The sequence below is a fragment of the Paenibacillus radicis (ex Gao et al. 2016) genome (genome assembly GCF_014641555.1).
Lineage (GTDB): Bacteria > Bacillota > Bacilli > Paenibacillales > Paenibacillaceae > Pristimantibacillus > Pristimantibacillus radicis.
In genome coordinates, this window is sequence record NZ_BMHY01000002.1 from 1 (window position 1) to 115343 (window position 115343).

The following is a 115343-nucleotide window of genomic DNA, read 5'->3' on the forward strand; positions in this document are numbered from 1 at the left end:
ATATGCTCTCATAGCTCAGTAGGTAGAGTGCATCCATGGTAAGGATGAGGTCACCGGTTCGATCCCGGTTGAGAGCTCCAGGACATCTTTTACATATGGCCCGTTGGTCAAGGGGTTAAGACACCTCCCTTTCACGGAGGTAACAGGGGTTCGAATCCCCTACGGGTCACCAACAACTTCTTATTAGCAAAGCGCCTTTGGAGGCTTAGCTCAGCTGGGAGAGCATCTGCCTTACAAGCAGAGGGTCGGGGGTTCGATCCCCTCAGCCTCCACCAGTTAGCCGATGGGGATTAGCCAAGCGGTAAGGCAACGGACTTTGACTCCGTCATTCTCAGGTTCGATCCCTGAATCCCCAGCCACTTTTAATAAGAGCCATTAGCTCAGTTGGTAGAGCACCTGACTTTTAATCAGGGTGTCGAAGGTTCGAGTCCTTCATGGCTCACCATTTTTATCCTAGCTTCACCCATGCGCGTATGGCGGAATTGGCAGACGCACCAGACTTAGGATCTGGCGGGCGACCGTGGGGGTTCAAGTCCCTCTACGCGCACCATATCATGAGAAAACCCTTGTAGCCCAAGGGTTTTTTGCTGTTTAATAATCTATTTCAAGTGTGTTAATTAGGAACCGACATAGGCAGATACTCATATACTTTGTATATACTATTGTTGGGGGGACATAAACTTGTATCAAGTACCTTCATACTGGGGAAATCCATACTATATAAGGGCCGATTTTGTACCTATTTGGAGCATAGGATTTCCAGAAGCATTACAAATGATAACGCAAGCGGTACAAGGGGAGCGTAACGATGAGCTGTTCTACGATGAATTGATCAATCTGGCTCCGACAAAAGAGCAGGCGGCCATTATCGAAAGCATCCGTAATGATGAGCGCGTCCACAATAAAATGTTTCGAGAGATGTATCGGGCTTTGACGGGACAGGAAATTGCAGGCATCAGCAGTGAGCAATATGAGCGTGTGCAATTCTATACAGAGGGTCTACAGCGCGCCTTGATGGGGGAATTAAGCGCGGTGGAAAACTATCGTAAGATATGGTTCGGATTGCCTGCCGGCATTTATAAAGATACGGTTTACGGTGTCATATTAGATGAGCTAAAGCACGCTGCGAAGTATAATTATCTGATTACATTGAATTTAAGTTAAATTAACCCTCTCTACTTGTTGTGCGTATCGTATCATGAGAAAACCCTTGTAGCCCAAGGGTTTTTTGCTGTTTAAAATATCTAAAGTTTTTTGGAAGTTATTCGCACCAATAACCTATAGGGATAAGGGCAAAAATGTATGTGGGCAAACCCCAATAGGAGGTCATACACATGAAAAAAATGATCGTTGCAGTTGTATCCGCATGTATGTTGCTTTCAGCAGGCTCTGCAGCATATGCTGCTGCCCCAACGACTGAGAAGAAGCATCATGAACAAAAAGCACACGAGAAGAAAGTCCACGCTAAAAAAGTGCATGCGAAAAAAGTACACAACAAGCATGTTAAGCAATTGCATGCAAAAAGCGTAAAAAAGGCGCATAAACTTCATGCTAAAGGAACAAGTGAAGCCAAAAAGCTGCACGCAAAAAGCTTCTCAACAAAAGCGACAAAAATGCCGAAATCCGGTTTCGGCGGTGCAAGTGAACAAACCGAATAAGGGGAATAAAGAGAGGGTCATACCCCTCTTTACTTTTATCAGATGAATAATAAATGGATTGCATATTTACTGATGTTAATGATTGTATGCATAGGCAGCAGCTCCTGTTCGAGTCCGGCCAAACCTCCTTTAAACCCTCCAGCCAAGCATCTAACCGAGTTCAACAAGAGTGCTTCACCACCAGCAGCTAAGCCCCAAATACCTCTTGTTATTAAGAAGCGAGCTCAGAATATAACGCTCGCAACCGGGATTGTACCAGTTGAATTGTTTATTCCAGCGATTCAGCTTCAAGCGCAAGTCGAGCCAGTATCCGTTCTGGAGGATGGTCAAATGGATATTCCCCAAAGTACGGATAAGGTTGGCTTTCTCAGCACGGGCATTTTGCCAGGTGCGACCGGTAATGCGGTTATGGATGGACATGTCGATAGCTATACAGGGCCAGCTGTTTTCTTTAGATTGAAAAAGCTGAAGCCGGGCGATGAAGTGCTGATTAGGAATAAAAGCGGTCGTGTGCTTCAATTTAACGTAGAATCAGTTGAAACCTTCAAAACGGCCGATGCGCCGGTTCAAAAAATATTTGGACCTGCAGATGGTGCTCATTTGAACTTAATAACGTGCACTGGAAAATACAGCAGAAGCAAAAAGGAACATGAGGCCCGGCTGGTTGTATTCACAAAACTGCAGGAAGTCCGTTATGGCCAATAGGTTGTAACGGATTTTTTTATGCGGTGAAGCCTTGTTGATTCAAGCGGTCGAGCACTAAATGAACGGCAATGGCGTCGTCCAGATAGCCGATTGGAAAGATATAGTCAGGGATGATGTCCGCCGATAGAATAAAATAGAGTAAAGCGCTGCCGAGCACGGAGCGATCATGTCCTAGCGTATCTTCATTGCAATATTGCATATACATTTTTTTCAGATGCTCGATGAATGGCCCTGCGCCGTTAACTTGTTTGACTTTCGCATGAAATTCATCACAGATCATACGATGACCTTCTTCAGTCCGTGCATATTGCTCATACTTATCCAGTTCCTGCGCGATCCGTGCCGTTGTCACATCGGGATCGTACAGATTGGAATTTCCGAGCATGTCTTTTATCGCATGAAGCGAATCGAAAATTCCGGTATCGCTTTCGTTTTTGTCACCCGTCATCTCATAACCGGAAGCCTCTAGTAGTTTTTCGAGCGAAATTTGCAGATGCTCCGAAAAAGCTTTCAAGTGAATCAGTTTAGGCTGTTGTTTGCCATTCACAATTCTCGATATGGTTGCGGTATCGATTCCGCAAAGACTGCCAAGCTTGCGCATGGAGAGCGAATGCTTCTTGATCAAGTATTTGAGCAAGTCTCCGAGAGCATGTTCCTTCGATTGATCAAACCCATCCATTCTTATCCCTCCAGTTTTTCTTCTTTCTATAGTATATGAGGTCATTTTGAGAAATTTACCATGCATTTATTCATCAACAGGCAAAGGGTTGTTGAGTTTTTCTCAATGTACATGCACTTAAATCTCAACACTTCATACATTGATAGCAAATAACAACTTGAGGTGATCACATATGACGTGGCTGCTTATTCTTGGTTTTACCATTTCATCTAGTCTAGATAATTTAGGTGTAGGACTTTCTTACGGCATTCGAGAAATACGAATTGGATTCCTTTCAAATTTACTCATTGCTGCCGTGTGCTTCCTATTTAGTTATTCGGGCATTTGGTTTGGAAAATGGATTTCTGCCGTACTCCCGGGCGTGCTTCCCGTCTTGCTCAGTGCATTTGTTCTTCTCATTATAGGACTTCGTATTATCCTGTTATCAGTCCCGCGTAAAGTGGAGGAGACAGCGGAGCAACCAGGTCTGCCGGAGCAACAGGTTCAGCAAGGGCAAGAGGGTGGGCCAGCAGCAGTATCTGCAGTAGTGCCTGCATCAAGAGTAGGAGGGCTATCGGCGATTTTACGAAATCCGGAAAGTGTGGATCTGGATAAATCGAAGCATATCGGAATATTCGAATCATTGATTTTAGGAGTCGCGCTTTCGGCTAATGCAATGACTAACGGACTGAGCGCCGGATTGCTCGGCATATCGCCACTGATCATTTCTTTAATGGCTGCAGGCGGCAGCTTCCTGACTGTATGGCTTGGGGTATGGGTAGGCTGCAAAGTTGCAGGGGTACGGATTGGACCCTTTACATTAGGGCAGTTCGGAACAATGGTAAGCGGCATTATTCTATTATTAATCGCCGTTAATAGCTTCTTCTAAGACTTAACGGACACATCCATGCCAAACACAATTCAACCAACTCTAGCATATTCTATTTAGTAGATTCTGCTTGTAGTAGATGAGAGAGGGGGTTGAATGATGCATTGGATTTCAATTGTAATGATCGGTTTTGCTTCCAATATTGATAATCTGGGGATAGGCGTATCGTTTGGAACACGCTCGACCAAAATTCCGATCCTATCAAATCTGTTAATTGCTATTGTGGGTATGACTGCCGCCTATTTAGCGATTACGATGGGTCATCTCATATCGGGGTATATGAGCCCTAGGTACGCTAATCTCATTGGCGGCATTATTATAATGGCATTAGGCGTAAGCAGCATCCGGTTTAAAGCTTCGGCGAAAGTTGAGTCAAGCCCGCTTGTACTTGGCGATTACCAAAAACAAATTTCATGGCGTGAATCCATTTCGTTAGGTCTGGCACTTTCATTAAATTGTTTGGCTACGGGGTTTGGAGCAGGGGTTAGCGGTGTTTCTCCTGTTATGACGGCCATCTCGGTCGGGGTGTTCTCTCTGGTAACGGTGGCTCTTGGGGTGAGTATCGGGCACCAGATTTCAAGAACTTGGATAGGCAAATACTCGGCTCTGATCGGCGGGTTGATGTTAATTGCTATCGGTTTGTATGAGGTGTTTGTGTAATGGAACAACAAAAAGCGACCTGTCCGGGCCGCTTTTTGTTGTGTTAGAGCGCTCCATTAACAGGCAGTTATACTTCTACCGCGCCTGCTGCTCTGAATCATTAGGTTGAAGCGAAGCAGCGCCTAGCAAAAGCTGGCCCTCTGCCTCAATTGTCTCGAGCGCTTGATTCAACGTTTTGTTGTGATCCAGCACTTCTTTGAATTGCGCTCTCTTAAGTGCACCATACTCCCTTAGGAAGAGCTGAAGGTTCTCTTCGGGATAGGAGAAGCTTTGAGTAAATTTCAGTTTGTAAAACGGCTCCAGGCTGTGACCATTCTTTTCATTCATCGTACCTGTGCGAGACTGTAGAAAGAAATTGCTCTTGGATTTCAACTTTGCTAATGAATCGCTATTGGCGAACTGAATAAATTGCCATGCGGCTTGCTGATTAGACGATTCCGCATTAATCGCGAATATTTTGATAAGGGAGAAGGATACCGCTTGATCCGGAAATTGCGGATTGATCGGTTCCGTGACCATATCCCATTGCATCTTATTACCGTTTTCGGCTGTCAGTCGGACAAGAGTGTTAAAAAAAGTAAAGCTGCCTAAATACATAGCAGAGTTGCCGGTGATAAACGGTTCTTTTTCGACATCGTCGCTTTCAATCATTCCGTTCTGGATTTCATAATAAGGGATGACCTCTTTTTCAAAAAGTGCCACTGCTTTTTCTGCATTTTTGCGATTTGCATCCGTTTTGATTAATATTTTTTTCTGTTTGAAATCATAATCTGCTAAGCCTTCTATACCGTTAAGCCGTTCAAGCAAGCCGCTTGGGGTAGATTCCCAAAACTGCAGCGACAATCCATAAAGGTGTTCGCCTGACTCATCCTTGCCCGGAAAACGCTGCGCTAATTGAAGTACTTGATCCCATGTCATTTGATCGGTTGGATACTCAATGTGATAGCGGTCAAACAGCTCTTTATTATAAAATAAAGCTGATGCATCAAAGATAGGCGCCAATCCGAACAACTCTCCGTCTCCCATTTGCTTTAAGATATCTAATATCCCTGAATGGAAGCTATTCAGCGAATAATTGGAGGTCTTGATTAAACCGTCCAAAGCCGTCAGCTTTCCTTCCCGCAGCAGCTCTTTATATTGTTCCGGAGTCAAGTACAGCACATCTGGTTTTTCCTGCTCCAGCTCTTTCTTCAGTTTATTGATTCCACCAGGCTCATACTGACCGACTGTAATCTCTGACACTTCAAGCTCTATATTCGGATGTTCGACAGCGAATACGTTACCGTATTCGGATTGGAACGAATATTCATTGTCATACATCACTTTAATTTTAGTCTGTTCAGTCTCTGCCGTTTGCGTACATCCGGTAAATAAGATAGCCAAGATGATACAACAGGGAAGCAGGCGGAGAAAAGCATTCATTAAAGTCCCTCCTCTGAATTAGATTAAGTAATCAGCATAAGCAAAGCCAACCGCTCGTAATATAAGTAGAATAATCGAATAGAGCGGGCAAGTTGTCTATTAGCCAGTGAATCCGTATAAATAGACATACTTAAAGTAATATTGATAGAGGTGCGGGATGAACCATTCCAATGATTATCCAAGCGGCGGGACGACGCGGTGGTCCGTTCTGATCGCTTATGCGTGTCTCGCGGCGGTGACACAGCTTCTATGGGTCACGTACACGCCAATTACAACAGCAGCTGCGGAAAGATGGGGCGTTTCGATCGATGCCGTAGGCTGGCTTGCACAAGTGTTTCCGCTCCTGTATGTTTTACTGGCAGTACCCTTTGGTTATTGGGCGGATCGCCGTTTCAAAAGCTCCTTAGCCGTTGGAATAGCTGCAACCGTGGCAGGCGCTGTACTGCGCATTCTGCCCGGCTACGGGTGGGCGCTTGCTGGACAAATTGTCATATCGATTGGTCAGCCGCTCATCCTTAACGCGATTAATAAGCTGGCAGGTCATTACGCGGCTCCTTCCAAACGCCCCGTTGCCATTGCCGCCGGGACAGCGAGCTTGTTCGTCGGTATTCTTATCTCAACGGTGAGTTCGCCATACCTCATGGAATGGGGAGGGCTTATTTCCATTCATCTTATTCAAGCATCACTCGCCGTTATTGCAGGCATCTTATTGCTCTGGGCGCTTCGCGCTCCAGCAATGTATAACGATCACTCGAACGCTGGCACGACAGTTTTTACATCTATTCGCGCGGTATGGGCTTATCCATGGGTGCGGTTATATAGCCTGCTTTTATTCGCCGGCTTTGGGTTGTTTGTCACCTTGACGACTTGGCTGGAAGTGTTGGCGATTCCGATAGGACTTGATTCGGCCCAAGTAGGGCTTGGCATTGGCGGCATGACGCTTGCCGGTATCGCCGGAGCGGCTTTCATTCCCGGCTGGGCTGCCAAGGGGGGAAGAGCGAGAGGAGCTTTACTTATATCGCTATTAGTTAGCGCGGCAGCGTTGACTGCTCTTGCACGAGGCGCTTCATTTCCGATATTTATCGGAATGTTCGCCGTAACAGGCTGTATGCTGCTTGCCAATCTGCCGGTTATTCTCTCCTCGGCGGAGAAGCGGGCTTCGCTTCGCGAGGCAGGTACGGTGGCCGGTCTGCTGCTTATGTTCGGCAATCTTGGCGGCATCGTGCTGACGCTCGCAGTTCAGCTTCTGCTGGATCATCGTATAGCTGCTATCGGTCTGCTCATTGCGGTCGTGCTGCTGGCGATACCCATTGCCTGGCGTTTTCCAAAAGAAGAGGCAAGTTCACTCCCTTGAGAATAAAGGAATAATGTGCCGTTTCTAGTCATCTTATAAAAACCGGATATATAGCAAATTTTACTTATGTGGTATGATGGCTATAGGGCTAATTGTGGTCCGAATGCAGCGAAAGACCTATTATTATTTACTAACGAGCGCAGCGAGGTAAGCTATGGATCAAGTATTCGCAGACGGAACCGAAATTATGGTGAGCGTGGCCTCTCAGCCGAGAGACGCGTATGTTAAAGTCATTGAACAATGGTACAAGAGTCCAAGCGGTTTTCTTGTGCAGGCAACGGCTTCCGGCATGTACATTAAATTTACGAAGTATTTAACCAAACAACAGAAAGCCGAGCTGTTGCAGATTATACGGGATCTGAATTACTCTTCATAGACTAGTAAGGAATCATTTGTCCCATCATAGGGGGAATATGATTCCCTTTTTTATTTTACAACCGATCGAGATCTTCAGGCACATAACGGTATTGATCGAGATCGATCCGGCCGTTCCGATAAAACTCCACGCCTTCACTCTCTAGATAAAGCATCTGAAGCGAGCGCGACTCGTCATCCATGACCGCGACCTCACCTTTGGCGTTAACAACCCGGTGCCAGGGGAGCTTATGCGCTTTACTCATCGAATGCAAAATCCGTACGACCTGTCTTGCCCCTCTAGGGCTGCCGGCAACAGCCGCAATTTGCCCGTACGTCATCACATAACCTTCGGGTATTTCCTTAATGATGCGAAGCACCCTCTCCGTAAAAGGCTGCAATTTGCTTTCCGTTCCCATCACCATTCTCCTTCTTCTCTTTATTGCTTTCTCTAAGCATAGCATAGCGATTAATCGAAATAGATATCTTTGCGAATACCGGCTTGCTCCCTCTGACGCCATTCTCCTGGAGACATACCCTCAACTTCTTTGAACACGCGGGTAAAATGGTAAATCGTCTTGAACCCGACCTGCCAGGCGATCGTTTTCAAGCTGCCGGGCGTCCCGGTAATGAGCTTTTGCGCTTGTTCAACTCGCACTTGGCGCAAATACTGCGAGAAAGTCACTCCATAGCTGGCGCGGAATACCCGTCCCAAATAACTATTGCTGTAGCCGATCTCATAAGCCGCGTCATTCAAGGAAATATCCTGTGCAAAATGAGCTTCGACATAGGCTGCCAGCCTTTGCGCCGCCTCTTGCGGCTCGTAGGTGAGCCCCTTATCTTGTCCCGCTGCAGACGCTGCATCCGGCTCAGCTAATGTCCGTTTCCTTGCCAGGTTATAAACCAGCTGGCTCAACATCAGCGCGGATATCGCCTGATAATAGGGCTGCTTGCCGTCGCCTTCACTCCGGATCTGTTCCAGCAGCGGTTTTATTTGCCCATCTTCGTCCATAAAAGAGCCTGCACAGCCAAGCGCAGTGTCAATCAGCTCATCGTCGTATAGATTAAACTTCAGATCAAGCGTGCGGCTGGCCCGGCCGCCTTGGGGGGCGAAGCCATGCATAACGCCAGGCGCAATTAGAAAGAAAACGCCGGGAGAGATCGGAACGGCTTGCTGATCCAGCGTAAAGCTGCCGCTTCCGTCGACGAAATAAATTAACTGAAAGAAACGATGCTGATGGGGCTCCAGACGATCGCCCCGCTTGTATTCATAGCGGGCGGCCCATTGAATTTGCAGTCCGTGATGGTTCATGCCAACAGCCTCCTGAATTCATTCGCGCTTAGCGACAAAGAAAAGCCGCTCCCGGATAAACCCGCTTCATCGGGCAGTATTACAATGAAGGGGAAATTACATTTTTACATTCCGCCATATAAAGGAGTTATGCCCCTTGATCATTAGTGAGAAATTTCCACGCTATACCGGCTTTGATCCGCTTATTCCCGTATGGTGCCTGACGCCTGACAGCAAAGGCAGCTTTCACCGTTTTTTCGATACCTCGGCGGTAAGCCCATCTGGCCGCTATGTCGCTGTGCTGCAAATGCCGCAGGAGGACAGGCTGCCAGAGCCGGGAGAGACGGCTAACGTCGCCGTCATCGATCTCCATACCGGCGAAGAACGGATCGCCGCGAGCAGCCGGGGTTGGGAGCCTCAGCTTGGCGCGAACATGAACTGGGGTCCAACCGATGAGACGCTGTATTATAATGATGTCGATACGGCGATATGGGAGCCAATCTGTATCGAGCTTAACTTGCTAACGGGACATAAGCGCCGCCTTGAGGGCGGTATTTACAAAATATCGCCGGATGGCCAGACGATCATCTCCGCTTGTATGAAGCGGATGCGACGGACGCAATTTGGCTATGGTGTCATGGTACCGGATGTTTTCGTTCCTCGCAATACCGGGTTTCCAGACGATGACGGCCTTTATGCGACCGATGTACAGACGGGAAAGCGGAGGCTGCTCGTTTCATTGCGGCAAATCGTGGAGCGGGCGAAGCCTGCTATCGATTGGGAGCGCTACGCCGATGGCGAGTGCTATGGCTTCCATTGCAAGTACAACCCGCAGGGTGACCGGCTCATTTTCACCATGCGCTGGTTCAAAACCGATGAAGAGCAGCCATGGAATATGCTGCACAAACAAGCGTTGAAGTTCTGGGTGTTAACGATGAAGCCGGATGGAAGCGACATTCATGTAGCCGTCGGACCGGAGCAATGGGACAAGGGAGGCCATCATATCAACTGGTTCCCGGACGGGCGCAGACTATCGATGAATTTGTGCCTGGACGGCGACAAGCAGTTGTACTTGGTTCAGGTTAATGATGATGGTACGGAGCTTGTCAAAATAACGGAAGCCGTGCCCGGCTCTGGTCATCCCACCGTGCATCCGAACGGAAGGCATATGCTGACTGATGCTTACGAGAAAGAAAAGGTCGCGTTTGACGATGGCTCCGTCCCTTTAAGATTCATTAATCTGGAAAACGGGACAGAAAAGCTGGCTATTAGGATACCGGTCGGCAACCCCGGAACGAGCGTTACGCCGGTTCTCCGGGTGGACCCGCATCCCGCCTGGGCGCCCGATCAGCGCCATGTCGTATTTAACGGTTATGTCGATGGCACACGCCGAGTCTTTCTCGCCGATTTCGGCCCCCTCTTGAAATAACGGAAGGCCCCTTGCCGTAAGAAGGCAAGGGGCCTTTCGCTGTCTTATCCTTTTCTTGCGGCGTAGGCGGAGTTCATTTCATCGATGACCTTCATGTAGCTGGCATCGGCCTTCAACGTATCAACATAACGGTCCCAAGCTTCAATCGATTCTTGGCCCATAATGATCTTGGTTTTGAGATCATTCATCTTTTTCGTATAGTCCGGTCCGATTTTGAGCCATGTATCGGAGATTAGGCCAACGCTTGGATCGTCGACGGAATGGGAAGTCCGCTCGTCTACGATTTGTTTGTTGCGCTCGAAGAGCTCCTTTGGCATGCCGGTACGGTACGCCCACAAGTAGGGATCGGAACGTTCAAACACTTTGCCGAACGAGCTTTGGGATACGCTATCCTTGAATGCTTGATCGGTGGCGGTTTTGAAGCCGTCTTCGCCTACTGTATAATGCACGCCTTCGATACCGAAGCACGCGAGCGTGAAGCCTTCCTCGGAAGCGCCGTAATCCATCAGTGCCAGAATGCGTTTCATTTTATCCTCCGGCACCGATTTCGGGATGAGGAATACGCCGCTGAAGCCCGGCGAGGATGGGGCATACGTGCCTGCGTCCGATTCCAAATAACTGAGCGGCAGGAAGTTCGCTTGCGGCTCCGTCTTAATCAGCTCAGCTTGGACGCGCCAGATCGCTTCGATTGTGTTGGGATAGATACCAACTTTGCCCGCTTTGGCTAAGTCTTCGGATTGCGTTTCCTTCATAATGGCGTAATCGGCTGGCATATAGCCGGCTGCGAACACTTTGTTCAGCCAGACAAGCGCTTCACGCGTGCCGGGCTCGAAGGTTGTGTCGATCAGCTTGCCGCCGGTTTCCTTCCATTTGCCATTGCTGTGATTGAGCACGCCTTCCGCCCAGCCCAGATCATTGCGGGGAAGAAGCGGGATTGTGTCTGCGACGCCGTTGCCGTCCGGATCTTGCTCAGCGAAGGCTTTCATGACGTTGAACAAATCATCCAGCGTGCGAGGCGTCTCCAGTTTGAGCTTCTCCAGCCAATCCTGACGGATGATCGGCAGCCATGGACCGCCGTGGGACGGACGAACGGAAGGAATGACGTAGTTTTTGCCGTCGATTTTCGTCTTTTCCCATGTCGCCTCCGGATACTCCATCAGATGCGGATAGTCTTTCAAGTACGGGCTCAAATCCCAGAACGCGCCTTGCTTGATCATTTGACGCATCAGCGAGTTGTTGAAGTCCAGCACTTTGACTAGATCGGGCATTTCGCCGGATGCCAGAATGAGATTGATTTTATCGCCGTAGCTGTTAGGAGACGTCCACATGATGTTCAGCTTCGTATTTGTCTTTTTCTCGAATTCCTTCAGCACGGGATTGTCCGGTCCCGGCGCTTCCGGTGTATTGAATTCGGTAATAATGCTAATCGATACCGGCTTATCGCCGGAGGCATCCGGGGACGATTTGCCGCCTTGGCCGGATGATGGATCGGATGAATTGGATGCGCAGGCCGAGAGCAGTGTAACGGCGAGACAGGCAGTAAGCATCAGCTTCACCCAATGGTTGATTTGCTTTTTCATAGAAAGAAACCCTCCCTTTATTCTTTGACGGAACCGAGCATAACGCCTTTGGCAAAATGCTTTTGCAACAGCGGGTAGATTAAGAGAATCGGCGTTGTCGCCACGACTACGGCAGCCATTTTCAACGTTTGAGCGGGCAGCTGCTGTTCATTCATCAGCTCTGCGGCGCCCGCGCCTTGCGATGAGGTGGACGATTCGATCAATATGTTTTGCAGCAAAATTTGCAGCGGCCATTTCGTAGAATCATTAATATAGAGAACCGCGTTGAAATAGGTGTTCCAATAGCCGACGGCATAGAAGAGACCAAATGCGGCCATAGCGGGCAGCGACAGCGGCAATATGATGCGGAAAAAGATGCCGATGTCATTGTAGCCGTCCACCATAGCGGCTTCCTCTAGTGCAGGCGGGATGCTGTCGAAGAAGCTTTTCATCAGGAACACATACCAGCCGCTGCTGAGTACAGGCAAGATCAATGACCAGATGTTGTTGATCAGATGAAGATCGCGCACGAGAATGTAATGCGGAATGATGCCGGGACTGAACAGCATCGTGAAGAGCACCATCAGCATGAGCGGTTTACGGATTTTTAAGCGCTTTCGGGAAAGTCCGTAGGCAAGCGTAGCCGTAACCATGAGACTAAGCAGCGTACCTACCGTCGCAAGAAACGTGCTGACGCCCGTTGCGCGGATGTAAGATGCGGTGGACAGGATGTATTTGTACGACAGCAGCGACCATTTTTCCGGAAACAGCACGAAGCCTTGCTTGGTGATATATTCGGCGGGATCGGTGAATGAGACGACAAATACGTAGTAGAGCGGGAAGAGCGTCACCAGTCCGACCAAGGTCAGAATGAAGATATTGATGAAATCGAACAGCTTGCCTTCTTTCATTAGTACAATCCCTCCTCGCCGAATCGTTTGGCCAGCTTGTTGGCGCCGATGACCATGAGCAGGCCGATGACCGACGTGAACAAACCGACGGCGGTGCTGTAGCTGAATTGGCCTTGCTGAATACCGTTGCGGTAGACATAGGTTTCGAACACGTCCGCCACATCCGTAACTGCGCTGTTCATCATCAGGAAGACTTGCTCAAACCCGACGTCCATAATGCTGCCCAGCCGCAGGATCAAGAGCGTGATGACGACGTGGCGAATGCCGGGAAGCGTGACATGCCAGATTTGCCGGAGCCGGCTGGCACCGTCGATTTTAGCGGCTTCATTAAGCTGTGGATCGATGCCGGCCATTGCCGCCAGGAAGATGATTGTGCCCCAGCCGGTCTCCTTCCATATGCTCTGCACGGTGAGCAGCTGCCAGAAGATGCCGGGATTCGTCAGGAAATTGTACGGCTCGAAGCCAAAGCTGACGAGCAGCTTGTTAATGATGCCCCCGCTTTGGGACAGCAGCAGAAACGTAATGCCCGAGATAATGACCCAGGACAGAAAATGGGGTAAATAAATAACGGACTGGATAACGCGTTTATACCGTTTCAAGCGAAGCTCGTTCAGCATAAGGGCAATAATGATCGGCATTGGAAAATAGAACAGAATGTTCATCAGGCTGATCACCATCGTATTGCGGAAAATCAGAAAGAAATCTGGATTTTTGAACAAGGTAACAAAATGCTCGAACCCGACCCAAGGGCTTTTCCACATCCCCATATAAGGCGAATAATCTTGAAATGAAATGATGATTCCCCACATCGGAACATACTTGAACAGCAGGAAATAGATGACGCCCGGTAATATAAGCAAATATAAAAACAGATCTTTCCGTATGCCGGTTAGAACCTTCATAACCTCGTTCCTCCTAAAGCCGTTACTCAGGTGCATGCTTCTCACGGTATTGTCCAGGCGTGAGGCCTTCGTGTTTTTTGAACGTACGGTTGTAATAAGCAGGCTGATAGCCGACCTGTGCGGCGATCTCGCTAATCTTCAAATGCGTGCCGACAAGCAGTTCCTTTGACCTGTTTAATCGTAAACGGGTTAAATAATCAATGAAGTTAACGCCGGCGTATTGCCGGAAGCTGACGCTGAGCTTCTGCGGGTAAGTACCGAATCGTTCGGCGCAATCCTCCAGTGACAGATCCTGCATGTAATGCTCCTGCATGAGGGCGATCACTTTCTCTACCGTCTGTTTGATCTCCATATCCTTATGCGACTGCATTTCCTCCATGAAAGGCGCGAGTACAGACGCATTGAACCAGTCCAGCATGGCAGAGGGCTCACGGAGCTGCAGCAGCTGCTCATACAGATTGATCCCTTTGTATAGTTGCTGAGGATTGCTGCCCATCTGAATCATCGTAAAAAGAACGTTGCCCAGCAATTGCAGCATGCCCTGCTGAATGGCGTACGCATTGGACGATTTGGCGCGCAAGGCGTCCATGAAAGCCTTGGTGTGCTGGGCAGCCTGCTCCTCCATGCCCGATTGCAGCGCTTGGAGAAGCAGGTTTCCTTGAAGGAAAGGATAGATGGAAGCGGGCTCGCCTGCCGGCGCCAATGCTTCTGTATCAATCACAGAATCGTCCGTCTCGGTTCCCCGGTGACGCATTGCCCGGCGGGTATCCTCCAGCATGATGGACAAATGCTTCACCGATGTAGTCACCCGGCTGACGCCGACGGTTGCCTGGAGCTTCAGATACGTTTGCAAAGGTGCGATCAGCTGCCGGCCAAATCCCGAGACGGCAGCTTTGATCTGCTCCTTGGCTAACTCGTCAGAGTGGGTGAACAGCACCCCGATCGTCAAGTCTTGGAAGTTAATGACGAGTGCAGGCATGGACAGTGGAGAGTGCTCCGACCGTTGCTGCTCTTGGAGCATCTCCTCCATAATGTTGGCAGCCGCGAACGTAAGGAGCCGGTCGTCGCCGCTCGCCAAATTGCCATAGCGATTGGTAAAGCCGCTTAGCTCCACTAGCAGCATGGAATAGCAGACATTGTCCGTCGGCAGCTCGTATTGTTCGAATTGCTCGCGGATCCGGTAGTCCGGCAAGGCATTCAGATGCCCCTGCACGAGCTGCAGCACGAATCCGTCTCGCAGGGCGGGCATTGCCTTTTCCAGCTTGAATTTCATATCTGTCCTTTCCCGGAGCAGGTAGTTCCATCTGGACTCGATGAACTGCACCTCATTCCTTCTGGGCGCATCGACGGCGGACGCTGGATGATCATGTCCAAACACCTTCGTCAAATAGAGCAGAGGCCGGTAAAGCTGCTTTGATGCGAGCCATGACAAAATAAAGGCAATGACCAGTCCCAGTATTCCTGCGAATAGCGGCAGCTTGAATATTCGCTCTACCGGCTTGATCAGATGGGACAGCGGTGTTGCGCAAACGTAGAGCCAGCCTGTGCTTTTCAGATGACCGTAGGTGACGACGTACACTTCCCGGTCCGCAGAATAAGAGAAGGAACCGGAGCTCTTCCCGCTGTTCTGCACAGCAGTGAGAATGGCATCATTCAGCTTGGACTTTGTATCATCTTCTCCGGCGGGGTGCGCCGCGCTAGTGACCAGATAACCTTGATCCGGATTGAAAATGAATGCGCTTCCTTTTTCCGGCGGACTAAGCTGCTCCAATAAGGAGGCTAGCTCCCCCTTATTAAGACCGACAATAATTGCACCGTAGGCGGGGTCGCTTAATACGGGAACCTTTTGCACGAGTGACAAGCTTAGCGTGTTTTTTGTACGGTTCTCTGTTGCTGCTAGCCGATCGGTCCAAAAAATCATTTGCTGCTGTTCCAGCAGAGGGAGGTAGCGCTCCGTGAACAACTTTTGCGGAAGCGGGAGGCTCCCGTCCTCTCCGTCGATCAGGAGCGGCTTGTCGCCTCCAATCAGCAAGGAGACTTGGCTAATAAGCGGGTCCGATTGCTTCATCACGACCAATTGATTGAATAAATCGAGCGTATAACGGACATCTTGCCCGATCGAGTGGTTAGGCAGCTCCATGATGAGCGGATTGTATGCCCATTGATTGACGGTCATTTTTAATTGGGTGAGCTGGGCATCCATCCTCTCTGACACTTGCGCATACTGAAGCTCCTGGGTACGGCCGACCTCCCGTTCAATTTCGCGAACCCCCGTATAGTAGGTAAGGATAGCAAGCGTAATTAATGGGATGCTTGAGATGAGCAGCGTGATGATTAAGCTCTTATGGAAGAAGCTGACGTTGTTCCGGGGTCTGCCATTTTTCATTCGATCGAATCCCTTTCTCCGTCTGCATATCCCCACTATAGGAGGGCGTATCCTTGCAGACAATTAGACATTTTTATAGTGATGCGCTAAGCGTATTGGATATTTTTCGCGCAAACCATTGCACTTTTTTAGCAAATAGCCAGAAACCGCGGCGTATCGCTTTATTTTACACGGAAGAGGCAATTTGACACAGGGGCTGGAGTCGTTCTCCTGGAACGTGCTAGTATGGGGATGGGGATACACGGAATGAAGAGGAGGGACAAGCTATGAATGAAACGATTCAAGTGATGCTGGGGCATCGTTCGATTCGGAAGTTTAAAGACGCTCCGGTCGCTAAGGAGCAGTTGGATGTCATTATAGAGGCGGCGCAGCATGCGTCCACTTCGAGCAATATGCAAGCTTTTACCGTTATTCGCATTACCGATGCCGGGTTGCGGGAACAGCTTGCTGTGCTGGCGGGCAATCAGGCATATGTGTCGCAATGCCCGGAGTTTCTAGTATGGTGCGCCGATTTGCACCGGTATGAGCGGGCGGGTGCTAGAGCGCTTCCCGAAGGCGAGGAGCCGCGCAGCACGACGGAAAACTTCATCGTCGCTACAGTCGATGCAGCGCTGGCCGCGCAAAATGCGGCTGTTGCCGCCGAATCGCTGGGGCTTGGCATCGTCTATATCGGCGGTTTGCGTAACAATCCGAGGCAAGTGTCGGAGCTGTTGCGATTGCCGCAGTATGTCTATCCGGTGTTCGGCATGTGCATTGGCGTGCCGGATCAGGAGCCGCTTGTACGGCCGCGGTTGCCGAGAGAGGCAATTCTTCATGAGAACGGCTATTGCGAGGAACGCATTGACCCAGCGATTGATCAATATAATGTAACATTGAGCGATTACATGAGCGAACGGACGAACGGGAAGGCCGCTACGAGCTGGTCACAGGCGATGGCAGCCAAGAAAGATGCGCCGAGGCTGCATATGCGTGAGTTTCTGTATGGACAGGGTTTTAGGCTGGAGTAGGGCAGGGGAGTGCGCATTGGTTTTGGCATATGAGGCGATGGCGTGAACAAAATAAAAAGGATTTTAGAATTAAATTGCCCGTGGCATTGACATCAAAGGTGAGAACTATTATCATTAAGTAGTGCTAATGATAATTGTTATCATAAAAATTTCACCAAATAGATGATATCCCGGGAAACGGGCCTGGAAGGAGCGTGCAAGTCAAATGATTCGCCTTACAACTTCGAATCTGGACATTGCTTATGATGATCGCCTTATCGTTCAAAATCTAAATATCGCTATCCCGCAAGGAAAAATTACTGCGCTTGTGGGTTCAAACGGATCGGGCAAATCGACGATTCTAAAAACGATGGCACGCTTGATGAATCCTTCAGGCGGTCAAGTCATGCTGGACGGCAAGTCCATCCATAAGCAATCGACCAAAGAAGTGGCGAAGCAGCTTGCAATCCTTCCGCAAAACCCGACTGCACCGGATGGCTTGGCAGTAGCCGAGCTTGTTTCTTACGGACGTTTTCCTTATCAGAAGGGCTTTGGCTCGATGACGAAGGATGACCGTAAAATCGTAAGCTGGGCGATCGAAGCGACGGGAATGACCGAATTCGCTGATCGTCCTGTCGACCAACTGTCTGGCGGCCAACGCCAACGTGCCTGGATCGCAATGGCATTGGCGCAGGAAACGGATATTTTGTTCCTCGACGAGCCGACTACATTCCTCGATATGGCGCATCAGCTGGAGGTTCTCCATTTGCTGCAAAAGCTGAACGAACGCAACCAGCGTACCATCGTTATGGTTGTTCATGATTTGAACCATGCTTCCCGTTATGCGCATCATATGATTGCGATTAAAAAAGGAACGGTCGTCGGAGAAGGTTCTCCAGTGGAAGTTATGACGCCGGACATTATGCGTGAAGTGTTCAATATTGAGGCTGATATCGTACCGGATCCGCGTACGGGCGTACCGCTTTGCCTGCCGTTTGCGCTGGCTGCGGAGCCGGTAGCAGATAAAGCGATGGATCAGCTTGCCCCTGCTCCGGCCATGTTGGCTGCTGCTGGAGCATAGCTTATACGACGGAGAAAGCTGTGCCGTTGCCGGCACAGCTTTCTTTTTTTGAAAAAAGTTAAAATAACAGTTGCATTCCTTTCGCAAAGGTGATATATTATTACTTGTCGCCGCGATGAAACAATCGCCGAAACGACGAATGAAACGTGCGGAAGTGGCTCAGCGGTAGAGCATCGCCTTGCCAAGGCGAGGGTCGCGGGTTCGATTCCCGTCTTCCGCTCCATAATTTTTTTGCGGCCTTAGCTCAGCTGGATAGAGCGTTTGACTACGAATCAAAAGGTCAGGAGTTCGAATCTCTTAGGCCGCGCCACTTTTACTTACTTAATTGCAAATGTCGGGATGTAGCTCAGCTTGGTAGAGCACCTGGTTTGGGACCAGGGGGTCGCATGTTCAAATCGTGTCATCCCGACCAGTTATTTTGCGGGTGTAGTTCAATGGTAGAACTTTAGCCTTCCAAGCTAATAGCGTGGGTTCGATTCCCATCACCCGCTCCATCTAATTAAATTCCGAAAGCCTTGCGCAGCAAGGCTTTTTTTGTTTTTGTTTTTCTCGGCGGCATATATTATGCCCTTTTCTGGGGCAGTTTTGGGGCGAAACCTTGTAAAAGCCCGGCCAGTATTGGCAAATACCGCTACTCAGTTGTCAATCTGGGCGGCGCTTGCTAGAATATAAAGATGTCCGTTAGCCTGTGCGTACAAGCTCAAAGCGCATAAGCGGCGGGAAAATCCCATACAGCATGGTAGTTGGAAAGGATACTTAAAAATGAAATTAACATGGAAGCGTACAGCGTTAGCTTGCGCGCTGGTTGTATGTCTCGCACTGAGTGCCGGTTGCGCGAAAGGCAGCAGCAACAGCAGCAATGGAGGCGGAATACCTACTTTCACGGATATTGATAAAGTGAATACGGGTGATGAACAAGTAGTCGGCAATCCGTTTGAGGCAGCCGGAGTAAGCGATCCTATCGCGTTTGGTAAAATGTTTCGGGACGTTCGTGTTTCGGTTATGATTCATCACAAGGAAAAGCTGGCTGATCTCATTCTTTATCCGTTAATGGTTCATGACGGCAAAGAAACACGTACAATTGAGGACAAAGCTCAATTTCTTGAGGAGTACGATACAATCATTACAGCCGATGTTGAGAAAGTACTGAAGGATCAAAGGGTCAATGCCTTGATGGCAACAGAAGAGGGTGTAATGGCGGGAAGCGGCGAAGTCTGGTTCCGCGCTACGAAGGATAACCCGCAGAAGTATGGCGTATTCGCTATTCTTACGACAAAAATGAAGTAATTGGTTAGTAGAAAGGTATCCAACCGTTCCGACGGGGGATATCTTTTTTCTTTCTATAGCCTTTAGAAACAGACTCCGGTTTACGTTTATCCCAAAAAAATCGTAACGTTTCTCCATTGTTTCAAGGAGTAATCTTTATTATGATTCACAATAGATAATGATTATCATTATCTTATAATAAATCATTTATTGGGGGAACTAAAATCAGATGCATACGGTACGAAAAATTGTCGTCACTATAGCAGCAACAGCGTTGACGGCCGCTATGCTAGCGGCTTGTGGCACGAAGGCCAATGGAGGAGTAAATACGGGGAGTTCGGCCACGATAGAGCCAAGCGCAAGCCAAACAGAAGCAGCCACTAGATCTGTTGTGGATTCAAAGGGGCATACGGTTGAGATTCCAACTCATCCTCAAAAGGTTGTATATACAGGAAGTGATCTGGGAGATGTACTGGCACTCGGAATTAAACCGGTCGGTGCTGATCTAGAGGTAATTGCTTCACAAGTAGTATTTCCAGACTTGCTGACGGGTATCGAGGACGTTGGCGAAGCAGCGACAAATCCAGAGAAGATACTTGCACTTGAGCCAGACCTCATTTTTATGGATAGCGGCAGTACCCTCTATGAACCTAAAGATTACGATGTGCTTAATAAGATTGCACCTACCGTTACCTATGACAGGCTGACTACCTTTGAGCGATTGCTTGCAATCGGAGATCTGCTGGGCAAGAAACAAGAAGCCGAGCAATGGATCAATGACTTTAAAGGGAAAGCAGAGGAAGTTAAAAAACAGCTGGATGTAAAAGAAGGCGAAACAGCTGCTGTTTTCATTCGGCTGGGTAAGCAATTTTATGTCATGGGAGATAGCGGCTTCGCCAATATTTTGTACGATACGCTTGGATATGCACCTACGCCAAAAATTCAGAAGGAATTGATTGATACCAATGAAAGATTCACGGATATATCGAACGAGGTTTTGCCCGAATACTCCGGAGATTATCTGTTTATACTCACGGATGATGACGAGGCGGCAAGGGCGGCTTCCGAATCTTTCACCCAGGATAAAGTGTTCAAATCCATTGAAGCGGTAGCTAACAAACGAGTTTATTATATTGAAACGAAATGGAATTTTGATGATCCGGTTACGAAGGACAGATTGCTGGATGAGCTGCCGAAAATTTTGAATTAAACCAGACCGGTTCGTTGGCGTCCTATTGCTGTGAAAGTAAGAAGCTTGCAACTCCATGTTGCTAAGCTTCTTTTTATTTTATACAATTATTATACAAATGATAATCGTTCTCAAATACGTCATTGGCGGGAGGACCCGTATTGGAACAGAACGAGCAGGAAACGCCATCACTTCTTGATGTTAGATTTGCTATCGATAAAGAGGGTAAATGGGACAGTCATAGACATTCAATAGATGCTAGCGTGCTGGAAGGACATCACGCCATAGTTGTATTTGCGAAAGGCAACGGCATTCTGCTCGTTAATGGAAGGGCGGTGCAGGTTAGATCTGGCACAGCTGTAATCGTAAGGCCTCAAAGCCAATTGAAAGTGAAGCAACTGAGTGACAGTGACTTCCTCCTCTCTGGCTATTGGATTACTTTTAATATATACAGCGGTAGCACACTTGTATTAGACATGAAGGGGTGCTTAACATACGAGCAGCCGCTCGCCCCAGCTCCGTTCATTAAAGTGGTAGATCTGCTGGAGCAGCTTATTAATAAACGACCTAATACGGGTAAGCTGGCGTTATTTAAACAGCAGATACGCTTGCAGGAACTTCTATTGCTATTACTTGAACATCATGATGAGGCTTCGCAAAGCGTTAAGGATGCCATGCGGGCTGTAGAGCGCTCGGTTGCTTTTATGAAAGAGCATTATGGTGAAAATATTACGGTAGAGCTGCTGGCCAGGCAGGCAGGCGTGCGGCGCGCAGAATACAGTTCTTTGTTTCAACAGCTTACAGGTAATAAGCCTTTGGATTACTTAACAGAGCTGCGGATGAAGCGTGCCAAGGAGCTCCTGCTTCTATCCAATGGGCCGCTTCGAGACATTGCACATCATGTCGGTTTTAGGGATGAGTATTATTTCAACCGCAGATTCCGGCAGTCTATGGGTATTTCCCCTAAACAATATGCACGTACTCATCCAAGCAAGCTGAATATTACGGATAATCAGGGCTTGAAGATTGAGCTCCCGCTCCAGCCGCAGTATTCCAAAATTGTCGTTGTTGGTTTTCCATTAGGTCATCTAATGGCGCTCGGGGTGAGGCCTGTAGGCGCTGATATGACTGTAATCGGCAAACAGGTCGTGTATCGGGACAAGCTTCAGCATATTCATGATATTGGTCCAAGTGAGGATTATGCAAAAATAAAAGCGCTTGAGCCTGACTTCATCTTCTGCTGCAGCACTGTGAGTTTGACAGAGGTTCCGATATCCCGTATTGCCCCTACTTTGGTCATTAATAGAGCAGATTCGAGTTTCGAACAGCTGCGATTAATGGCTGCTGTTGTAGGGAAGAGTCCCTATGCCGAGAAGTGGATTAAGAGCTATAAGACGAAGCTGAAGGCGATGTGGAGCCAATTACGGCTGGATATTGGGGTTAATGAAACGGCAGCTGTTATTGTCATCGTTGGCGGAGAGCTGTACGTGATGGGCACCAATGGACTAGCCTCCACTTTGTATCATCCGCTTGGATTTAAGCCCTCTGAGAAGGTTAGAGAATTAATTGAACAAGGGATTGATTTTCAGGGTATTTCTGTTGAGATGCTGCAGAATTACACCGGGGATCGACTTTTTTTATTGATTGGTGAGGATCAGGTCTCCTTGGATGCAGCGGAGTTGCTAGTAAAAAGTCCGTTTTGGCAGGAGCTATTGCCTGTACAAAAAAATCTTGTTTATCGAATGCATGCCAAATGGAACTACGATGATGCCATCACATTGGAACAACTGCTGACTGTATTACCAGGTGTTTTGCACAATAAGATCAGCTTGCGCTCGTTGGAAAACAGCCGCTCCTAGGAGCGGCTGTTGCTTATTTCAGTTACGTTCTTTCCCGGTTGCGGCTGCGCATCCCTGCTAAGCCGAACAGCCCCAGCAGGCCAAGCCAGCCCCAGCCTGAGCCTCTATTAGTAGCTGTGGTTGTGGCAGCAGTAGCTCTGTAACGATTGCCGTTAACAGTTGTATCATAAGAACCGGCGTTATGGTTATTGTAGGAGTAGCCTCTGTAATTGTTGGTACCCATGCCTGTACCAGTACCAGTGCCGTATTCCGAGTAAGTGCCTAGACCGTTTCCGGTCGAAAAGCCTCTTCCGGTACCGTTATAGGTGCCGTTGTTATAGGCACCATAGGTTCCGGAGTTGTTCTGGTAATTGGAGTATGGTGTTATCGGCGACGAAGAAGTGCTATTGCTGTTCATCGAGCTTTGATTGGCATAAGCCGAAGCCGATATGGTCAGTGTCAGGCATGTAGCTAACATAAATCCAACTGTCTTTTTCATTGGATAATCCCTCCTGATTTTTGGATGATTTTAGTCGGAAAAATACGCCTTAGGCTTGTATAGTCTTATTGGAAGCCTCTTAGGTTATGATTTTCGTAATGGCTGTGTTGTTGTTGCTGATGCTGCGGCTGGAAGCTGTTCATGGAATACTGTTGTTGTTGAGCAGCAGCGGACTGCTCCAATTGACGGCAAATTTGGGTCACTTGCTGCAATTGTTGTACAGCTTGCTGATGACCATGCAGCGCAGTTTGTATGATTTGAGCGGCGCGCTGCTCTTTTTGAGCGATTTCCTCAAGTGTTCTCGCGTTTTGCTGCTCTTGCTGCAGCAATTGCTGATACATTTGAGATGCTTGTTGAGTTTGTTGGATCATTTGTTGTGCGATTTGCTCGCATTGATTGATCTGACTCGACAAGTTTAAGTTCTGGTACATGTATTCAGCCTCCAGATAAGTGAATTGAGTACCCACCTATTGTCTTCACATTCGGCAACCATATGCTCCTTGGGCAGCACAATAATAATGGGAAAATGAAAAAAAGAAGCCATAAAGCCAGCGTGTTGTACGCTTTCTTTATGGCTTTGTTCAATTTAAAGGGCAGTTGGGGTCGTTAAGGCCCTGCGAGGGTCTTAAGCCTTGAGAAGATCACTCATTCTTCGCAGTTAAGACCCTGTTAGGGTCTTATTCAATGAAATCGGCTCATTTTCTCGGCTTTTTTTGCCTCATGTGAGTCGTTAAGACCCTGCGAGGGTCTTATGCATCGTGATAGCAGGCGGCGTTGACGCAATAAGGCCCTGTCAGGGTCTTAACTCATCCTGACACGACCCTTATAAGGCGCCGGAGCAACAGCGTGCCCAGCACCCAACTGATTACACTGGTGATTCAAGGGGCGGCTTTATGGTTAAATGTTTACATGCAAGCGAGATAACTAGTCTGTAGGGCATTATTTTGCAGCGGAGTGTCATTCCATTTAATCCCAGTAACAACAAAAAGGGCAAGCATATAAATCCTTTCATCGAGCTTGGTGATCAGTCGAGAGGTCATAAGTGTCAGGTCAGATATATTCCGTTAAAGCGGTTGTTCTGGCTCTGTTTTCAAGTTGTCTATCCTCGTGCTTGGCCTTGATTTCGGATCGTTATCCGTATCCTAAATGGAGCTAAAAATGGCATCATCATGCTGGAGATGGACTTCCGTGTGACTCGGAGGTGTATTTTTGCTTGTCGACAGGGCTTCAACCCTGCAACATTTTGTAGTATGATGAAATGAGTTGAAATCGCGTCTAAGACGACGCCCACAGGAGGAAAAGTATGTCGGACCAAGCTACATCAACGTTATCGGCCAACCGGCCGCAGGCGAATAACCTGCTGCGCAGGGATGTCCGTTTCCTAGGCAATATACTCGGAGAAGTGCTCGTGCATCAAGGTGGACGAGAACTGCTCGATATCGTCGAACAAATTCGTGAGACGAGCAAATCGCTTCGTGCCGAGTTCGTTCCTGAGCTGTTTGGGGAATTTAAATCGAAGATCGCTTCCCTTAATCCGGAAATTCGTCATCAAGTCATTCGCGCATTCGCTATTTATTTCCAACTGGTGAATATTGCCGAACAGAACCACCGTATCCGCCGCAAGCGCGATTACGAGCGTTCGGCTGGCGAAGGCGTGCAGCGCGGCTCTATCGAAAGCGCTGTACAAGACTTGAAAGAGCGCGGAATCGCGATTGAAGACGTTCAGCAAATTTTGAGCGGCATTTCACTTGAGCTGGTTATGACCGCTCACCCGACGGAAGCGACGCGCCGGGCCGTCCTTGATATCCACAAACGGATAGCCGAAGACGTGATGGAGCTTGACAACCCGACGTTGACTTACCGCGAGCGCGAGAAGCTTCGGGACAAGCTGCTGAATGAAGTACTCATTTTGTGGCAAACTGATGAGCTTCGTGACCGCAAGCCGACCGTTATTGACGAAGTCCGCAATGGCTTGTACTACTTCGACGAGACGCTCTTCGAAGCGCTGCCTGCCGTCTATGAAGAGTTGGAGCGTTGTCTGGACAAATACTATCCTGGTGAAAACTGGCATGTGCCCAGTTATTTGCGTTTTGGCTCCTGGATCGGCGGAGACCGCGACGGTAATCCGTCCGTAACCGCTAAGATTACATGGGAAACACTGACGCTAAACCGCCAATTGGCCTTGAAGAAATATGAGGAAAAGATTAATGAGCTGGTCGACCAGCTCAGCTTCAGCACGAATATCGTCGAAGTATCAGAAGAGCTGATTGAATCGATCAAGCAAGATCGTCAATTCGTCGATGTGAAATGTGTCGAGCTGTGGCGCAATGCGAAAGAGCCTTACCGCATCAAGCTGGGCTTCATGCTGGAGAAGCTGGCTAACGCCCGCGACGAGGCGCTCAAAGGCTCACCAATGCGTTACAACGACGCGAGCGAGCTGCTTGCGGATCTGGGCGTTATTGACCGCAGCCTGCGTCATCACTTTGCAGACCATGTAGCCGATACACACATCGGCAAGCTGGTGCGTCAGGTAGAGTTGTTCGGCTTCCATCTGCTGCAGTTGGACATCCGTCAGCACAGCCAAGAGCATGAGAATGCGATGAGCGAAATTTTGACCAAAATGAACATTGTGTCGAATTACGCCCAACTGTCCGAAGATGAGAAAATCGAGCTGCTTCATAAGCTGCTCAATGATCCGCGTCCGTTGACATCCAGCCATCTGGATTATACGGAATCGACACGTGAATGTCTGGATGTGTACCACACGGTTTATCGTGCACAGCAGGAATTTGGCGTCGACTGCATCTCCAGCTACCTGATCAGTATGACACAGGGCGCAAGCGATATGCTGGAGGTTATGGTATTCGCGAAGGAAGTCGGCTTGTTCGTCAAAGATGTGGACGGCACGGTTCGCTGCACGCTGCAATCGGTTCCGTTGTTCGAGACGATCGACGATCTTCATGCCGCTCCTGGCATCATGAAGCAGCTGTTTGAGCTGCCGATTTATCGCCAAGCGGTAGAAGCACGCGGCAACCTGCATGAAATTATGCTGGGCTACTCTGACTCTAACAAAGACGGCGGAGTAGTAACGGCGAACTGGGAGCTTCGCGTTGCACTGAACGAGATTACTGCGGCAGCGGGCGAGCATGGCGTGAAGCTGAAGTTCTTCCATGGACGCGGCGGAGCGCTCGGTCGCGGCGGCATGCCGCTTAACCGCAGCATTCTGGCACAGCCTCCACATACGGTTGGCGGCGGCATCAAAATTACCGAGCAAGGCGAAGTGCTTTCCTCGCGTTATTCGATGCAAGGCATCGCTTACCGCAGCTTGGAGCAAGCGACATGGGCGCTTATCACGGCTGCACGTCTGGCGAAATATCCGCAGCAGCAAGAGCAGGATATTGTAGCGGAATGGAATGATATCGCGCGCTCCATCTCGGAGACGGCGCTTACGAAATATCAGGATTTGATTTTCCGCGACCCAGGCTTTATGACTTTCTTCAAAGAATCGACGCCGCTTCCGGAAGTGGGCGAGCTTAACATCGGCTCCCGTCCGTCGAAACGGAAAAACAGCGACCGCTTTGAGGATCTCCGTGCAATCCCTTGGGTATTTGCATGGACGCAAAGCCGTTACTTGCTGCCAGCTTGGTATGCGGCAGGTACAGCGCTGCAAACCTATGCAGGCGATGATGAGAAGAAAATGGATACGCTCAAGACGATGTATGAGCAATTCCCGTTCTTCCGTTCTTTGATCGACAATTTGCAAATGGCGCTTGCCAAAGCCGATCTGTTGATCGCAAAAGAATATGCAGATATGATCTCCGATCAAGAGATTCGCGACCGGATCTTCACGCAAATCGAAGAAGAGTATAAGCTCACTTCCGATCTGATTCTGCAAATTACGGGTCAAGAAGAGATTCTGGACAACGTACCGGTTATTCAAGAGTCGATCCGACTGCGCAACCCGTACGTCGATCCGCTCAGCTACATGCAAGTGCAGCTGCTGTCCGAGCTTCGCGCGATTCGCGAACAGGATGAGGATGCACCTGAGCTGCTCCGCGAAGTGCTGCTCACGATCAACGGAATTGCAGCCGGCCTGAGAAATACAGGCTAATAGGCTTATATAACAGGAAACCGAGCGAGGCGAATGCCTTGGCTCGGTTTTTTTGTGCCTGCGCACAGCATAATCTGTCGTCAAAAATCCATAAAAGGAACGGTTTTACAATTCATTATCGCTATATAATGGTAGCAAATAATGAAATATTCGGTCCAGGGAGGTCTTGCTATGGTCTCACCCTTAAAGCTGTCTCGTTCCACGTATTGGTTCATCGGAGCTGCGCTGCTTATTTTAAGCGTAGATAGCGCTGTTGTGCATACCTTGAAAGATGAACCGCTCCTTGCTTACGCGATTCTTTTTGACTTTATTCTGGTTGTACCGCTTCTATACTGGCTGCTTGTTATCCGGAGATCCGGGCGCAAGCTCAAGGCGCTGCTGCCGCTTCCCGTGCTTGGGGCATTGGCAGCGTGGTTCATACTGCCTTCGTCGCTGAAAGGAACAGTATGGCATACGATCTGGCCGATCGAGCTGCTGATCGTGACGGCGGAGGCTGCGATTATATTTTATGAAGCGAGGTTAATTGTTCGTGTCGTGAAGAAGTTTAGACTCATTAGGCGGGCGGAGTCTAATACAGGAGAGGCGATCCGGCTTGCGGTGCAAGAGGTGCTGGGGACCGGAAAGCTAACTTCGGTTATAACTCATGATGCGAGTATGATCTACTATTTGTTCTTCTCCTGGGGTGCGCGCAAGCGGATGCTCCTGCAAACGGAGGGGGAAGGTTATTCCTTCACTTATCATAAAGAGACGAATCAAGTGATGATGGCCGCGTTCGCGACCAAAATCATTGTGATGGAATCCGTCGTCGTCCATTTGCTGCTGGCGATGTGGTCACCTCTGGCCGCATGGATTGTGACGATCTCGGAAATCTGGCTGCTTATGCTGCTGTGGGCCGATACACGCGCGGCTGTTCTTCAACCGATTCGTATGGACAGTAACGGGCTGCGGCTTCGTTATGGTCTGCGTCTGCAAGGCGATTTGCAGTGGAGCGACATCTCGTCCATCGAATGGGCCAAGGCGGGTTATGAGCTGGATGATGCGGAGCGCAAGCGTTCTGCCGGACCGGTATTAGGCACGCCTAATGTGAAGCTTGAATTGCACCGGGAGAAGCGGATCGAAGGATTGTTGTTTCTGCCCAAGCAGACCCGCATCATTTATTTAACGGTCGATGAGCCGCAGAAGCTGGTTGAGCAAGCGAGAGTGTATACAGCGCAATAGCCGCTTGTCCAAGGTTTTATTTATTTTTATAGTCCTCTTAAGTTTGCTTTAAGGTGCGTCCTTCATGATGAAGACATCAAAGCAAACGACAACGACGAAGCGGCAAATTAGCCGAATGAATCGAAGGAGGGCATCATCCATGAATTCATACGACGATAAGGAAACAACGCAATCTGACGCTCAGGGTAAAGAGTCAACCACCTACACATACGGTCCCCACCAGTCGGCGATGGACATGAAGTCGAATTACGAGAGGCAGCTTGAGCTGCTTCAGGCCAGCGGTTATTTGCCGGAGGAGCCAGGCGACGGGAACCATGAACCTAAGCATGGTGGCAGACGCAAACGGAAGGGTTCGCCGACAGCAATGCTGGCTGCTTTTCTAGTAGGAGCCGTCGTCATTGGCGGGTTCATGTATACAGCAGACCGCAACAACTTGTTTACCGGCGGTACCGAAACGGCATCTGTCACGCACGTAGCTGATAAGGGCAATGCAGGTGCAGGGGTGAAAACGGCGTCTACTTCGGTGGATCAGACCATCTCCAGCATTTACGCGAAAGCATCCCCGGCCGTCGTGAAGATTGAGAATTATGCAGCGCCGAAGCAGCCTTCCGGCAGAGGCGGAGCGGGATGGCCGTTCGGCGGCGGCATCTTCGGACAAGACGAGGGGCAGGGATTGAACCAGCAAGAGAATCAGGGACAGCAAGGTCAGCAAGGTCAGCAAGGTCAGCAAGGACAAGGTCAAGGGACGAATACCTCTGATCTTCAACTGACCGGATCGGGGACAGGCTTTATTTTCGACAAGGCGGGCTATATTCTTACGAATGAGCACGTCGTATCGGACGCCGCCCAAGTAAAGGTGACAGTGGAAGGACATGACGAGCCGTTTATTGCAACCGTTGTTGGAGCGGACAAAGACCATGATTTGGCGGTGCTGAAAATTGAAGGCGGAGGCGATCTGACGACATTGCCAATCGGCAACTCCGACGAAAGTGCTATTGGCGACTGGGTCATTGCGATCGGCAACCCGTATGGCTTTGACCATACGATGACGGTGGGCGTATTGAGCGCTAAGGAACGTCCGATTACGATAGCGGACGAAACCGGCAATCATGTGTACGAGCATTTGCTGCAGACGGACGCATCCATTAATCCCGGCAATTCCGGCGGACCGCTGCTGAACGCCAGGGGCGAAGTGATTGGCATTAACACAGCCGTCAATTCGGAGGCTCAGGGTATCGGCTTCGCGATCCCGACTAGCACAATTAAGGATGTGCTCAAAACCATTATGGGGAGCAATACATTATAATTAGGCATCATTATTAATGGTTGAATATCATTCGGCAAGAGAGGCCGGTACCGGGGGAATTCGCCTCGGAGCCGGTCTTTTCTCATTGTGGTGAATACAGGGGATATTCGCAGCGAATCCTTTGCCATAGCCGGGCAAAAACTATATAATTAATTCCGGGCTTTTCATCGCAATAGTATTGCTTTTTCAGTGCATGTGGATTACGATTTTGCTAGCGTATTACAAGCTGAAATAAATGTCGAATCTTGATTTTGTGATTTTATAGGTTTGTGGAAGCGGCAGCCGGACGGTCTGCTGCTGAACGGAGCCGCAGGGCTGGAAGCGCGATAGAGCTTGGTCGGACAAGCGCAGCTCCGGAAGTCTATATAGTCGTCAATGGAGCGGGAATTCCTTGGCGGTATTGTCGCCCCTATGTTGGAGCCGCGGCAACAATCCGTTCAAACGGAAGGTTTGGAGGAGTAATAGTGAATCTACTGGAAGCTCGTCTCGCCCGATTAGCGTTAAAAGGCGATCAACGGGCGTTTGCTGAGCTTGTGGAGCTGTATCAAGATAAATTGTTCCATATGGCTTATCGCATGCTGAATAACCGCCAGGAGGCGGAGGACGTCGTACAGGAAACGTTTTTGCGCGTCCACAAAAATTTGGAACGTTATGATGAATCATTGAAATTCTCGACCTGGATCTACCGGATTGCTACAAACCTGTGTATCGACCGACTGCGGAAACGCAAGCCGACTTACTCGCTGGATGCCGAATCCAATGATCACGAGGGGCTGGACGGCTACTCGATGATTCCAAGCGACAACCGGACACCGGAGTCGGAGATGCTGCTCTCCGAGACGCAGCGTATTATTCACGAAGCGATCGATTCGCTGGCGCCGAAATACAAGACAGTCATGATGCTGCGCTATATTCAGGAATTGTCGCTGCAGGAAATTAGCGATGTGCTGGATATGCCGGTAACGACGATCAAAACGCGGGTTCACCGCGGCAGGGATTTTCTGCGGAAGAAACTGGAGCATAAGCTGTAATTTCTAATATTTTAAAAAAGTGAAACATCCTGTTCGGCGCAACGTATCCTACTAATGAGAAGAGCTTATGCGCGAGCAAACGAAAGAAAGGACTGGCTGATATGGAATGCAACGTCGCCATAATTGGAATGCATGATTATTTGGACGGCGATCTGCCGCGCGAGGAAGCGCAGCAACTACAGGCTCATTTACGCTCATGTCCTTCGTGTATGGCCCGCTTTGAACAGCTGGAGAGAACCGAGGCGTTATTATATAACGCGTTGGAGCATGCGCCGGCAATTCCTGCCTATGATCAGGCAGCTTCAGCGAAGCTGACTGAACGAATAATGTCACAACTGCCGAAGGAGAAGATTACGCGGCAAAATCGACGCGGAGCGTTGCGCTACCTGTATAAATATCCGGGTCTAGCGGTCGCGGCCCTATTCGTAGTGGTGATGCTTGGCAGCTTCATCTCGATGTGGCAGCAGGATTCCAAGCTCGTCATATCGGGCGAAGGTGAAGTTCTTCAGCAGGTCGTTATCGAAGGCAAGAAAGTGACGATACCTGAAGGTGTACATGTGAAAGGCAATTTGATCGTTGAGAATGGAGAGGCCGATGTAAGAGGCGAAGTGGAAGGCAATGTGACCGTCATCGACGGCTCGCTTAACCTCGCTTCGACAGGCTACATTACCGGTCAACAGCGAACGATCGACCAAGCGCTGGATTGGTTCTGGTTTAAAGTGACGCAATCGTTCAGCGGATTGGCTTCTTAATGTCAACTGCCTCCCTTGAAGGGGGCAGTTATTTTTTTTCTTTCAAAAAAAAGGATTTCCAAACCCAATTCTAGAAAATAATAAGGTTGTTAAGTTTCGCATTTGATTTTAGAAGACAGCATATAGGGCGAGACTGATATAGCCTATATAATTAAAAATAGTGGCTGTCGGTTGTTTGGGGGTTTTATATTGAGCTACTTTACCGATTTGAATTGGAATGATTGGGTTAAAGACGTTATCGATGTAGGTATTGTCAGCTATATTATCTATAAAATGATTTTGCTCGTACGGGGAACGAGAGCCGTTCAACTGCTGAAGGGGATATTCGTCCTTGTCGCAACCTGGGCGATCAGCACCTGGCTGAATCTGTATACGCTGAAATGGCTGATGAATCAGATGTTTACGTTCGGCGTCGTCTCTGTGCTTATTATTTTTCAGCCGGAGCTGCGGCGCGTGCTGGAGCAACTGGGACGGGGCAAGCTGTTTGCCCGAACGTCATCGTTGGAGAAAGATGTCGTCAGCGATCAGATTGAAGGCGTCATGCGGGCCGTGCAGACGATGGCGAACCGTAAGGTTGGCGCGCTGATCGTATTCGAGCGGATGACGGGCGTCAATGAGCTGATTGAATCCGGCATCCAGATGGAATCCCGCATTACGTCGGAGTTGTTAATTAATATTTTCACACCAAATACACCGCTTCATGACGGAGCGGTTATTATACGGGGCAATCAGATCATGGCGGCCGGCTGTTATTTGCCGCTGTCGGAAAACCCGTTTATCAGCAAGGAGCTTGGCACGCGTCACCGGGCAGCTATCGGAGTGAGCGAGGTCAGCGATGCGGTTGCGGTTATTGTGTCCGAGGAAACGGGACAGGTTTCCCTTGCATTAAATGGTATGATCGTGCGCGATATCAAGGAAGAATCGCTGATCTCCAAGCTGTACGAGGAACTGACGCCGAAGCAGAAGGAAGCGGGCAAGGAGCAATCGGCCTTCTCCTTCTTGAAGCGGAAAGGGGGTCGCAGCGATGGATAAGTGGCTGAGCCATCCGACGGCGCTGAAGGTGCTGTCGGTCATTATTGCGCTGCTGCTGTGGGCAGTCGTCCATTTCGACCCGGAGAAGACGCCTGCAACGGTCACGTCCAGTCTGGATACGAAGGCCTATGAGGCGCAGTCTGTCATCCCCGTTGGACTGGATGAGGAGCATTACGCGCTGGTGAAGCTGGAACCGACGGTCGTCCGCGTCGTCGTGGAAGGACGCCGGGCCAACTTGCTGGGCTTGAAAGATGAGAATATTGTACTTAATGTCGATTTAAGCGGCATCAAGGAAGGCGAGCATGTGCTTCCGCTGACCTATAAATTGCCGAAAGGCATCGAGCTTGTCGAGATGTCGCCAACAACGGTGACGGTTGAGCTTGTCGAGATTCAGACGAAGGCATTTGATCTTGGGGTCAAAATCGAAGGTACGCCTGCGAATGGTTATATAACGGGTACACCTAACTTTGTGACGACGGGCGGCGGTCAGGTCAAGGTCACGCTTCCGAAAGAAGAGATGGCCATTGTTGGGGCTGTCAGCACGAGCATCAGCGTAGAAGGTGCGGAGAAGACGGTCGAGGAGAAGAAGTCGAAGATCGTCGTCTACGATACGGAAGGCCATCCGATGGAGCATGCCGTTATTAATCCATCGACGGTTGCGGTAACGGTGCCGGTGACGCCGCCGTTCAAGATGCTGCCGCTGCAGCTTAGCTATACCGGTACGTTGCCGGACGGACTTAGTATCTCGGCCGTCAAGCTAGAGATGGATAAGGTAGCTGTCTACGGTGACCAGAAGCTGCTTGATTCGCTGCAGTTTTATAAAGGGGTAACGTTAGATCTGTCGAAAATCAAGGGTACTGGAACCTACAAGGCGAAAGTCACTGCGATCGATGGCGTGAAGATGGTAGAGCCGAACGAGATCAACGTTGAAGTAACGGTAGTTGATTCCGAGACAAGAACCTTGAGTCGCAATATCCAGCTGGAAGGATTAGCTGACGGACTCGAAGCAACCGTTACGGCTGAGTCGGAGGGCGCATTCGCATTCGATGTGCTTGGAGCGACTAACGTGCTCGACGCGCTGAAGACGGACGATATCCGGCTGAGTGCAGATCTTAGCGGATTAGCGCCGGGTACGCATACGGTTGAGCTGAAGGTTGTCTTGCCGCGTTTCGTGCAGCTTGCCGGCGGGACACTTACGGTGACGATAGAAGTTAAGGATAAATCGGTAAGTACGGGAACGGACCCGACGGGAGAGCCGGGCCATCCGACCGGTCCGCCGACGGAAACGCCGGACGGACAAGGTACGCCGCCGCCTGAAGAGACTGCGAATTCAGGGAATTCGGGCGGCGGAGGGAATACGAATACGCCGGAGGATGAAGGCCACGAAGGGCCAGGCAATAGCGACGGAAGCAACAATAATTCTGCCAATAAAGGCGTGTAATTGACACGCCTTCGAAGGCTTGCTTTGACGCGCGGCATGTTCATCCATTACGATAGATGACAATATACTTGCTTACATTCAAACAGAAGGAGAATTACAATTATGGGGAAATATTTTGGAACCGACGGTGTGCGCGGCGTGGCAAACGCCGAGCTTACACCTGAATTAGCTTATAAAATTGGCCGCTCTGGAGGCTATGTACTTACTGGACAGGCGGATAAGCCTACGGTTGTAATCGGGCTGGATACGCGGATTTCAGGTCCGATGCTGGAATCTGCACTTATCGCAGGCTTGCTGTCCATTGGTGCCAGTGTCGTAAGACTGGGCGTCGTGTCGACACCAGCAGTGGCTTACATTACACGTGAATTGAAGGCGGATGCAGGCGTTATGATCTCTGCTTCGCATAATCCGGTACAGGATAACGGCATTAAGTTTTTCGGCGGCGACGGCTTCAAGCTGTCGGATGAAACCGAGCTTGCGATTGAGCAGCTTATCGATGCTGAGACTGATGAACTGCCGCGTCCTGTGGGCGGCGATATTGGCTCTGTATTCACGGATGAGGATGCGAAATACCGTTATTTGAACTACCTGAAGACGACGATCAAGGGCGATTTTGCCGGTCTGAAAATCGTACTCGACTGCGCAAACGGCTCCGCATATGAGCTGGCGCCGAAAGTGTTCGCAGAGCTTGGTGCAACGATTATTACAGTCGGTGCGGAGCCCGACGGACGCAATATCAATGAGGGCGTCGGTTCGACGCATCCGGAATATGTTCGCGAGCAAGTGCTGGCGTATGGCGCTGATTTGGGCTTGTCCTTCGACGGCGATGCGGACCGTCTAATCGCGATCGACGATCAAGGCGAGGAAGTGGACGGTGATTACATTCTGGCGATTTGCGGCGATGCGCTGAAGCGGGCAGGCAAGCTCAACGGTGAGACCGTTGTGACGACCGTTATGGCCAATATCGGTTTCTTTAAAGCAACGGAGCGAATTGGCTTGAAAACAGCACAAACGGCCGTAGGTGACCGTTACGTCATGGAAGAAATGCGCCGCGGCGGATTCAACCTGGGCGGCGAGCAGTCCGGCCACGTTATTTTCCTTGATCACAATACGACAGGCGACGGCATTCTGACTGCCTTGCAGCTCGTGGACACGCTTGTTGCGTCGGGCCGCAAGCTGAGCGAGCTGAAGACGCTGATGAGCAAGTATCCGCAGGTGCTCATTAACGTTCGTGTGGCTGATAAGAGCTTGTACGCAGGCAATGAGGCGATCGCAGCGGCTGTAGAATCGGTGGAAACGGAGCTTGGCGACAATGGCCGCGTACTCGTTCGTCCATCTGGTACGGAGTCACTGATCCGCGTTATGGCGGAGGGTCCGGATAAGGACCAGATCGAAGGCTATGTTGCGCGTATCGTTGACGTCGTGAAGCAGCAGCTCGGTTAAGTATTAACGGGCAATACCGTTAATGAAGTGTAGGATGCCGCCGCCTTGCCGGGTGCAAGGCGGCTTTTTTCACGATGGCGGGAAGTGCTTTAAGACTACGTAAAACGGACTGCAGCCCTGTTTTTATGGACATGTTCGTTAGTGGGCGCCAAACTAAGCCTAAAGTATAGGTTGCGAAATGAGTCGAAAATGAATATGATAGAACATATCATTCCAGCAGGAAAGCGAGGACAGAGGTTACAACTTGTAAGATAAGCGCCAGAGCTTGCGTGATGAGACGGTTCGATTCTTGAGAATTCGGTTGATGAATCAAGAGAGGGACGTCCATACGGGAAGCTGACGAGGTGAAGGTGTTCGAAATTTCGGCGGGGACCTTCCGGTTATTGCAGACCAATCGAAAGCCGACAAGCAAAAGAATTGGGCGACCGATTCCACAAACTTGCGGCAGGCTGCTCCATAGTTTTTTATTTGAGGAAGACAACATTAGCTCCCGTATGTCTACGATGCCGCTTGCGAAGCGGGCATGGGCAGAAGGGTTGCGCATTGCAGATGCAGACTTGCATAATAATGACAACCGAATAGCGCTTGTGCTGCGCATAAGCTGGCATCCGTACGGGTAATCATACCGATAACGGAGGTCTATATAATTATGTGTGGTATTGTTGGATATATTGGTAAACGCGACTCTCAGGATATTTTGATCGAAGGACTTAAGAAGCTGGAGTATCGTGGTTACGATTCTGCAGGCATTGCTGTATTTACGAGCAACGGCCTGGAAATTTCGAAATCGAAAGGCCGTTTGGCGAATCTGGAGGATAAACTCCGCACGGTGCCGCTTGCTGGTTCTGTTGGCATCGGTCACACACGCTGGGCGACACACGGCAAACCGTCTGACGTGAACTCGCACCCGCATACCGACAATTCAGCGAAATTCTCGGTCGTGCACAACGGTATTGTCGAGAACTACCTGGACTTGAAGGATGAGCTGATTGCGAAAGGGCATAACTTCGTATCGGAGACGGATACGGAAGTTATCTCCCACCTGGTTGCGGATGAGTATGACGGCAACATCGTTGAAGCCGTACAACGTGCGGTAAAACGGATGCGCGGCGCTTACGCGCTGGGCGTTCTATCTGAATTTGAACCAGAGAAGCTGGTTGCGGTTCGTTTTGCAAGCCCGCTCGTTATCGGGATCGGGGAAGGCGAGAACTTCATTGGCTCTGACATTCCAGCCATTCTGGAGCATACTCGCAACGTCTATATTCTAAACGACGGTGAAATGGCTGTATTGACACGTGATGCTGTCGAATTGATGACGACCGAAGGCGAATTTATTTCCAAGGAAATATATCATGTCGATTGGGACCTCGTCACAGCGGAGAAAGCCGGATTTGATCATTTTATGCTGAAGGAAATTTACGAGCAGCCTAAAGCGTATCGCGACACCATGCTGGGCCGCATCGCGGACGACGGCAAATCCGTTAACTTGAAAGAGCTGTCGATGACAGCGGATTACATCAAGTCGATTAACAAAGTGCATATCGTCGCTTGCGGTACCGCATCTCATGCCGGTATGGTCGGCAAGACGGTTATCGAATCACTGGCTCGCATTCCAGTGGAGACGGATGTTGCATCCGAATATCGTTACCGTTCGCCAATCATCACCCCGGAAACGCTCGTTATCGTTGTGAGCCAATCAGGCGAAACAGCTGATACACTTGCTGCGCTGCGTGAAGCGAAACGCAATGGCGCTCGTGTACTCGCGATTACGAACGTAGTTGGCAGTTCCGTTGCCCGCGAAGCGGATGACGTGATCGTAACTTGGGCGGGTCCTGAAATCGCCGTAGCTTCGACAAAAGCATACACGTCGCAGTTGATCGCATTCTACCTGTTCGGTCTGCACTTGGCAGGAACACTGGGTACGAAGCCTGAGAGCGAGATCGAAGCGATCATTACGGCAATGCATGATTTGCCAGAGCAAGTAGAAAGCATTCTGGAGCAATCGGCTGTACTGAAGCAAGTAGCGGAGTCGATCTCCTCGCATAAAAACCTGTTCTTCATCGGCCGCGGTGTCGACTATGCAGTCGCACAAGAAGGCTCGCTGAAGCTCAAAGAAATCTCGTACATTCACTCCGAGGCTTACGCGGCAGGCGAGCTGAAGCACGGCACGCTGGCGCTGATCGAGGATGGCATCCCAGTCATCGCACTCGTGACGCAGGAAGAGTTGTATGAGAAAACGCTGAGCAACATTAAAGAGGTTAAAGCGCGCGGCGCTCACGTACTGGGTATCGTGAACGAAGGCGCTCAGAAGGAAGTGGGCAAATCCGTAGATGAGCTGTTCGCGATTCCACGGACGCTGCCTCTGCTGACGCCGGCCCTGTCGGTCGTGCCGCTGCAGCTCCTGAGCTACTACGCCTCGCTCGCGCTTGGGCATGACGTTGATAAGCCGAGGAATTTGGCGAAGAGTGTTACGGTGGAGTAGTGGATAATAAAGTAAGTAACTGATAATAGAAGTCTGTAACTTATCTATTGGGGCTGTCCAAAAAGGGGAAGCCCGAGTGAGAGAATCCCATAATATGTGCAAAAGAACCTTCAAACCACGAAGAAAGTGGATCTGAAGGTTCTTTTTACGTGAATGTTATAAAAAGTGGGGGCTAATTTTTTTGGAACTGCTTTTGGGACAGCCCTTTTTATTTCAGGGTGTTGTATTTAAAAGTTAATGACCGATGGAGTACATGTCTAAATGGATTTTAAAGGGTCTTAACAGTTATAGGCTGTAGATGTTCTTAAGATTTAAATTAAGCCTTCTAAGGAGAGTCTAAAACCCTCAAACAATTAACCTCCTAAATGAAATGTTGTTCAACATACGGGTAGGGATTTTCTGATATATGGTATTATTATGTTTTGCTAAAGACTTAAATACTCTTGTTATCGAGAGGAGAAACCATTTGAAAAGGAAATAACCATGATCATAGAAATAAAGACAAAAAGCAAAAGCTCTCTTAGGTCTTGGAGCAAGTTAGTCCTCCTATTCTTTTTGTAAGGGGCAAGATAACATAAAAAACAAATGTTATAATGAGTACAATCTTTTGAAAGAAGCCGAGGAGTGTTGTAATGGAAGATAATAAGTATCCAGAGAATTACTTTGAACACTACATTTTTAGTTTTTCTAGTACGAGTCAAACACTAGATAAAACTGGTTTCGAGAATTTAGCAAGGTTGTACATAGATATTGAAGGCTCTGACACATTTTCAGAATTGATAAAAGAAATTCAATTGATTAAAGAAAATGATGATTGGTCTTACTTTGAAGAGGTAGCTAGAAATTTTGAAATAAAGGACTTATCTAATGATAAACTAAAGGAAATGGCTGAAGTAGCAATAAAAGTATCTATAGATATGAACTATTGAAATTTTGTGTAAATGGAGAGTTAGCAGCACTGAGCTAACGGGATGGAAAGTTTATTCGTGCTACACAGTTGTCGACTTTCTGGTGAGCAGGTCTCAGCGCGACAATAACCCGTTTGACCACAATAAGCAGTTTACGTTGTAAGACAAAGGTATAATTAATATTGTCTAAATTACATAATTGAGAACAGATGTCTGATCGAAAGCGTGCTTGTCGTTCTGACTTAAAAGGGAAGAACTGCTGCCATGTGATGATTCCAGAGCCAGGAGATCTGCCTGTTCTGACAACACTGCTGCTACGGGAGATAGGAAGGTGTTAGAAGAACCGTCATAATTCTAAAGTAAGGAGGTATTCCAATGACCTTGCAGCAATTGAAGTATATTCTGACCATCGTAAGCTGCGGCTCCATTAGCGAAGCGGCAAAAAGACTGTTTATTTCGCAGCCGAGCTTGTCCAACGCGGTCAAAGAACTTGAGGCGGAAGCCGGTATCGAAATTTTTCTTCGATCGTCAAAGGGGATCGTGCTGTCGAGCGACGGGGCGGAGTTTCTATCCTATGCTAGGCAAGTGGTGGAGCAAGCCGAACTTCTCGAGCAGCGGTACATGAATCGTAAGCCTTCGAAGAAGCTGTTCTCGATCTCCACACAGCATTACGCCTTCTCTGTGCAGGCATTCGTCGGATTGCTGAAGGAGCTTAATGTGGACGAGTACGAGTGCACGCTGCGCGAAACGCGTACCTACGAGATTATCGAAGACGTACGGAATATGAAAAGTGAGCTTGGAATCATCTATATGAGTGAATTCAATCGAAAGGTGATTCAGAAAATATTAAAGGACAACGAGCTGTGGTTTCACCCGCTGTTCCAAGCAGAAGCGCATGTATTCATCAGTGAGGAGCATCCGCTTGCCTCTAAGTCCCTGCTGGATATCGAAGATTTGGTCGACTACCCTTTCCTGGCCTTCGAACAAGGCGACTACAATTCCTTCTACTTTTCGGAGGAAATTCTAAGCACCAGAACGAATAAGAAGAAAATACTAGTCAGTGACCGCGCCACGCTATTCAACCTGCTGATCGGGCTCAATGGATACACGATTAGCTCGGGCGTACTGAATAAGGATCTTAACGGAGAGCAAATCAAATCCGTAAGGCTTCGTACGGACGAGAGCATACAGGTAGGTTACATCGTGAATCAGAAGGCGAGCTTGAGTCAGCTGGCCGCAGCCTATGTTCTGAAGCTCAAAACGGTCATTACGGATTTCGGTTATCCGATCATAAAACAAGAGGATGAGCTCGTTTGAGCTCATCCTCTTGTACGTTATTACAGTGTTGCCCGTACTTCTTTAGCTGCTTGAACGAGATTCTTCAAGCTTGCCCACGTTTCTGTAACACCACGAGTTTTCAGTCCGCAGTCCGGGTTAACCCACAGCTTGGAGACCTCGATTTTGTCCAGCATGCGATCAAGTCCTTGTTTAAGCTCTTCGACGCTTGGAATACGAGGCGAGTGAATGTCGTATACGCCTGGTCCGACTTCAGTACGGAAGCCGCATTCGTTAATCGCATCGATGATAGCTAGATCCGAGCGCGACGCTTCGAACGTAATAACATCGGCGTCCATCGCATCGATATCGCGAATGATGTCGCTGAACTGGCTGTAGCACATATGGGTATGAATTTGCGTTTCGGCTGTAACACCGCTGTGAACCAGTCTGAAGGCAGGAATCGCCCAGCTCAAGTACTCGCTCTGCCAGTCGGAATGACGCAATGGAAGCTTTTCTCTTAATGCCGCTTCGTCGATCTGGATAATTTCGATACCGTTGGCTTCGAGATCGAGTACTTCGTCACGAATCGCAAGACCGATTTGAAGAGCACTTTCCTTCAGGCTAATATCTTCGCGAGGGAACGACCAGTTGAGGATCGTTACCGGACCCGTCAGCATGCCTTTGACCAGCTTGTTAGTACGGCTTTTCGCGAACGCCGAGTATTCTACAGTCATTGGCTTGCTGCGGCTAATGTCGCCCCATACGACTGGAGGTTTTACGCAGCGTGTTCCGTAAGATTGTACCCAGGCTTTCTCTGTGAAAATAAAGCCATCCAAGCATTCACCAAAGTATTCGACCATGTCATTACGCTCGTATTCACCGTGGACGATAACGTCAAGTCCGATTTCTTCCTGTTGTGCGATGCACTCTGCGATTTGGTCAAAGTTGAATTGCTTGTATTGTTCCTCAGTGATGCTGCCTTTCTTGAAGGCTGCACGGTTTGCACGGACTTCAGCCGTTTGCGGGAACGAACCGATCGTCGTCGTAGGCAGCGCCGGCAAATTGAATTTCGCTTTCTGAATGGCTTCCCGCTCAGCGAACGCAGGTAATCTCGTGAAGTCGGCGTCCGTCAAGCCCGCCACTCTCTTTTGTACCGAATTATCGTTCGTGAGACGCGATACGGTGAACAGCTTCTCATTCTCCGTATAAAAAGCGGAGGCTTCCGGACTTGCTTGCTCCAGAATCGACTTGAGTTCTGCAAGCTCGCTCAGCTTTTCTTCTGCGAATGCAAAATATTGCTTATTCGCCGCTGTCAGCTTCGTTTCGTTTTTTATCGTATATGGAACATGAAGCAGAGAGCAGGATGTGCCGAGCACGACTTGGCTTGCATGCTTGCTGATCTCTTGAATGAGAGCAATCGTCTTTTTATATTGGTTTTTCCAAATGTTCTTGCCGTTAACTACACCAGCGAACAGCACTTTGTCGTTTGCGAAGCCATGCTTGCGCACCAGGTCCAAAGACTGCTTGCCCTCTACGAAGTCGATACCGATTCCGTCGAACGGCAATGTTTGAAGCAATGGATAGCAGTCACGAATGTCTCCGAAATACGTTTGTGCGACAACTTTTACGCTGCCTTTAGCGGAGAGGATGCCGTTATAAAGCTCAGTGAACAGCGAGATATCTTCAGCAGTCAAATCGGTTACGAGCGCAGGCTCATCCACTTGAAGCCATTCTGCGCCAAGCGTGTTCAATTGGTTCAGAACTGCCGTATAAGCTTCGACAATGGCAGGCACGAAATCTTTCGCTGTCTTCGAGCCGGTGAATCTTGCGAGCTTGAGCAGGGTGAATGCGCCAATTAGTACGGGCTTGGTTGTGATGCCCAGTTGTTTTGCTTCCGTAAATTCATCGAACAGCTTCGAGCCTTCCAGACGGATGCTTGTCGAATCGTCGATTTCAGGAACCATATAGTGATAGTTCGTGTTGAACCATTTTTTCATCGCCAGCGCTTTAACGTCGCCTTTGTCGCCTTGATAGCCTCTCGCCATTGCGAAATACGTCTCCAGCGGGCTTAGGCCGAGCGCCTGATATCTTTGCGGAACGATTCCAAGCAAGACAGCTGTGTCGAGTAGTCCGTCATAAAAGGAAAACACGTTGGACGGAATGAAATCGACGCCGTTCTCCTGCTGAAGCTTCCAGTGTGCCGCTCTAAGCTGAGCCGCCGTTTGCTGCAGTTCCTCTACGGGAAGTACGCCTTTGAAGTATTTTTCGGATGCAAATTTAAGTTCTCTAAGCGAGCCAACTCGCGGATAACCGATAATGGATGTTTTCAATTGTAACAGCTCCTTGTGTGATATGTTGTTTTCATTATAGGGTCTGGAAGGTGCTATCAATAAATACTTAAAAACTATATAGAGATATAGTTTTTTGCTATGGCGACAAACAAAAAACAGTTAGAGCTAAAAGAATTATTTTTTGGAGAGCTGGTCCGATGATGAATGACATTGTAAAAATCTATTCAAATGAAAAGGCACCGCTCCGCGCCTTTTTTCTTGTATACTTTAAGTGACACGTCGTAAGGGTGAAGACAGGCAGGAGTAGTAACGAAGTAACAACTAAGGAGCGTACAATATGGATTCAATATTATTTATTGCAACATGGGCAATTGTTGGGATTTTTATTGGTGGGGTAATCGTGCTTATAAAAGCGAAATTCAAGAAATAAAAGATAAGTCTGCCATAATCCCGCCATCGAAGATAGAGTCTGGAAAGTATTTGAAATGCTTTCTCGGACTCTTTTTTTTATGGGGATCCTTTTCTACCTTTCAAAAATGACAGCTTAATGTCATGAACTTCAATAGGGACTGTCCTTTGCGTTAATTATGGATTATTATCCGTTGGATTATTCTTGCTATCCTTTGTGCCTTACGAAACTGTATCTGAGACCATACTGATGCTCATGGTTAACTCAGACTTCTTATTCATAACCGTCATTCCATTCATCCTGTTATATAATGGAGAAAGAGGTTTAAGTAACAGATTTGCTAAGTATCTATTCTCCGTCTTTTATCCTTTGCATTTGTGGATTTTAAAAACAGCGGAATTCATATGGTAGACAGGTATGGCCTAAAGTCCTGATGAGAATAAATCATTGGGACTTTATTTATATCTAGAATGAATTAAGATGTATGTTATGCTTAAAATAATGCGGTAATTCCAACATTAGAAGGGGAGAAAGTTTTGAACAAAAGAATAAAAATCTATTTTAACTTTGCTTTACTTTTAGTTTCTTTAATATTAGGAACGAAAGTAATAATGAATCAAATTGAAATAACCTCTTCTAATAAAAAGGTAGATAAGATATTTAATGAATTTAACGAGTGTAAAGAAACAACGATATTCCCTCCTAATGCTTCTGGAGATGCAAGTTATTATGTAAACGCATGTGATACAAAGTATATCGTTACATTTAATAATGGGAATATGATAGTGAAACAACACGATTTCGGCATGGGTAGAACTATGGTGTTGAATAGAATAATTGTGGAATACTAATATTGCAGGCTTAGTTTTGGTCTTTATTTGCGATATTCTACGAAACTTGTAAGAAAGACGAAAGGGTGAGGATTCATTTATGGAAGCTAACGTATTAGAACGTTTACCGGAACCGATCATTTTAAAAAGGCTAATGAGAATTCAAGCAGCTCTAAATATTATTCTTTGTCAGGATGAATGGCTTCGTTACCACAGCTTTGTTCCAGAGTGGGATGAGGGAGTTGGCATGGCAAAAATAGATAATGGAGCGGGTGATCATCTCCTTATTTTATTTTCCTCGGCAGGCTGTATAATAAAAGGCTTCGATCATGAATCTGAATTAAGCCCATATGCCCAAGATGAACATAAAGTATGGCAAGGGATTTATGATGATGCTCCAAAGGAATTGCTGTCTTTACTTAATGACGATGCAATTGAACAAGATGATGTGACGTTTTGCATTTGGCGTGAAACTAGTGATACGAACTGGCACAAAGGAAAAGTTGAAGTTCCAGAAGGAGCAAGCGATGGTACCGATTTTCTAATCGGTTGTATATTCCATACACCTGAGGATTTTGCGGAATTCGCAAAAGGTTATTTTGAATTATCGCTATCATTAGATATTGTTGCAAAAATTTATGATGATGCCCCCATTACGGCAGAGATGATCAAGTTGTTAAATCCCGACTGTGATGTAAAGGAAGTTCTTCAAGAATTGAAGTCATTGCACTTATAGCGGAAGGATCAATGATTAGACTAACGGAGAACATTAATTTCACGATAATCAGAAAATACCCCCGAACAATTTTCGCGGGTATTTCGCTGTTTCCTAGCCGAGAAATGACAACAGCCCCCAACCTTCATTAGGTAAGGGGCTATTTGCGTTAGTGTATCTATTTATTAGAAGTCCTAGTTGCTTAAACCTGTACGCCTGGCAAGCCAGTCTCCCAAGATTCGATCCCTAACAATTTGCTTCCTAATGGGGAGAGATGTGTCCGGAACGGTTTTGCATGCCAATACTGCAATCTTTCTTGTAGGGTCACTTCATCGAATATGTTAGCGGGGATCATGGTCAAGGGGAACCAAAATGAATCCAAGTCTGAATCAAGGTCAAGATGACATCTTTCCACATCGAAAATAATGAGATCGCACATATTAATTTTCTGATTGCTTTTATGAATCATTGTCTCTGTTTGCAGACAAACCATACCTTGAATGTTAGGAGTCTCCTTCGGATTGAGACTAACCATTAATGCCTGATTGCCGAGAACTTCGCTGAAGGCATCATAGACAGACTCATACATTCGAATATCCCATAACGATTGATGATGCGTTGAATATTCGGCATTCGTTCCGCCTCTTATTAACCATTGTAGATAACGGAGAACGTAAAAGTGAGTCACGGCATTCGGATAGACAACAAAGCCGTGTTCTAGCCAGTTGGAAGCATTCTTTTCTTTCGCTAGATCCAATGTTTACCTCCGCCTTTCATCACCATACATACGGAACAGTAAGAAGTTGTGATCATTGTAGCAGATGATGCCTTAAAAAAACAAGTTGAAATTGCATGATAAATGCTTATAATGACTTATGAACACTTAAATATCTGCAAGAGGCAGGTGGGGAGATTGTATCAGGAAGAACGTCTCAACAATATAGTTGATTATTTAAAGCAACATGGGCGTATAAGCATTCAAGATATTTGTCATTTTTTCGAAGTATCCCGAGACACGGCCCGTCGTGACCTTTTAAGAATGGAAGAGACAGGTCTAATCATTAGAACGCATGGAGGAGCCATTCTCCCTAAACAAGCGAATAAAGTTCATGAATACAGAGAACGTCTGGTACGTGAATCCGAAGAGAAGCACAGGATTGGGGTCTTTGCGGCCTCTCTTGTTAACAATGGCGATTTCATTATGATGGATGCTTCAACGACGGTCCAATTTGCGGCCGAACATCTCACTGCTACAAATGTAGTTGCGGTTACGAATTCAATCGATAACGCGGACGTACTCTCCAAAAAGCCTGCTGTTCGAACGTATTTGCTTGGCGGAGAACTGCATCCTCAGCATCGATTCTTATTTGGGCAGGCAACGATTGAGAAATTAAGGGATTATCAAGCAGACAAATTGTTTCTCGGAGCTTGCAGTATTACGCCTGATGGACTCTTTTACCTCAATGAAGAAGACGGCTTTGTCAAACGTGAGATGATCAAACGAGCAGGTCAAGTTGTCGTGTTAGCTGACCATACGAAATTCGGAGCACAAATGTTCTATCGGGTCTGTGGGCTTGAAGCCATTGACTTGCTCATAACGGATAAACAACCTGAACAAGCGTTTGTAGACATTCTTCAACAGAACAATGTTGAGCTGTTAATTGTTTCAGAAACTGAAAATTAAGTTAAACGCATGCCCACTTTCTAATTTCATTTAAAAGGCAACTCGGAATGTGTCCCAACGCATTTAGTAAGGAGAGGAGGGCTAGTAACATGAATCACGCATTAACGAACCGCCAAATTTGGCTGTGGCGTCTCGCTATCTATTTCATCTTTGCTTTGCCAGGGTTTACGATCTCCTCTTGGGTATCACGTACACCAGCCATCCGGGACGCTTTGGAAGCGACCACATCACAGATGGGCTGGATCATTTTGGGGATGTCTATTGGTGCTATCGTCGGCCTGACGAGTGCTAGTCATCTAATTGCACATAAGGGCGGACGTTTTGTCATGATAACGGGTCTGTTCATAAATGCGGTTGGGCTTCTGGTTGTAGGGATAGCGAGTACGGTGCTTGCAAACAGCATTATGTTGTTTGCCGGATTGGCTGTTTTCGGATTCGGACACGGAATATGCGATGTCGCAATGAATGTAGAGGGAACGGCAGTTGAGAAGGCGGCCAAAAAGTCGTTATTAACTGGCTTTCATGCCGCATTCAGTTTGGGAACACTGCTGGGTTCTTTAGGGGGAACAGGTGCTGTTAAGATAGGGATGTCGGTCCCTATTCATCTGACGCTTGCGGTAGCGATTGTTCTGCTCACCACCTTATTTGTATATCGACTCGTACCAGCAGGCACGGCGAAGGAATCTGCTCATTCAAAAGTGCCGTCAATGAGCACCAGAGAACGTTTGGCTATATGGAAAGAACGGCGAACGCTTTTGATAGGCATCATTGTACTTGGAATGGCTTTTACGGAAGGTTCGGCAAATGACTGGCTGCCGCTTCTCATGGTGGATGGCTATAACGTTACGCCTGCTATGGGTTCATTCGCTTTTGTCGTCTTTGTGACCGCGATGACCCTTTGCCGTATAGTCGGGGGCAAGTTGTTAGACCGGTTCGGCAGAGTTGTCATCCTGCGAGCATCCGCGATTTCCGCCATTACAGGACTGCTTCTCGTTATATTTGGACATAATCACGTCATCGCGATTGTTGGGATTGTGTTCTGGGGATTTGGCGCGGCATGCGGTTTTCCTGTGGGACTGTCTGCAGCAGGTGACGATCCTCGCGGCGTTGCCGCAAGAGTCGGAGCTGTATCGACGGTGGGCTATATCGCTTTCCTTGTGGGTCCCCCTCTATTAGGGCTAATCGGCGAATCCGTTGGATTACTCCGTGCTCTAATTGTAGTGTTAATTACAGTTGCTGTTGCTGGATTACTATCGCAAGCAGCCAAGCCACTTGGGGCACAAACAAGGAAGGCGAACGACCCGAAGACAAATTTTGAATCCTTTTCCTAAGCTGATTGTATCCAATGATAGGGAGATGAACATATGACGGAAGAAGAACGCATTTTTAAGGGGATTTTATTTAGCCCTGGTAATCCTGAATTAAAGGCTATAAAGCTCCGTGCACATAACCTTAGCAGTCAATATAGCCGTACTTTTGAGGATCAGACAGAGGAACGCGAAGAGATACTTGAACAGCTGCTTGGCAAAATGGGGGAACGCGGCTTCATCCAGGGGCCCATTTTCTTTCATTACGGGGTTCATACAGAAATCGGAAATCATTTCTTTGGCAACTACAATCTTACCGTACAGGACGATGCAAAGGTTACGATTGGGAATAATGTCGCTTGTGGACCTAACGTAACGATTGTTACACCTGTTCATCCGTTTATCGCCTCTGAGCGCAGGCAAATGCTTGACCAGAATGGTGAAGTTAAGTCGCTATGTTACGCAAAGCCTGTGACGATCGGAAATGATGTGTGGCTCTCAGCCAATGTAACGATATGCGGCGGTGTTACCATTGGAGACGGATGCGTTATAGGAGCAGGCAGTGTGGTGACTCAAGATATCCCGGCAAACTCCTTTGCTGCAGGTGTTCCATGCAGAGTCATTCGCGAGATTACAGATGCGGACAGTATGCGATATAAACCGGAAGTGCTGGCAGATTGCCGTGTGATTCCGGATTTAGAGTCCTAATACACGGTAAGTATAAGTATGTAAGCCCACACAAGCCAACCATATTACAATTAATGAAGCATGTACAAAAAGATCGTTCTGAAAATGCATTTTCGGAACGATCTTTTTTATAGGGTATTTGTGGTGAGACAATCGAAATTTACTCCAGCCGATCTGCACCAATCCAGCTCATTTCTTCTATATCAAGGATACCTTTAAATTCTTCTACAAGCTGATATTGATTCTGAGGATTTGATAGGTTTTCTAATTCCAACAGTTGCCTCAGTTGCTCAAGCTGGTCGGCTCTAAGTTCGAATAGAGAAAAGGCGGTTACATCAAGCCTGTTGATTAACGCTTTGACCCGGTCTTCCTTGCTTCGCAACTGCTCCAATTCCTGCACCATGTCCTCTTTGAAACTATCCGAATCGGGACTTAGGTAAAGAAGCTCAATATGATCTTGATCTGGAAATTTCTCTTGGACGTATTCCATCAATTCAATTTCTTCCTGCTCGTAGGAAAAATCGAACGTTGCAATCACATCTCCTCGTTGCACAATACTGAATCCCCAGCCGTGATCTTCAAAATTGTAAAAGTACAAAACAGGTGCTTCTTGCGTAATGTCCATAATATCTTCCGGAACGGCTTCACTGGCACCGGTTGATTCGGTAATAAATACACTCCACTTATTATTCAGTTCTTCTACATGGATAGTATTATGCTTTTGGACTATATGTTTATATGTAGTAAGAATTAAGTTTCCCGAAGTAAATTCGCTCATTTATAGTTCCTGCCTTTTTGTGAAATAAAAACGATGTTCAAGCCATATAATTCTACTTCATCATTTCATATTCCTTGCTGGATAAAGTTTTTAGAGAAAAATAATAGGAAAAAGTAGGGAACGGATGATATTTGTCGAAATAAGGCTATAACCATGTTGAAGACGAAAATTACAGGATTTTATTACATAACAACGATGAGGTGTACTCGTGTCTAAACTCGCAATACGCAGCTTCTTATTATTAAGTATCGTGTTACTACTGCTAGCTTCCAATCAAGTTTATGCTCAGGGCACATTGAAGCAAATTCCAACCAGCCAGTTTACCACGTTAAAAATTAACGGGCAAAATCATGGACAGTTTCGAGGAAGCCTATCCTTTAAGTTTAATAGCCTTTCGCTAGTGACTCAGCCGAAAGACCTTTATTATTCACCTAAGACAAAACTGACTTATAGTCTGGGCAACTTTAATGTATTCAAGAATGTTAACGAGAACGTTCTGAAAGCTTTCGATACATCGGGTAAACTGAAATGGAAAGTTAATATTCAGGAAGAAGGGTATCAATCGTTGATTTATGGCGAAGAAGATATCTTGTTTGTGCACGTGACACCTTTAAATATGATTAATCGGACAGAACCGAACGTACTATATGCATTCGATTTAAATGGACACATGAAATGGAAATATATTTTCCCAGAAGCGCAACAGATGTTTTTGCCAATTTGGCATGTGGGGCCAAAAGGTGCATTTTATACAATAACAAATGATGCGATTGTGTGTATACAGGACGGGAAGATGAAATGGGAAGTGAAAATGCCTACGAAAATCAATGAATTAGATCAAATGCATACGTCAATTGTATCTATATTCGTCGATGGGACTGGGAACTTATATACGAAAGATGTAGAGGACTGGGTGGAGAAGAGGGATCCGGATCATCGTCTTGTCTGGAAAAGAAACCTAGGTTCAGGTCGCCTAGAGCTGGTTGGAGGGGATCAGTACTTTCTATCAATTAAACATACTTCTCTTCGTTACTATAGTACCAAGACAGGCAACTCAGTAAACAGCCCAGTTATTGATTACAAAGAGTTTGACGGTGATCGGATTCCGAATGATACAAAAGGCGGGTTCTACGCAGCGGAGAAAGAGGATTCAATTGGACTGTCCTCTGGTAATGGCGTTGTGAAGTTTAATGAAAAGGGTCAGATTCTTTGGCATTATAAAATGCGTTTCAACGGGTATGCTTCGGTAGCTACTGGTTCTTTAAGGAGTGATAGTCAAGGAAATGTATATTTTCTTGATAACGGGGGACGTCTTTACTCACTAGATTCAAATGGAAATGAGCGATTTATCGTATTAACAAGGGATATAGGCGGGTCATTTTCTCCACTGTATGTAAGTCCTGATGGCACTGCAGTTTCATCTAATGGAGATGTTGGGACATACATGATTACATCCATTAAGAAGTCCTAGATTACGTATCGCAAGGAGAGTAGAAGTGACAGCAGCATTAGATTTGTATTTGAATGAAAAGTTTCTGGGGCTGAAGCTGGAATCTCCATTGTTTTATAATGCAGATGTCGGCATTCGTTATGAAATCGGGAATCCGGATCCTTCCGTTTCAGATGAGAAGTACAGAGAGCAAGTTCATTATCGTTCTACCACTCTATTTAAAAGTTCACATCAGCCTAGTGATGAATTATTTATTGTGTTATTCCTGGACGTTCAAACGACAAGAAAACCTTACAAAATAAATGTCTTTAGAAAAGGCGTCAAACACAAAAACACATTAAAAAATCTAAGCTGCAGCAGCGTAACACTAACGGATGAAGAAGAGGCGGAGGGATGGGAATCCTACCGATTCGTATTGAGCTGCAAGGCATCAGATATTAAGCCCATAACGTTCCTCTTTTCGGATTATAGAATTTTTATCGTCAATCAAACACGAGATACCATCTTTTATTTGTATGACAGCAGAGGTTTGGATATCGTCTCCAATGCTGCCGCTCCCCTCAAAGAGCTATACATTCGTTATAATCACTGGATTTTAGATTATGACAGAGCGCATATCGCTTCCATTTTCAACAACGGAAATTCCAATCTTTAACCATGTCACTAACCATGTTATTCCAAAAGAAGAGGGAGAAGCGCCCTGACGCTTCTCCCTCTTTTTTGCTCCCCAGCTTATCGCGTCAAAATCGCATCAACGTCTTTCTTCAGCGCATCCAGACTTTCCTGGATGTTCAGCTTATCCGTCCAGATGTCGCTAATGCGAGTAACCAGAAGGTTTTCGACTTCGTGGTAAACGCCGTTTTTAGGTCTCATTTTACTGAACTTCAGCTCATCGATCGCGACTTGGTAGCCCGGAAGCTGTGCTATCGTGTTTTTCATAATGTCAGTGTCGAGTGAAGAGAGTCTTGTCGGCAAATAGCCGGTGTTGACTGAAGCATAGGCAGCCTGATCCGTATCCGTGATCCATTTCATAAATTCGAACGCAGCGGCTTTTTCAATATCAGTGCCAGTGTTAGCCAGGTACACATTAGATCCGCCAACAGAGACGCCTCGTGTTCCGCCTTCACCGGCAGGAATCATAGCGACACCGAGCTCTGTTTTGGTTTTGGCTGCAAGGCCCAGAAATATTTTATAGCCCCCAATGCTGGAGAAGGTAAGGAGAGTGTCCGGGCTGGAAACAGCGCCAATGAAATCATTTTGCTGTGTGGCGCTCAGCACTTTGATATACCCTTTGCTAATCAGATCATTCAAATAGGTAATGAGGTCGACAGCGCCCTTGCTGTTGATATTGGCAGCTGTTTCGTCTTCGTTCAAAATCGTAGTGTTGGAGTAGGAGTACAGCAGCGCCTCCATCACCCAGAAGTCGTTGTTAAACAGATACATAGGCGTTTTTCCAGTCGCGTCATAGGAGGCTTTCAAATAGCTTTCCAGCTCGGCAAAAGTTTGCGGTCCTTTCTCGTCCATGCCCACTTTTTTCGCCAATGTTTTATTGATATACATAACAGGCAAGCTTCGCATATGAGGGAAGGCATACATATCTTCACCGACGTAGAGGTTGCCTAAATCTCCAATTTTAAAATCTTCTCTATCGAAATCACTCGCTTTCATGTAAGGCTCCAGATCGACAATTGTATCGTTATCGGCAAAGCCTTTCGTCATTGCAACTTCATCGATGAAAACATTAGGAAGTGTATTGGCAATCGCTGCAGCATTGATCTTTTTCTGCGTTTCCCAATAATCGCCCTGATACTCCGCATTAACATGAATGTTCAATTCGGCGCCTTTTGTTTTATTAAATTCATCGACTAGCTCCTGATTGACTTTCTCCATGGCAGAAGTCCAGAACTGGACTTCAACGACTTTGTCTCCCTTTGTATACGCAACCGCAGTCTCATTCTGAGCAGCTCCGGATTGTCCGCAGCCGGCTAATAGAATCGTGGTTGCCAGTATAGCTGTTGTGAAAGGAATAAGTCTTTTTTTGATCGATTTCATTGGGGTTGTCATGGTGTTCCTCCCGTTAGTTGCGTTCTTATTTGACGCCCGAATACGTAAAAGCTTTAATAATGTGCTTTCTAGCAAAGGAGAAAATGATTAAGACTGGAAGAATCAGCATCATGTTGCCGGCCATTACAATGTGAGGGTTTAACCCCTCGGCATCCTGCAGTTTTTTCACGCCAAGCGGCAAGGTACGGACAGCATCGGTTGTCGTCCATGCCAGCGGGAAGAAGTAACTGTTCCAAGTCCCGATAAAAGTAAGGAGCGCTAGTGTAGACAGCGTAGGAATAGCCATCGGCAGCATGATGGTGCGGATAATTTTAAACTCGCCGGCGTTGTCCAGTCGTGCAGCCTCCAGAATCGAATCCGGAATTTGCATAAATGTCTGTCTAAGCATGAAGATCGCCATACCGCTTGCGATAAATGGGACGATCAAGGAAATATAGGTGTTGAGAAGTCCGGTCTTGGCGAACATGACGAAAATCGGAAGAAAAATGAGCTGTCCTGGAATCATCATTGTAAAAAGTACCAAGCCGAACAAGACGCCCTTGCCCCTGAATTGATATCTGGCAAAAGCATACGCTGCAGGTACGACAACGAGAATCTGGCCAATTATCGTGCCTGCCGTAATGATGATTGAGTTTTTGGTATAGTGCATGAAGTTGATTCTTGTAAAAGCTTGCTGGAAGTTCACCCACTGCAGCTTGTCCACCCAAAATTTTGGCGGAACAGCAATGACCTCATCCAATGTTTTGAAGGCGCTGAGGAACATCCAATAGAATGGAGCCAGGAAAACGATGATGAGCAGCAAAGAAAGCAATAGCCGGATAATGAATTTAGGGGTTCTGACCCAGTCCTTCATTTCAGTTGACCCCCCTTTTTAACGGTAATGAACACGCTTATTGAGTACTCTGAAGTAGACCAAAGTGATTAGCCCTACAATGGCCATGAGCACAACGGCGATAGCCGACGCGTACCCGACGCGATAGTACTCAGAGCTCTGCTTATAAATGCTGAAGATTAGCGTATTGGTCGCATTGGATGGACCTCCGTTCGTCATGACGCTGATCGTTTCAAAAGCTTGGAAGGAGCTAATGATATTCATCAGCGTGAGAAAGAACAGGGTAGGCGAAATCATTTTCAGCGTAATTTGAAAAAAAACAGAGCGTTTGGACGCGCGGTCCAGCGCTGCCGCCTCATAGAGATAGGGCGGAATCGAACCAAGCGCCGAGAGAATAATTAACACATTAAACCCGACGGATTTCCATACGGACACAAGAACGATGGAGAACAAGGCGATGCGCTTATCGGTCAACCAGCCTACAGCATCTCCCCCGAAGAGCGAGAGAATGTAGTTGAATAGCCCTTTGTCGGTATTCATCAGCCACATCCAAATTAGTGAGACAGACACCAGCGATATAATATTCGGCGTAAAACTAATCGTCTGAATAAACCGGTTGACCAGGGTGTTTTTCTGCAAAAATAACGCAAGCAGCAGCGCAAGTACGATAACTAGAGTGACCTCCATTACGGTGTACCAAATGGTGTTCATCAGCGTTTGCGTAAAGTCATGGCTAGTGAAAAGCTCCGTATAGTTTTTTAATCCGATAAACTTCATCGGCCCCCGCATATTCCAAGAGAAAAAGCTCAAATAGACGTTGTAACCAATCGGATAAACATAGAAGGTTACGAGAATAAGGACGGCTGGCGCGACCATCAAATAAGGCAGAAATCGCCTTAATGTTCCGCTGCCGCTCATGATCGTTCACTCGACAATTCCGATGATTTCGAAGTGCTGTTTGTACCATAAATTCGCTTCTCATCGTTATCGAAGAAGGCTAAATGGGTTGGTTCAACATACATTGTCGTTTTGCTCAAATCGCGCTCCAGGCTGTCGAAGCATTTAATAGCAATGTTCTGGCTGCGGTCAAGGTCAGCCTTATAGATCGTTTCTGCGCCTAATATTTCGCGCGCAGTCAGAACGCCTTCAAATGCAATAACGCTGTTTCTTGCAGCGGGCTCAATCGCATCCAGGTTGAATTTAATCTTTTCCGGCCTGAATCCAACATACTTCGCTCCCTTGGGGGCGAGCTGCTGCAGCGCGTTCTGACTGTATTGGAGCTCCAAGATGTTCATAGCAGGCGTGCCGATAAATTTGCTGGAAAAGATATTATCTGGCTGCTGGTACATACGGCGAGGTGTGTCTTCCTGCATCACCTTTCCGCCGTCCATCAGTACAATTTTCGTCCCCATGCTCATCGCTTCAACCTGATCATGCGTTACATAAACAAAGGTCGCTCCGAGCTTCTTATGCAGCTCGATCAGCTCCGTGCGCATTTGCTGTCTCAGCTTGGCATCCAGATTGGACAATGGCTCGTCCATCAGAAAGATAGCAGGCTTCTTAACCATCGCTCTGGCAAGAGCCAGCCGCTGCCGTTCTCCGCCTGACAGAAACTCCGGTTTCTTGTGCAGATGCTTGGTGATCCCGACAGTTTCAGCAATATCTTCAATCAGGCGCTTTCGCTCCTCTTTGGGGACCTTGTTGTTTTTGAGACCGTACTCGATGTTTTGCTCGACCGTCATCGTCGGATACAAAGCATAATTTTGGAACACCATGGCTAAATTCCGCTTGCCGGGCTCCACTTTATTCATGTTTTGACCGCCAATGAATATCGTCCCGCCGGTATTCTCCTCGAGCCCCGCAATCATGCGAAGCGTGGTCGATTTGCCGCAGCCGGACGGTCCAACGAGGACGGTAAAGCTGCCGCTTTCGATTGTCAGATTGAGATTTTCAATGATGGATTTATCTCCGTACTTTTTCTCTACATTTTCCAGCACGATGCTGCTCATATCCATTTCCTCCGTCTAGCTGTCATTCTCTTAAGTCTGATTTTTACTGTATCTGAGCCGGCAGTTATGCCTGCTTCGATTCTCGAAGACGATAAGCTACATCCGGAAAGTCCGTAATAATGGCATCAACGCCTGCATCGATCATTTCTTCCATAACGGCAGCCTGATTAACAGTCCAGGCATTGATCTGAATGCCTTGTTGATGCGCCTGCTCGACAGTGCTTTTGTCGACGATAGAGAATAAGGGGTGAAGCGCATCGGCATTGGCCGATTTCGCATATTCCTCGCCTTGATACAGCTTGGAGAAATGCAGCAGCCCGGTTGAAATTTCTGGACAGGCTTGCTTCAGCTCGACCATGGAGCTGTGGTTGAAGGAGGAGAAGATAACCTGATCCACCAGCTCATATTCTTGGACCAGCTTGGCGGCTGCAACGTTCAGACCATCATATTTGCCGACGTTGGTCATAATGTCCTTGATCTCGATGTTCAGGTATAAATTATGCGTCTTCACCAGTTCCAGCACCTGACTGAGCGTCGGGATTTCGGCTGTCGCATACTCTTGCTCAAAGCCGGCATTGTAATTAAACTGCTTCAGCTCGGCAAGTGTGAGATCTGTCACATTCCCGGTGCCGTTGGAGGTTCTATCGATCGTATCGTCATGGATAACGACGATTTCTCCATCCTTCGTAATATGAATGTCAATTTCGAATCCGTCTGCATGCTGCTGAATCGCGAGTCTGAAAGCTTCCATCGTATTCTCCGGAGCATAGCCGCTTGCTCCGCGATGACCCAGTATTTTAAGTTTTTCCATCTCGTTATCCTTCCTGACTTTGGTTTTTTGCCATTTTGGTATACAAGCTTTGCATAAAAGAATAGGACTTTACTTCGTCGTAATTGGCTCTAAACTTCTGATCATCCAGATCTTTGCGTGTATGGATGTCCATATCCCGAAGATCGGCGCAAATGTCTGGGCAATCGGTAATGATCACATCTGCTCCAACCTCGATCATCGATTTAACGGCAGCGACCTCATTGACGGTCCATGCATGGATACGTATTCCTGCGTTATGAGCCTTTGTCACCATGTCAGGCGTCACGCTGATGAAGAAGGGATGGAGGGCAGAAGCGTCCGCTGTTTTGGCATATTCCCCGCCGTTATATAAGCCTTCCAAATAAAGCAAGCCCGTTCTTATTACCGGAAAAGCTTGCTTGATTTGCGCCATAGAATGATGGTTGAAGGAGGAGAAGCTCACTCGTTCAGTCAGCCCGTATTCTTGCACCAGCTTGGCGGCATCCAGACTGATTGTTGTACGATCATGATCGGAAAAGATGATGTTTTCTTCGATATTCAGCTCGAGTTCACACGCCTTTACAAGCTCCAGCACTTCATGAAGTGTTGGAATTTCGGTGCGGCTATATTTATCTTCAAAGCCGGCATTGAAGTTGAATGCTTTGAGCTCGGCGAGCGTGTAGTCGGCAACTTCTCCCTTGCCATTGGAGGTTCTGTCGATTGTATCGTCATGGATGACGACGATTTCCCCATCCTTTGTGCGGTGAATGGTTATGTCGAGCCCGTCGGCATGCTGCTGCACAGCAAGCTCGAAAGCTTCCATCGTATTTTCAGGAGCATATGCGCTTGCTCCGCGGTGTGCCCAAATTTTTAACTGCTCCATAATCAACTTCCTTTTCGTCTATTTTCAACAATAATTGGACGATGGTGACAGATAATTCGGAATTCTCTGGATGTTAGATGGAGACCCGGTTATGAATAAGCATTCTCCTTTATTTGTTTGCCTGAATTCCCCTACATACTAGATAGCGTTTGTTTACGGAATGATAAAATGATGCAAATGTTATGTAAATGTCTTAGTGCTAAAACATCTCGATTTATTTTCTTACATTAGTGCGCGTCAGCAGATAACGGGAAAAAAAAATTTATCTTTTTGTTGAACCGCGTATTTGACATCGTATTTGAATCTTAATGGATCAAGGTTTTGTTAATTTTTTTAAAAGCTCTTGACTTAAAGTGAACTTTAACGTGTAGAATAGGGGTGATCAAGCTGGATAATCTGCTGTAAACGGGAGGAGACCGATCATGCACGTATACGATAAGTTTTATATAAACGGACAATTTGTGAAGCCATTGGGTACGGAACAGATAGAGCTCATTAATCCTGCCAACAAGCAAGCAGCCGGTAAAGTTGTGCTGGGGAACGTTGAGGATACACAAAAAGCAATTGAAGCGGCTAAAGCCGCATTTAAAACATATTCCAAAACGAGCGTTAAGGAGCGCGGGGAAATTCTTTCGCGGCTGCATGAAGCGTTATCGGATCGATCTGACAGATTAACGGAGGCAACTGTTCAGGAATACGGAGCGCCGGTGTCAGTAGCCACCATGCTGACCAAAATTGCGGTTGATGCATTTTCGCACATGAAGGAAACGATGGAGTCGTATCCATTCATACGTACGGCTGGTACAGCAAAAGTCCGGATGGAGCCAGTAGGTGTCGTGGGAGCCATTACGCCATGGAATGCGAATGCAACGCACATAGCGAATAAAATTGCGCCAGCACTTGCGGCCGGCTGCACTGTAGTTGTGAAGCCAAGCGAATTCAGCGCGGCGCAAACAGAAATTTTTATGGAAGCTGTCCATGCGGCTGATATTCCCGCAGGCATTATTAATATCGTTAACGGCAAGGGAGAAGTGGTCGGCGAAGAGTTAACCCGCCATCCGGACGTTACCGGTATAACGTTTACAGGCTCCACGCTAATCGGAAAACGAATTGCGGCAGGTGCGGCGGCTAACTTAAAGCGGGTTACGCTCGAGCTTGGGGGAAAATCGCCTACTGTCATTTTGGATGACGCCGACTTAACGAAAGCCGTTCCGCTTGCGGTAGGCGCCGGATTCATCAACAGCGGTCAGGCTTGTCTGGCTGGAACAAGGGTGCTCGTTCCCGAATCGCGTCTGGAGGAGGTCAAGCGTTTAATGGCTGAGACCGTCGAAGCGTTAAAAGTAGGCGACCTCTGGAATGAAGCTGCGGTGATTGGGCCGATGGTCAATCAGAAGCAATTCGAAAGGGTTCAGCATTATATTAACCAGGCAATCGAAGATGGAGCTGAAGTGGTTGTCGGCGGCGCAGGCAGTCCTCAAGGGCTCGAAGACGGTTACTATGTGAAGCCGACGGTGTTTGCAAATGTGACGAATGATATGACCATTGCGCGGGAAGAAGTATTTGGCCCCGTCTTGTCGATCATAACTTATAAGACCGAAGATGAGGCCATTGAAATCGCCAACGATACACTGTATGGCTTACAGGCGTTCGTCTTCTCTGGAAGTACGGAACGTGGCAATCGTGTAGCGGAGCAAATTGTGGCCGGACGGGTTTCGGTTAACGGCTTGCACGATGAACCAAAAGCGCCGTTTGGCGGATTCAAGCAATCCGGTATAGGCAGAGATCACGGCACCTATGGAATCGAAGAGTATTTGGAGCCGAAGTCGATCCTGGGCCACAATGCCGTTTTATAGATGTTATTTCGTTTCGGCACCGATCAAAATGTAAATCTGCATGTTGTAAGCCGCTTTTCCGGCGAATTCTCGCATCAAAATGCAAATGTGCATTTTGATTGGCCAAAATAGGCGCAATTGGGGAGAAAACGGCGATTTCAAATGTACTTTTACATTTTGAACGCTAGTTTGTAGCTTTTGACGCTCATCAGCCTGCACTTTTGCATTTTGTTTCTTGTATAGCGTAGAGTAATCCAATATGCTGATTTATTTGACTATGTATCTATTGTTCTCAAATTATATCAAGCTAATAAAATGAAAATGGTCCTCTCATTTGGAGAGGACCTAAACAGTAACATATCTAACTGAGTTAATTAATCTTGATTAGTTCAGCAATGGAAATTAAATAATCCAAATCAGCCGCGCCCCCTGGTGAGGCAACGGTATAGAATTTATTATCTGTGATAAGATGAACAATCTTTCTTTCAAGTGCATTTTCAATGACCGCCGTATGCCCGTTAATTTCTTGGACAGACAAATTACTAGCTGCATACCAAGTTTTCGTATCCTCAACGGCCTTTTGTTCATCTCCATAGATATTAGACGATTGAGATATAGTTATCATATTTTTTTTGTCAGCCAATGTATAAATCACTGTTACTATTTCACCTGAAGTGTCCTTTCTTGCTTGAACGTGAGATTTTTCAAGGATTGGGTTTGAAGTCAAATTGTTATTCTGCAAAGCGGAATCCTCTGCAAGATCTAAAGGAATATTAATATCTTCCTCTAGGGAACTTACATCAACTCTTGTATTCGCAGATTGATCTGCTAATGGAGGAAGAAGCACTTCTTCTTTGGTTACAGCAGTAGATTGATCTAAGGATGGAGTGTTTGCCTCTATATTTTCACTAGCAGCAACGTAAGTATGATTGTACAAAAGCGTAGAACCTCCGATAACGACAGAAGCAGCCAATATTGAAGCAAAAATAACTTTTCTATTCACCATATAATGAAGTCTCCTTTTTTGAGTTAATTAATCTTGATTAGTTCAGCGATGGAAATTAAATAATCCAAATCAGCCGCCCCACCTGGTGAGGCAACGGTATAAAATTTATCATCTGTAATAAGATGAATATGTTTTCTTTCTGATGCATTTTCAATGACGGCCGTATGCCCGTTAATTTCTTGGACAGACAAATCACTAGCTGCATACCAAGCTTTCGCATCCTCAACGGCCTTTTGTTCTTCTCCATAGATATTAGACGATTGAGATATACCTATCTCATGTTTTTTATCAGCCAAAGTATAATACACGCTTACTTCTTCACCATAAGTTGTCTTTTTTGCCTGAATTTCAGCCTTTTTAATGATTGGATTTGAAGTCAAATTGCTGCTCTGCCATGCGGAATCCTCTGCAAGATCTAAAGGAATGTTAATATCTTCCTCGAGAGAGCTTACAGCAACTCTTGTATTCGCAGATTGATCTGCTAATGGAGGAAGAAGCACTTCCTCTTTGGTTACAGCAGCAGGTTGATCTATGGATTGTGTGTTTGCCTCTACATTTTCACTAGCAGCAACGAAAGTATCATTGTACAAAAGCGCAGATCCTCCAATAACGACAGAAGCAGCTACTAATGACGCAAAAATAACTTTTCTATTCACCATATAGTTAATTCCCCTTTTTCCGTAAGTTTATTATTTAAAGACCACATATGCAGTAAAGCTGATTGGGCGATTAGAAATCTCACTTTTCTTTCAAATACATGCTATACTAGTAGACGTATATAATAGTAAAATGTTTCCTTAAAAGCTAAAACGGAACAAAATATCCATCCCAAACATAAATCAATGAAATAACCCAGAACAGCTAGACGAGGACCATGGTGATCACGCCATGGTCTTTCTTGTGATTGAAAAGGAAAGGAATGATCTTATCATGTGGCCATCCATTCGAGCTTTTTTGAATATCCCGGAGAACCTTACGGGGAAGGGGGTTAATATTGCTGTCATTGACAGCAGCTTCGCACAGCATCCAGATATCACGTCCAATCGGCAGCGGAATACTTACCTTATACAAACTTCAGAGCCTGATACACAGCCTGTGCTATTGCAGTCTAATGAAGGGCCTTGGAATAAGGGGCTGCATGGACTTTGGAGTGCCACAGCTGCAGCCGGATCTGGGATGCTTTCCAATGGCTTTTTTACGGGGGCAGCGCCGGACGCAAATCTCTATTTGCTGCAGACTGGATCGTTCTACACTTCTAATGATGCGGAAGAAAAAATCGGCAAGGCTCTGGAGTGGCTCAAAGCAAATTGGCGCAGCTCTAACATTCGTGGCGTCGTTCTCACAGTCACTGCAACTCGAGATACTGGATTGCTGCCTTGGCAAGCTGATCCTGTTCGTATTCTATGTGAGGAACTGATGAGTGAGGGTCTCTTGATTGTATCCTCATCTGGAAATACGAAAGAACTAACCTGCGATGGTCCGTCAGCATCTCCCTCTGTACTGTCAGTTGGCGGTGTTATCGTCCCAGTAGATGGAGATGCTCTTCATGCACAGGCTTATCATGGGTGCAGAGGAAATACATTTGATAACAAATGGGTTCCAGAAATCCTTGCTCCTGCGGGAAATGTAGTGCTGCCCATGCCGTTTCAGTCCGAGGAGGAACGGCTGCATCACTACACAGCTTCCTACGATAATTTGCCTGATGGTTATGCCAGAACGGAAGGCACTTCTTATTCAGGGCCGATCATACTGGGGGCCGCAGCATGTATTTGGCAGGTGAATCCGTTATGGTCTGCCGCCAAAGTGAAGGAAGCGATCTTGAGGAGCAGCACCCATTCCCCTCATGTATGGAACGAGCTTCGTTCCGGTCTAGTGAATGTTTCTGCTGCGGTGAATATGAATGTATCATTCGATGATGAAGGATTCCTCGCTACCACTCCTTTTTTGTTATGGAAGAGCTGGAAAGAAAGAGAGCATACGGAAAGTTTAGCCGCATTAAGGAGCGGGGATGAAGAGGAAACACTCGCCGCGCTCTTCTCTTATTTTTCAGAGCCATTATCGATAGAAATGTTTCATGATATCCATCCCTTACTGCAACACTCTTCCTATAAAATTCGTGCGGCGGCAATTATTCTTTTGTCAGAATGCCCTGAGACTATTTCAATAGAGGATTTGCGTCCATTATTCAAAGATACCAGCAGCTACGTGCGAATGGGCGTTCTGTATGCATGCGGCAAATGTCCAGACTTATGGGAGCAACTGCTGATCGATATTGCTGCACTATTTTCAGATATGGATTCAGATATCCAATACGCTTCATTAACACTTGCAGCGCAAGTGAAACATCCTTTCTTTATCTCCCCGATCATTGCAGGGTTAATGGATGATGCGGTAAATCAAAGGGTCTCGACCTTTAGTCAACGATGCCATGCGCTTGAACAGATTACGGGGATACAGTTCGACTCGGAGCCAGAATGGCGTGAGGGCCAATGCTGGTATTCGGCAAGAAGTACGGAGACAAGAGTAGGCATTGCGCGAAAATGGATAGCGTGGCAGTCAAGCTGAAGTGTGGAAATAAAATAGAAATTCACTTATTCTTTGATAGAGGTTATGATAGAATTTAAATGTAAATATTTTGAAATCGCATAAGGGTTATAAAATTAAATAGCTCTGGAAGGCGACTTGATCCTTACCAGATTATGAGTTGCAATGATGCAGTCCAATCAAAAACTCAACTGTTTGCTTGATTCGGCTATCGTTTTATCGAAGGCAGACATGGCCCGTTTATCCGCTGGATATAACGTGGAATTGTTTTCTCCACATAACCCGAACGAAGAGCAACTAAGCAATTGTGATGCGGTGCTTCTCCATAGCCGCTTGTCTCGAGACTCGCTTTTGAAAATGTCTAAGTGTAAGTATATTGGGATTCGTGCCCATAATACGGATTATATTGACCGGAAATTGGCTGAGGAATTGGGGATATCCTATAAAGGAATTCCTCAATTAAGTCAAACCTCAGTAGCCGAGCATACCTTTGCTTTGATTTTCGCGGTGACGAAACAGTTGAAATTCTCTCACAACAATGTTATTCATGGTAATTGGCGAAGCGGATTAACTCCAAATTATGAGCTGGCCAGCAAGAAGCTGGGGATTATAGGAAACGGTCAGATTGGGAAGCAAGTAGGAGCAATCGGCCGGGCGCTTGGCATGGAGATTCTAGTCGCTTCTAAGCTTGGAGAAGAAAAAGAAGGAGAGTTGCCGCTCGGGCAAGTCATTCAGCAATCGGATATCCTTACGCTGCATTTATCCACTAAAGGAAATAGTGTATTTTTTGATAAAGAAAAAATCGCACGGATGAAGCCAAATGCTATTCTCATCAATACGTCCAGAGGAAGCTTGTTGGATTACAAATTTTTAGAAGAGAGCTTGCGCGCAGGAAAGCTGTTCGGAGCCGGGTTGGACGTGTTTCCCGAGGAGCCGTTAAAAGAAACTTCACTATGTGACCTGACTAACGTTATTTGCACACCACACGTTGCTTATTATACAGAGGAAACGATAGCATCAATGAACGAAACGTTGATCACAAATCTTGAGGAATTTCATAAGGCAGTGGAAGACAAGGAGAACTAGATACTACCGTCAAAAAACCGGCAGCGTTGTTAACCTAACAACGCTGCCGACTTCCTTTTATCCCCCTAATTCCACCTCCACGACACCCGTTGGACACTCCCTGAACGAATAGCCAATCCCTCTCACAGTCGTAATCATCGCGCCTACTTCAGGCGATATGGCGGACAGCTTATCACGAATACGCTTAATATGCGTATCTACTGTGCGATGGTCATAGACATCAGCCTGTCTCCATACGGCGTCCAGAAGCTGGGAGCGGGTATGCGCGATGTCTGCATTCAGCACCAGATAATAGAGCAGATCAAATTCTTTTAGAGAAAAATGAATGCTGCGATCATCCACCACAACGCGGTGAGCGGAGGGATTAATGACAATTCGCTTGAGCTGAATCGTTCGATACACGGTTCGGCTCACGCCCTTTAGAATCTGCGCCGAGGTCCGCTTAAGAATAGCGCGGGTTCGCAGCACCAGCTCCTTATAGGATAAAGGCTTCTCCATACAGTCATCTGCGCCTGCTTCAAAGGCAGCCAAGCGTTGATCCTCCCGTTCATTTGGAGTGAACATCAGGATAGGAATTTGCAGCTTTTTCCGGATCGATAAGCACAGTTGAATATTGGTCATTCCTCCAGTCAGTTCGTCGATTATTATGAGGCTATAATGGTCGGGATTGGATTTGAACAGGGTATGATTCGGACTATACGTACTTTCGGTGACGTAGCCTTCTTTAAGAAATAAGGATTTTAATACCACATGGACATGCTTGTCCGGACTCACGATCAGAATGACGCCTTTCTTTTGCTTCAAACAAAAGTACCTCCATTTATGTTTTTGTTGAGCTGAAGCTAATGGTCATTTTTTAGGCAACACTTGCCCCTTAGCACCCCATACAAATAAAGCAGCAACAGCCAGAGCCACGATTAGAAGCGGAGCGACCATAATGAGTACAAATTCCATTGTCCATCACCAGCTTTCTGAATTATTTCGTGTTTCCTTTGATGTATGGCGTGTTGAACAGGAACAGCTTCATTAATAGATACAACGATGGAATGAGCAGCAGCAAGCCGAGTATGAAGGCGACAATGAGTGCAATCGCCATGGACGGGCTGGTGAAATTATCGTGTATCGTCAAGTACGGATAAAGAATGTAAGGCAGATGGGCAGAGCCATAGCCGTAGAAGGCGAACGCAAATTGTAAAATGACACAAATAAACGATAGGCCCAGCCGTTTCTTTTTCCATACGAAGTAAACCGCAATGAGGAAAAAGACGAAGGATAGGGCGAACATCCAGGACCGGTCCAGCATGTTGTTGAAATGCTCCCGATTGTGGTTGTGAATGGCGAAAAAGACGAGAAGACTGCTGATAATCGTTGGCAGGCTCCAAGCCAGCGCATATTTCCGGACGACCTGGAAAGCGGGGATATCCCCGGCTTTATGAGCATAGAAGCTCAGAAACATCGCGGAAATGTACAAGACGCTAACCAATGCGAGCAGTACGACCGCCCAAGAATAACTGCTGGTGAACAGCTCCTTGGCTAAAAACACTACTTTGCCGTCCTCGCCGACCTGGATATATCCGCCTTCCGATATGGTCAATACCGTGGATAGAGCTGCGGGGATGAGCAGACCGCTCGCGCCATACATCAGGGTATAGATTTTCCGGCTGCGGGAGCCGTAATGATTGAAAGCATAATAAGCTCCGCGCACGGCTAACAGAACAATGGCAATGCTGCCGGGGATGAGCAGCGCTGTCCCGTAGTAGTAGGCCGTATCCGGAAAGAAGCCGATAAACCCGACGAAAAAGAAGACCAGAAACACATTCGTCACTTCCCATACCGGTGACAAATAACGATTGATAATGGCATGGATGACATGCCTAGTTTCGGTGATGGAGCTGTAGTAGCTGAAAAATCCGGCTCCGAAATCAATCGAGGCGACGATGAGATAGCCGAACAGAAACGTCCACAATACGGTTATGCCTACCACTTCATAGCTCATAAGCGTTAGCTGGCCTCCTTCCCGAGTGCGGCCAATTCATCCTCCGCATGATTGTTTTTGAACATTTTCAGCAGCACCCGGACCGACGAAATGCCTAATCCGACATACAGCAGCGTGAACAGCCATAGCATTAAGTCGACATGCTCGGAGGTTGTAGCGCCTTCTGTCGTGCGCATCAGGCCCCGCAAAATCCAAGGCTGTCTGCCGACCTCGGAGAAAATCCAGCCATGCTCGATCGTAAGCATTGCGATTGGTGCGGCAGCGACTACGGCGAAAAGCAGCCATCGGCGATAGACATTGCCTCTTTTTCGAACCATCTCAATGACGAATAGGAGCGAGACGGCTACCATGAAAGCGACGTAGCCCATCTTAATATCGAATAAATAATGAATCCACAGCGGCGGCCGTTCGTCCTCTGGGAAATCATTCAGTCCCTTGACGACGGCAAAAGGGTTGCTATGGGCCAAAATGCTAAGCCCGTAGGGAATTTCCAGCCCATATTTAATCTCATTGTTGTCAGTCAGCACCCCGCCGAGAACGAGCGGTGCTTTAGCCGCCGTATCGAAGTGCCATTCGGCAGCCGCCAGCTTCTCCGGCTGATACTTAGCCAAATATTTGCCCGAGAGATCGCCGATCAGCGCGGTGGAAATCATAAATATGAACGCGCTGACCATCGTAAGCTTTAGCGCTTTTTTGTAATAGATATGGTCTTTCCCTTTGAGCAGCTTCCAGGCAGTTAATGCCGCGAGTACAAAAGCGCAGGTCAAGTAAGCGGAAGAAAGCACATGAGCGACCTTGGTCGGCATCGCCGGGCTCAACATGGCGGCTATCGGATTTACCTCGGAAATGAGTCCATCCGTCAGCTTAAAGCCAACGGGATAATTCATAAAGGCGTTGACGATCGTAATGAAAAACGCGGAGGCGGATGAGCCGATTACAACCGGGATGAGCAGCAAGAAGTGGGTCATGCGATTTTTGAAGCGATCCCAGGTGTAGAGATAAATGCCGAGAAAAATCGCCTCGAAAAAGAAAGCGAACGTCTCCAGAAACAGCGGCAGTGAAATGGACTGTCCCGCAACTCGCATAAAGCTTGGCCATAATAAACTGAGCTGCAGGCCGATTGCTGTACCGGTCACCACGCCAACGGCAACGGTAATGACAAAGCCGCGAGCCCAGCGGCGTGCAAGCAGCAGATAGTGCGGGTCATTCCGCCTAATGCCAATCCATTCGGCCAACGCGATCATAAGTGGAACACCGACACCAATGGTGGCATAAATAATATGAAAACCGAGCGTTAATGAGGTTAACATTCGGCTGTAGACGACGGGATCATAACCATTTAGCAGCATAAAATTGCTCCTTCATAAAATTAGTTTGTACGTGATGTTTACTGGGGCTAAGCTAACTAAAAATTTTGCGAGCAATGGATAACAGCATAAGCAGGGCGACTACGGCGCATAGCACAATCAATTTCTTCTCTTGCTGGACGGGATTCTTCTCTGATTTCATCAATTTCCTCGCCTTCCTACTATGTGATGTATTTCACAATGGTGATCTGGATTAAGTATGCGCCTTGCAAAGCCGAAGTGAAATAACTCGATAGGGCTATAAATGTCACGAATTATTGAATTTATATTTGAAAATGTGAACATAAAAATCCACCCCTAACGTGACGAACGAATCACATCTTGGGGTGGAGATCTGCTCATCTATTTGTTTTACCTATAAAGTTTATCTGAACTATATATTAGACCAATAATGTTTTGCCGCTATATGATTGATTTAAATAACAACGAGGAGGGAATGATTGGATGTCTATTTATGATTTTCAAGTGATTACAATGGACGGCAAGCCCGTTGAATTATCATTTTATCGCGGACAAGTTCTCCTTATTGTCAACACGGCAAGCAGATGCAGTTATTCCAGCCAATTTGCTGATCTTCAACAGCTCTACGAAACGTACAAGGATCAGGGGTTAGAAATTCTCGCTTTTCCTTGTAATCAATTCAACGAGAAAGAGCCAGGAAGCAACTCGGAGGTGCTTGAATACTGTCAGAGCAGCTTCGGCATGAAGTTTCCGTTATTTGAGAAGATTGAGGTTAGGGGAGCAGGTGCTCATCCTTTATTTCAACACTTGACGCAGAAAGCGCCGTTTCGTGGTTTTGATCCGCAAATCGCGAACAGTCAATGGATGCAGAATTTCCTTCAGGAAAAGTATCCGGACATTTATGCGGGTGACGGGATCAAGTGGAATTTCTCGAAATTTTTGATCGATCGGAACGGTCATGTTTATGGCAGATACGAGCCTACGACCGAACCGTTAAGCATAGCGCAAGATATTGAGGCTCTTCTGTTACTGCCCGGATGATGAACAAATAAGCATCGTTAGCAGCTAAGCTAACGATGCTTATTTGTTTGGATTTGCTGATAGAGGATTTCTATGCCCTGTTCAAGCTCGGCATCGGAGCCATAGGCGAATGACAGCCGGATATGATGAGCATCATTGGCAGCATAGATGTAGCCGGGATTAATGAGCACCTTATTCTTCAGCAGTTGCATGAATAAGTCGGTAGTTACAATCGGCTCGTGAAACTTTATCCAGATATAAAAGCCGCCTTTCGGCTTTTCCCAAGAAGCGATGGCTTGAAAATGCTGCTGTAATAAGCTGTCCATCAGCTCTGCACGGCGCTGGAGTTCTATTTTCAACTGCTCGATATGCCTTTCATATAAACCGGTTCGCAGCCAATGCTCGACGATTTGCTGAGAGATCGCGCTTGAGCCGTAATCCATCTGCATTTTTATATCAGCCAATCGTTGAATGACGGGGGTGGATGCAATGACCCAGCCAATTCGAAGTCCAGGACTTAACGTTTTGGATACACTGCCGATATAGAGTACCCCGCCTGTTTGGTCAAAAGCTTTCATTGCAGGCGTTGGCTCCTCGTCGAACAGCAATTCACAATAAACATCATCCTCAATGATCGGCAGCTGCGCCGATTCGCAAAGGGCGTACAATTCCTTTTTCTGTTGGATCGTCATGCAGTTTCCGGTTGGATTGTGGAGTGTCGGTATCGTATAGAGAATCGCTTGCCGATTTCGACGAATTCGCTGGATCATGTCTAACGTATATTGATGCTCGGATAGGCCATATAGATGCATCCCAAAGGATTGAAACGTGTGGATTGAATTCAAATAAGAAAAGCGGTCTTGCAGCACGAAAGAGCCGGTTTCAAGCAATCCTACTGAAATTAGTTGAAGCGCTTGAAGAGCGCCGGAGACGATGCAAATGTTCTCAGGAGAGGTTACGATGCCTCGTTTTTGCACATAACTGCAAATTGCTTGCCGCAGAGACAAGCTTCCTTGCGGGGAAGAGTAGCCGATTGTTTTGCCGTCCAAATCGAGCCCGCTGAGCGAAGCATGGATCGCCGCTGATGGCAATAACAAGGGGTTTAGCTCGCCTGTGCCTAATCGGATGACGGAATCATCCTGCTCAAATTCATTAATGAGCTGAATCGTTTGGAAGTTGGATTTATGAATACTCGCCTCAATATATTGCTGCCAATTGGTCTGCTTCTGCTTCACTAGAACATTCCATGAATCATTGGAGACATACGTAGCGGAGCCAGTCTTGGAGGACAAAAGTCCATTAGCCTTCAGTTCGTCTATGGCTTCTTGCAGCGTACTGCGATTCACACCAAATGACAGGGCAAGCTTGCGCTGCGGCGGGAGCTTGGTGCCGATGGGCCACTCGCCGCTTTCAATTTGTTCCGTCATCCACTGCACGATTTGTTTGGATAAACTAAGAGGTAACGAGCGATTTGGTTGCCAGTTCATGTGGACTCCTTATTCGGAAAATTGGGTGGAAAATCAGCCATCCAATTGGACCTTTTCTCTATTTATAGCACAGGTAAGATAGAGAAGAAAGGAGTGGAACGATGGAAGCGGTACTACATGGAATTATGCTGGCTTTTGGACTTATTTTGCCGTTGGGGGCACAGAATGTATTTGTCTTTACGCAGGGCGTTACGCAGCCCAGCCTATTAAGGGCTTTGCCGGCGATGATCACAGCGGCTATTTGCGATACGGTGCTCATCGTGCTGGCCATTCTGGGACTGTCGTTGATTGTTCTACAGTTTGAGTGGCTGAGATTTGTATTGTTGGCGGGAGGAATCCTATTTCTTGGATACATGGGCAAAGTGATTTGGTTCTCGGGGGCTGCGAATATGGATAGGGCAGAAGCGATGCCACTGAAAAAACAGATCGTTTTTGCGCTTTCGGTCTCGCTGTTAAACCCTCATGCCCTGTTAGATACGATTGGCGTCATTGGCACAAGTGCTGTGAAATATAGCGGACATGAACAATTACTGTTCACCTTTGCTTGTGTGTCGGCATCTTGGATTTGGTTTTTCGGCTTGGCGACAGCCGGTTCAACGATGAAGAAGATGAGAATTTCGAACCGAATATTTATTATGATTAATAAATGCTCCGCCTTGTTTATTTGGGGAACGGCTGTCTATTTGCTGATAAGTTTGTTCAAATAGTTGGAAAGTGGCAGCTGCTATTTCTAACTAGCTCGTCTGTTTCATGAATCAGTTCATGCAACAGCTCGAAAGCTTTCTCCAATACGGCTTGATCCTCAGTAACTAAAGTCAATATGTGATTTATTCGATTGGAGTAGCTGCTTGGAGCCATGCTAAATGAATCGGCAATAGCAACAGCACCTTTTTCATTCATCCCGTACGTTTCGTTAAGTGCAAACAAAACCTGATTCAAGCAGGAGACTGACCTGAAGATACATCCAGCAATGTAAGATAAGTCTTTTTTATAGATCCCTTTTTTCCCGATATCAAGGGAGAAGGCGGCTTCCCATAGAAATTTTTGAATCGTCTCTTTTTTCAAAACAGCAGGATATGGACGGGTTCTGGACTTCATTTCTCCAATAAGACCTGAGGGGTCCCACAACACCTTGCACAACGCTATTTCGGCTAAATAGATGGAGTTGATAAAGCCATGGGGATGCCCGGGCTGATAGTCGATTGTAATATCCCCTGCGAGACATTGGTTCATTACTTGCGACACCTTTGTAAGGTCACGATACAAGAAATCGACCGGCGTTTGATCCACTTGTAACCAGCCGCCGCCATTAATCCATGGACCCCAGCCGCCGATTTCGGTCACTAAATGTTCTCGGCGATTGTCATCCAAGCTAGAGGCGATTTCATTAAGCCGGGCAATGTCTAAGCCGTTGCTGGTATTATAATAAATTCCGATATCAATATCGGAGTTGGGATTTTCAGTCCCCCGGGCTCTGGAGCCGCCTAAAACGAGAGCACTTACACCATCGATTTGCTTTAGCTCATTAATGATTTTAGAAATTGTAGCGGGCACATCCATTTTTTTATCACTCCGTTCTGGCTTACTAGTAGAAACGCACGCAGCATCCAGCACTTTGTTTAGATTGTAAAACAGCTCTAAGCTTAAGAAAGGGCTGTCGGTATTCGATGGCAAAATGAAAAAAGCGACAAAGGCGTCGCTTTTTTCATATATCTCATCACTATTCTTGCTTACATATGGGCATCCGCATCTACATCTTGGATCAGTTCGACGGTTTCTCCTCCAGGCGCATTCAGAAAACCGTATTTCATATGAACAACCTGGCCGGAACGGGTAGGAATGTGGGAGATAGCAGGCATGGAGGCGACTGTGGCTCCGCATGCGATCGCTCTTTCGAAAGCGGCTTCGATGTTGTCGGTCCAAATCGCGACATGCTGCCACTTACCAGTGGCAAATGGTTCGGAAGTTCCGAATATTTCTAAGTAATCACCAGTACCCAGATCCAGAATAAAGGCGTGATCTTCTTTCCCTTCCGCGCCCCATTCCGCAACCAGCTCGGCATCAAAGGCGTTTCTGTAAAAGTTTGCGGTAACATGTAAATCAGGTACGCGCAGACAAACGTGATGAATCCCTTTTTGTTTTCGTTTTACATACATCGGCTTAACACCCTGCCTTTCTTATCGTCTGTGGTCCAGATTTTCGCGGGCATCGCGGGGGAGGTAACCGTCGGCCGATGTCGGAATCGTCATATCGGGACTCGGAGCCATCCATTTTGCGGCATTGCGCAGCACCTGATGGATTTCCTTCTGGTACAGAATCGGAAACGTTTCATGTCCCGGAGTAAACTGGAACAGTTTTCCTCTTCCACGGTAATACACGTTGCCGCTGCGGCAGACATCGCCGCCCTCCCACCAGGCAATAAAGACGGTCTGATCCGGTTCGGGAATCAGCTGAGGCTCGCCGTACATTTCATCCGCGGGAATTTCGATGCAATCGTTAATGCCATAGGCGATGGGATGGCCGGGATTGGTGACCCAGACGCGTTCTTTTTCCCCCTTGGGCATGGTACGAAAGCGTCCCCAAAGACCGGCATCATAATAGATGCCGAGCATTCTTTGCCAAGGCTTCGAAAAGATGGCGGAATGAAGGGCGATAAAGCCCATTCCGCGGTTGACGACATGATAGCAAATACGGTTAGCGATCGTATCATCAAAGGCAGCGTTATCGATGTGGCTCCACCAGATAAGGACATCGGTAGCCGCCAGAATGTCTTCGGAAAGCCCATGGGAAGGCATATTCTGGGTGGCAATCGTCACTTCAAAATCATCATAGCCATGAAAAGCCTGGGCGATAGCGGCATGAATGCCATCGGGATAGACTGATTTTACGGGCTCGTGGCGGTCCTGGTTGTGCTCGTTAAAGATGGTCACCTGAATTTTTCGTTCCATATAGGAAGCTCCCCCTTGCGCTTTTCGTTCGGGTCGATGGCCTGGCTGCTATTGTTGGAATTGAATACCGAGATGGGCACCGCAAGATTCACGGATGATTAAACGGGGCTGATGAGAAATGCTGATCCCTTCCGAATCATTATTAATCGCGTTTATCAAGGTCATGATGGACATGCGCCCCAGGTAGCTGTTCTGCTGGTCCAGCGTTGTCAGGCGGGGGCTGGTATATTCGCCGGAGGGAAACTGATCGCAGCTGGCAACGGAAATATCTTTCGGAACACTCAGTCCTTTGTCATTTATCGCCCGGATGGCCCCCTGCGCTACCGCATCGTTCATGCATATTATGGCGGTGGGGGTCGTTTCCGGTTGTTCCAGCAGCTTGGCCATCGCTCGATAGCCGTCCGGTGCATAATAATTGCTTAAAGAGATTAGGGAAGAGTCAAAGGAGATTCCCAGATTCTTCAGCGTCTGCGTATAGGCGGTCAGCCTGGCCGTGGTTGTGCGAATCCCTTCCTCGCCTCCGACAAAACCGATCTTGCGGCGGCCCAGCGCCAGCAGATGATGAATCAGAGCAGGTATGCCGCCGCTTAAATTTCGGTTCAGGAAGATACAATTGCAATCCGGAACGGATTCTCCCAGAATGACGACCGGAATTTGCTTGCCCATACGATTTAAGGCTTCTTTATAGGCATCCGAAATGTGATCCCGGTCGATCTCGCCACCCAAAATCAGCACACCGTCTACCTGCTTATCCAGTATCATCTGGAAATAGGTATTTTCCGGTATGGCATCGGAAACGCCATGGTTGGACCCACCGTAAAAGGTGTTGCATAGAATGATGGAATACCCTAAATCTACCGCGTAGCGCTGGATCTCCAAATACAGCTCGCTGAAGTAAGGATTCGTAATATCCGATACGATGACTCCGAGTGTCTTCGTATGGTTGCTCGTCATGGCACGGGCCAAGGAGCTTGGTGAGAAGTTGTGTTTATTAATGATATCCGTCACGCGCGCCTTGGTCCTTGCGGAAACGTAAGGGCTGTTGTTGATAACGCGGGATATGGTCGAAACGGACACTCCGCTTAACTCCGCGATTTGATAAATCGTAAGCTTTTTCCGATCATCTGGCATAGAAAAAAATCCTCTCTTCTATAACATCTATACAGAATCGCCAGCATATGTTATTGAAACCGGTACCAAGATTGTGCAAGATGTGAACATAAGCTTAAAGAACAGTAAATACAGGTATAAACAGGAAATATCTCAATTTTCTTAATTGTATTATGGTGAAAATTAAAAGTCAACGAAGTTCACATAATTTTGGTACCGATACCAAAATGACAGATCTGCACAGAAAATGTAAAAATAAATCGTTGGAATTGAGGTTGACAAGAATGAATTGTTTAATTTATAGTTCATGGTAGGAAGTGGAAGTGCCAAAACGGATAAACGGGCAGGTACTTTATTTTTTATTCGGTTTTGGAAGCGGTGCCAATTGGGGGTGTCGAAGTAAATTTAATGTTTGACAAAAAGGAATTGTATAATTTATAGTTCAAGTTAGGGGTTGAAATTCCAAAAAGGTTAAACGGAGAGGCTGCTTATATTTTTTTCTTTCATTTTGGTACCGGTACCAAAATGACTTGAACTAGGTGATATTCGTACCGATAATGATGGAATGAGGTTGATTATTTTTTTTGAATCATATTGGTATCGCTTACAAACTGTCGTTAGGTCAATTTGGAAATGAAATACCCTTAAAAATAAGGTTTTGGTATCGATACCAAGAGTAAAGGGAGTAGATGCGATGCGTGCTGTAACGCGTGGTGTATTCAACGAGTTGTACAAACACAAGACTTTATATGCAATGACGCTTCCGGCATTGATCTTTTTCGTGATTTTCAGCTATATCCCCATGATGGGTGTGTACTATGCATTCATCGATTATGACTTCGGCAAGGGGATTCTTCACAGTCCGTTCGTAGGACTGAAAAACTTTCAGTATTTCGTTTCAGGCGGATGGGATGCACCGATCGTTTACTTGACCAAGAACACGATTCTTTACAATCTGGTGTTCATTCTTCTGGGAAATCTCATGCAGTGTATATTTGCGATCATGCTTACAACGATTGTCGGAAGGCTCTTTAAGAGAACATCGCAATCCATTATGCTGCTGCCGCACTTTGTTTCCTACGTTATCGTAGGTACGATTGCTTATAACATTTTCAACAGCAACTACGGTGTACTCAACTCGCTGTTGAAGGCTATGGGCGGGAATGGGGTCAGCGTGTATATGATCGAATGGATCTGGCCGATTATCATTACGCTTTTCTTCTTGTGGAAAAGTACGGGGTTCGGGATGGTTGTCTATCTCGCTGCGATCACGGGCTTTGACCGGGAAGTTTATGAAGCGGCCAAAATCGATGGTTGCAACCTGTTCAAGGAGATCAGGTACATCACACTGCCGATGTTAAAGCCGACATTCATTATGCTGGTGCTGTTCAGCCTGGGCGGTATCATGAGAGGGCAGTTCGAACTGTTCTATAACCTGATTCAGAGAAACGGGCAGCTGTTCTATGCAACGGATGTTCTGGATACTTACATTTACCGTGCGATGACGGTCAATTTCAATCTGGGTACTTCTACGGCAGCTGGTGTTTACCAATCCGTATTTGGCTTTGTCCTTGTGATCACCGTTAACAGGATCATACGTAAAGTGAGTCCGGAAAACGCCTTATTCTAGAAAAGGAGAGTCGAAAACCATGAATACACATAGGCTATCTGCCAGCGAAAGAGGATTAAAAATATTTTTCTATATCGTTCTTTCAATCGTGTCCATCATTTGTGCACTGCCCTTTATTCTGGTGATTTCCGGTTCTTTTTCAGACAGCGCGCAGATTCTGAAAAGCGGTTACTCCATTGTGCCTAGGGGATTTTCGCTGGATGGCTACCGCAGTATTTTCCTGTTCCCTGCGCAAATTGCCAAAGCTTATGGCGTGAGTCTTTTTGTAACCGTGGCGGGAACCGGGATCGGCCTGATGGTCATGACCCTCTGCGGTTACGCCATTTCCAGAAGTGAATTGAAATATCGCAATGTGGTCTCTTTCATGATTTACTTTACAACTCTTTTTTCCGGCGGCCTGGTACCCTGGTATATCGTGGTTACCAAGCTGGGATTAAAGGATAGCATCTGGGCGTTGATCATTCCGGCCATCTGCAGCTCGTTTTATATCTTGCTTATTCGTAATTTTATGAAAACTATTCCGGAAGCCCTCGTGGAATCGGCCAGGATAGAAGGAGCCGGGGAGTTTCGTACGCTGTTGCAGATTGTCGTGCCGATGTCTAAGCCGATCCTGGCCACCATTGCTTTGTTTCTGGCGCTTTCCTACTGGAATGATTGGTACCTGGCTTCCCTTTATGTTACGAAAGCCGATTTGTGGCCATTGCAATACCGGTTATACAACATTCTGAATGCCGCCTCCAAGATCGCTTCAGTTGGTGCGGAGAACTTTACCGGTAAAATTTTGCCAACCGAGACGCAGAAGCTGGCGAACGCAATCGTGGCGACGGGACCCATCATTTTCTTATATCCTTTCCTGCAGAAGTACTTTGTTCAAGGGATTTCCATCGGTGCGGTAAAAGGATAAGTACACAGCGGTAGTAATGAAAGTTACTATATAGGTCTACTTTTTGTAAATTGGGGAAAGGGTCGAAAAGCAGGAACGATTCCTATTTAAAAGAGGAGGAAAGTGTAAGATGAGAAAGATAATGAAGAAGCTGACAGTGGGGTTAGTGGGAGCGGCAATGATCTTCGGCACCGTGGCATGCAGCAGTGAAAAGGCGCCGGCGGAGGGCAAGGCGAACTCGGGTTATACAGGCGATCTGGATTACGTGAAGCTCAAAATGTATGCGATTTCAGATGCGCCCAATAACACGGATCTCTCGAAGCAGTACTGGGAAAAGCTTAATACCGTATTAAAAAAGGAACTTAATACGACGATCGAGTTCACTTACGCGGCAGGCAACGACTACAAAAACAACTATGCCTTGGCTATTGCTTCCGGAGAACCATATGACCTGATGCAGGCGGCTCCCGGCTGGTTGGATTATCAAAGCTATGCTGCCAAGAATGCATTTATGCCGCTTGACGATCTGCTGCCGAAGTACGCGCCTTACCTCTGGAGCAAGGTTCCGAAGACGACGTGGGATGCGGCAACCGTTAACGGAAAGATCTACGGCGTTCCCGGTTTGGAAACGGGCGTAACGGCACCAGCCTTCGTATACAGAGAGGATTTAAGAAAGAAGCATAATCTGCCTGAAATCAAGTCCATGGATGATATCGAGACGTATCTGCAAGGCATTAAGGACAAGGAGCCGGATATCATCCCAAGCGATGACTATCAGAGTCAGGTATACGGGACTTCCTGGATCTACACCACGCCTTATATCGGCATCGACGAAATTCACGACAGACTGTACAACTTTGTTTATGACCCGAGAAATGGTGAAGTGCGCAGCGTTATCGAGACACCTGAATTCAAAGAATACATGTACAAAATGAAGGATTGGGCCGACCGCGGCTTCTGGTCCTCCAGCGTTCTTACCAGCACGAACTGGGGCGTATCGCAGGTGCTTAACGGCGTAGCGGCGGCATCCTTCAACGAACAGCTGCCTGGGTATAACAACCATGCGACGCAGGTGAAAAATGAACATAGCGCAGAAGGCTGGGAATTGAATTACTTTATGTATTTCGAAGCAAATCCGGACTCCGTTCTTCATGGTTCCACGACCAGCAATATGGCGGCTGTTTCGACGAATGCCAAGAATCCGGAAAGAGCGCTGATGGTACTGGATTATATCCAGCAGCATGAAGAGCTCTGGGATCTCATTACTTACGGTACGGAAGGCGTTAACTATAGCCTGACTTCCGACGGCATGATCGATACGTCTAAAATTGCGGACGGCGCATCCTTCAACTATTTCCCTAGCGGAATGTTCGGCAACGCAAACTTCAAGAAGCGCAAGAGCGATGCTTGGGAGCATTATGACACGATGATGGAGAAGATCAATAATAAAGTGGTTCCAGACATTTTCGAAGGCTTTGTCTTAGACAAGAGCAGCATCGAAACGGAGTATACTGCGCTCAATGATGTAAATAGCCAATTCGGAATTCCGCTGGAGGCAGGCCTTCTCAGTGATGTGGATAAGGCATACGACAAATATGTGGAAAAAGCCAAAGCTGCAGGTCTCGATAAGGTTAGAACGGAAGTGGAAAAACAAGTCAAAGCTTGGCTTGCATCCAAAAAGTAAAAAATTAACGTCCCGTCCCTCCCGCAAGGGAAGGGACGGAATTATAAAAGATGGCGAGGAGCGAAGTGTTATGAAGAGCAAAGTATACATTATTCGCGATGATATTAACCATCCGAAGGAAGTCATCGATCCGGTTATGGAGAAGGTGTTCGATGCGGAGCGGTGGGAGGTTGTCCTCACGGATCGGGCGAGAGATTTGATCGAGACCGAGGAAGCGGCAGATTTAACCCTGTTCTTTACGAACGGAAGACCCGAAGGCGAGGAGAATCTGAGCCCGGAAGAGCAGCTTCAGATTGTCCAGAAGGTGCGCAGCGGCATGGGCATGATGTTCATCCATGCAGGGCTTGTGCTAATCGAGCCAGACAGCCCGTTCTATGTGGAGCTGAATTCCGGCCGCTTCGTCGAGCATTCTCCTTATCACGTAGAGGTGACGAATAATCCGGTGACTAGCTTCAAACACCCGATTATTGAGGGCATCGAGCCGTTTACCGTTCTTGACGAGCACTACTACTGTCAAGTGGACACAACAAGAACCGATGTGATTCTGTTCAGTACTTCCCAGCATGTGACGGCAGCAGGGGGATGGGCACATGGGGTTGGGTCAGGCAAAGTTGTGGCGCTGACTCCGGGGCATAATCCGGAAGCGCTGGGTCATCCTCAAATGATTCAGCTCATGAAGAACGGCGCGGATTGGGCTGTTCGGCAGAGCTAGAATATAACAAGGGAGCGATGTGTCGGTGGGTTCGATATCGGTTGCATTAGGATTGTATTCGGTATACAAGGAGTTTCAGAGAGACCTGGAGTCGACGCTGCGCAGAGTCAAGGCTATCGGCTATGATGGGGTGGAATTTTACGGCCCGTTCAGTCATGAACCGGAGAAGATTAAAGCTTTGCTGGAGGAAATCGGACTATTCAACTGTGGCTGGCATACGGAATGGAAATTGCTGCAGGCGGATACGATTGAAGCAACGCTGGATTATCATGCCCGCGCGGGAACGACCCGTATTATTATCCCGGCCTTGGGCGGGCCTTGGGAAATCGGACATAAGCAGAGCGAGGATTGCGCGGAGGTGTGGGTACAGTACGCAGCCCGCATCAACGAACTTGCGAAGCTGGCAGAAGAGCGGAATTTCAGCATCGGCTACCATACCCATGCGCATGAATTCGATACACATTTCGGAGAGTTGACACCGTGGTCGATTCTTAGCGAACATACCGATTCCGGCGTCATTCTAGAGCTGGATACGGGCAATTGCATCGAAGCGGAGGCCGATCCGGCTCAGGTTATTGCAGATCATCCGGGCAGAGTAGAGCTTGTGCATTGCAAGCCGTTCTCCGGCAAGCTTGGTCACGAGACCTTCATCGGCAGCGCTACGGATGACAACGACTGGCCGGCTATTCTTGAGGCATGCGTCCGCTCGGGAACCGAGTGGCTGATCGTAGAGCATGAATCGGAGACTGAGTATCCTCAGTTCGATGGCACGGAACGGTGTTATGCCGGAATGATGGAGCAGCTGAGCCGGCTTCAGGCGGCTCAAGACAGAGGAATTTAGCAGAGTATAGATGTGACATTTAGAGGCTAACAAGCCAGTGGGAGAGGTTACGGTGATACAGACAAATCAAGCGATCAGATTCACGGGCAAGCAGCAAGCGTCGCTTGTGCAGTGCGATTGGGATCCGTCGCCGCTTGCTGATGATGAAATTATAGGAAGAACGATCGTATCGCTCGTTTCGAACGGCTCGGAGATGGGCGCTTATAAGGACTATACCGGGGGAATGAAGTATCCGGTGGAGACCGGCTATGCCGCTATTCTCGAGGTGCTTGAGGTCGGGAACGCGATTACGAATGTGAAAGCGGGCGAACGCGTTCTTGCGTTGTCCCCGCATCAGGCGTACAGCCGGGTCAAATTCAATGATTATATTCCCGTGCCGGAGGGAATGAAGCCGGAGCATGCCGTGATCGGCCGATTCCCGGCCGTCTCGATGACTTCCATGATTCATTCCAGAATCCGTCCTACGGAATCGGTTATGGTAACGGGACTTGGCATCGTGGGCCTTATGTGCGCTCAAGTCATGCAGCATTGCGGCTATGAGGTTTATGCCTTCGATCCGAACGAGGGCCGCAGGGAAACAGCCCGCTCTTGCGGATTGCGGCATGTCCATGCCTCGCCGGAAGAAGTGCCCGTATTGAAAGGAACCGCCGGTTTAGCGATAGACTGCTCAGGCAGGGAGGAAGCAGTGTATTCCTTGCTTGACAACCTGCGCAAGGGCGGTGAGCTGTATTTGGTCGGCGTGCCATGGTTCCGTTCGACGGACAAGTTTGCGCATGATTTGCTGCGGAGCATTTTCTACGGATACGTACAGGTTAATTCGGGCTGGGAATGGTCCCTTCCGCGACATTCTTCGGAGTTTCATCCCAACAGCAATAGCGGCAGCATCAGGAAAGCCATGGAATGGATTCGCGATGGGCTGATTCAGGTTGAGAACATTTATGACATTTATGCGCCAAGCGCATGTGGAGAAGTGTATGCGGGAATCGCCGACGGTACATTGACGAAACCCTGCGTTATTTTTGATTGGAGCTGAGACGATGTATACGACAACTAAAAAGCAGGGTATCCATCATGTTTGCTTAAAGACGAAGGATATAGAAAGTACAGTCAAGTTTTATATGGAAGGACTTGGCGCGCGCTTTGTTGTGGAATGGGGCAAGGACGGAGAAGAGGATCATGCGGTGCTGGTGGATCTGGGTGACGGGGACTTTCTGGAAATCTACGAAACGAAAAGGGAATTCGTCGATGGGATGTGGGAGCATCTGGCAGTGCGCACAGCGGATATAGAGGAATCGGTACGTCGGGCTGTGGCGGCGGGAGCAACGCCTCTTGGCGTTCCGCGCCATAGCAATATTCCAACCCGTTCGGGAGAAATCGTCAGCTTGAGCTTCTCCTATGTTCGCGCGCCCGGCGGCGAGCTCGTCGAGTTCATTCAGGATGACGCTTAATACAGGCGTTCGCAGGAGGAAACACCATGGAGAAGTCTGTACTGGCTATTGATTTGGGAGGAACCAAAATCTTGATCGGAGAAGTTTCGCTAGGCGGCGAAGTGCTCGGAAGCAAGGTTTATGAATCAGAGGTTGTATCGCAAGAACAAGTGTTTGAGACGTTAACGGCAGCCCTCGAAGATTACATCAAGGAAGTGGGGCTGCAACGCGAAGCTGCGGCAATCGGTATCGGTGTAGTAGGACGGGTCAATACAAGCGAGGGTATCTGGTTTGAAATCGATCCTTCCAGAAGCCGGCCGATGGAGCTCGCTCGGAGAATCGGCGAGCGATTCGCATTGCCGTGCACAATCGGCAACGATGTCTACTGCGCAACGCTTGCGGAGCAGGAATGGGGCTGCGGCACCTATTCGGACAATTTTATTTATATGAATATCGGCACGGGGATTGCTGCGCGTAGCGTAGTAAACGGCAAGCCGATTATTGGCGGGCATTTCAATGCAGGCGAGGTTGGGCATCATGTCGTAGATAATAATAGCGATGTTCAATGCGTATGCGGAAGAAAGGGCTGCGTGGAGCCGCTCGCTTCCGGTCTCGGGATGCACAATCGGATCGTTGCGATGAAGCCGTCTTATACCGATTCGATCATTGTCATCCCCAGCGAAGGCCGGGTAGACGTTGCAGAGATTTTTGCAGGCTACGATCAAGGCGATCGGCTCTGCATAGAGGTTGTGGATACCGCTCTGCAGGCTGTAGCAGATACGATTATGAATATGGTCCGCTTCTCCGATCCGGACACTGTCGTGCTTGGCGGCGGCGTTGTTAGCGGGAGCTGGTTTGTGGATAAGCTGCAGTCCCGGCTGCAGGCGAAGACGATGCGTTTCGTTATTAACGGCGTGAAGAAATCAACGATCGACGAGGCCTTTATCGGATTGAAGGGTGCCTCAAGGCTCGCTATACGATCGATGACCATGCAGCAAGCTTAACAGGGGGAGGGATAACGAAATCATGGCAACGAAAATAGCACGTGAGCTTGAACGGTCTAATCTGATTCACAGACCGCTCAAGGTGGATGAGAGCGCGTCATTGGAAGCAGACAGCTTGAAGAAGGAAGTGCTGGACAGGATAGTCATTCTCGATGGGGCTGCGGGGGGCGATTCCTGGACGCATCGCGGACTTGGGGCGTCAAGCGTGCTTGAAGGCGGGCTGTTGCAGCTGACTTCCCCGTTTGTCATGGATACATGGCCGGAGGGTTCGCCCAGTGACGGAGATTACAGTACTTACGGGCATGTAGGCATCTATCGGACGTTCGAGCATGAAAACTGGGAGAGGTTCAACCGGATTTCCTTCGAAATTTTCCCGGACTGCAGCGGGATGTCCAACCCGCATGTTAGAGTCAAAATTAAAAATGACGGTACGATCAAAATCCCTGATATTTATAATCGGGAAGGGTCCAATGTGATCAATTTGAAAAATCGTCAGTGGAATGCATGCTCGATGGAAATTCCAGACCTGCCCCGGGACGGGATTACCGAGCTTGAGTTTGGCTACGATATGTACGGCAAAGACCGTGCGAGCGGCGATACGATGAAATATCTCATTCGCAACGTTTATCTGGAAAGAGTTGCCTACCCGAATATTTCGAAAGGATGGCAGCCGAGAAGTAAGGATATCATTTTTTCTCACAACGGCTACAGCGTGGACCAACCTAAAACGATGATTTTGGCGGAGCAGCAGACTTCGGCTTTCACCGTTATCGAGCTCGAGACGGGAGAGGTGAAGTTCACCGGTCCAGTTAAACATATAAGCACCTCTATCGGCAGCTTCTCCGTCGTGGACTTTTCCGCATGTAAGGAGAAAGGGAAGTATATTGTCCGGGTGGGGGAGCTGCTGACAAAACCTTTCGAGATTGGCGGAGCGGCGGACCGATGGGAAGATTCGATCTGGAAATCGATCAATTTTATCTATTGCGAGCGCTGCGGCTGTCCGGTACACGGCATTCACGGCAGCTGCCATGACGATATTCTTGCCCGGCATAACGGCGGCACGATCATTTTCAACGGCGGATGGCACGACGCGGGCGATGTATCCCAGCAGTTGGTGCAAACGGCAGAGGTGGCAAGCGCCCTCTACGAGATTGCCCATCAGGTGAAGGAGAGCAACTATCCGCTGTACCTTCGTCTTGTCGAAGAGGGAGAATGGGGAGTGGACTTCATTCTGAAAACCCGTTTCGGCGACGGCTACCGGGCTACAAGCGCAGGGATCCGAATCTGGTCAGACGGCATCATGGGCAATATGGACGATATGACGGCCCGCGTACACAACAACCCGTATGAAAACTTCATCCTCTCCGGCATCGAAGCGCAGATTGCTTTGTTCATGGAGGATGGGGACCAGCTTCGGGATAAATTAACGGCCTGTGCGGTCCAAGACTTTAACTATGCGGTGGAGCAATTCGAGCTTAAAGGCTTCGCGCCGAAGCCAATCTTCTGGGAGCATACCTACATGAGCTCGGAAAGCTTGTTCATGGCCACGGCTTCCTGGTCGGCATCGCTCCAATACCGGCTGACGGGCGAAGCTTCCTATGCTGGCAAGGCTGTCGAATATTTGGACTATGTAATTGATTCGCAAGAGCTTGCCGGCATTCGAACCGACGACGGCCAGACCGTAGCCGGCTTCTTCTACCGGACGCCGGAGAAGAAGGTTGTTCAGCATTTCAATCACCAGGCTAGAGAGCATCTATATTTGCAGGCTTTCGACGAAATTCTGAAGACGCAGCCCGGGCATGCCAAGCGCGACGGCTGGGTGGAATCCGTACGAAGCTACGGGGAATATGTCAAGTTTCTGACCGCCTTTACCGCGCCGTATCCTATGCTTTCAAGCGGCATTTACCGCGTGGACGAGAACGAAGACAGCGAAAGCTTCGCGCTCCAGCATTTGCTGGTCGGAGAAGAAGCGAAAGCGTGGTATACGGAGCAATTGAAGCGGGGCGTCCCTCTGAACGACGACTATTACTTGAAGCGGTTTCCGGTCTGGTTCTCGTTCAAGGGAAATACAGCGATCGTTCTGTCTACGGGCAAGGCCGCGTCATTGGCGGGCATGCTGCTTGAGGATCGGGAGCTGATCTCGATTGCGGAAAGTCAGCTGCAGTGGGTAGTAGGCAAGAATCCGTTCGGTCAATCGCTGATGTACGGCGAGGGCTATAACTTCGCCCAGCAGTACAGCGTGCTTAGCGGAGAAATCGTAGGCGAAATTCCGGTAGGCGTACAAACCTTCGAGAACGAGGATATTCCGTACTGGCCGCAAATGAACAATGCCACCTACAAGGAAGTATGGGTTGGTCTTGCGGGCAAATGGCTGTCACTGCTCTCCGACTTGTATGCTTATGACAAGCGGAACGAGGCTTGAGCAGCACCATAACGCGACTGACTTAGCGAATCTATACCCAGATGTGCTCGAGTGCGGGAACAAATGCACCGAACCTTCTAATAGAAAATGCCATTGATTTCAAAAGGGAAGCAAGTTTGGCGGCTTAATCCTTTTGAAATTCAATGGCTTTTATTTTTGTTTTTTTGAAATGGCTATCAGCTCCGGCATAAGCCTATTTATGCTCGAACATTCCTTCAGAGAAGCATCCAGCGATAGTAACCTAATCAGAACCTTCAAGAAAGTGTTATTATCTTTTGAGGAAGATGGATGAAATTATAAACGATATAATGAGATAAACTAAAAGTCACAAAAAGGATAAAAAATGGGAGGAAGCAGTGATTCTGCCGACAAAATAAATTAAAGTTAACAGGGAGGAGATCTGTTAGTCATGAAAGCTATAGTTATCGATGCATATAAAAGGCCGCTACGTTTCGCAGAATTACAGCTGCCTGAGCTTGGCGAGCATGACGTTCGTGTTGAAATCTATGCAGCAAGCTTAAATCCGATTGATTACAAGCTGAGAGATGGACTGCTGAGACTGATACAAAAATATGATTTTCCATTAATACTGGGACATGATTTGGCTGGTATTGTTACTGCAATAGGATCTAAAGTTAGTAAATTCAGCGTTGGCGATGAAGTATACGGCAGACCTCGCGGAAGCCGGATCGGAACGTTGGCGGAATATATTTCGGTTCATGAGGACGATATTTCGTTGAAGCCTCAGAATGTAAGCTTTGAAGAAGCGGCTTCGATTCCGTTGATTGGGCTGACGACCTTTCAAGCTTTTACAGGAGTCATGGCGCTCCAAAAGGATCAAAAAATACTGATTCACGCGGGAGCGGGCGGCATCGGTACGTTTGCGATTCAATTGGCGAAAGCAATGGGGGCTTATGTGGCCACGACAACTAGCGAGAATGGCTATGATTTGGTAAAGCGACTGGGCGCTGATCTTATTATTAATTATAAACAGCAACCGTTTGAAAATATCATTCAAGACTATGATGCGGTGTATGACACGTTAGGCGGAGACGTCTTGAAGAAATCTTTTACCGTATTAAAGCCTCATGGCAAGCTAGTCTCGATTGCAGGGCTGCCTGGCGGCAATTTTGCGAGAGAAGCGGGGCTAGGTCCTCTGAAAACAGCGCTATTTTCCATCGTTGGCAGAAGGATGACTGCATTAGCGGCAAAAAATAATGTCGATTATGACTACCATTATATGAAGCCGAGCGGGTTGGATCTGTCCTCTATTAAACAGTTGATTGAAGCTAATCAAATCAAACCTGTCATCGATAAAATCTTTGATTTTCAGGATACGGCAAAGGCGTTTGCCTATTTGGAGACTGGCCGAGCTAAAGGGAAAGTTGTAGTGAGCGTGAAGTAAGGCAATGTAAATGGAATAGGAGTGCGGGTTGTGTACGTAATATTAGACTCGAATATTTTATTGCAGGATTTGGAGCTGAATAATGAGCAGTTGAAAAAATTAGTTTGGTTTATGGATCTTATGGGCTTAAAGATTGCGATAACCCAAATTACACTCGATGAATGCTTTGGTAATTTCAAAATTAATAGCAACAGAGAAATTAATGAAGTTATTTCAGCCTATAAGAAATCCCGGAACCTCTATTATAACAAGGATAGGAAAAAGTCTATTCAAACCATCGAGGAGGGACTTAGATTAGACGCGAATGCAAGGCATCAATTGTATCAACAAAATATGCATGAATTTATAGCTAATCATAACATTGAAATTATTGATTACCCGAGTGTTGCCCATGAAAGCATAATACATAGGATTTATGATCGGAAATTTCCTTTTAAAGACGAGAGCTGCAAGGAAAAAGGGTACAAAGATTATTTAATCATTGAAGCCATTAAGCAATGGATCTCGAATCGGAACATTCAAAAAGTCATCTTTGTTACTAATAATTTGAAAGACTTTGTCGAAACGAAAGGCAAGAATTCTCTGCATAAGGATTATGCATGCGAAGAAATTGAAGTATTTTCAAACATCAATGAAGTGTTTGACGAGCATATCGATAAGATTACATTTCAGCGAGAAGGCTCTGATTTGAAATTCGACGGCCAGCTATATTCAACTAAGCTGCTTAATTATATTAGAAATAGCGAAGTTGCTCAGTGGGAGCTGCTGACGGATAGCATTTTGAGTGATATTACTTATGACAAGATTAATTTAATAAAAGTGGAAAAACTCGAAATCTCAGAAACTGATAATATATTTTTCATTGAAGGAAGCTTTAAATTTGAGCTGTCTATTGAGCTCCAACTTGGTGGTTTCACTTTAAATCTGTTAAATCAGCTAAGGGGAAAAGTAAATCAAGTTTTAGAAGAGAAGGGAATCACTTTTAGTGATGATCTGTGGTTAGAGAATGAACACAGTTTGAAAGTGAAACTGAATGTGACAGCTTCAACTCAGCATTTGGTCAATAAAGAAGAAGATTTTAAGATTGATTGGTTTTACGACATGGAAAAGGGATTTATATCTGTCTATGATAGTAAGGTTTTGGAGTGATAGGAAGAATTGACGGGGGATGATCAATCAATTTGTCCGCGAAGTGCTCTTAGTGCTAAGTGCTAAGGGGGCTTCGCGGTTCACGGATGCCATGTGGCCGGATTTCAACGAACAACTCAGTCGATTCTGGATTATCAGCAGCGGAAGATGAGGGCGTAGGCCTCAAGACGTTGCCGCGCCATAAGGATTAAACTTGTATCCTAGCCGATTCACGGTAATGATATAAACAGGTTTTCCCGGATTGCTCTCTATTTTTTTGCGAAGATTGTGAATGTGGACTTTGACGGTTTCCTTAGCATAATTGATTTCGTCTTTCCACACGAGGCGATACAACTGTTCGGGATCAAAGACTTGATTGGGCTGTTTAGCGAATGCAATGAGCAGTTGCAGTTCTTTGGCCAATAAATCTACAGGCTGCTGACGTAGCATGACCGTTTTGCGTTCCAGATTGATCTGCAGTCCGGGGAAATTCAAAATTTGAGCGGTTTTATCGCTTTCTTCAAGCAAAGCACTCCAACGCAGATTAGCTTTGACGCGCAGAACAAGGTCTAGCGGATCGAACGGCTTAACAATGCAGTCGTCTCCGCCTACTTGCAAAGATTTTACTTTGTCTTCATCCTGCTTGGTACCGGTAATGAACAAAATGGGGCGGTGGTATTGATTCCGGATATGCTTGCAAAATTCAATCCCATCCATATCTGGCATCATGATATCCAATAAAATGAGATCGGGTTCCTCGAGCTCCAAGTGAGCAAGCGCTTCTTTGGCATTGAGCGCATTGCGGACGACGTAGCCTTCCCGAACCAAGAATGCGGTTACAAGCTTCTGGAAATTTGGATGATCATCAACAACCATAATGACTTTCGAGTCCATCGTATACCAACCCCTTAATTTGACAAAAAGCTGCACAATTCGTTTTATTTTAGCATTTTAATAGCGGTTTATTCAATCAAAAAGATGACCCCAGCCGATAGAATGACCCCCATCTGTCTTGCCATACATACCGAACCACGTGCTTATTTCTTAAGCTGTGATAGTATCGATAGGCAGCTTAAAGTAAAATCGGCTGCCGCTGCCTGGCTCACTCTCCACCCAAATCGTGCCGCCATGAAGTCCGATAATCTCTTTCGCGATGGCGAGCCCAAGACCGCTCCCGCTCTTAGGGTCAGCCGGGTCTACCTTATAAGCCCGGTTGAAAATAGAATCCAGATGCTTCGCAGCTATCCCTCTTCCTTCATCCCGCACGCACACCAGCACATGCTCCCTATTAGAGCTGGCCGATAAATGAATGGTGCTTCCGGCCGGCGAGAACTTGCACGCGTTGTTGACCAGATTGGTCAGCACGCGCTTAATTTGATGCGCATGAATCTTGGCAACAGCTTGCGGAGCAACTGAAAATGAGCATTTCATTTGATGACCAGCCAATTGAATGATGGATTGAAGTGAATCCGTTTGGCTTGAAATCCAGCCCGCGAATGGAAGGGATTCCAGCACCGACGATTCATGTGTTTGTTTTAGAAGACTCAATTCAAACATCTGATCTATGAACGTGTTAATCTGGAGCACTTCGCCGTACATCGATTTCAGCATCTTGTCATTCCCGTCTGGTTCGATCTCGATACCGTGGATCATCGCTTGAATGCCGCCTTGCACGATTGTAAGAGGCGTACGAATGTCATGGGAGATGTTCTGCAGCAGCTCGTTGCGTGCTTGTTGAATTTGCTCGTTCAAATTCATTTCCTGAACGGCATTCTCTTTATCCAGGCGAGCTTGCCTGATTTGATAGGACAACGCGATCGAGAACATGAGGAACTCGGCAATCGAACCAAATTGAAAACCGTAATGGGTTAGAAAGCTCTCTTGCATCAGGCTGTACGTATTTAATATGGTAGGAGCAGCCAATCCAAGGAAAGGAATCGCTGCGAGAACGACATACCGCGCTGTCAGATTTCCTCTGTACATGCACCAAAACGTGCTAATCACAAGCAGTATCGCCAACAGAGATTCGTATAAAATAACTAGTATTTCATAACCCGGTAAATGGAACAAAGAAGCTGCAACAACAATAGGCGACATGATGATTAGTGCCCGGTATACGATCATCATCCGCGGAGCGTAAACTTCGATTTGAAGAATTTTGTTCAGGAACAAGACACCGAACCATAGAGCCAGATTAAAGAAGAAATAATCAATGCTCTCGTGATTGCCGAATAGACGAAGCAAGCTCGCCAATGCCTGACTGTCCGCTCCTAGAAATTGCTGCAAGAGTCCGTTCCACACGAGCTGCGATATGCTGAAGCAAATGATATATAGCGAATAATATAGATAAACAGACATGCGGTTGAAAGCATACAAGGATAACATATAGGCTGCCATCAACAGAACAAACCCGTAATAGATGCCGAAAAATATATATTCGTTTTTTAGTTTTCCAAGGAAAGTGTTGTTGTCCATCAGCTCGATCGGAATAATCATAGAGCCGTTAATGACAACTCTCATATAGATAGTCATAGAATCGTTCGTAGGCAGTTGAAAATAGTACGAGTAGAAGTGTTCATCGGTTTTTTCGACGATTTGGGAGTTCATGGGACTTTCAGATTGATCGTGGATAATATACATATCGAACTGTTCAATGACCGAATTATTCAGTCGAATAATCCATTGCTCAAGCGGAGATTGGTTGATGACTGCAGTTCGGATCCAGTACGTTCCGGCTGTTAGGCCGAAAGCGGATTTCCCGGATGCAGGCTGAAATTGTGCATGGACCTGAGGAGACTGAATGTCTGGAAGCGTCCGGCTCCCATCCTTATCGACAAGAAATTCCATCTGATTGTTTACGTTATATACGCCTTCATTTTCGTGTAAAACAATTTCATCCCCAGAGGCCGGCGCGTACGCTGCAGGAGCGAATAGTCTCCAGACGACGGTGACACCCAAGATGAGTAATAGGATGGCAAAAATGAAAAATCGATTGTTTGCAATAATTGTTTTGCTCGCCATTGCGGCGAATCCCCCTCTGCAGCGCTTTCTCCCCTTTATTCTATCAATTCTCTAGGAATAATACGATTTTTTTTCGCGTAGAATCTTCATAATAAGACAATTTTCGCAGATGAATGACGATAATGACTCATACCTTTACTATAAATCCACATAATGAACGACTTTCTCTGACAAACCCCCTTTATAATTTCCCGGGTACAATCAATTTCATTGAGGGGGTTTTAAACTTGGTTTATACAACACCAAGGATGAAGAAATGGATCATCAGCATGATGGTGGCACTTATGATGGTGACACTTGTGCTGCCGGCAGGCATTGCGCCGAAAGCGCTTGCGGCCAGTGATCCAGTCGTGCTGGCAAAATGGGATCATTTTGGTGCAGCGCCTGCTATCAACTTCCATCCGACTGACGGATTAAGTGATAATTCGGAGTTTGAGCTGAGAAAAGCAGGCGAGCAGGTTACATATACGACACCGGCAAGTCCGATAAGGGATAAAACGTCGCTTAGTGCGGTTAACTGGCAGGTGGGAGAATATTGGACAACCTCGTTCCACGCAAGCGGGTACAAGGAAATTACAGTAAGCTCCAGACAATATAGCTCAGGCACAGGACCAAAGCATTATGCACTGCAATATCGTATTGATAATGGTGCGTGGGCAGATGTGCCAAGCGGAAGCATTGTGGTTGGCAATGCGAATTGGGAATCTGGCGGCAGCCTGACCGTATCACTGCCTGCTGACGCAGATGGTCAGGCACTGGTTTCACTGCGTTGGCTGCTCGTCAGTGACGAATCGGCAAGAAATGCGGCAGGCAACAACGAGAAGATTAGCGCTTCCGGTACGAACCGGATCTACAATGTTGTCATTTCGGGCACACCGCAAGGTGAGACTACCGATCCGGTTACTAGCAAGCCAGTAGCCAGCAAAATTATTTTCTCAGACACTGGAGCTGTAACGGGCTTATCCGGGGCAGTGGCTGGTCTGGCTGACGTTAAGCTGTACGACGCACAATCTAGCCTGGTTGGAGGCGTGACGGCTAATGAAGATGGCTCCTTCCAAGCCGTTGTTACAAGAGATATCGGCACACAGGTATGGGTTACGGCGACTGAGCCAGACAAGGCTGAAAGCAGTAAAGTAGAGGCTGCTATCGCGGTAACTGCTGCGCCGGAGCTGTCTCTGATTACATTTAATGGAGAAGCAGCAGAAATCACAGGTTTGGCAGGGGCAGTTGAAGCGAATGCATCCGTTATTGCCTACTGGGACAATCAGACTCTGGCTGGCAGCATCCGGGCAGAAGCGAACGGCTCGTTCCGTTTAAAGCTTACGGATGCCGGACAGCACACATTTGTGCAATTAGCTGCGAAGAACCCGGACAAGCTGGAGAGCGCTAAAAAGCAGCTTTCGCTGGTTGCTAATCCGCAGCCTCAGGAAGTGAAACCGGGCGACGTCGTGATTAGCCAGCTTTATATAGCTGGCGGGAACAGCGGAGCTATTTTCAAAACCAAGTTCGTTGAGCTGTACAATTCCACCGATCACGATATTGATTTGACAGGCTGGTCCGTACAATATGCGGCGCGTACAGGCAACTTTGGCACGGGCAATACAGCTTATAAAAAGCTGGAGGGCCTCATTAAAGCACATAGCTATTATTTGGTGACAGGCTCTTCAGGAGAAAACGGACGGGAACTGCCGGTTCAGACCGATCTCGTCTCGGGTCTTAATCCGTCACAAACAGCGGGTAAAATTGCACTTTCCAAGTCATCGGCCGCATTGAGCGGCAAGGCTGACGTTCAGGCAATGGATTTTGTCACATGGGCTGATGCGCAGACTAATCTGCCTAATGATTTTTGGGGAAGCCCGATTGTGGCTCCGGTTGACCTGGCTGTAGAGGCCTTTAAGAAGGGGACGCTGCTGCGCAAAAGCGCAGGCGGTGATCCTAGAGAGGTAACGGGAGCTGGCAACGGCGTATTTACGAAAGACAGCGGAGCTGATTTTGTCATCCATATCGCTGCGGATTCGACAAACCCGGCTGAAACTATTAAGGTGCGTAATTCGCAAGCTGCTGCAGAGCCTATGCTGATAACGAACGCACCGGTATCTTCTTTGATCCAGCTGCGCCAGGACGCACAACAAACCGTAGTTGGTGTTGCAGGAGCGGTTGACGGACGGGCAGTTGTTCAGATTTATGCCGTATCCGGCGGAACGCTTGTACCAATCGGCAACGGCACGGCGGGCAGCGACGGTTCGTTTGAAACAAACGTCATTTATCCTAATCAGCTAGAGTCGGTGTATATCGCTGCGCGCAGCGGAACGTACAGCCTGAGCCGTCTTGTGCGAGTGGATGCGGCCGGGTTCGATGCAGCAGCAAATCCATTGCCGATAGCTGAGCTTCGTGTTAATGATGACAAAGGGATGCCGATTAATAGCGGAGCCCGTTTGAAGGTATCTGGCGTTGTGACGGCTGGCAAAGGAGAAGTTGGCGCACAGAACCTCTATCTTCAGGACGCATCTGGCGGTATTCAAGTCGTTGTGCCAGTTGGCAATAACACAGCCTTTTCACGCGGTGACAGCTTGACCGTAACGGGTACTGTACAATTTATTAATGGCACAACATCGCTTGTTGCGGATGTGCTGACGAAAGAGGACGGCAGCCAGCCGATTCCGGAGCCGCAAACTGTTCATGTACAAGACTTGCTTAATTATGCAAAAGCTGAGCGGCTGGAAGGTCAACTGGCTGTACTTTATGGCAAAGTAACCTCCATCACGGAGCAACCGGATGCTTACCGGATTGCGATCTCGGATGAGACAGCATCTGCGAAGGCAATCGTGATTGCGAAGAGCAGCGGACTGCCTGTACGCGATAAGCTGCAGGTCGGAAGCACGTACCGTTTTACAGGTCTGGTCGGACAATACAAGACATTTGCGCCGTATACGGCCGGATATGAGCTTTATCCGCGTTCCTTGACGGATATTGTTGGAGCGCTTGAGCTGATTCATGTACCGGTAACTTCCGGTCATACCGAGACAGATCTCTTGTTTGAAGCGAAGGCTAACAATGCCGACTCCGTCATTTTCTATTACCGTGCAGCCGGTGCCACTGGCACCTCATACACTGCACTGCCAATGACTCAAGATGCAGCGGGCGTGTACAAGGCGCTGCTTGCCCAAGCAGCTGTACCGGGCGAACAATTTGACTATTATATTGAAGCTCGCAGCGCGGATCAGACCCGGCGCGCCGGTACGCCGGAGGAGCCGATTCACATTGTGCTGATTGCGGATTCGGAAGGGCCGCTCTATACAGATGAGCTGCCGTTGAAGAACGCTAAAGTAGAAAATAATCGTCCTGAAATTTCAATTAAAGCTTATGACCCTAGCGGAGTTAATCCGGCATCCATTCGCTTCACGCTGGATGGAGCAGTGATTAGCGCTTCTTATGAGGAGTCGACTGGCCGCATTACCGCGAATGTGCAAGCTGATCTTGCAGTAGGAGCGCATGTGGCAGAAATTTATGCCAAGGACTTGAAGGGCAATGAGAGCAGCTTCAGCTGGTCTTTCGATACGCTTGCTGCGTTTGTTGGCGGCAATCACTATCGCGGTACTACGCATAATCATACAGGCATCTCTCATGATGCGAAGGGAGAACCTGCGGAGGCCGTTGCTGCTGCCAAAAAGCAAGGGTATGACTGGTTCGCTTTTACAGACCATTCGCATGATATTGATAAGGACAGCCGCGGCTCCGACACTGTGGATCACGGTGGCATGCCAGAGCGGACAGGCAGCCCTGACCTCAGTACTTCACAATGGCAGAAGCTGAAAAATGCATCAAAGGAAAATACGGTTAACGGCCAATTCGTTGCAATGCTTTCCTATGAAATGACTTCTACCGTATGGGGTCACTCCAATATTTTTGGCATGGACAACTTTATTGATCGGATTCAGGATAACGGCATTTACCAGAACCTGAATAACTTCTACAAATGGGCGGGTACACATACCGACATTGTGGCGCAGTTCAACCACCCGAACTGGGGAGGAACAACGCCGCCGTTTAACAGCTTCCTGCCATACAACAAGGATATTAACAAGCTGTTTACGATGTTCGAGGTGGGCAATGGCTCCGGTCAATATACGTATTCCAACATTGAGGACCTGTATTTCCGTACGCTTGATTTGGGATGGCATGTCGCGCCTACCTTTGGCGAGGATCATCACAACGGGCAATGGGGCGAGACGATGCGCCGTACAGTAATCGTGGCCGAGGAGCTTACCACTGAGGCGCTGCAGCATTCGATGCGCAACATGCGTGTCTATATGTCCGAGAGCCCTCACTTTACGCTTGACGTATTGGCTAACGGCTCCTATATGGGATCGACGGTCGACAGTCAGTCGCTGAATTTTAAAATTAGCGGCAAAGACGAAGGCGGGGCTTACACGTATTTGCCTCCTGGTTTTGTCCCTAATGAGCGGATTAAATCGGTTGAATTGATTACAAACGGCACGGTCGTTCAAGCTTCAATTACACCAACGGCTAATCCGTCTTATTTCTCGGCAGATGGCAAAAGCTTTGATTGGACACCAACCCTGGATGCAAAAGGCGGACAGCAGTGGTTTGTCGTTAAGGTGACGCAAATGGACGGCAGCCGCACCTATTCCTCGCCAATTTGGAGCAAGGAAATGGATGTGGACGTGAAGATTCAAGGCATCGAAGCGGTTGGAAGCAGCGTTATTGCTGATAATCCGGCAGATATTGAAGCTTTGATCGGCAACTTTGGCGTCGAGCAGTTGAACAACTTGAAGGTAGCTTTCTATTATGACGAAGCTATTCCTGCCAAGCTGATCGGAGAGACGGTTATTTCCTCGCTGCCGACGAAATCGACTGCGCGTGCCAAGGTAACTTGGAGCAAGCCAATTGGAGGCAAGCATAAGCTGATTGCTGTCATTACGAATCCTCCAGCGGGCAACCCTGTATCGAACAATCGTTATGAGACGGAGCTGGATGTGAAGGAGCCATTTGGCATCACGATCATGATCGATGCTTCGCATGGCAATGAGAATACATCAGAGGATACAGGCACTTACAAGGATAATCTGGTTTCGCTGACGAAATTGCTGCGCAACGAGCGTTATACGGTCATCGAAAATAAGACGGCCCTGACCAGTGACGTCTTGGAGGATGTCTCGGTGCTGATGATTTCCCAGCCGAATGCAAGCAAGCCATACAGTGAGGCAGAAATTAATGCGCTGTCAGCCTTCGTTGCTGGCGGAGGTTCGGTAGTACTGACCGGCAAGAGCAACAACAGCGCCAATTCGCAGATGAATAATACGTTGCTTGCGCAGTTGGGTTCGGTCATTCAATTCAACAATGACGGTGTGTATGACGGCAGCAAAGAAGGAAACTTCTGGAGCAATCCGTCAGCCAGCCTATGGTCTGTACGCTCACACCCTGAGCCGACACGGGATTATATGACTGATTTTGTACGCAAGGTTGATTATTACAGCGGTGCCAGCCTGATGGGGCTTAATAAGCAGGCCTTGACGAATACAGACAAGGTAACGATTCTGGCTTCGGGCAATGTCACTAGCTATCAGTTTAATTTGAAGGATGGCGGTTTTGACTATCAAGCGCAAGCCGGTGCGGATAATGGTGCCGTCATGCCGCTAATTGCGTCTGAGCAGATTGGCAAAGGCCGGGTCATTGTGTCGGGCATGAACGTCTTCAACGACCGGCAGCTTGATTTGACGGAGCAAAACAATGATAACGTGCGTTTGTCTAAGCAAGTATTTAACTGGTTGGCAGGCCGGGGGACAAAAGTGCTGTCGATGGCTGAGGCACGCAAACAGCCGGTAGATACGGATATCGTTGTAGAGGGCAAAGTAACGAGTGCTGCTGGCGTATTCTTTGATGCCTTCTATATCCAGGATGAGACTGGCGGCATCATGGCCTTTAATGAAGTGCCGGCTGACTCGCTGCAGCTTGGCGACACGGTTCGTGTGTACGGACATGTCAAAATTTTCGAGAACAACCTTGAGATCATGTTCGACAACTTTGATAAAAATGTACTCAAGCTGAATAAGGAGCCAGAACAAGCCGTTCAGCCTAAAGCCATTAAGACAGGTCAGGCGGCAAGCGATAATGTCCAAGGTTTGCTGGTTAAGCTGACCGGTAAAGTTACCCGTCTGGCCAACATTCCGGATCATACGATTTACGTGGATGACGGATCAGGCGAGGCACTGGTCTTTATTGACGGCTATATTGCGAATCAAAGCGGTCAGCCGCCGGAGCTGAAGGTTGGAGATACGCTCGAAGCCATTGGACTTGCGGGCCAATTCTCTGGCGGATATTGGATTCGGGTGCGCGATACCAAAGAATTGAAGCGTGTAGAAGGCGGTACAGATCCGGGCAATGGAGGAACTGATCCGGGTAATGGCGGAACTGATCCTGGTAATGGTGGAACGAATCCAGGAAACGGCGGTAACAACCCGGGCAATGGCGGCGGCTCCAAGCCGGATGATTCTAATGTCTACCACGTTCCGGCTGACAAGCTGAGCGGAAATGCTGCAGACAGCGTGCTCAAGGTGCCGGTACCGGCGCAGGCAACGGAGGTTGTTTTACCAGGTCAGACACTAGAACTGTTGAAAGAGCGGAATCTGGAAATTCAAAAGGACAATGTAAGCATTGTTATTCCTAACCGTGTGCTGCGTCAGTTAACCAGCAAAGTAGCGGATAGTCAGCTTGCGGCAGCTCAAATATCGTTAAGTCTGATTCCGCTTGGCGATGATGAAGCGAAGAAGCTGGCGCGAGGAGCAGAAAGCACGAATCGTTCCGTCATTCAACTGGCCGGACAAGTCTATGAATTGAGCTTGTCCATAACGGCTGGCGGAAAATCAGAGAAGCTGACGCAGTTTGAGACACCACTCACGATCGCTTTCCGTATTCCGCAGTCCATGTCGTCCAAGCTGCTGGGCATTTACTATGTGGCGGATAATGGCAAGCTGGAATACGTTGGCGGACAGATTAAAGATGGAATGATAACGGCACAAGTGTATCATTTCAGCAAGTATGCGCTGCTGGAGGTCATCCGAACCTTTAACGACGTTGCACCTTCACACTGGGCATACGGGGTTATCGGCACAATGGCGTCGAGGCAAGTGGTAACGGGCATCAGTGATACACAGTTTGAACCAAACCGTGATATTACGAGAGCGGAGTTTACAGCCTTGCTTGTGCGTGCTCTTAACCTGAAAGACAAGTCGGCTATTGCTTTCCAAGATGTGTCTGCTAATGCGTGGTATGCAGAGCCAATTGCTATTGCGTATAAAGCGGGGCTAATTAAAGGAAAGAATGAGACGAGCTTTGATCCAAACGGACGAATTACGCGGGAGGAAATGGCTGTAATCCTCGCGGCAGCCTACGAGCTGAGCCATTCGGCGGGACTAAACGGGCAACCGGCTGTCTTCGCTGATGCGGGCAAAATAGCTCCTTGGGCCGTTAATGCGATTCGTACCGCTTCCCAAGCAGGCTTGCTGCAAGGCAGAAACGGAAATATGTTTGCACCTAAGGGATTGTCCTCCCGTGCGGAAGCGGTGCAGGCAATTTATAACCTGCTGAGCAAGAACTAATTTGAAGGAAAAATAATGGAGGCATTTGCTAGCATTTTAGTCTATTTCCAGTGGCCGTTGAGGTTGAATTCGGCGCTGGAGACGGACAAAATGCTGGCGAATGCCTCTTTTTGTTGCGGTCTTTCCATTTCCATTTCTTATATTTCACATAAAAGATTCTCCACATATATTCCCGCGTCCAATACATGCCAGTCCGCTTCACGCCGCCCCGTTAACTGCATACCGATTGGTATGCCCTCTTGAGATAACCCAATTGGCAGTGTGAGTGCAGGCAGTCCCCATAAGTTGGCGAGTGGCGTGAACTCACCGTTTGCAGGCCTGCCCGGAATGAGAGCATCAATCGGGCCGGCCGTAACTGGGCAAGTTGGCGTTATTAGTACATCAATGTCTGCAAATAAGTGATCTATGATGTGCACGGCAGAATCACGCCAGGTCAGGCAATCCATATACTCCTTATCTGTAACAGCTTCCCCCGTACGCAAGTTGCTTCGCAACGGCTCGCTGTAGCCCTCCGTCCAATCCTGTAAAAGATTGCGATGCGTCGCATGCGCCTCATAATGGAGAATCGTCCATGTCTTTTCTTTAATGTCTTGAATGGGTACCTCCGTATCAAGCCACTGCACAGAAGCGCCTTGTAATTCAAGAGCATGAACGGCATTCTGTATCGCGTCGCGGACTTCCGGTTCGGTTGTTACTTCCAGATAGGCGAGAGAGACGCCGAACCTCGGCTGCACAACAGCATGCTGCTGCTTGGCATGACCGGAGCCCGAATCCAGCACTTGGAAAAGCAGAGCAGCATCTTCGGCATTTAGTGTGATGACACCCGCATGATCCAGCGATGGCGCGAGCGGTGTAATGCCTTCCAGACTAATGCGGCCAGGTGTCGGTTTGAAGCCTGCCGTCCCGCAAAAGCTTGCCGGCACCCGGACGGACCCGGCAGTATCTGTTCCGATGGAGCCAAGCGCGAATCCGGCAGCAACGCCTGCGGCGGAGCCAGAGCTGGAGCCGCCCGGTAATCTGCCTATATCGTAAGGATTTTGCACCGCTCCGTATGCCGGATGATGCTTCCCGTAAGCAAATTCATGCAGATGCGATTTGCCGATGATGACGGCGCCTACCTCAAGCAGTTGTTCCACTAAGTAAGCATGTGTGTCGGGTATGAATGGAGACTTGCGTCCCGAGCCGTTGGACAGCGGCACACCTGCATATCGGATCAAATCCTTGACCGATATCGGAATGCCGTGCAGCGGTCCGCGATCGAATCCGCTCTCCAGTTCTTTTTCCGCCTGCAAGGCCTGAGTACGCGCTTCTTCCGCCATAACGGTAATAAATGTGCGGTAGCGAGGCTCGTCCTGCGATATTCGCCCCAGTAGTAAATCCAGCAAAGCAACGGGCGAGAGGCTGCCGTCCCGAAACGCTCGCCCCGCACTTGCTATCGTCCATTGAACCATTCCGAACCTCCTCCTTCTTCAATCCAGCATAACCGAATAAAGCGGCAACAGGTTGAGCAAAAATTGCAGCAGGTTGCGATCATTGTCATCCCTTGTTTAAAAGTATAATGGTATTGCGATGTTGCTATATCCAACTTTACAACTCGGATAACCCGTACTATGATAGCAGAAAAGCAATGCTATTCCTCGTTTTGGTCGTTTCTGGCACTTCCCCAACTATAGGGGAAATGCCCGCTCATATCGTTTAGGCCGTCAAAAATAAGCACAATTAAATACAATTTGCTGTTCCACTCACTCAACAGGTTTATGAATCCGTTCAGAAAGAGGCGATAGACATGAAAAGCGGTTCTCCGAATGCATTTATCGATACACTGTACAAAAACAAGCTGTCCCAGGCATCCCATTTGCCGGAACCTATTCTCGAAGAGGACAGGCAGCGCCGCCGGGAAAGGCTGGCTGACATTCTTCGCATTCCTTTTTCCCGCTGGAGCGTGCCGCCTGCCGCAGAAGAGTCTGGAGGGAACGTGCCTGCTGCTATACGGACGGAACTGACCGATTGCGGCGATTATGTGCGGGAGAGAATCGAGCTGGAGACAAGGGACGGTTTGGTTATGCCGGTCTACGTCCTGCTACCCAAATCTGCCTCTGCGGACCAGCCGGTGCCGGCGGTGCTGGCCCTGCATGGACACGGCTACGGCAGCCGCGATCTTGTTGGCCTGACGCCAGACGGCAAGGATGTGTCTGAAGGAACGGGCATTCACAAGCATTTCGGATTGTCGCTGGTCAAGCGCGGGCTGGCGGTCATCGTACCGGAATTACTCGGTTTCGGAGAGCGAAGGCTGACCGAGGACAGTGAACTGGACGAATCCCCTGAGGATATGAAAAACTCCTCCTGCTATAAGCTGTCATCTTATTTGATCCATCTCGGAGAAACGTTGGCAGGCGTCCGTACGCTGGAAGCACTCATTGCTGCAGATTATGCGCTTGCCAGACCCGAGATACAAGGAGACGGTATTGGCGTCATGGGCTTATCAGGCGGCGCGTTCGTCGCCTATTTGGCCGGAGCACTGGATGAACGGCTGAAGGCCGTCGTGCTTAGCGGGTACACGAATACGTATGAAGACAGCTTCTTTTTTACCAAGCAGCATTGCTTATGCGACTACATCCCGGGCATTGTTGAACTCGGTGATATGCCGGATCTGATCGGGCTGATCGCTCCTCGCTCCTTATATCTGGAGGTCGGAAGGACGGATCATCTATTCCCGGTAGAAGGGGCGAGCAAGGCAGCGGATACGCTGAGCAAACATTATGAGCGTCTTGGCGCGGCAGACCGCTTCAAGCTCGACATCTTCGAGGGCGGACATGAAATTAGCGGCCTCCGTTCCTTTGACTGGCTGCACAAGGAGCTGACCGGGCAATGAGCCGCCTCGTCAATCCGGTTCCGCAGCTGGTCGAGCATAATTATCTGTTTCTGAATCGACATGAAACCCGGGAGGGCTACATGGAGATCATCAATGCCCATCAGGGCATCGAGATGGTGCTAGTGCTGGAAGGACACGGTCAGCTCATTCTGGAGCAAAAGGTGCATGCGATCGGTCCTGGCACGCTCATTTTCATACAGCCCTATCAGCTTCATCATTTTAAAATGGAGCCGCCCTATGTGCGGACGCCGATCATCTTTGATCCCTATTTATTCGACCGTTATGCGGCGATGTTTCCGGCGCTGCATGCTTTTTTCCAGCGCATATGGAAGGGCAAGATGGAGCGTCAAGTCTTCTCATTAAATGAGGAGGAGCTGCTTCGATTCGACTCGCTGTCCGGGCAATTCGAGCAGCGTCTGGCGGAAGTGGCGGAATACGAGCGTCAGGAGGAGCTGCTGCTGTTCCTGCTCGATTTCATGCGGTCGCTGCGCAAAATGTATGAACGAGCAGAGAGGCACCGGCAGTCCGAAGTAGTCGACAAACGCGAAGGCCGACATATCGAGCATATGATGAGCTGGATCGAGGAGCATTATCATGAGGAATTTTCGCTGGAAAAGCTGGCCGAGAGTCTGCATGTCTCGCCCTTCTACGCTTCACATTTGTTCAGCGAGGAGACCGGTTGTACACTCAGCCAATACATTATTGCCCGCAGGCTCCGCGAGTCCTGTCTGCTGCTGGCGGTGACAGACCGGCCCGTCGTACAGATCGGCAAGCTGACGGGGTTCAATAGCAGCGCGTATTTTTGCAAAACGTTCAAGAAGAAAATGGGACTGTCGCCGCAAGCATTCCGCAAACGGTCACGCCAGGTCTAAATTGAATATAGAGCGTTTCAGTTATGGAAAACGCCGGTGGTAAGCGGAGCAACGCAGCTCTGCACCGGTTATTTCCGCCTGCCCAATTTTCGCATCAACTGGCAGCTATTTTTGCAATAGAACCTACAGGGAGGAAAAGGGATGAAATATGCATTTAACACAGCCTCCGCCCCGCATCTTTCGCTGGCAGAGTTGTTAGAGGCGGCACGCCAATATGGATATGACGGCTTGGAAATCCGTAGCGGGGCCGGTCATGCTCACGGCATTGAGACGACAGCTGACGCAGAGCGTCGTGCGGAGCTCCGGTATGAAGCGGAGGAAGCGGGTGTAGCGCTGACAGCGCTTGGCATCTCCAGCCGATTCACAACTGCGGAAGATCAGGAAGACCAAATAACGGCGGCAGCTCAAGCTATTTTGCTGGCAAGGGATATGGGCATCCCTTACGTACGATTGTTTTGCGGCAGACTCGTTCCGGGAAGCGCATGGGATGAATCTTTGAGCAGAGTACTCGTCGCTCTAGAACGGCTGGCACCGATTGCGGCTGACGAAGGCGTCATGCTGCTTCTGGAAACCCATGATGACTGGTCGGCCCCGCATGTACTTGCCGATTTGCTCAGGCGCGCTAATCACCCGAGTCTGGGCGTTCTGTGGGACGTGCTCCATACGCAGCATGAAGGCAGAGCTTTGCCGGGAGAGGTCGTGCGGATGCTTGGTCCATGGATTAAACATGTGCATGTGCATGACGGAGTGGCTGGCTCAAGGGCGAACGGGCATCCGGATTACCGGGCGATCGGCAGCGGGGACATCCGGCATGCCGAAGTCATTCGCAGCTTGCGGGCTATCGGCTTTACCGGTTATTTAAGCGGGGAATGGTTCCAATGGGAGCCCTATGACATTCATTTGCCTAGGGAACGGGAAGCTTTGAGGCTCGCAGAACCATTGTCCAAGGAGGGAGAAGCGGATGGCTTTTAAAATATGTGTCGTCGGCTGCGGCGGCATCGCTTGGCGCGGTCATGGACCAGCGTACCGTCGTTATGCTGCGGAGCATCCGGTTACGGAGCTGGCAGCCTGCGTAGATATTGACCGGGAGAAGGCTTCCGCTTTCGCGGAGGAATTCGGATTCGCCCGGACCTACGATCAAGTGGAGGAGGCGCTGGAGAAGGAGCGTCCAGATGCGGTTTGTCTGCTCGTGCCTGCGCCGTATATTGCGGCGAGCGCCGCGGCGATTTTGGAGAAAGGGTATCCGCTGCTGATGGAGAAGCCGCCCGGTGTATCGAAGGAGGAAGCGCTGCAAATTTCCGCCGCTGCACGGCGTTCAGATGGAAGTGAGATTCCGAACCGGGTGGCGTTTAACCGCCGGTATATGCCGATTGTAGTACAGGCACGCAGTCTTGCTGAGCAATGGATGGACGAAGGCCGGCTTCATCATCTGGCGTACAATATTGGCCGGGTGGGCCGGACGGATGATGAGGACGCTTCGGTGACGCTCATTCACGGAATCGATACGCTGCGCGAGCTTGCAGGCTCAGACTATCGGGATATTCGTCTGCGCTACAGAAAGCTTCCTCATTTGGGAGCGGGCGTAACGAATGTGGCGCTGGCAGGAGAGTTTTGGTCGGGCGCTACGTTCAGCCTGAACTACTATCCGGTTGCAGGGGCAGTCTATGAGCGGGCCGAGCTGCTGGGCGAGAACGTGACGCTGCGGCTGAAGCTGCCTTTCTGGACCTCATATGACTCGCCGGGCAGCGTCGAGCTTTGGTCGGGCAATGGGCGGATAGCGGATGATGAAGGTGCTGCGGTTGCCGGACTGGAAGAGCCGTACGTCGTGAACGGTTTTTATGAGGAGAATGCCAGCTTCTTCAATGCCCTTCGGGCTGGAAGGAAGCCGACAGGCGGGATTGTCACGGCCATTCAATCCGTTGAAGTGGCGGAAGCAGTCTATCAAAGGGCGACCCGATACACGGGAGCGCTTATAGAGAGGGTTGAGGCGTAAGATGAACAGAAAAACGGCATCGTACGACGTCGTTGTGATCGGCGGCGGATTGGCCGGTCTTAGTGCAGCGATAGCGGCGGCCCGCGAAGGAGCGGCAACGGCTTTGCTGCAGGATCGCCCGGTACTGGGCGGCAACAGCTCATCGGAGGTTCGTGTAACGCCGCATGGCGCAGGGCGCTTCCATGCGTATGCCCGCGAGACGGGAATTGTGAGTGAGCTGACGATTGAGGATCGCGCGAGCAATCATGAGCAGTTTCACAATAACGGCTGGACGAACAGCGTATGGGACATGACGTTATACAATTTGGCGGTCCAGACCGATAACCTGACCCTTTATTTGAATACCGTCATTCGGGAGGTGCATTTGTCCGGAGAACGTGAGATTGCCGCTGTATCCGGCCATGTGCTGGGAACGGAGACGGAGCTGCGCATTGAAGGGCGTGTCTTTATCGACTGTACCGGCGATGGTACCGTTGCAGCGATGGCGGGCAATGAATGGCGAATGGGCTCGGAGGGCCGGGATGAGTATGGAGAGCCGCATGCACCGGAGTTGGAGAGCGGCGATACGATGGGCAGCTCGATTCATTTTCGGGCGCGGGATACGGGCAGGCCGGCTCCTTACCGAGCGCCGGAGTGGGCAGCGAAGTATGATGATCCGTCTTTCTTCTACAAGCATAATCGCAAGCCTCATGATATCCAGGCCGGCTACTGGTGGTTTGAACTAGGAACACCGTGGGATACCATTCATGACAACGAGACGATTCGGCATGAGCTTACGCGGCATGTTCTGGGCGTATGGGATTGGATCAAAAACAAAGACCCGCTGACTCGCGACAAAGCGGCGAATTACGCGCTCGATTGGATCGGTCAGGTGCCGGGCAAAAGAGAGAGCCGCCGCATTATGGGGCGTTATCTGATGACTGAGCATGATGTGCAGCAGGGGACGAAATTTCCCGATGAGGTCGCCTTCGGCGGCTGGTATCTGGATTTGCACATCCCGGGTGGGCTGCTGGCGCCGACGAGCGACTTGCCGGGCGCAAGCGAAATCATTAGTCCATACGGAATTCCGCTGCGTATTCTGATCGCCAAAGATATAGACAATCTGATGATGGCTGGCCGCAACGTCAGTGTGACGCATGCAGCTTTGGGCACGGTTCGCGTCATGTCTACGACCGCGATTATTGGGCAAGCCGCTGGAACCGCTGCGGCTGTTGCGCTGCGGCGGGGAATCGCCATTACCGATGTGCCCGAACTGGCGATCGCCGAGGTGCAGCAAACGCTGCTTCGGCGCGGATGCTTCTTGCCGAACGTCGAGAATGCCGATCCGATTGAGCTTGCCCGCTTAGCCGAAGCTGTCGTCGCCAGCAGCGAGGACTTGTTAGCGGAGGTGGAGCCGGATCATGGTGCTGCGGATTCGCTGGATATCCGGCGGAGTCAATGGGTGGCAGTGCGCGGCCCGCTTGAACGAATCGGGATGTGGATTAAGAATGAAGCAGATCAGCCTCAGGAGCTTAGATTGGAGCTTCATCGGTCCGAGCATATTTGGGATTATGAGGTGAAAGGGAGCGGAATTGTTGCGGGGGAGGACTTCACGGCTGAGCCGGATACCGAGCATCAACCGTTGGCTGCTGCCCGGCTGGAGGTTCCAGCAGGCTATGCGGGCTGGCAGTATTGGCCGCTGAAAGCAGGAGGCGATGATCAGGGAGGTTTCCCTGATGAAGGATATATCCGTCTTGATCTGCTCGGAACGAAGGAACTGTTCTGGCATCACGCAGCAAGCGTACAGCAGGCGCTCCCTTCGGCAAGCGAGCTGGAGCCGGGTCGTCTGCGGAGCCATGCGGATGGACTTACGATGAGCTTTGCAGTATCACCGCCACAGCCGGTGTTTGCTGCGGCCAACGTGACGAACGGCGTAGCCCGGCCGCATCGGGCTGCCAATTTGTGGCGCTCGGCGAAGGGGCAGCCGCTGCCGCAATGGCTGGAGCTGCGCTGGAGCCAGCCGCAGCGTATTGGAACGGTAGAATTGACGTTTCCCGGCAGTCTGCTGCAGGACCATAACCGGTATCCTGCTTTTTTCCGCGAGCCCGATTGTCCGCGTAACTATAGCATCGAGGCGTGGGACGGGAAAGGCTGGCGGACAGTGCTGGAGATTTTGGACAATTATCAGCGGCATGTCTCCCACCGTCTGCCGGAACAGATAGTGACGGAACGGATTCGGATCGTCGTACACGAGACGAATGGCGGTACAGAAGCTTCAATATATGAGGTACGCTGCTACGAAATATAACGGGATTGTCATCCCATAACAGTATATTGGCATCCTTTAAAAACCTACTTTACAGCTAGGTTAACTAAGTAATATGATGTGGGCATGCGAGAGGCCACGCGTAATTAAACAGCCAAGGAGCGATTGAAATGTTGAAAGTAAAAGGCATCTTTATCCTTACCGTATTAATTCTGGCGTTAGCCGTATCCGGCTGCTCTAGTGAAAAAGACAATAAATCCGAGGGTTCGCCATCCGCTAGCCCGGCTGCAGCCGAGAAGACCTCGCTGGACAAGCTGAAGGAAAAAGGCGAATTTATTATCGCAACTACGGGGACGTATCCGCCTTATGCTTTTCACGAGGAAAGCAGTGACCGTCCGTTGACGGGATTTGATATCGAGCTGTTAACTGAGGTTTGGAACCGGGTGGATGGCGTGAAGGTGACGTTCAAGGAAGCGGAATGGGATGGCATGCTGGCAGGTCTGGATGCGGGCCGCTTCGATTCCATTCATCAGATCGGGGTAACAGAGGAGCGTAAGGCGAAGTATGATTTTGCCGATCCGTACCTGATTTCGTACCCGACGCTGATCGTGCTGGACGAGACGAAGGATATTAACAGCTTCGAGGATTTGAAAGGGAAGAAAGTGTACGGCAACAATACGAGCATTTACGGCAAGCTGGCCGAATCCTACGGCGCGGTGCTCGTTCCTGAAGGGGAGAGCCTGGAGCTGCTCAAAACGAAACGGGTTGACGCAATCATTTTCAACAATTTATATTTCCTTGAACTGAAGAAAAGCCGTCCGGACTTGAAGCTGCGGGCAGCCGACGAAGCAGACACACAGGAGATTGTGGCATTGCCGCTCGTGAAGGGCGGAGACGGAACGGTTGAAGCGGCCTTTAACGAAGCGCTGAAGGGCGTCAAGGAGGACGGCACGTACGAGAAGCTGTCGGTCAAATGGTTTGGAGAAAATGTATTGAAATAAGCAGGAAAGGGGGGAAACGGCATGAGTCAGGAGCGCGCAGAACGATTATGGGACGTTTTCCTCCACTCCCTGTGGCCGCTGCTGCAGGGAATGCTCAAATATACGATACCGCTGTCGATTCTTTCGTTTGGGCTGTCGCTCGTATTTGCACTGATTATCGCATTGGCCGGATTGTCGTCTAAGCCTTACTTGCGGGCGCCAGCCCGGTTCTACGTGTGGATCGTCCGCGGAACGCCGATTCTCGTGCAATTGTTCATTATCTTCTACGACTTGCCAAGCGTGGGCGTCGTGCTTCCGGCATTTCCGACAGTCGTTATCGCACTTACCGTATCGGAGGCCGCCTATAGTTCGGAAATTATGCGTTCTACGATCAAGTCACTGTCACAAGGGCAATGGCGGGCAGGCTATTCCTTGGGGATGACCCCTTTCCAGGTGCTGCGTCGGGTCATCCTTCCGCAGGCCGCCCGGATTAGCATCCCGCCGCTAGGCAGCCAGTTCATCAGCTTGTTCAAAACCTCGTCGCTTGCAGCGCTTGTCACCTTGCCGGATTTATTCGGTGTGGCGAAGCAGATTGCAGCGACTACGTTCGAACCGATGCTGCTCTATATCGTAGCCGCCGCCTACTATTTGGCGATTTGCTCTGTACTGACGATCGGACAGCATCGGCTGGAGAAGAAATTCGGGAAGTACTCCCTATGACAGAGGGGAAGGAAGGAGGAGGATACTGCTATGTTAACGATCTCGCAGCTGCGTAAAAGCTTTGGAACGACTGAGGTGCTTCGGGGCATCGATCTGCATGTTGCCAAAGGGCAGACGACTATTGTAATCGGACCTTCCGGTTCCGGAAAGTCGACGCTGCTGAACTGTGTCAATTTGCTTGAAATTCCCGATGCCGGCAGGCTTGAATTAGACGGTCTGGAGATGGGTTTCGGAGATGGAGGAAAGAAACGAATCCGCGAATTGACCCGTTTTCGGCAGAAGACCGGCATGGTGTTCCAGAGCCATCAATTATTTCCTCACCGGACCGCGTTGGAAAATGTGATGGAGGGACTCATCGTCGTTAAACGATGGAACCGCTCCGACGCCGCGCAGCGTGGCAAAGCGCTGCTTGCCAAGGTGGGGCTAGGCGAGTTTGCCGACCGCTATCCGGCGCAATTGTCCGGCGGCCAGCAGCAGCGGGTGGGCATTGCCAGAGCGCTTGCGATGGAGCCGGCGATTCTGCTGTTCGATGAACCGACGTCAGCGCTTGATCCTGAGCTGGTCGGCGAAGTGCTGCTCGTAATGAAGGAGCTGACCCGCGAAGGGATGACGCTGATCGTGGCGACGCATGAGATGAATTTTGCCAGAGAGGTCGGGGATCGTGTCATCTTTATGGAGAATGGCATGATCTCCGACGAAGGGACGCCGGAGTATATATTCGAAGGGAGCCGCAATGAGCGGGTGAGGCAGTTTTTGAGCCGCTTCGATCGGGGAGCTGCAGCTTCCTCCTCTGACTCTGTGCTTACTGGAAACTAAGCGTTCAGTCGAATACGGGAGTATGAGCTGGAGTTGAAGCTGAAGGACAACTACGACGAAATGGATGGTGATAGCAATGACGTCCAAACGCAGACAAATTAAGCTTGGTGCGATGATACACGGCGTCGGGTCCAGTGTAAGCGCATGGCGCCACCCCGATGTCCGGCCGGATGCGAGCATTACGTTCGATTTTTACCGCCGGGAGGCTTTAATTGCGGAAGCAGGCAAGCTGGATCTTGTGTTTATCGCCGATGTTCTGCATATTAACGAGAATTCGACGCCCCACTTCGTCAATCATCTGGAGCCGTTGACGCTGCTGTCTGCGCTGGGGGTCGCTACCTCGCATATTGGCTTGGTCGGCACCTTGTCTACGACATACAGCGATCCTTATACAAGCGCTCGACAGCTCGCTTCCATCGACCATATTAGCGGCGGAAGGGCGGGCTGGAACGTCGTAACTACCGGCATGTCAGCAGCGGCGCTTAACTTTGGCAAGTCGGAGGCGGAGCATCCGGGGCATGATCAGCGCTACCGGATGGCGGCGGAGTATTTAAACGTTGCACGCGGTTTATGGGATTCGTGGGAGGATGACGCGTTTGTAAGGGACAAAGAGAGCGGTGTCTTTTTCGATGCGGACAAGCTGCACACGCTGAATCACCGCGGGGAGTTTTGCGCGGTGAAGGGGCCGCTTAACATTAGCCGATCGCGGCAGGGTCAGCCTGTTATTTTTCAAGCGGGCTCTTCGACGGACGGGCAGAACTTCTCGGCGGTTCATGCCGATGCGGTCATGCCGGGCATTACCAATTTGGAAGAAGCTCGGCGGTACTATAAGGAACTGAAGCGCAAGGCTGGTAAAGCGGGACGTGACCCTGATCAGTTGATCGTGATGCCTAGCGCAAGCATCGTGGTTGGCCGGACGAGGGAGGAGGCGGAGGAGAAGTACGCTAAGCTCGCTTCATTAAAGACGTTCGAACAGGCGCTGAAATACTTTGCGCAGTTTTTCGATTTTTACGATTTTACGCAATATCCGCTGGACGGCCCTTTCCCGGATGTGGGGGAGCTGGGGCGCAAAAGCTTCCAGAGCTTCACCGACCGCGTGAAGCGGGAGGCACGGGAGCGCGGCTTGACGCTGCGCCAGACGGTGCTGCAGTTCTCCGGCTCGAAGCCCGAATTTTTCGGCTCGCCGGAAGAAGTGGCCGACCGCATGCAGGAGTGGTTCGAGACTGGGGCTGCCGACGGATTTATTTTGCATAGCGATGTACCAGGCACGCTGGCCGACGTAACGGAGCTGGTCGTGCCGATTCTCCAGCAGCGGGGATTGTTTAGAATAGATTATGAGAGCGATACGCTGCGAGGGAATTTGGGGTTGAAGGTGCCGGTGAACCGGTATGAGCGAGGATAGAGGGAGAGTGCCTGGGTTTTTTTGAGTAACTATAGAATTTATTTCGTTAAGTGCGGTAGTGATTCTTAGGGGGAAATCTGGAATATCAGGCTCCTACTTTTTTGTGTCTGGTTTGGGGAACTAGGAGATTAATTAAAGTACCTTCCATAATAGAAAGATTATCGTTCTCTTGTGGAATATATTGAGTTTAATTACGGTTTTACCATGATGTTAAACGATCTATTGCGATTTAATAAAGAAGTTCTATGGTGGTAGGGTAATACTTTTATGTTACTGAAACTATGACTATTTATCAGGAGTAATAGTAATCAACTAGAAATATGTGGTGGTTTAGTGTGGCAACCACTAAAATAATAATAAGATCTCAATTAGTGACATAAAGTTGCTGGGACATAGCGAACATTCTGAATAATGAGAAATGAAAGAGTAGCTACATTACAATTGATTGTTTGATAAATTCGGAAGGGGGTTGCAAAATTGGGTAATAATGCAATATCTATGAATGTGAATAAGTCAGTACTTATCAATGATCTGAAGTTAAAGCAGTTTAGTAATACTACAATATTTAGAAGAGATAGGATTTTCGTCCTTTCGCCCTCGTCACAGAATGAATATCAATGGTTTGATATCCGTCGGGCTAATTTGAATCGGTACATAGCACAAGAGATGAACGGGCACTTAGTAGTCAGATTTAAAGAAAATTTATTATGGGCAAACCTAAGTCTTTTTGTTAATTCGATGATTACCGAGGAAAGCATTGTATATACTTCTAGTATTCGAGAGCACTGGAAGTTTAACATTGTAATAAGTGATGAACGATACTTAGCAGTAAATAGAAAGAGTAAACAAATATGCGAACTATCGCTTCTGTCTGTTCAGCAACTAAAAGATAAAGTGTACTAGGCTGGAATATGAAAAGACCCTAGAAGGTTTCCTTCTCAGGGTCTTTCGTTTGCTGAATACTACACTAACATAGTGAATTATACTGTAAAGAATAACCTAACGAAAATAATACTGATTACAGGTGCATTTTTTGATAGAATAAGAAGACATATAACTATTGAAGGTGATGCGTAAATGTACAATATAATCGATTTATTTAGTGGCTGCGGAGGTCTATCCTATGGATTTGAACTAGCTGATTATCAAACTCTTCTTGGCTTGGACTTTGATGAAGCTGCGGTTAAGAGTTTTGAACATAATCATAAGGGATCGTTAGGAGTTCATGGTGATATTACGCAAATAACGGCAGAGGACATTTATGGGAAAATTGGCGGCAAACAAATTGATGTGATTGTAGGCGGCCCGCCATGTCAAGGAATGTCGTTATCTGGCCCTCGAAAATTTCACGATCCTAGAAATCAACTTTATCTATCGTACATCAGACTTGTAGCAGAAATTCAACCTAAAGCTTTTGTTATTGAAAACGTACCTGGTCTTATAGGGCTTTATAAAGGTGCTATAAAAGAAAGTATTCTAGAGGAGTTTGCTAACCTAGGTTATACTGTTTCTTACCAAGTCCTTAATGCCGCTGAATTTGGCGTGCCACAAGCACGGAGAAGAGTTTTCTTTGTCGGAATTAAAGGCAGCGATAAGAAGTTTCAATTTCCAATACAAACACATTTCTTTGAGCATGAATGGATTACTGCTGAACAGGCGATAAGTGATCTCCCTCTGTTAGAAGACAGTTTTGGAAACGAAATAGAGCATTATATAAGTAAACCAATGAATGAATTTCAACAATATGCACGCAGGAATTCAAATCATGTGCTAAATCATCAAGCTACGAACCATAGTGAAGTAACTAAAAAAATAATTTCGCTAGTTCCTGAGGGAGGTAATTATAAAGATCTTCCTGAAGAATATAAAGGTACACGAAGATTTAATGTTGCTTGGACAAGATATCATAGCCAAAAACCAGCGCCTACAATTGATACGGGACATCGGCATCATTTTCACTTCAAGTGTAACAGAGTGCCAACTGTGAGAGAAAATGCACGATTTCAATCATTCCCTGACGATTTTGTATTTTTAGGCAATCGAACTCAACAATATCGTCAAGTTGGCAATGCAGTGCCTCCATTATTAGCAAAAGTAATAGCTGATGCTTTAAAACCATATCTTTCGTAACAGGAGATGAATTAGATTGTATCAGATACCCAATCAGTTTTTCCTAAGATTACATCATCCCCGTCCAAGATTTAAAACTGAAATTGAGGATGTACTCATCTACCTTGCTACTGAGATAACTGCAATTGGAAAGCAACGTAATGAGGTGTTCAAACGTGCGTTAAATAATGCAATAAGAAGATATGGCGAAAATATTACCAGTAAAAAGAAAACAGTTGATAACTGGAGGACAGAAATCGATGCACTCTTTGGCTTCATTATTGATGATGGCGAGTTCTCTATTCCAAGTAAAAGAGCTGTTGAACTTGCAACTCAGCAGGATTTAGTTAAGTTCTTTAAGTTGTTCTGCTATCACTTTCAGTATCCTGGAGGTTTTGTAAAGCCTAAGAACAATCTTGAATTTATAAAACACGAGGTGGATTTTAAACCTGTTCACTACATTCTTAATATGCTGAATAGGGCTGAACAGGACACTGGAAAACGCGCAGGTATAAACAAGGCAGAGGCTACACATTGCATATTTAATGATCTCCGAGTAACTAGAGACAATAGAGAGATTTTAGATACATGGAAATTGATTATGGATAATCGTGAAGTCGATATGCTGTATAATTGGAAAGGAGATGCTATTCGATACGCAGGTGACATCCTGGACTATGCCGTTCAAGCAAACTTACTCGTCAAGCGGCAGAATAACATGTATTACATCAATCATGTTGAAGATCTAACCATTCAAAGATTTCTAAGTCCAGCACCTAGCGATCATTTTGATTATTATGCTCAGTTGCCATCAGTCAGTAGTGTCACACTAGAAGATGTGAAAAAGCTTGAACTGAAATGGGTTGAGTACTTTAATACAGACAGAGAAGACTCATTTTTCGATACTGATATTCTTGCACTTATTTCAGATGGATCTACTGAGAATTATGAAGCATTGAAGCAAAAGGTTGAAAGTATTGATGATATCATCGAAGCAGGAGAAATGAGTAGTACAGGTGTTATCGGATCGGTTGGAGAGAGCTTAATCATTCAGCACGAACGAATTAGGATATCGAATGAAGGACGGCCTGACTTAAAACACTTGATTAAGTTAATCCCCCCTGTTTATGCTGTTGGATACGATATTAATTCAGTAGAAGCTGATGCAGTAAAAAGATTAATTGAAGTTAAGACAACTGCTAGCCCAAAGCCAGTTGACTTCAAACGATTTCATCTTACGCCTAACGAGTGGGATGCAGCGAAGTCCTACGGTGAGAAATATTATGTATATCGTTTGATGGTTACAAAAGGAAGTATAAAACTTAGATTGATTAAGGATCCAATAGCTCAATACAAATTAGGGAATATTGACATTTCAGTCAGAGACGGTGTAGATGTAACTATTGATCCTAGTAAATGCGGTCAGGAAGTAGAACTACTAAGATAGGATGATGTATTATGTACACCCTTGCATCTTTATTTACAGGTTGTGGCGGCGGTGACCTTGGCTTAAAGGGCGGATTCACTTTCATGAAAAAGAGATATTCTCGCTTACCCTTTAGTCTTGTATATGCGAACGAGATTAACGAGAAAATTGCTGATATTTTTAATGGAAACTTTTCTGCCGAGGCAGATGTGCGTGACATAAGGAATGTCAAGGATCATGAGATTCCAAAACATGATGTTCTTGTAGGCGGATTTCCATGTGTTTCTTTCTCAATTGTGGCACAGAATCCAAAGCGATTAGGTATAAAAAATGATGAATCAGGAATGCTGTTCTTTGAGATGTGCAGAATACTTCGTGATAAGCAGCCGAAAGCTTTTATCGCTGAAAATGTGAAGGGTCTCCTATCTGCTAACAAAGGGGAAGCGATTTCTTTAATTATTGATGCGTTTTCGAAGTGTGGGTATAAAGTAAAGTATGAAGTACTAAACGCTGCTGACTACGGAGTTCCTCAAAATAGATACCGTGTAATCATTGTAGGTATTCGAAATGACATACAATCAGAGTTTTCTTTTCCCGAGCCTACGCACAACCAAAGGGGAGAGAATAATCGGAAGAAGCACATTCCTTTAGGTGATATAATATTTTCAGAATCGGAAGTTGATGAGAAGTATTTTTTTAGTGAAAAGGCTGTGCAAGGTATGTTAAACGCCAAAAAGGATATGAATAAAGGAAGAGCGCAGGAATTGGATAGACCGTGTAATACAGTTGGAGCTCATTTAGCTAAAGTAAGTTTGAACAGCACGGACCCTGTTCTTATGATAAACGGTAATTATCGCAGATTTACTCCGCGAGAAGTTGCGCGTATTCAATCTTTTCCTGACTCATTTCAGCTTGTTGGATCTGAAGGTACACAATATAGAGCTCTTGGTAACGCAATACCGCCTGTTCTTATGTGGCAAGTTGCAAAGGAACTTGCTGAGACCTTAAAAAGAGCAGAAGAATGCAATGAAGTAGCATTAATCAAGATAAGCTAATTTTTTATTAAGAAGTGAGAATAGAATGGCTGATAATCTCAGTACGGGTGCCAGAAGTGAAAATATGCGTGCAATACGTTCTAAAGGAACAACTCTTGAAAACAAAGTTGCAAAGGAACTGTGGCAAAGTGGGATAAGATACCGCCGAAATGTAAAAGATTTGTACGGTAGTCCTGATATATCAATAAAAAATATAAGCTCGTTATTTTTTTGGATTCATGCTTTTGGCATGGTTGCCCAATTCACTATAGGTTACCTAGTACAAATGTAGATTATTGGTCAAATAAAATAAATAGAAACAAAGTGCGCGATGTTAAGGTGACTAATTACTACAAGGATCGTGGCTGGTCAATACTTAGATTCTGGGAGCATGAAATAAAACAAGATATAACATTAGTAATTGATACAATTATTAAATTGATTGATAATGAGAAGCAAGTAAAGGGTGGCTTTAATGGCAAAGCTTGAATTGTATTATGAGAATAAAGGTATTAAGAGAATACCTACATGTTTATTATTGAAAACTGAATCAAAAGAAATTGATAGTACTACCAATTGTCTCTATTTTAACTACAGTGAATTTGAACTTAAACATATTAGTAATTTAAAAGAAGATTCAAAACGAATTACCGTAGAACCTGAGGATATTAAGAATTACAGATGGGATTCAGGATACTTAGCTTTAAGTATTCCTAGAATATGGGGTCGATTGAACTCTATCATGTTAAAGGAAAAAAAGACTGTACTTAGGTTGTATGAACCAACAGAATTTCTTCTGAAAATTGATGATGTTAATGTAGTTTGTAATAAGGAGGAACGTGAGTGGCTCAACATCTGAAGAGAAGTAGAATAAAACAGAGGTTGTCTTACTCAGTTTGCTTGATATTAATATTGTGAGTACACCCTTAGAAGTGTAGCGAAATATTTGGACAAGGGGACCAATCGCCTCACCTCCGCCATGTAAAATTAATCCGCATTGAAGTGACCCCATAAAGATAGACATATTATAAAGCTAGGCGATTAGCTGGGAGTGTGTGCGGTGTTGTACCGGACTCATGCCTTTTAATGTGCGATACCTTCAAATTTTTTGAAAACAGAAATTCAGATTTCATGATGCCAAGAAGTTCTCAATGACGGCGTTGTCTTAGCAGTTGACTTTACGGGACATACTTTACTTGATACCGATATTTCTTCATATGTACCACGCACTTTAGGGACAGGGAAAAGTTGATTTGCATATGAAAATGGTTAACAAGTATCGTGCAGATGCACATGCAAAAGAAATAGCAGATGATGACTTTATGTTGTTTAGAGTTTGTGTTAAATGGCTTGAGGAATATACTGATAACTTTCTAGATTGATGATAATCATATAACTATTAATAAATGGCGTAAATTGACAATCTGTCTCCACCATAGAAATCCACAACTGTCAGAAGTTGTGGATTTTTGCGATTTACCGTTTTCAATCATTTGGAGAATTCGAGCCTCTCTTCATATGAAAAGAGGACAGAAGGTTTAGGGTCGATGCATATAATTAACTCTGATACTTTCCTTTTTCTTATAAGCATGTTGTTCCGGATATGTATGATTATTACCTATCGAGGCGACACAAAATTGGGTGGTGCCACGTGTGCCCACAAAAAAGATGGGAAAAATGTTTATCGGTGGGGCGTGGTCTTCAGGCAGGCTCCTCTACAGATGGGTAGGGTTTAATATATAGAATTGTGTATTAGTTATAATATTATCGCATAATAGAAGGACGTCTTAATTAGTTAACTTTTAATATAAGGAGAAAAACATTGGCTTGGAGCAAATTGAAACAAAATCTAGAAAGCTTTCTCTGTCCTGCGTTATATGGAAGGGTGGAATACCGTGCAACCAGCTATCGTTATTTACTTGATAAAGCGGGAATTTGTTATATTGCTGTAGATAAGAAGAACGTACTCAATA

Annotated in this window: 99 protein-coding genes and 10 tRNA genes (1 of these 109 running past the window's edge); 76 read left to right on the forward strand and 33 right to left on the reverse strand. The window is 47.7% G+C overall.

From position 1 onward, the window contains the following. The first annotated feature begins 4 nt into the window (after positions 1–4). The 9 genes from IEX98_RS05620 to IEX98_RS05660 all read left to right on the forward strand — a co-directional run bounded on the left by IEX98_RS05620 (position 5) and on the right by IEX98_RS05660 (position 2363). Positions 5–80, forward strand: a tRNA-Thr gene (locus IEX98_RS05620). Positions 81–97: 17 nt separating this feature from the next. Next, positions 98–172, forward strand: a tRNA-Glu gene (locus IEX98_RS05625). Between the two features lie 27 nt (positions 173–199). Then, positions 200–275: transfer RNA gene (locus IEX98_RS05630), tRNA-Val, on the forward strand. A 9-nt stretch (positions 276–284) separates the two neighbouring features. Continuing rightward, positions 285–359, forward strand: a tRNA-Gln gene (locus IEX98_RS05635). A gap of 10 nt (positions 360–369) precedes the next feature. Continuing rightward, positions 370–445, forward strand: a tRNA-Lys gene (locus IEX98_RS05640). A 22-nt stretch (positions 446–467) separates the two neighbouring features. Further along, positions 468–550, forward strand: a tRNA-Leu gene (locus IEX98_RS05645). Between the two features lie 131 nt (positions 551–681). Continuing rightward, a complete protein-coding gene (locus IEX98_RS05650; RefSeq protein ID WP_229692001.1) occupies positions 682–1164 on the forward strand; it encodes a ferritin family protein in 483 nt (160 codons plus the stop codon). 170 nt (positions 1165–1334) lie between these two features. After that, on the forward strand, positions 1335–1658 hold the full coding sequence (locus IEX98_RS05655; RefSeq protein ID WP_188887985.1) for a hypothetical protein: 324 nt from the start codon (positions 1335–1337) through the stop codon (positions 1656–1658). Positions 1659–1730: 72 nt separating this feature from the next. Further along, the gene (locus IEX98_RS05660; protein ID WP_188887986.1) at positions 1731–2363 is read left to right on the forward strand and encodes a class F sortase; all 633 of its coding nucleotides are present in this window, start codon (positions 1731–1733) and stop codon (positions 2361–2363) included. 16 nt (positions 2364–2379) lie between these two features. On the opposite strand, the gene IEX98_RS05665 is transcribed toward IEX98_RS05660, so the two are convergent. Beyond that, positions 2380–3042: a DUF1232 domain-containing protein gene (locus IEX98_RS05665; protein WP_188887987.1), complete on the reverse strand. Its 663-nt coding sequence runs from the start codon at positions 3040–3042 to the stop codon at positions 2380–2382. A 172-nt stretch (positions 3043–3214) separates the two neighbouring features. Between IEX98_RS05665 and ytaF the strand changes: the two genes are divergently transcribed. After that, positions 3215–3910 (forward strand): sporulation membrane protein YtaF, encoded by a 696-nt coding sequence (gene ytaF / locus IEX98_RS05670; RefSeq protein ID WP_188887988.1) that lies wholly within the window; start codon positions 3215–3217, stop codon positions 3908–3910. A gap of 96 nt (positions 3911–4006) precedes the next feature. Continuing rightward, positions 4007–4570, forward strand: coding sequence for a manganese efflux pump MntP (locus IEX98_RS05675; RefSeq protein ID WP_229692002.1), 564 nt, complete (start codon positions 4007–4009; stop codon positions 4568–4570). 75 nt (positions 4571–4645) lie between these two features. Here IEX98_RS05675 and IEX98_RS05680 read toward each other — a convergent pair whose 3' ends face one another. Next, positions 4646–5992, reverse strand: coding sequence for an ABC transporter substrate-binding protein (locus tag IEX98_RS05680; protein WP_188887989.1), 1347 nt, complete (start codon positions 5990–5992; stop codon positions 4646–4648). A gap of 157 nt (positions 5993–6149) precedes the next feature. On the opposite strand from IEX98_RS05680, the gene IEX98_RS05685 reads away from it, so the two are divergent. Together IEX98_RS05685 and IEX98_RS05690 are read left to right on the forward strand one after the other, a co-directional pair. Beyond that, the gene (locus IEX98_RS05685; protein ID WP_188887990.1) at positions 6150–7346 is read left to right on the forward strand and encodes an MFS transporter; all 1197 of its coding nucleotides are present in this window, start codon (positions 6150–6152) and stop codon (positions 7344–7346) included. 154 nt (positions 7347–7500) lie between these two features. Further along, positions 7501–7722 carry a hypothetical protein gene (locus tag IEX98_RS05690; RefSeq protein WP_188887991.1) on the forward strand — a complete coding sequence of 74 codons (222 nt, stop codon included), beginning with the start codon at positions 7501–7503 and terminating at the stop codon, positions 7720–7722. Positions 7723–7777: 55 nt separating this feature from the next. On the opposite strand, the gene IEX98_RS05695 is transcribed toward IEX98_RS05690, so the two are convergent. Both IEX98_RS05695 and IEX98_RS05700 read right to left on the reverse strand, forming a co-directional pair. Continuing rightward, the gene (locus IEX98_RS05695; protein ID WP_188888507.1) at positions 7778–8101 is read right to left on the reverse strand and encodes an MGMT family protein; all 324 of its coding nucleotides are present in this window, start codon (positions 8099–8101) and stop codon (positions 7778–7780) included. Between the two features lie 68 nt (positions 8102–8169). Beyond that, the gene (locus IEX98_RS05700; protein WP_188887992.1) at positions 8170–9012 is read right to left on the reverse strand and encodes a helix-turn-helix domain-containing protein; all 843 of its coding nucleotides are present in this window, start codon (positions 9010–9012) and stop codon (positions 8170–8172) included. Positions 9013–9148: 136 nt separating this feature from the next. On the opposite strand from IEX98_RS05700, the gene IEX98_RS05705 reads away from it, so the two are divergent. Continuing rightward, positions 9149–10420 carry a TolB family protein gene (locus IEX98_RS05705; RefSeq protein ID WP_188887993.1) on the forward strand — a complete coding sequence of 424 codons (1272 nt, stop codon included), beginning with the start codon at positions 9149–9151 and terminating at the stop codon, positions 10418–10420. Positions 10421–10464: 44 nt separating this feature from the next. On the opposite strand, the gene IEX98_RS05710 is transcribed toward IEX98_RS05705, so the two are convergent. From IEX98_RS05710 to IEX98_RS05725, 4 genes are read right to left on the reverse strand one after another with little or no spacing between them, the layout of a single operon-like run. Then, on the reverse strand, positions 10465–12000 hold the full coding sequence (locus IEX98_RS05710) for an extracellular solute-binding protein (protein ID WP_188887994.1): 1536 nt from the start codon (positions 11998–12000) through the stop codon (positions 10465–10467). 17 nt (positions 12001–12017) lie between these two features. Further along, on the reverse strand, positions 12018–12890 hold the full coding sequence (locus IEX98_RS05715) for a carbohydrate ABC transporter permease (RefSeq protein ID WP_188887995.1): 873 nt from the start codon (positions 12888–12890) through the stop codon (positions 12018–12020). Next, complete coding sequence (locus IEX98_RS05720; protein WP_308421747.1) at positions 12890–13792, reverse strand: ABC transporter permease; 903 nt, start codon at positions 13790–13792, stop codon at positions 12890–12892. Before IEX98_RS05720 ends, IEX98_RS05715 begins: the two co-directional genes overlap by 1 nt. 22 nt (positions 13793–13814) lie before the next feature. Continuing rightward, the gene (locus IEX98_RS05725; protein ID WP_188887997.1) at positions 13815–16178 is read right to left on the reverse strand and encodes an AraC family transcriptional regulator; all 2364 of its coding nucleotides are present in this window, start codon (positions 16176–16178) and stop codon (positions 13815–13817) included. A 266-nt stretch (positions 16179–16444) separates the two neighbouring features. On the opposite strand from IEX98_RS05725, the gene nfsA reads away from it, so the two are divergent. From nfsA to IEX98_RS05770, 9 genes are all read left to right on the forward strand, one after another. Continuing rightward, a complete protein-coding gene (gene nfsA, locus IEX98_RS05730; protein WP_188887998.1) occupies positions 16445–17185 on the forward strand; it encodes an oxygen-insensitive NADPH nitroreductase in 741 nt (246 codons plus the stop codon). A 205-nt stretch (positions 17186–17390) separates the two neighbouring features. Next, positions 17391–18245: an ABC transporter ATP-binding protein gene (locus IEX98_RS05735; RefSeq protein ID WP_188887999.1), complete on the forward strand. Its 855-nt coding sequence runs from the start codon at positions 17391–17393 to the stop codon at positions 18243–18245. A 148-nt stretch (positions 18246–18393) separates the two neighbouring features. Next, positions 18394–18468 (forward strand) — tRNA-Gly (locus IEX98_RS05740). A 10-nt stretch (positions 18469–18478) separates the two neighbouring features. After that, positions 18479–18555: transfer RNA gene (locus tag IEX98_RS05745), tRNA-Arg, on the forward strand. A gap of 25 nt (positions 18556–18580) precedes the next feature. After that, a tRNA-Pro gene (locus tag IEX98_RS05750) sits at positions 18581–18657 on the forward strand. An 8-nt stretch (positions 18658–18665) separates the two neighbouring features. Next, positions 18666–18739: transfer RNA gene (locus IEX98_RS05755), tRNA-Gly, on the forward strand. A gap of 268 nt (positions 18740–19007) precedes the next feature. After that, positions 19008–19532, forward strand: a complete 525-nt coding sequence (locus tag IEX98_RS05760; protein ID WP_188888000.1) for a hypothetical protein — start codon at positions 19008–19010, stop codon at positions 19530–19532. Positions 19533–19740: 208 nt separating this feature from the next. Further along, the gene (locus IEX98_RS05765) at positions 19741–20721 is read left to right on the forward strand and encodes an ABC transporter substrate-binding protein (RefSeq protein WP_188888001.1); all 981 of its coding nucleotides are present in this window, start codon (positions 19741–19743) and stop codon (positions 20719–20721) included. A gap of 140 nt (positions 20722–20861) precedes the next feature. After that, positions 20862–22559: a helix-turn-helix domain-containing protein gene (locus IEX98_RS05770; protein ID WP_188888002.1), complete on the forward strand. Its 1698-nt coding sequence runs from the start codon at positions 20862–20864 to the stop codon at positions 22557–22559. A 22-nt stretch (positions 22560–22581) separates the two neighbouring features. On the opposite strand, the gene IEX98_RS29085 is transcribed toward IEX98_RS05770, so the two are convergent. Both IEX98_RS29085 and IEX98_RS05780 read right to left on the reverse strand, forming a co-directional pair. Continuing rightward, positions 22582–23037, reverse strand: a complete 456-nt coding sequence (locus IEX98_RS29085) for a WGxxGxxG family protein (RefSeq protein WP_229692003.1) — start codon at positions 23035–23037, stop codon at positions 22582–22584. A 65-nt stretch (positions 23038–23102) separates the two neighbouring features. Further along, positions 23103–23468 carry a hypothetical protein gene (locus IEX98_RS05780; protein ID WP_188888003.1) on the reverse strand — a complete coding sequence of 122 codons (366 nt, stop codon included), beginning with the start codon at positions 23466–23468 and terminating at the stop codon, positions 23103–23105. An 872-nt stretch (positions 23469–24340) separates the two neighbouring features. Here IEX98_RS05780 and ppc point away from each other — a divergent pair. The 12 genes from ppc (at position 24341) to IEX98_RS05840 (ending at position 40078) form a co-directional block, all read left to right on the forward strand. After that, positions 24341–27148, forward strand: a complete 2808-nt coding sequence (gene ppc / locus IEX98_RS05785; RefSeq protein ID WP_188888004.1) for a phosphoenolpyruvate carboxylase — start codon at positions 24341–24343, stop codon at positions 27146–27148. A 171-nt stretch (positions 27149–27319) separates the two neighbouring features. Then, positions 27320–28366 (forward strand): hypothetical protein, encoded by a 1047-nt coding sequence (locus IEX98_RS05790; protein ID WP_188888005.1) that lies wholly within the window; start codon positions 27320–27322, stop codon positions 28364–28366. Positions 28367–28430: 64 nt separating this feature from the next. Further along, a complete protein-coding gene (locus tag IEX98_RS05795) occupies positions 28431–29672 on the forward strand; it encodes a S1C family serine protease (protein WP_229692004.1) in 1242 nt (413 codons plus the stop codon). Positions 29673–30136: 464 nt separating this feature from the next. Further along, complete coding sequence (gene sigW / locus IEX98_RS05800) at positions 30137–30703, forward strand: RNA polymerase sigma factor SigW (protein WP_188888006.1); 567 nt, start codon at positions 30137–30139, stop codon at positions 30701–30703. A gap of 101 nt (positions 30704–30804) precedes the next feature. Then, positions 30805–31455, forward strand: coding sequence for a zf-HC2 domain-containing protein (locus tag IEX98_RS05805; protein WP_188888007.1), 651 nt, complete (start codon positions 30805–30807; stop codon positions 31453–31455). A gap of 189 nt (positions 31456–31644) precedes the next feature. Then, positions 31645–32487: a diadenylate cyclase CdaA gene (gene cdaA / locus IEX98_RS05810; protein WP_188888008.1), complete on the forward strand. Its 843-nt coding sequence runs from the start codon at positions 31645–31647 to the stop codon at positions 32485–32487. Further along, the gene (locus IEX98_RS05815; RefSeq protein WP_188888009.1) at positions 32480–33928 is read left to right on the forward strand and encodes a CdaR family protein; all 1449 of its coding nucleotides are present in this window, start codon (positions 32480–32482) and stop codon (positions 33926–33928) included. The genes cdaA and IEX98_RS05815 overlap by 8 nt, the downstream gene beginning before the upstream one ends. Positions 33929–34030: 102 nt before the next feature. After that, positions 34031–35371, forward strand: coding sequence for a phosphoglucosamine mutase (glmM, locus tag IEX98_RS05820; protein ID WP_188888010.1), 1341 nt, complete (start codon positions 34031–34033; stop codon positions 35369–35371). Between the two features lie 344 nt (positions 35372–35715). After that, entirely contained in the window at positions 35716–35991 is a 276-nt protein-coding gene (locus tag IEX98_RS05825; RefSeq protein ID WP_188888011.1) for a hypothetical protein, read from the forward strand. A 29-nt stretch (positions 35992–36020) separates the two neighbouring features. Beyond that, entirely contained in the window at positions 36021–37853 is a 1833-nt protein-coding gene (glmS, locus tag IEX98_RS05830; protein WP_188888012.1) for a glutamine--fructose-6-phosphate transaminase (isomerizing), read from the forward strand. Between the two features lie 632 nt (positions 37854–38485). Continuing rightward, positions 38486–38782 carry a hypothetical protein gene (locus tag IEX98_RS05835; RefSeq protein WP_188888013.1) on the forward strand — a complete coding sequence of 99 codons (297 nt, stop codon included), beginning with the start codon at positions 38486–38488 and terminating at the stop codon, positions 38780–38782. Between the two features lie 354 nt (positions 38783–39136). Further along, a complete protein-coding gene (locus IEX98_RS05840; protein ID WP_188888014.1) occupies positions 39137–40078 on the forward strand; it encodes a LysR family transcriptional regulator in 942 nt (313 codons plus the stop codon). A gap of 20 nt (positions 40079–40098) precedes the next feature. On the opposite strand, the gene metE is transcribed toward IEX98_RS05840, so the two are convergent. Continuing rightward, the gene (gene metE / locus IEX98_RS05845; RefSeq protein WP_188888015.1) at positions 40099–42369 is read right to left on the reverse strand and encodes a 5-methyltetrahydropteroyltriglutamate--homocysteine S-methyltransferase; all 2271 of its coding nucleotides are present in this window, start codon (positions 42367–42369) and stop codon (positions 40099–40101) included. Positions 42370–42994: 625 nt separating this feature from the next. Between metE and IEX98_RS29500 the strand changes: the two genes are divergently transcribed. From IEX98_RS29500 to IEX98_RS05860, 3 genes are all read left to right on the forward strand, one after another. Beyond that, entirely contained in the window at positions 42995–43150 is a 156-nt protein-coding gene (locus IEX98_RS29500; RefSeq protein WP_374705328.1) for a hypothetical protein, read from the forward strand. 125 nt (positions 43151–43275) lie between these two features. After that, the gene (locus tag IEX98_RS05855; RefSeq protein ID WP_188888016.1) at positions 43276–43590 is read left to right on the forward strand and encodes a hypothetical protein; all 315 of its coding nucleotides are present in this window, start codon (positions 43276–43278) and stop codon (positions 43588–43590) included. Positions 43591–43669: 79 nt separating this feature from the next. Then, a complete protein-coding gene (locus IEX98_RS05860; RefSeq protein ID WP_188888017.1) occupies positions 43670–44305 on the forward strand; it encodes a hypothetical protein in 636 nt (211 codons plus the stop codon). A 181-nt stretch (positions 44306–44486) separates the two neighbouring features. Here IEX98_RS05860 and IEX98_RS05865 read toward each other — a convergent pair whose 3' ends face one another. Beyond that, positions 44487–45041, reverse strand: coding sequence for a hypothetical protein (locus IEX98_RS05865; RefSeq protein ID WP_188888018.1), 555 nt, complete (start codon positions 45039–45041; stop codon positions 44487–44489). A gap of 156 nt (positions 45042–45197) precedes the next feature. On the opposite strand from IEX98_RS05865, the gene IEX98_RS05870 reads away from it, so the two are divergent. The 3 genes from IEX98_RS05870 (at position 45198) to IEX98_RS05880 (ending at position 47983) form a co-directional block, all read left to right on the forward strand. Further along, entirely contained in the window at positions 45198–45968 is a 771-nt protein-coding gene (locus IEX98_RS05870) for a DeoR/GlpR family DNA-binding transcription regulator (RefSeq protein WP_188888019.1), read from the forward strand. Between the two features lie 89 nt (positions 45969–46057). Next, entirely contained in the window at positions 46058–47299 is a 1242-nt protein-coding gene (locus IEX98_RS05875) for an MFS transporter (RefSeq protein ID WP_188888020.1), read from the forward strand. A 33-nt stretch (positions 47300–47332) separates the two neighbouring features. Beyond that, positions 47333–47983: a sugar O-acetyltransferase gene (locus tag IEX98_RS05880; RefSeq protein WP_188888021.1), complete on the forward strand. Its 651-nt coding sequence runs from the start codon at positions 47333–47335 to the stop codon at positions 47981–47983. A gap of 139 nt (positions 47984–48122) precedes the next feature. Here the strand turns inward: IEX98_RS05880 and IEX98_RS05885 are convergent, their stop codons facing one another. Then, on the reverse strand, positions 48123–48740 hold the full coding sequence (locus IEX98_RS05885) for a hypothetical protein (protein WP_188888022.1): 618 nt from the start codon (positions 48738–48740) through the stop codon (positions 48123–48125). 208 nt (positions 48741–48948) lie between these two features. Between IEX98_RS05885 and IEX98_RS05890 the strand changes: the two genes are divergently transcribed. After that, positions 48949–50211 (forward strand): hypothetical protein, encoded by a 1263-nt coding sequence (locus IEX98_RS05890; RefSeq protein WP_188888023.1) that lies wholly within the window; start codon positions 48949–48951, stop codon positions 50209–50211. A 25-nt stretch (positions 50212–50236) separates the two neighbouring features. Further along, complete coding sequence (locus IEX98_RS05895; protein WP_188888024.1) at positions 50237–50845, forward strand: DUF3885 domain-containing protein; 609 nt, start codon at positions 50237–50239, stop codon at positions 50843–50845. A gap of 77 nt (positions 50846–50922) precedes the next feature. Here the strand turns inward: IEX98_RS05895 and IEX98_RS05900 are convergent, their stop codons facing one another. The 6 genes from IEX98_RS05900 to IEX98_RS05925 form a co-directional block, all read right to left on the reverse strand. Then, entirely contained in the window at positions 50923–52254 is a 1332-nt protein-coding gene (locus IEX98_RS05900; RefSeq protein ID WP_188888025.1) for an ABC transporter substrate-binding protein, read from the reverse strand. A gap of 25 nt (positions 52255–52279) precedes the next feature. Further along, a complete protein-coding gene (locus IEX98_RS05905) occupies positions 52280–53107 on the reverse strand; it encodes a carbohydrate ABC transporter permease (protein ID WP_188888026.1) in 828 nt (275 codons plus the stop codon). Positions 53108–53125: 18 nt separating this feature from the next. After that, positions 53126–54004 (reverse strand): carbohydrate ABC transporter permease, encoded by an 879-nt coding sequence (locus IEX98_RS05910; RefSeq protein ID WP_188888027.1) that lies wholly within the window; start codon positions 54002–54004, stop codon positions 53126–53128. After that, entirely contained in the window at positions 54001–55095 is a 1095-nt protein-coding gene (locus tag IEX98_RS05915; protein WP_188888028.1) for an ABC transporter ATP-binding protein, read from the reverse strand. Before IEX98_RS05915 ends, IEX98_RS05910 begins: the two co-directional genes overlap by 4 nt. 64 nt (positions 55096–55159) lie before the next feature. Continuing rightward, positions 55160–55906 carry a glycerophosphodiester phosphodiesterase gene (locus tag IEX98_RS05920; RefSeq protein ID WP_188888029.1) on the reverse strand — a complete coding sequence of 249 codons (747 nt, stop codon included), beginning with the start codon at positions 55904–55906 and terminating at the stop codon, positions 55160–55162. Between the two features lie 4 nt (positions 55907–55910). Then, positions 55911–56768: a glycerophosphodiester phosphodiesterase gene (locus tag IEX98_RS05925; RefSeq protein ID WP_188888030.1), complete on the reverse strand. Its 858-nt coding sequence runs from the start codon at positions 56766–56768 to the stop codon at positions 55911–55913. A gap of 422 nt (positions 56769–57190) precedes the next feature. On the opposite strand from IEX98_RS05925, the gene IEX98_RS05930 reads away from it, so the two are divergent. Then, positions 57191–58621: an aldehyde dehydrogenase family protein gene (locus IEX98_RS05930; RefSeq protein ID WP_188888031.1), complete on the forward strand. Its 1431-nt coding sequence runs from the start codon at positions 57191–57193 to the stop codon at positions 58619–58621. 349 nt (positions 58622–58970) lie between these two features. On the opposite strand, the gene IEX98_RS05935 is transcribed toward IEX98_RS05930, so the two are convergent. After that, entirely contained in the window at positions 58971–59606 is a 636-nt protein-coding gene (locus IEX98_RS05935) for a hypothetical protein (protein WP_188888032.1), read from the reverse strand. A 23-nt stretch (positions 59607–59629) separates the two neighbouring features. Then, positions 59630–60265 (reverse strand): hypothetical protein, encoded by a 636-nt coding sequence (locus IEX98_RS05940; protein WP_188888033.1) that lies wholly within the window; start codon positions 60263–60265, stop codon positions 59630–59632. Positions 60266–60536: 271 nt separating this feature from the next. Between IEX98_RS05940 and IEX98_RS05945 the strand changes: the two genes are divergently transcribed. Together IEX98_RS05945 and IEX98_RS05950 are read left to right on the forward strand one after the other, a co-directional pair. Next, positions 60537–62171: a S8 family serine peptidase gene (locus IEX98_RS05945; RefSeq protein ID WP_188888034.1), complete on the forward strand. Its 1635-nt coding sequence runs from the start codon at positions 60537–60539 to the stop codon at positions 62169–62171. Between the two features lie 144 nt (positions 62172–62315). Next, positions 62316–63236, forward strand: a complete 921-nt coding sequence (locus IEX98_RS05950) for a 2-hydroxyacid dehydrogenase (RefSeq protein WP_188888035.1) — start codon at positions 62316–62318, stop codon at positions 63234–63236. Positions 63237–63293: 57 nt separating this feature from the next. Here IEX98_RS05950 and IEX98_RS05955 read toward each other — a convergent pair whose 3' ends face one another. From IEX98_RS05955 to IEX98_RS05965, 4 genes are read right to left on the reverse strand one after another with little or no spacing between them, the layout of a single operon-like run. Beyond that, positions 63294–64040 (reverse strand): response regulator transcription factor, encoded by a 747-nt coding sequence (locus IEX98_RS05955; RefSeq protein WP_188888036.1) that lies wholly within the window; start codon positions 64038–64040, stop codon positions 63294–63296. Between the two features lie 45 nt (positions 64041–64085). After that, positions 64086–64190 carry a cytochrome bd oxidase small subunit CydS gene (gene cydS, locus IEX98_RS29505; protein ID WP_374705324.1) on the reverse strand — a complete coding sequence of 35 codons (105 nt, stop codon included), beginning with the start codon at positions 64188–64190 and terminating at the stop codon, positions 64086–64088. A 22-nt stretch (positions 64191–64212) separates the two neighbouring features. Continuing rightward, positions 64213–65232 (reverse strand): cytochrome d ubiquinol oxidase subunit II, encoded by a 1020-nt coding sequence (locus tag IEX98_RS05960; RefSeq protein ID WP_188888037.1) that lies wholly within the window; start codon positions 65230–65232, stop codon positions 64213–64215. A 5-nt stretch (positions 65233–65237) separates the two neighbouring features. After that, entirely contained in the window at positions 65238–66581 is a 1344-nt protein-coding gene (locus tag IEX98_RS05965) for a cytochrome ubiquinol oxidase subunit I (RefSeq protein WP_188888038.1), read from the reverse strand. Between the two features lie 462 nt (positions 66582–67043). Between IEX98_RS05965 and IEX98_RS05970 the strand changes: the two genes are divergently transcribed. Further along, positions 67044–67601: a glutathione peroxidase gene (locus IEX98_RS05970; RefSeq protein WP_188888039.1), complete on the forward strand. Its 558-nt coding sequence runs from the start codon at positions 67044–67046 to the stop codon at positions 67599–67601. Positions 67602–67630: 29 nt separating this feature from the next. Here the strand turns inward: IEX98_RS05970 and IEX98_RS05975 are convergent, their stop codons facing one another. Next, positions 67631–69067 (reverse strand): aminotransferase-like domain-containing protein, encoded by a 1437-nt coding sequence (locus IEX98_RS05975; RefSeq protein ID WP_188888040.1) that lies wholly within the window; start codon positions 69065–69067, stop codon positions 67631–67633. A 101-nt stretch (positions 69068–69168) separates the two neighbouring features. Here IEX98_RS05975 and IEX98_RS05980 point away from each other — a divergent pair, with 101 nt between their 5' ends. Continuing rightward, complete coding sequence (locus IEX98_RS05980; RefSeq protein ID WP_188888041.1) at positions 69169–69774, forward strand: LysE/ArgO family amino acid transporter; 606 nt, start codon at positions 69169–69171, stop codon at positions 69772–69774. Here the strand turns inward: IEX98_RS05980 and IEX98_RS05985 are convergent. The 4 genes from IEX98_RS05985 to IEX98_RS06000 form a co-directional block, all read right to left on the reverse strand. Beyond that, entirely contained in the window at positions 69767–70627 is an 861-nt protein-coding gene (locus IEX98_RS05985; protein WP_188888042.1) for a nucleotidyltransferase domain-containing protein, read from the reverse strand. The genes IEX98_RS05980 and IEX98_RS05985 overlap by 8 nt on opposite strands. A gap of 170 nt (positions 70628–70797) precedes the next feature. After that, complete coding sequence (locus IEX98_RS05990) at positions 70798–71223, reverse strand: VOC family protein (protein ID WP_188888043.1); 426 nt, start codon at positions 71221–71223, stop codon at positions 70798–70800. A 21-nt stretch (positions 71224–71244) separates the two neighbouring features. Continuing rightward, positions 71245–72015 (reverse strand): ThuA domain-containing protein, encoded by a 771-nt coding sequence (locus tag IEX98_RS05995; protein ID WP_188888044.1) that lies wholly within the window; start codon positions 72013–72015, stop codon positions 71245–71247. Positions 72016–72063: 48 nt separating this feature from the next. After that, complete coding sequence (locus IEX98_RS06000) at positions 72064–73146, reverse strand: LacI family DNA-binding transcriptional regulator (protein ID WP_188888045.1); 1083 nt, start codon at positions 73144–73146, stop codon at positions 72064–72066. A 673-nt stretch (positions 73147–73819) separates the two neighbouring features. On the opposite strand from IEX98_RS06000, the gene IEX98_RS06005 reads away from it, so the two are divergent. The 11 genes from IEX98_RS06005 (at position 73820) to IEX98_RS06055 (ending at position 86282) form a co-directional block, all read left to right on the forward strand. Beyond that, entirely contained in the window at positions 73820–74755 is a 936-nt protein-coding gene (locus IEX98_RS06005) for an ABC transporter permease (protein WP_188888046.1), read from the forward strand. 19 nt (positions 74756–74774) lie between these two features. Beyond that, entirely contained in the window at positions 74775–75659 is an 885-nt protein-coding gene (locus IEX98_RS06010; RefSeq protein WP_042166710.1) for a carbohydrate ABC transporter permease, read from the forward strand. Between the two features lie 109 nt (positions 75660–75768). Beyond that, entirely contained in the window at positions 75769–77322 is a 1554-nt protein-coding gene (locus tag IEX98_RS06015; RefSeq protein WP_188888047.1) for an extracellular solute-binding protein, read from the forward strand. Between the two features lie 70 nt (positions 77323–77392). Continuing rightward, positions 77393–78034: a ThuA domain-containing protein gene (locus tag IEX98_RS06020; protein WP_188888048.1), complete on the forward strand. Its 642-nt coding sequence runs from the start codon at positions 77393–77395 to the stop codon at positions 78032–78034. Positions 78035–78059: 25 nt separating this feature from the next. Further along, positions 78060–78875, forward strand: coding sequence for a sugar phosphate isomerase/epimerase family protein (locus IEX98_RS06025; RefSeq protein WP_188888049.1), 816 nt, complete (start codon positions 78060–78062; stop codon positions 78873–78875). Between the two features lie 52 nt (positions 78876–78927). Then, on the forward strand, positions 78928–79908 hold the full coding sequence (locus IEX98_RS06030) for a zinc-binding dehydrogenase (RefSeq protein ID WP_188888050.1): 981 nt from the start codon (positions 78928–78930) through the stop codon (positions 79906–79908). A gap of 4 nt (positions 79909–79912) precedes the next feature. After that, positions 79913–80323 (forward strand): VOC family protein, encoded by a 411-nt coding sequence (locus tag IEX98_RS06035; RefSeq protein ID WP_188888051.1) that lies wholly within the window; start codon positions 79913–79915, stop codon positions 80321–80323. Between the two features lie 26 nt (positions 80324–80349). Further along, positions 80350–81306: an ROK family protein gene (locus IEX98_RS06040; RefSeq protein ID WP_188888052.1), complete on the forward strand. Its 957-nt coding sequence runs from the start codon at positions 80350–80352 to the stop codon at positions 81304–81306. 22 nt (positions 81307–81328) lie between these two features. Continuing rightward, positions 81329–83728, forward strand: coding sequence for a glycoside hydrolase family 9 protein (locus IEX98_RS06045; protein ID WP_188888053.1), 2400 nt, complete (start codon positions 81329–81331; stop codon positions 83726–83728). Between the two features lie 409 nt (positions 83729–84137). After that, complete coding sequence (locus tag IEX98_RS06050; RefSeq protein WP_188888054.1) at positions 84138–85133, forward strand: NADP-dependent oxidoreductase; 996 nt, start codon at positions 84138–84140, stop codon at positions 85131–85133. Positions 85134–85163: 30 nt separating this feature from the next. After that, entirely contained in the window at positions 85164–86282 is a 1119-nt protein-coding gene (locus IEX98_RS06055; RefSeq protein WP_188888055.1) for a PIN domain-containing protein, read from the forward strand. A 162-nt stretch (positions 86283–86444) separates the two neighbouring features. Here IEX98_RS06055 and IEX98_RS06060 read toward each other — a convergent pair whose 3' ends face one another. Both IEX98_RS06060 and IEX98_RS06065 read right to left on the reverse strand, forming a co-directional pair. Further along, positions 86445–87155, reverse strand: a complete 711-nt coding sequence (locus tag IEX98_RS06060) for a response regulator transcription factor (protein ID WP_188888056.1) — start codon at positions 87153–87155, stop codon at positions 86445–86447. Positions 87156–87305: 150 nt separating this feature from the next. After that, positions 87306–89282, reverse strand: coding sequence for a sensor histidine kinase (locus IEX98_RS06065; protein ID WP_188888057.1), 1977 nt, complete (start codon positions 89280–89282; stop codon positions 87306–87308). Between the two features lie 227 nt (positions 89283–89509). Between IEX98_RS06065 and IEX98_RS06070 the strand changes: the two genes are divergently transcribed. After that, positions 89510–96901: an S-layer homology domain-containing protein gene (locus IEX98_RS06070; RefSeq protein ID WP_188888058.1), complete on the forward strand. Its 7392-nt coding sequence runs from the start codon at positions 89510–89512 to the stop codon at positions 96899–96901. Between the two features lie 137 nt (positions 96902–97038). Here IEX98_RS06070 and IEX98_RS06075 read toward each other — a convergent pair whose 3' ends face one another. After that, positions 97039–98352: an amidase gene (locus tag IEX98_RS06075; RefSeq protein WP_188888059.1), complete on the reverse strand. Its 1314-nt coding sequence runs from the start codon at positions 98350–98352 to the stop codon at positions 97039–97041. A gap of 335 nt (positions 98353–98687) precedes the next feature. Between IEX98_RS06075 and IEX98_RS06080 the strand changes: the two genes are divergently transcribed. The 16 genes from IEX98_RS06080 to IEX98_RS06150 form a co-directional block, all read left to right on the forward strand. Next, positions 98688–99773 carry a dienelactone hydrolase family protein gene (locus IEX98_RS06080; RefSeq protein WP_188888060.1) on the forward strand — a complete coding sequence of 362 codons (1086 nt, stop codon included), beginning with the start codon at positions 98688–98690 and terminating at the stop codon, positions 99771–99773. Beyond that, entirely contained in the window at positions 99770–100645 is an 876-nt protein-coding gene (locus IEX98_RS06085) for a helix-turn-helix transcriptional regulator (RefSeq protein WP_188888061.1), read from the forward strand. The genes IEX98_RS06080 and IEX98_RS06085 overlap by 4 nt, the downstream gene beginning before the upstream one ends. A gap of 141 nt (positions 100646–100786) precedes the next feature. Beyond that, entirely contained in the window at positions 100787–101617 is an 831-nt protein-coding gene (locus IEX98_RS06090) for a sugar phosphate isomerase/epimerase family protein (protein ID WP_188888062.1), read from the forward strand. Next, positions 101607–102638, forward strand: a complete 1032-nt coding sequence (locus IEX98_RS06095; protein WP_188888063.1) for a Gfo/Idh/MocA family protein — start codon at positions 101607–101609, stop codon at positions 102636–102638. The genes IEX98_RS06090 and IEX98_RS06095 overlap by 11 nt, the downstream gene beginning before the upstream one ends. Before the next feature lies 1 nt (position 102639). Next, positions 102640–104925 (forward strand): FAD-dependent oxidoreductase, encoded by a 2286-nt coding sequence (locus tag IEX98_RS06100; protein ID WP_188888064.1) that lies wholly within the window; start codon positions 102640–102642, stop codon positions 104923–104925. Between the two features lie 128 nt (positions 104926–105053). Then, positions 105054–105884 carry a transporter substrate-binding domain-containing protein gene (locus tag IEX98_RS06105; protein ID WP_188888065.1) on the forward strand — a complete coding sequence of 277 codons (831 nt, stop codon included), beginning with the start codon at positions 105054–105056 and terminating at the stop codon, positions 105882–105884. Between the two features lie 21 nt (positions 105885–105905). Beyond that, on the forward strand, positions 105906–106583 hold the full coding sequence (locus IEX98_RS06110; RefSeq protein ID WP_188888066.1) for an amino acid ABC transporter permease: 678 nt from the start codon (positions 105906–105908) through the stop codon (positions 106581–106583). A 30-nt stretch (positions 106584–106613) separates the two neighbouring features. Continuing rightward, the gene (locus tag IEX98_RS06115; RefSeq protein ID WP_188888067.1) at positions 106614–107399 is read left to right on the forward strand and encodes an amino acid ABC transporter ATP-binding protein; all 786 of its coding nucleotides are present in this window, start codon (positions 106614–106616) and stop codon (positions 107397–107399) included. A gap of 76 nt (positions 107400–107475) precedes the next feature. Then, positions 107476–108801, forward strand: coding sequence for an LLM class flavin-dependent oxidoreductase (locus IEX98_RS06120; protein WP_188888068.1), 1326 nt, complete (start codon positions 107476–107478; stop codon positions 108799–108801). A 1077-nt stretch (positions 108802–109878) separates the two neighbouring features. Then, positions 109879–110931 (forward strand): DNA cytosine methyltransferase, encoded by a 1053-nt coding sequence (locus IEX98_RS06125; protein WP_188888069.1) that lies wholly within the window; start codon positions 109879–109881, stop codon positions 110929–110931. Positions 110932–110947: 16 nt separating this feature from the next. Continuing rightward, complete coding sequence (locus IEX98_RS06130) at positions 110948–112357, forward strand: protein NO VEIN domain-containing protein (protein ID WP_188888070.1); 1410 nt, start codon at positions 110948–110950, stop codon at positions 112355–112357. An 11-nt stretch (positions 112358–112368) separates the two neighbouring features. Beyond that, positions 112369–113391, forward strand: a complete 1023-nt coding sequence (locus IEX98_RS06135; RefSeq protein ID WP_188888071.1) for a DNA cytosine methyltransferase — start codon at positions 112369–112371, stop codon at positions 113389–113391. Between the two features lie 25 nt (positions 113392–113416). Continuing rightward, the gene (locus IEX98_RS29410) at positions 113417–113662 is read left to right on the forward strand and encodes a hypothetical protein (RefSeq protein WP_308421749.1); all 246 of its coding nucleotides are present in this window, start codon (positions 113417–113419) and stop codon (positions 113660–113662) included. A gap of 47 nt (positions 113663–113709) precedes the next feature. Next, positions 113710–113859, forward strand: coding sequence for a DUF559 domain-containing protein (locus IEX98_RS29415; RefSeq protein ID WP_308421750.1), 150 nt, complete (start codon positions 113710–113712; stop codon positions 113857–113859). Next, on the forward strand, positions 113846–114229 hold the full coding sequence (locus IEX98_RS06145; RefSeq protein WP_188888072.1) for a hypothetical protein: 384 nt from the start codon (positions 113846–113848) through the stop codon (positions 114227–114229). The genes IEX98_RS29415 and IEX98_RS06145 overlap by 14 nt, the downstream gene beginning before the upstream one ends. A gap of 963 nt (positions 114230–115192) precedes the next feature. Beyond that, positions 115193–115343, forward strand: the start of a protein-coding gene (locus tag IEX98_RS06150) for an SF0329 family protein (protein ID WP_188888073.1). The gene runs 419 nt beyond the window's last position; 151 of the gene's 570 nt are visible here — the first part of the coding sequence; it begins with the start codon at positions 115193–115195; its stop codon lies off the right edge, out of view.

What these genes read in the sequence shown, in the direction of transcription:
- IEX98_RS05655 (WP_188887985.1), top strand. Translation starts at nt 1,335, where the DNA reads ATGAAAAAAATGATCGTTGCAGTTGTATCCGCATGTATGTTGCTTTCA.
- IEX98_RS05660 (WP_188887986.1), top strand. Translation starts at nt 1,731, where the DNA reads ATGTTAATGATTGTATGCATAGGCAGCAGCTCCTGTTCGAGTCCGGCC.
- IEX98_RS05665 (WP_188887987.1), bottom strand. Translation starts at nt 3,042, where the DNA reads ATGGATGGGTTTGATCAATCGAAGGAACATGCTCTCGGAGACTTGCTC.
- ytaF (WP_188887988.1), top strand. Translation starts at nt 3,215, where the DNA reads ATGACGTGGCTGCTTATTCTTGGTTTTACCATTTCATCTAGTCTAGAT.
- IEX98_RS05675 (WP_229692002.1), top strand. Translation starts at nt 4,007, where the DNA reads ATGATGCATTGGATTTCAATTGTAATGATCGGTTTTGCTTCCAATATT.
- IEX98_RS05680 (WP_188887989.1), bottom strand. Translation starts at nt 5,992, where the DNA reads ATGAATGCTTTTCTCCGCCTGCTTCCCTGTTGTATCATCTTGGCTATC.
- IEX98_RS05685 (WP_188887990.1), top strand. Translation starts at nt 6,150, where the DNA reads ATGAACCATTCCAATGATTATCCAAGCGGCGGGACGACGCGGTGGTCC.
- IEX98_RS05690 (WP_188887991.1), top strand. Translation starts at nt 7,501, where the DNA reads ATGGATCAAGTATTCGCAGACGGAACCGAAATTATGGTGAGCGTGGCC.
- IEX98_RS05700 (WP_188887992.1), bottom strand. Translation starts at nt 9,012, where the DNA reads ATGAACCATCACGGACTGCAAATTCAATGGGCCGCCCGCTATGAATAC.
- IEX98_RS05710 (WP_188887994.1), bottom strand. Translation starts at nt 12,000, where the DNA reads ATGAAAAAGCAAATCAACCATTGGGTGAAGCTGATGCTTACTGCCTGT.
- IEX98_RS05715 (WP_188887995.1), bottom strand. Translation starts at nt 12,890, where the DNA reads ATGAAAGAAGGCAAGCTGTTCGATTTCATCAATATCTTCATTCTGACC.
- IEX98_RS05720 (WP_308421747.1), bottom strand. Translation starts at nt 13,792, where the DNA reads ATGAAGGTTCTAACCGGCATACGGAAAGATCTGTTTTTATATTTGCTT.
- IEX98_RS05725 (WP_188887997.1), bottom strand. Translation starts at nt 16,178, where the DNA reads ATGAAAAATGGCAGACCCCGGAACAACGTCAGCTTCTTCCATAAGAGC.
- nfsA (WP_188887998.1), top strand. Translation starts at nt 16,445, where the DNA reads ATGAATGAAACGATTCAAGTGATGCTGGGGCATCGTTCGATTCGGAAG.
- IEX98_RS05735 (WP_188887999.1), top strand. Translation starts at nt 17,391, where the DNA reads ATGATTCGCCTTACAACTTCGAATCTGGACATTGCTTATGATGATCGC.
- IEX98_RS05760 (WP_188888000.1), top strand. Translation starts at nt 19,008, where the DNA reads ATGAAATTAACATGGAAGCGTACAGCGTTAGCTTGCGCGCTGGTTGTA.
- IEX98_RS05765 (WP_188888001.1), top strand. Translation starts at nt 19,741, where the DNA reads ATGCATACGGTACGAAAAATTGTCGTCACTATAGCAGCAACAGCGTTG.
- IEX98_RS29085 (WP_229692003.1), bottom strand. Translation starts at nt 23,037, where the DNA reads ATGAAAAAGACAGTTGGATTTATGTTAGCTACATGCCTGACACTGACC.
- IEX98_RS05780 (WP_188888003.1), bottom strand. Translation starts at nt 23,468, where the DNA reads ATGTACCAGAACTTAAACTTGTCGAGTCAGATCAATCAATGCGAGCAA.
- ppc (WP_188888004.1), top strand. Translation starts at nt 24,341, where the DNA reads ATGTCGGACCAAGCTACATCAACGTTATCGGCCAACCGGCCGCAGGCG.
- IEX98_RS05790 (WP_188888005.1), top strand. Translation starts at nt 27,320, where the DNA reads ATGGTCTCACCCTTAAAGCTGTCTCGTTCCACGTATTGGTTCATCGGA.
- IEX98_RS05795 (WP_229692004.1), top strand. Translation starts at nt 28,431, where the DNA reads ATGATGAAGACATCAAAGCAAACGACAACGACGAAGCGGCAAATTAGC.
- IEX98_RS05805 (WP_188888007.1), top strand. Translation starts at nt 30,805, where the DNA reads ATGGAATGCAACGTCGCCATAATTGGAATGCATGATTATTTGGACGGC.
- IEX98_RS05815 (WP_188888009.1), top strand. Translation starts at nt 32,480, where the DNA reads ATGGATAAGTGGCTGAGCCATCCGACGGCGCTGAAGGTGCTGTCGGTC.
- glmM (WP_188888010.1), top strand. Translation starts at nt 34,031, where the DNA reads ATGGGGAAATATTTTGGAACCGACGGTGTGCGCGGCGTGGCAAACGCC.
- glmS (WP_188888012.1), top strand. Translation starts at nt 36,021, where the DNA reads ATGTGTGGTATTGTTGGATATATTGGTAAACGCGACTCTCAGGATATT.
- IEX98_RS05835 (WP_188888013.1), top strand. Translation starts at nt 38,486, where the DNA reads ATGGAAGATAATAAGTATCCAGAGAATTACTTTGAACACTACATTTTT.
- IEX98_RS05840 (WP_188888014.1), top strand. Translation starts at nt 39,137, where the DNA reads ATGACCTTGCAGCAATTGAAGTATATTCTGACCATCGTAAGCTGCGGC.
- IEX98_RS29500 (WP_374705328.1), top strand. Translation starts at nt 42,995, where the DNA reads ATGGTTAACTCAGACTTCTTATTCATAACCGTCATTCCATTCATCCTG.
- IEX98_RS05860 (WP_188888017.1), top strand. Translation starts at nt 43,670, where the DNA reads ATGGAAGCTAACGTATTAGAACGTTTACCGGAACCGATCATTTTAAAA.
- IEX98_RS05875 (WP_188888020.1), top strand. Translation starts at nt 46,058, where the DNA reads ATGAATCACGCATTAACGAACCGCCAAATTTGGCTGTGGCGTCTCGCT.
- IEX98_RS05880 (WP_188888021.1), top strand. Translation starts at nt 47,333, where the DNA reads ATGACGGAAGAAGAACGCATTTTTAAGGGGATTTTATTTAGCCCTGGT.
- IEX98_RS05885 (WP_188888022.1), bottom strand. Translation starts at nt 48,740, where the DNA reads ATGAGCGAATTTACTTCGGGAAACTTAATTCTTACTACATATAAACAT.
- IEX98_RS05900 (WP_188888025.1), bottom strand. Translation starts at nt 52,254, where the DNA reads ATGACAACCCCAATGAAATCGATCAAAAAAAGACTTATTCCTTTCACA.
- IEX98_RS05905 (WP_188888026.1), bottom strand. Translation starts at nt 53,107, where the DNA reads ATGAAGGACTGGGTCAGAACCCCTAAATTCATTATCCGGCTATTGCTT.
- IEX98_RS05910 (WP_188888027.1), bottom strand. Translation starts at nt 54,004, where the DNA reads ATGAGCGGCAGCGGAACATTAAGGCGATTTCTGCCTTATTTGATGGTC.
- IEX98_RS05915 (WP_188888028.1), bottom strand. Translation starts at nt 55,095, where the DNA reads ATGAGCAGCATCGTGCTGGAAAATGTAGAGAAAAAGTACGGAGATAAA.
- IEX98_RS05920 (WP_188888029.1), bottom strand. Translation starts at nt 55,906, where the DNA reads ATGGAAAAACTTAAAATACTGGGTCATCGCGGAGCAAGCGGCTATGCT.
- IEX98_RS05925 (WP_188888030.1), bottom strand. Translation starts at nt 56,768, where the DNA reads ATGGAGCAGTTAAAAATTTGGGCACACCGCGGAGCAAGCGCATATGCT.
- IEX98_RS05930 (WP_188888031.1), top strand. Translation starts at nt 57,191, where the DNA reads ATGCACGTATACGATAAGTTTTATATAAACGGACAATTTGTGAAGCCA.
- IEX98_RS05935 (WP_188888032.1), bottom strand. Translation starts at nt 59,606, where the DNA reads ATGGTGAATAGAAAAGTTATTTTTGCTTCAATATTGGCTGCTTCTGTC.
- IEX98_RS05940 (WP_188888033.1), bottom strand. Translation starts at nt 60,265, where the DNA reads ATGGTGAATAGAAAAGTTATTTTTGCGTCATTAGTAGCTGCTTCTGTC.
- IEX98_RS05945 (WP_188888034.1), top strand. Translation starts at nt 60,537, where the DNA reads ATGTGGCCATCCATTCGAGCTTTTTTGAATATCCCGGAGAACCTTACG.
- IEX98_RS05950 (WP_188888035.1), top strand. Translation starts at nt 62,316, where the DNA reads ATGATGCAGTCCAATCAAAAACTCAACTGTTTGCTTGATTCGGCTATC.
- cydS (WP_374705324.1), bottom strand. Translation starts at nt 64,190, where the DNA reads ATGGAATTTGTACTCATTATGGTCGCTCCGCTTCTAATCGTGGCTCTG.
- IEX98_RS05960 (WP_188888037.1), bottom strand. Translation starts at nt 65,232, where the DNA reads ATGAGCTATGAAGTGGTAGGCATAACCGTATTGTGGACGTTTCTGTTC.
- IEX98_RS05965 (WP_188888038.1), bottom strand. Translation starts at nt 66,581, where the DNA reads ATGCTGCTAAATGGTTATGATCCCGTCGTCTACAGCCGAATGTTAACC.
- IEX98_RS05970 (WP_188888039.1), top strand. Translation starts at nt 67,044, where the DNA reads ATGTCTATTTATGATTTTCAAGTGATTACAATGGACGGCAAGCCCGTT.
- IEX98_RS05975 (WP_188888040.1), bottom strand. Translation starts at nt 69,067, where the DNA reads ATGAACTGGCAACCAAATCGCTCGTTACCTCTTAGTTTATCCAAACAA.
- IEX98_RS05980 (WP_188888041.1), top strand. Translation starts at nt 69,169, where the DNA reads ATGGAAGCGGTACTACATGGAATTATGCTGGCTTTTGGACTTATTTTG.
- IEX98_RS05985 (WP_188888042.1), bottom strand. Translation starts at nt 70,627, where the DNA reads ATGGATGTGCCCGCTACAATTTCTAAAATCATTAATGAGCTAAAGCAA.
- IEX98_RS05990 (WP_188888043.1), bottom strand. Translation starts at nt 71,223, where the DNA reads ATGTATGTAAAACGAAAACAAAAAGGGATTCATCACGTTTGTCTGCGC.
- IEX98_RS05995 (WP_188888044.1), bottom strand. Translation starts at nt 72,015, where the DNA reads ATGGAACGAAAAATTCAGGTGACCATCTTTAACGAGCACAACCAGGAC.
- IEX98_RS06000 (WP_188888045.1), bottom strand. Translation starts at nt 73,146, where the DNA reads ATGCCAGATGATCGGAAAAAGCTTACGATTTATCAAATCGCGGAGTTA.
- IEX98_RS06005 (WP_188888046.1), top strand. Translation starts at nt 73,820, where the DNA reads ATGCGTGCTGTAACGCGTGGTGTATTCAACGAGTTGTACAAACACAAG.
- IEX98_RS06010 (WP_042166710.1), top strand. Translation starts at nt 74,775, where the DNA reads ATGAATACACATAGGCTATCTGCCAGCGAAAGAGGATTAAAAATATTT.
- IEX98_RS06015 (WP_188888047.1), top strand. Translation starts at nt 75,769, where the DNA reads ATGAGAAAGATAATGAAGAAGCTGACAGTGGGGTTAGTGGGAGCGGCA.
- IEX98_RS06020 (WP_188888048.1), top strand. Translation starts at nt 77,393, where the DNA reads ATGAAGAGCAAAGTATACATTATTCGCGATGATATTAACCATCCGAAG.
- IEX98_RS06035 (WP_188888051.1), top strand. Translation starts at nt 79,913, where the DNA reads ATGTATACGACAACTAAAAAGCAGGGTATCCATCATGTTTGCTTAAAG.
- IEX98_RS06040 (WP_188888052.1), top strand. Translation starts at nt 80,350, where the DNA reads ATGGAGAAGTCTGTACTGGCTATTGATTTGGGAGGAACCAAAATCTTG.
- IEX98_RS06045 (WP_188888053.1), top strand. Translation starts at nt 81,329, where the DNA reads ATGGCAACGAAAATAGCACGTGAGCTTGAACGGTCTAATCTGATTCAC.
- IEX98_RS06050 (WP_188888054.1), top strand. Translation starts at nt 84,138, where the DNA reads ATGAAAGCTATAGTTATCGATGCATATAAAAGGCCGCTACGTTTCGCA.
- IEX98_RS06060 (WP_188888056.1), bottom strand. Translation starts at nt 87,155, where the DNA reads ATGGACTCGAAAGTCATTATGGTTGTTGATGATCATCCAAATTTCCAG.
- IEX98_RS06065 (WP_188888057.1), bottom strand. Translation starts at nt 89,282, where the DNA reads ATGGCGAGCAAAACAATTATTGCAAACAATCGATTTTTCATTTTTGCC.
- IEX98_RS06075 (WP_188888059.1), bottom strand. Translation starts at nt 98,352, where the DNA reads ATGGTTCAATGGACGATAGCAAGTGCGGGGCGAGCGTTTCGGGACGGC.
- IEX98_RS06080 (WP_188888060.1), top strand. Translation starts at nt 98,688, where the DNA reads ATGAAAAGCGGTTCTCCGAATGCATTTATCGATACACTGTACAAAAAC.
- IEX98_RS06085 (WP_188888061.1), top strand. Translation starts at nt 99,770, where the DNA reads ATGAGCCGCCTCGTCAATCCGGTTCCGCAGCTGGTCGAGCATAATTAT.
- IEX98_RS06090 (WP_188888062.1), top strand. Translation starts at nt 100,787, where the DNA reads ATGAAATATGCATTTAACACAGCCTCCGCCCCGCATCTTTCGCTGGCA.
- IEX98_RS06095 (WP_188888063.1), top strand. Translation starts at nt 101,607, where the DNA reads ATGGCTTTTAAAATATGTGTCGTCGGCTGCGGCGGCATCGCTTGGCGC.
- IEX98_RS06100 (WP_188888064.1), top strand. Translation starts at nt 102,640, where the DNA reads ATGAACAGAAAAACGGCATCGTACGACGTCGTTGTGATCGGCGGCGGA.
- IEX98_RS06105 (WP_188888065.1), top strand. Translation starts at nt 105,054, where the DNA reads ATGTTGAAAGTAAAAGGCATCTTTATCCTTACCGTATTAATTCTGGCG.
- IEX98_RS06110 (WP_188888066.1), top strand. Translation starts at nt 105,906, where the DNA reads ATGAGTCAGGAGCGCGCAGAACGATTATGGGACGTTTTCCTCCACTCC.
- IEX98_RS06115 (WP_188888067.1), top strand. Translation starts at nt 106,614, where the DNA reads ATGTTAACGATCTCGCAGCTGCGTAAAAGCTTTGGAACGACTGAGGTG.
- IEX98_RS06120 (WP_188888068.1), top strand. Translation starts at nt 107,476, where the DNA reads ATGACGTCCAAACGCAGACAAATTAAGCTTGGTGCGATGATACACGGC.
- IEX98_RS06125 (WP_188888069.1), top strand. Translation starts at nt 109,879, where the DNA reads ATGTACAATATAATCGATTTATTTAGTGGCTGCGGAGGTCTATCCTAT.
- IEX98_RS06135 (WP_188888071.1), top strand. Translation starts at nt 112,369, where the DNA reads ATGTACACCCTTGCATCTTTATTTACAGGTTGTGGCGGCGGTGACCTT.
- IEX98_RS29410 (WP_308421749.1), top strand. Translation starts at nt 113,417, where the DNA reads ATGGCTGATAATCTCAGTACGGGTGCCAGAAGTGAAAATATGCGTGCA.
- IEX98_RS06145 (WP_188888072.1), top strand. Translation starts at nt 113,846, where the DNA reads ATGGCAAAGCTTGAATTGTATTATGAGAATAAAGGTATTAAGAGAATA.